102 protein-coding genes, 2 tRNA genes, 4 pseudogenes and 1 riboswitch (1 of these 109 only partly in view) are annotated in these 113,454 nt (G+C 71.0%); of the genes and pseudogenes, 63 read left to right on the forward strand and 45 right to left on the reverse strand.

Going from position 1 to position 113,454, the window contains the following annotated elements:
- Positions 1–209: 209 nt before the first annotated feature.
- The 10 genes and pseudogenes from ACZ7GZ_RS22310 (at position 210) to ACZ7GZ_RS22355 (ending at position 11,881) form a co-directional block, all read left to right on the forward strand.
- The gene (locus ACZ7GZ_RS22310; RefSeq protein WP_471026716.1) at positions 210–1,193 is read left to right on the forward strand and encodes an alpha/beta fold hydrolase; all 984 of its coding nucleotides are present in this window, start codon (positions 210–212) and stop codon (positions 1,191–1,193) included.
- A 7-nt stretch (positions 1,194–1,200) separates the two neighbouring features.
- The gene (locus tag ACZ7GZ_RS22315; protein WP_471026719.1) at positions 1,201–2,910 is read left to right on the forward strand and encodes a DUF3152 domain-containing protein; all 1,710 of its coding nucleotides are present in this window, start codon (positions 1,201–1,203) and stop codon (positions 2,908–2,910) included.
- 41 nt (positions 2,911–2,951) lie between these two features.
- Positions 2,952–3,503 (forward strand): annotated as a pseudogene (locus tag ACZ7GZ_RS22320) (ABC transporter permease); the annotation flags it as partial.
- Positions 3,500–4,830, forward strand: a pseudogene (locus ACZ7GZ_RS22325) (ATP-binding cassette domain-containing protein). The pseudogenes ACZ7GZ_RS22320 and ACZ7GZ_RS22325, both read left to right, overlap by 4 nt.
- Before the next feature lie 213 nt (positions 4,831–5,043).
- On the forward strand, positions 5,044–6,738 hold the full coding sequence (locus ACZ7GZ_RS22330; RefSeq protein WP_471026922.1) for a DUF3492 domain-containing protein: 1,695 nt from the start codon (positions 5,044–5,046) through the stop codon (positions 6,736–6,738).
- 32 nt (positions 6,739–6,770) lie between these two features.
- The gene (locus ACZ7GZ_RS22335) at positions 6,771–8,081 is read left to right on the forward strand and encodes a hypothetical protein (protein ID WP_471026722.1); all 1,311 of its coding nucleotides are present in this window, start codon (positions 6,771–6,773) and stop codon (positions 8,079–8,081) included.
- Between the two features lie 343 nt (positions 8,082–8,424).
- Positions 8,425–9,384 (forward strand): NAD-dependent epimerase/dehydratase family protein, encoded by a 960-nt coding sequence (locus tag ACZ7GZ_RS22340; protein ID WP_471026723.1) that lies wholly within the window; start codon positions 8,425–8,427, stop codon positions 9,382–9,384.
- Positions 9,372–10,121, forward strand: coding sequence for a spherulation-specific family 4 protein (locus ACZ7GZ_RS22345; protein WP_471026725.1), 750 nt, complete (start codon positions 9,372–9,374; stop codon positions 10,119–10,121). Before ACZ7GZ_RS22340 ends, ACZ7GZ_RS22345 begins: the two co-directional genes overlap by 13 nt.
- A 63-nt stretch (positions 10,122–10,184) precedes the next feature.
- Positions 10,185–11,363: an adenylyltransferase/sulfurtransferase MoeZ gene (gene moeZ / locus ACZ7GZ_RS22350; protein ID WP_471026727.1), complete on the forward strand. Its 1,179-nt coding sequence runs from the start codon at positions 10,185–10,187 to the stop codon at positions 11,361–11,363.
- A 218-nt stretch (positions 11,364–11,581) separates the two neighbouring features.
- Positions 11,582–11,881: a GYD domain-containing protein gene (locus tag ACZ7GZ_RS22355; protein WP_471026729.1), complete on the forward strand. Its 300-nt coding sequence runs from the start codon at positions 11,582–11,584 to the stop codon at positions 11,879–11,881.
- 99 nt (positions 11,882–11,980) lie between these two features.
- Here the strand turns inward: ACZ7GZ_RS22355 and ACZ7GZ_RS22360 are convergent, their stop codons facing one another.
- Both ACZ7GZ_RS22360 and ACZ7GZ_RS22365 read right to left on the reverse strand, forming a co-directional pair.
- Positions 11,981–13,528, reverse strand: a complete 1,548-nt coding sequence (locus tag ACZ7GZ_RS22360) for an alpha/beta hydrolase (RefSeq protein ID WP_471026730.1) — start codon at positions 13,526–13,528, stop codon at positions 11,981–11,983.
- A gap of 86 nt (positions 13,529–13,614) precedes the next feature.
- On the reverse strand, positions 13,615–16,473 hold the full coding sequence (locus tag ACZ7GZ_RS22365; protein WP_471026732.1) for a lysylphosphatidylglycerol synthase transmembrane domain-containing protein: 2,859 nt from the start codon (positions 16,471–16,473) through the stop codon (positions 13,615–13,617).
- 186 nt (positions 16,474–16,659) lie between these two features.
- Here ACZ7GZ_RS22365 and ACZ7GZ_RS22370 point away from each other — a divergent pair, with 186 nt between their 5' ends.
- From ACZ7GZ_RS22370 to nudC, 5 genes are all read left to right on the forward strand, one after another.
- Positions 16,660–17,046 carry an MGMT family protein gene (locus tag ACZ7GZ_RS22370; protein WP_471026735.1) on the forward strand — a complete coding sequence of 129 codons (387 nt, stop codon included), beginning with the start codon at positions 16,660–16,662 and terminating at the stop codon, positions 17,044–17,046.
- Positions 17,047–17,303: 257 nt separating this feature from the next.
- On the forward strand, positions 17,304–20,678 hold the full coding sequence (locus ACZ7GZ_RS22375; RefSeq protein WP_471026738.1) for an ATP-dependent helicase: 3,375 nt from the start codon (positions 17,304–17,306) through the stop codon (positions 20,676–20,678).
- A gap of 111 nt (positions 20,679–20,789) precedes the next feature.
- Positions 20,790–24,425: an ATP-dependent helicase gene (locus ACZ7GZ_RS22380; RefSeq protein ID WP_471026741.1), complete on the forward strand. Its 3,636-nt coding sequence runs from the start codon at positions 20,790–20,792 to the stop codon at positions 24,423–24,425.
- A 53-nt stretch (positions 24,426–24,478) separates the two neighbouring features.
- Positions 24,479–25,882, forward strand: coding sequence for a dipeptidase (locus tag ACZ7GZ_RS22385; protein ID WP_471026744.1), 1,404 nt, complete (start codon positions 24,479–24,481; stop codon positions 25,880–25,882).
- Positions 25,883–26,033: 151 nt separating this feature from the next.
- Positions 26,034–26,978, forward strand: a complete 945-nt coding sequence (gene nudC / locus ACZ7GZ_RS22390; protein ID WP_471026746.1) for an NAD(+) diphosphatase — start codon at positions 26,034–26,036, stop codon at positions 26,976–26,978.
- An 86-nt stretch (positions 26,979–27,064) separates the two neighbouring features.
- Here the strand turns inward: nudC and ACZ7GZ_RS22395 are convergent, their stop codons facing one another.
- Positions 27,065–27,337: a hypothetical protein gene (locus tag ACZ7GZ_RS22395; protein WP_471026748.1), complete on the reverse strand. Its 273-nt coding sequence runs from the start codon at positions 27,335–27,337 to the stop codon at positions 27,065–27,067.
- A gap of 176 nt (positions 27,338–27,513) precedes the next feature.
- Positions 27,514–27,771 (reverse strand): mycoredoxin, encoded by a 258-nt coding sequence (locus ACZ7GZ_RS22400; protein ID WP_471026749.1) that lies wholly within the window; start codon positions 27,769–27,771, stop codon positions 27,514–27,516.
- A gap of 96 nt (positions 27,772–27,867) precedes the next feature.
- Between ACZ7GZ_RS22400 and ACZ7GZ_RS22405 the strand changes: the two genes are divergently transcribed.
- From ACZ7GZ_RS22405 to ACZ7GZ_RS22425, 5 genes are all read left to right on the forward strand, one after another.
- A complete protein-coding gene (locus ACZ7GZ_RS22405; protein WP_471026751.1) occupies positions 27,868–30,150 on the forward strand; it encodes an ATP-dependent DNA helicase UvrD2 in 2,283 nt (760 codons plus the stop codon).
- 164 nt (positions 30,151–30,314) lie between these two features.
- Positions 30,315–30,635: a hypothetical protein gene (locus tag ACZ7GZ_RS22410; protein WP_471026753.1), complete on the forward strand. Its 321-nt coding sequence runs from the start codon at positions 30,315–30,317 to the stop codon at positions 30,633–30,635.
- Positions 30,636–30,808: 173 nt separating this feature from the next.
- Positions 30,809–31,186 carry a WhiB family transcriptional regulator gene (locus ACZ7GZ_RS22415; protein WP_356158138.1) on the forward strand — a complete coding sequence of 126 codons (378 nt, stop codon included), beginning with the start codon at positions 30,809–30,811 and terminating at the stop codon, positions 31,184–31,186.
- Complete coding sequence (locus ACZ7GZ_RS22420; protein WP_471026755.1) at positions 31,183–31,506, forward strand: hypothetical protein; 324 nt, start codon at positions 31,183–31,185, stop codon at positions 31,504–31,506. The genes ACZ7GZ_RS22415 and ACZ7GZ_RS22420 overlap by 4 nt, the downstream gene beginning before the upstream one ends.
- A 142-nt stretch (positions 31,507–31,648) precedes the next feature.
- A complete protein-coding gene (locus tag ACZ7GZ_RS22425; protein WP_471026756.1) occupies positions 31,649–31,861 on the forward strand; it encodes a hypothetical protein in 213 nt (70 codons plus the stop codon).
- A 96-nt stretch (positions 31,862–31,957) separates the two neighbouring features.
- Here ACZ7GZ_RS22425 and ACZ7GZ_RS22430 read toward each other — a convergent pair whose 3' ends face one another.
- Together ACZ7GZ_RS22430 and ACZ7GZ_RS22435 are read right to left on the reverse strand one after the other, a co-directional pair.
- Entirely contained in the window at positions 31,958–33,328 is a 1,371-nt protein-coding gene (locus tag ACZ7GZ_RS22430) for an ABC1 kinase family protein (protein ID WP_471026758.1), read from the reverse strand.
- Positions 33,321–34,538, reverse strand: a complete 1,218-nt coding sequence (locus ACZ7GZ_RS22435; protein WP_471026760.1) for a TOMM precursor leader peptide-binding protein — start codon at positions 34,536–34,538, stop codon at positions 33,321–33,323. The genes ACZ7GZ_RS22430 and ACZ7GZ_RS22435 overlap by 8 nt, the downstream gene beginning before the upstream one ends.
- 301 nt (positions 34,539–34,839) lie before the next feature.
- On the opposite strand from ACZ7GZ_RS22435, the gene ACZ7GZ_RS22440 reads away from it, so the two are divergent.
- The 4 genes from ACZ7GZ_RS22440 to ACZ7GZ_RS22455 all read left to right on the forward strand — a co-directional run bounded on the left by ACZ7GZ_RS22440 (position 34,840) and on the right by ACZ7GZ_RS22455 (position 38,744).
- Positions 34,840–35,436 carry a M48 metallopeptidase family protein gene (locus tag ACZ7GZ_RS22440; RefSeq protein ID WP_471026761.1) on the forward strand — a complete coding sequence of 199 codons (597 nt, stop codon included), beginning with the start codon at positions 34,840–34,842 and terminating at the stop codon, positions 35,434–35,436.
- Between the two features lie 127 nt (positions 35,437–35,563).
- Positions 35,564–37,279, forward strand: coding sequence for a TerD family protein (locus ACZ7GZ_RS22445; RefSeq protein ID WP_471026762.1), 1,716 nt, complete (start codon positions 35,564–35,566; stop codon positions 37,277–37,279).
- A gap of 11 nt (positions 37,280–37,290) precedes the next feature.
- Positions 37,291–37,971: an AIM24 family protein gene (locus tag ACZ7GZ_RS22450; RefSeq protein WP_471026764.1), complete on the forward strand. Its 681-nt coding sequence runs from the start codon at positions 37,291–37,293 to the stop codon at positions 37,969–37,971.
- A gap of 17 nt (positions 37,972–37,988) precedes the next feature.
- Complete coding sequence (locus ACZ7GZ_RS22455; protein ID WP_471026765.1) at positions 37,989–38,744, forward strand: AIM24 family protein; 756 nt, start codon at positions 37,989–37,991, stop codon at positions 38,742–38,744.
- A gap of 57 nt (positions 38,745–38,801) precedes the next feature.
- Here the strand turns inward: ACZ7GZ_RS22455 and ACZ7GZ_RS22460 are convergent, their stop codons facing one another.
- Positions 38,802–39,317, reverse strand: coding sequence for an NUDIX hydrolase (locus ACZ7GZ_RS22460; RefSeq protein WP_471026767.1), 516 nt, complete (start codon positions 39,315–39,317; stop codon positions 38,802–38,804).
- Positions 39,314–40,738, reverse strand: a complete 1,425-nt coding sequence (locus ACZ7GZ_RS22465) for a zinc-dependent metalloprotease (RefSeq protein WP_471026769.1) — start codon at positions 40,736–40,738, stop codon at positions 39,314–39,316. The genes ACZ7GZ_RS22460 and ACZ7GZ_RS22465 overlap by 4 nt, the downstream gene beginning before the upstream one ends.
- Before the next feature lie 191 nt (positions 40,739–40,929).
- Here ACZ7GZ_RS22465 and ACZ7GZ_RS22470 point away from each other — a divergent pair, with 191 nt between their 5' ends.
- The 4 genes from ACZ7GZ_RS22470 to ACZ7GZ_RS22485 all read left to right on the forward strand — a co-directional run bounded on the left by ACZ7GZ_RS22470 (position 40,930) and on the right by ACZ7GZ_RS22485 (position 44,066).
- Positions 40,930–42,042: an SDR family oxidoreductase gene (locus ACZ7GZ_RS22470; RefSeq protein ID WP_471026771.1), complete on the forward strand. Its 1,113-nt coding sequence runs from the start codon at positions 40,930–40,932 to the stop codon at positions 42,040–42,042.
- Between the two features lie 114 nt (positions 42,043–42,156).
- The gene (locus ACZ7GZ_RS22475; protein WP_471026772.1) at positions 42,157–42,618 is read left to right on the forward strand and encodes a molybdenum cofactor biosynthesis protein MoaE; all 462 of its coding nucleotides are present in this window, start codon (positions 42,157–42,159) and stop codon (positions 42,616–42,618) included.
- Positions 42,619–42,746: 128 nt separating this feature from the next.
- Positions 42,747–42,920 carry a hypothetical protein gene (locus tag ACZ7GZ_RS22480; protein ID WP_471026774.1) on the forward strand — a complete coding sequence of 58 codons (174 nt, stop codon included), beginning with the start codon at positions 42,747–42,749 and terminating at the stop codon, positions 42,918–42,920.
- A gap of 48 nt (positions 42,921–42,968) precedes the next feature.
- The gene (locus ACZ7GZ_RS22485; RefSeq protein WP_471026775.1) at positions 42,969–44,066 is read left to right on the forward strand and encodes a YlbL family protein; all 1,098 of its coding nucleotides are present in this window, start codon (positions 42,969–42,971) and stop codon (positions 44,064–44,066) included.
- Between the two features lie 78 nt (positions 44,067–44,144).
- Here ACZ7GZ_RS22485 and ACZ7GZ_RS22490 read toward each other — a convergent pair whose 3' ends face one another.
- On the reverse strand, positions 44,145–44,690 hold the full coding sequence (locus ACZ7GZ_RS22490; RefSeq protein WP_471026777.1) for a PPA1309 family protein: 546 nt from the start codon (positions 44,688–44,690) through the stop codon (positions 44,145–44,147).
- A gap of 164 nt (positions 44,691–44,854) precedes the next feature.
- Here ACZ7GZ_RS22490 and ACZ7GZ_RS22495 point away from each other — a divergent pair, with 164 nt between their 5' ends.
- From ACZ7GZ_RS22495 to ACZ7GZ_RS22510, 4 genes are all read left to right on the forward strand, one after another.
- Positions 44,855–47,779: a UPF0182 family membrane protein gene (locus ACZ7GZ_RS22495; RefSeq protein ID WP_471026924.1), complete on the forward strand. Its 2,925-nt coding sequence runs from the start codon at positions 44,855–44,857 to the stop codon at positions 47,777–47,779.
- A 41-nt stretch (positions 47,780–47,820) separates the two neighbouring features.
- Positions 47,821–47,894, forward strand: a tRNA-Met gene (locus tag ACZ7GZ_RS22500).
- A gap of 204 nt (positions 47,895–48,098) precedes the next feature.
- Entirely contained in the window at positions 48,099–49,910 is a 1,812-nt protein-coding gene (locus ACZ7GZ_RS22505) for a tetratricopeptide repeat protein (RefSeq protein WP_471026779.1), read from the forward strand.
- A gap of 106 nt (positions 49,911–50,016) precedes the next feature.
- Positions 50,017–50,090: transfer RNA gene (locus ACZ7GZ_RS22510), tRNA-Met, on the forward strand.
- 116 nt (positions 50,091–50,206) lie between these two features.
- Here the strand turns inward: ACZ7GZ_RS22510 and ACZ7GZ_RS22515 are convergent.
- Positions 50,207–50,623, reverse strand: a complete 417-nt coding sequence (locus tag ACZ7GZ_RS22515) for a Fur family transcriptional regulator (RefSeq protein WP_450796160.1) — start codon at positions 50,621–50,623, stop codon at positions 50,207–50,209.
- Positions 50,624–50,779: 156 nt separating this feature from the next.
- Between ACZ7GZ_RS22515 and ACZ7GZ_RS22520 the strand changes: the two genes are divergently transcribed.
- On the forward strand, positions 50,780–52,231 hold the full coding sequence (locus tag ACZ7GZ_RS22520; RefSeq protein ID WP_471026780.1) for a catalase: 1,452 nt from the start codon (positions 50,780–50,782) through the stop codon (positions 52,229–52,231).
- A 116-nt stretch (positions 52,232–52,347) separates the two neighbouring features.
- Here ACZ7GZ_RS22520 and ACZ7GZ_RS22525 read toward each other — a convergent pair whose 3' ends face one another.
- Both ACZ7GZ_RS22525 and hisN read right to left on the reverse strand, forming a co-directional pair.
- A complete protein-coding gene (locus ACZ7GZ_RS22525) occupies positions 52,348–52,743 on the reverse strand; it encodes a CBS domain-containing protein (RefSeq protein WP_471026781.1) in 396 nt (131 codons plus the stop codon).
- Between the two features lie 148 nt (positions 52,744–52,891).
- Positions 52,892–53,692 carry a histidinol-phosphatase gene (hisN, locus tag ACZ7GZ_RS22530; RefSeq protein ID WP_471026783.1) on the reverse strand — a complete coding sequence of 267 codons (801 nt, stop codon included), beginning with the start codon at positions 53,690–53,692 and terminating at the stop codon, positions 52,892–52,894.
- A 303-nt stretch (positions 53,693–53,995) separates the two neighbouring features.
- Here hisN and ACZ7GZ_RS22535 point away from each other — a divergent pair, with 303 nt between their 5' ends.
- Together ACZ7GZ_RS22535 and ACZ7GZ_RS22540 are read left to right on the forward strand one after the other, a co-directional pair.
- Positions 53,996–54,601 (forward strand): TetR/AcrR family transcriptional regulator, encoded by a 606-nt coding sequence (locus ACZ7GZ_RS22535; protein WP_471026785.1) that lies wholly within the window; start codon positions 53,996–53,998, stop codon positions 54,599–54,601.
- A gap of 262 nt (positions 54,602–54,863) precedes the next feature.
- Positions 54,864–55,181, forward strand: a complete 318-nt coding sequence (locus ACZ7GZ_RS22540; RefSeq protein WP_471026786.1) for an ATP-binding cassette domain-containing protein — start codon at positions 54,864–54,866, stop codon at positions 55,179–55,181.
- Here ACZ7GZ_RS22540 and ACZ7GZ_RS22545 read toward each other — a convergent pair.
- From ACZ7GZ_RS22545 to ACZ7GZ_RS22560, 4 genes are all read right to left on the reverse strand, one after another.
- The gene (locus ACZ7GZ_RS22545; RefSeq protein WP_471026789.1) at positions 55,073–55,396 is read right to left on the reverse strand and encodes a DMT family transporter; all 324 of its coding nucleotides are present in this window, start codon (positions 55,394–55,396) and stop codon (positions 55,073–55,075) included. The two genes, ACZ7GZ_RS22540 and ACZ7GZ_RS22545, sit on opposite strands and share 109 nt — an antisense overlap.
- A gap of 84 nt (positions 55,397–55,480) precedes the next feature.
- On the reverse strand, positions 55,481–56,491 hold the full coding sequence (rsgA, locus tag ACZ7GZ_RS22550) for a ribosome small subunit-dependent GTPase A (RefSeq protein WP_471026790.1): 1,011 nt from the start codon (positions 56,489–56,491) through the stop codon (positions 55,481–55,483).
- A gap of 9 nt (positions 56,492–56,500) precedes the next feature.
- Complete coding sequence (gene aroA / locus ACZ7GZ_RS22555; protein WP_471026792.1) at positions 56,501–57,817, reverse strand: 3-phosphoshikimate 1-carboxyvinyltransferase; 1,317 nt, start codon at positions 57,815–57,817, stop codon at positions 56,501–56,503.
- Positions 57,818–57,926: 109 nt separating this feature from the next.
- Positions 57,927–58,649 carry a M50 family metallopeptidase gene (locus ACZ7GZ_RS22560; protein ID WP_471026795.1) on the reverse strand — a complete coding sequence of 241 codons (723 nt, stop codon included), beginning with the start codon at positions 58,647–58,649 and terminating at the stop codon, positions 57,927–57,929.
- 50 nt (positions 58,650–58,699) lie between these two features.
- Here ACZ7GZ_RS22560 and ACZ7GZ_RS22565 point away from each other — a divergent pair, with 50 nt between their 5' ends.
- The 10 genes from ACZ7GZ_RS22565 to ACZ7GZ_RS22610 all read left to right on the forward strand — a co-directional run bounded on the left by ACZ7GZ_RS22565 (position 58,700) and on the right by ACZ7GZ_RS22610 (position 68,662).
- On the forward strand, positions 58,700–59,515 hold the full coding sequence (locus ACZ7GZ_RS22565; RefSeq protein WP_471026798.1) for an SOS response-associated peptidase: 816 nt from the start codon (positions 58,700–58,702) through the stop codon (positions 59,513–59,515).
- 1 nt (position 59,516) lies between these two features.
- The gene (locus ACZ7GZ_RS22570) at positions 59,517–60,143 is read left to right on the forward strand and encodes an alpha/beta hydrolase family protein (RefSeq protein WP_471026799.1); all 627 of its coding nucleotides are present in this window, start codon (positions 59,517–59,519) and stop codon (positions 60,141–60,143) included.
- Positions 60,144–60,399: 256 nt separating this feature from the next.
- Positions 60,400–61,095 (forward strand): RNA polymerase sigma factor SigR, encoded by a 696-nt coding sequence (gene sigR, locus ACZ7GZ_RS22575; protein WP_471026801.1) that lies wholly within the window; start codon positions 60,400–60,402, stop codon positions 61,093–61,095.
- Positions 61,092–61,394: a mycothiol system anti-sigma-R factor gene (rsrA, locus tag ACZ7GZ_RS22580; RefSeq protein ID WP_191871520.1), complete on the forward strand. Its 303-nt coding sequence runs from the start codon at positions 61,092–61,094 to the stop codon at positions 61,392–61,394. The genes sigR and rsrA overlap by 4 nt, the downstream gene beginning before the upstream one ends.
- Before the next feature lie 117 nt (positions 61,395–61,511).
- A complete protein-coding gene (locus ACZ7GZ_RS22585) occupies positions 61,512–62,822 on the forward strand; it encodes an HD-GYP domain-containing protein (RefSeq protein WP_471026802.1) in 1,311 nt (436 codons plus the stop codon).
- Positions 62,819–64,111: an HD-GYP domain-containing protein gene (locus ACZ7GZ_RS22590; protein ID WP_471026805.1), complete on the forward strand. Its 1,293-nt coding sequence runs from the start codon at positions 62,819–62,821 to the stop codon at positions 64,109–64,111. The genes ACZ7GZ_RS22585 and ACZ7GZ_RS22590 overlap by 4 nt, the downstream gene beginning before the upstream one ends.
- Positions 64,112–64,211: 100 nt before the next feature.
- Entirely contained in the window at positions 64,212–65,192 is a 981-nt protein-coding gene (locus ACZ7GZ_RS22595; protein ID WP_471026807.1) for a hypothetical protein, read from the forward strand.
- A 74-nt stretch (positions 65,193–65,266) separates the two neighbouring features.
- Positions 65,267–65,917: a peptide deformylase gene (gene def / locus ACZ7GZ_RS22600; protein ID WP_471026808.1), complete on the forward strand. Its 651-nt coding sequence runs from the start codon at positions 65,267–65,269 to the stop codon at positions 65,915–65,917.
- A 292-nt stretch (positions 65,918–66,209) separates the two neighbouring features.
- Positions 66,210–67,295 carry an epi-isozizaene synthase gene (gene cyc1 / locus ACZ7GZ_RS22605; RefSeq protein ID WP_471026810.1) on the forward strand — a complete coding sequence of 362 codons (1,086 nt, stop codon included), beginning with the start codon at positions 66,210–66,212 and terminating at the stop codon, positions 67,293–67,295.
- Entirely contained in the window at positions 67,292–68,662 is a 1,371-nt protein-coding gene (locus tag ACZ7GZ_RS22610; RefSeq protein ID WP_471026812.1) for a bifunctional albaflavenone monooxygenase/terpene synthase, read from the forward strand. The genes cyc1 and ACZ7GZ_RS22610 overlap by 4 nt, the downstream gene beginning before the upstream one ends.
- A 69-nt stretch (positions 68,663–68,731) precedes the next feature.
- Here ACZ7GZ_RS22610 and ACZ7GZ_RS22615 read toward each other — a convergent pair whose 3' ends face one another.
- The 6 genes from ACZ7GZ_RS22615 to nagB all read right to left on the reverse strand — a co-directional run bounded on the left by ACZ7GZ_RS22615 (position 68,732) and on the right by nagB (position 76,304).
- Positions 68,732–69,745, reverse strand: a complete 1,014-nt coding sequence (locus tag ACZ7GZ_RS22615; protein ID WP_471026815.1) for a ribonucleotide-diphosphate reductase subunit beta — start codon at positions 69,743–69,745, stop codon at positions 68,732–68,734.
- Positions 69,745–72,108 carry a ribonucleoside-diphosphate reductase subunit alpha gene (locus ACZ7GZ_RS22620; RefSeq protein ID WP_471026818.1) on the reverse strand — a complete coding sequence of 788 codons (2,364 nt, stop codon included), beginning with the start codon at positions 72,106–72,108 and terminating at the stop codon, positions 69,745–69,747. Before ACZ7GZ_RS22620 ends, ACZ7GZ_RS22615 begins: the two co-directional genes overlap by 1 nt.
- Positions 72,109–72,233: 125 nt before the next feature.
- A riboswitch (cobalamin riboswitch) is annotated at positions 72,234–72,373 on the reverse strand.
- Between the two features lie 168 nt (positions 72,374–72,541).
- Positions 72,542–74,170: a monocarboxylate uptake permease MctP gene (mctP, locus tag ACZ7GZ_RS22625; protein WP_471026819.1), complete on the reverse strand. Its 1,629-nt coding sequence runs from the start codon at positions 74,168–74,170 to the stop codon at positions 72,542–72,544.
- Positions 74,167–74,427, reverse strand: coding sequence for a DUF3311 domain-containing protein (locus tag ACZ7GZ_RS22630; protein ID WP_471026821.1), 261 nt, complete (start codon positions 74,425–74,427; stop codon positions 74,167–74,169). Before ACZ7GZ_RS22630 ends, mctP begins: the two co-directional genes overlap by 4 nt.
- Before the next feature lie 151 nt (positions 74,428–74,578).
- Positions 74,579–75,343 (reverse strand): GntR family transcriptional regulator, encoded by a 765-nt coding sequence (locus tag ACZ7GZ_RS22635; RefSeq protein ID WP_471026824.1) that lies wholly within the window; start codon positions 75,341–75,343, stop codon positions 74,579–74,581.
- A gap of 175 nt (positions 75,344–75,518) precedes the next feature.
- Complete coding sequence (nagB, locus tag ACZ7GZ_RS22640; protein ID WP_471026827.1) at positions 75,519–76,304, reverse strand: glucosamine-6-phosphate deaminase; 786 nt, start codon at positions 76,302–76,304, stop codon at positions 75,519–75,521.
- A gap of 126 nt (positions 76,305–76,430) precedes the next feature.
- Between nagB and ACZ7GZ_RS22645 the strand changes: the two genes are divergently transcribed.
- Together ACZ7GZ_RS22645 and ACZ7GZ_RS22650 are read left to right on the forward strand one after the other, a co-directional pair.
- Positions 76,431–77,069, forward strand: a complete 639-nt coding sequence (locus tag ACZ7GZ_RS22645; RefSeq protein WP_471026829.1) for a TetR/AcrR family transcriptional regulator — start codon at positions 76,431–76,433, stop codon at positions 77,067–77,069.
- A 330-nt stretch (positions 77,070–77,399) separates the two neighbouring features.
- The gene (locus ACZ7GZ_RS22650) at positions 77,400–78,875 is read left to right on the forward strand and encodes a sensor histidine kinase (protein ID WP_471026832.1); all 1,476 of its coding nucleotides are present in this window, start codon (positions 77,400–77,402) and stop codon (positions 78,873–78,875) included.
- A 234-nt stretch (positions 78,876–79,109) separates the two neighbouring features.
- On the opposite strand, the gene ACZ7GZ_RS22655 is transcribed toward ACZ7GZ_RS22650, so the two are convergent.
- On the reverse strand, positions 79,110–79,367 hold the full coding sequence (locus ACZ7GZ_RS22655; protein WP_003992873.1) for a WhiB family transcriptional regulator: 258 nt from the start codon (positions 79,365–79,367) through the stop codon (positions 79,110–79,112).
- 331 nt (positions 79,368–79,698) lie between these two features.
- On the reverse strand, positions 79,699–80,667 hold the full coding sequence (locus ACZ7GZ_RS22660; RefSeq protein WP_471026833.1) for a diacylglycerol/lipid kinase family protein: 969 nt from the start codon (positions 80,665–80,667) through the stop codon (positions 79,699–79,701).
- Positions 80,668–80,905: 238 nt separating this feature from the next.
- Between ACZ7GZ_RS22660 and ACZ7GZ_RS22665 the strand changes: the two genes are divergently transcribed.
- The gene (locus ACZ7GZ_RS22665) at positions 80,906–81,352 is read left to right on the forward strand and encodes a hypothetical protein (protein WP_471026834.1); all 447 of its coding nucleotides are present in this window, start codon (positions 80,906–80,908) and stop codon (positions 81,350–81,352) included.
- Position 81,353: 1 nt separating this feature from the next.
- Here the strand turns inward: ACZ7GZ_RS22665 and ACZ7GZ_RS22670 are convergent, their stop codons facing one another.
- From ACZ7GZ_RS22670 to ACZ7GZ_RS22680, 3 genes are all read right to left on the reverse strand, one after another.
- Entirely contained in the window at positions 81,354–82,445 is a 1,092-nt protein-coding gene (locus ACZ7GZ_RS22670; RefSeq protein WP_471026835.1) for an RNA polymerase sigma factor SigF, read from the reverse strand.
- A 17-nt stretch (positions 82,446–82,462) separates the two neighbouring features.
- Positions 82,463–82,879 carry an ATP-binding protein gene (locus tag ACZ7GZ_RS22675; RefSeq protein WP_471026837.1) on the reverse strand — a complete coding sequence of 139 codons (417 nt, stop codon included), beginning with the start codon at positions 82,877–82,879 and terminating at the stop codon, positions 82,463–82,465.
- Positions 82,880–83,188: 309 nt separating this feature from the next.
- Positions 83,189–83,449: a UBP-type zinc finger domain-containing protein gene (locus ACZ7GZ_RS22680; protein ID WP_471026838.1), complete on the reverse strand. Its 261-nt coding sequence runs from the start codon at positions 83,447–83,449 to the stop codon at positions 83,189–83,191.
- 61 nt (positions 83,450–83,510) lie between these two features.
- On the opposite strand from ACZ7GZ_RS22680, the gene ACZ7GZ_RS22685 reads away from it, so the two are divergent.
- On the forward strand, positions 83,511–85,106 hold the full coding sequence (locus tag ACZ7GZ_RS22685) for a Na+/H+ antiporter (RefSeq protein WP_471026841.1): 1,596 nt from the start codon (positions 83,511–83,513) through the stop codon (positions 85,104–85,106).
- Here ACZ7GZ_RS22685 and ACZ7GZ_RS22690 read toward each other — a convergent pair.
- Positions 85,103–86,002, reverse strand: a complete 900-nt coding sequence (locus ACZ7GZ_RS22690) for a 1-aminocyclopropane-1-carboxylate deaminase/D-cysteine desulfhydrase (protein ID WP_471026842.1) — start codon at positions 86,000–86,002, stop codon at positions 85,103–85,105. The two genes, ACZ7GZ_RS22685 and ACZ7GZ_RS22690, sit on opposite strands and share 4 nt — an antisense overlap.
- A gap of 167 nt (positions 86,003–86,169) precedes the next feature.
- Positions 86,170–86,763: an N-acetylmuramoyl-L-alanine amidase gene (locus tag ACZ7GZ_RS22695; RefSeq protein WP_471026844.1), complete on the reverse strand. Its 594-nt coding sequence runs from the start codon at positions 86,761–86,763 to the stop codon at positions 86,170–86,172.
- Between the two features lie 218 nt (positions 86,764–86,981).
- Between ACZ7GZ_RS22695 and ACZ7GZ_RS22700 the strand changes: the two genes are divergently transcribed.
- The 4 genes from ACZ7GZ_RS22700 (at position 86,982) to ACZ7GZ_RS22715 (ending at position 90,454) form a co-directional block, all read left to right on the forward strand.
- Positions 86,982–88,388: a family 2B encapsulin nanocompartment shell protein gene (locus ACZ7GZ_RS22700; protein WP_471026846.1), complete on the forward strand. Its 1,407-nt coding sequence runs from the start codon at positions 86,982–86,984 to the stop codon at positions 88,386–88,388.
- A gap of 113 nt (positions 88,389–88,501) precedes the next feature.
- Positions 88,502–89,641, forward strand: coding sequence for a family 2 encapsulin nanocompartment cargo protein polyprenyl transferase (locus ACZ7GZ_RS22705; RefSeq protein ID WP_471026848.1), 1,140 nt, complete (start codon positions 88,502–88,504; stop codon positions 89,639–89,641).
- A 178-nt stretch (positions 89,642–89,819) separates the two neighbouring features.
- The gene (locus ACZ7GZ_RS22710; protein WP_471026850.1) at positions 89,820–90,152 is read left to right on the forward strand and encodes a DUF952 domain-containing protein; all 333 of its coding nucleotides are present in this window, start codon (positions 89,820–89,822) and stop codon (positions 90,150–90,152) included.
- The gene (locus tag ACZ7GZ_RS22715) at positions 90,149–90,454 is read left to right on the forward strand and encodes a hypothetical protein (RefSeq protein WP_471026852.1); all 306 of its coding nucleotides are present in this window, start codon (positions 90,149–90,151) and stop codon (positions 90,452–90,454) included. Before ACZ7GZ_RS22710 ends, ACZ7GZ_RS22715 begins: the two co-directional genes overlap by 4 nt.
- On the opposite strand, the gene ACZ7GZ_RS22720 is transcribed toward ACZ7GZ_RS22715, so the two are convergent.
- From ACZ7GZ_RS22720 to ACZ7GZ_RS22730, 3 genes are all read right to left on the reverse strand, one after another.
- Complete coding sequence (locus tag ACZ7GZ_RS22720; RefSeq protein ID WP_471026853.1) at positions 90,433–91,197, reverse strand: VOC family protein; 765 nt, start codon at positions 91,195–91,197, stop codon at positions 90,433–90,435. The genes ACZ7GZ_RS22715 and ACZ7GZ_RS22720 overlap by 22 nt on opposite strands.
- 74 nt (positions 91,198–91,271) lie before the next feature.
- Positions 91,272–91,688 (reverse strand): VOC family protein, encoded by a 417-nt coding sequence (locus ACZ7GZ_RS22725; protein ID WP_023546852.1) that lies wholly within the window; start codon positions 91,686–91,688, stop codon positions 91,272–91,274.
- Between the two features lie 40 nt (positions 91,689–91,728).
- Positions 91,729–92,082, reverse strand: a complete 354-nt coding sequence (locus tag ACZ7GZ_RS22730) for a helix-turn-helix transcriptional regulator (RefSeq protein WP_471026926.1) — start codon at positions 92,080–92,082, stop codon at positions 91,729–91,731.
- A gap of 281 nt (positions 92,083–92,363) precedes the next feature.
- Here ACZ7GZ_RS22730 and ACZ7GZ_RS22735 point away from each other — a divergent pair.
- Positions 92,364–92,540 (forward strand): annotated as a pseudogene (locus ACZ7GZ_RS22735) (cupin domain-containing protein); the annotation flags it as partial.
- Between the two features lie 260 nt (positions 92,541–92,800).
- On the opposite strand, the gene ACZ7GZ_RS22740 reads toward ACZ7GZ_RS22735, so the two are convergent.
- From ACZ7GZ_RS22740 to ACZ7GZ_RS22765, 6 genes are all read right to left on the reverse strand, one after another.
- Complete coding sequence (locus ACZ7GZ_RS22740) at positions 92,801–95,188, reverse strand: tetratricopeptide repeat protein (protein WP_471026855.1); 2,388 nt, start codon at positions 95,186–95,188, stop codon at positions 92,801–92,803.
- A complete protein-coding gene (locus ACZ7GZ_RS22745; protein WP_471026856.1) occupies positions 95,133–96,575 on the reverse strand; it encodes an NB-ARC domain-containing protein in 1,443 nt (480 codons plus the stop codon). Before ACZ7GZ_RS22745 ends, ACZ7GZ_RS22740 begins: the two co-directional genes overlap by 56 nt.
- Positions 96,575–96,934, reverse strand: a complete 360-nt coding sequence (locus ACZ7GZ_RS22750) for a hypothetical protein (RefSeq protein ID WP_471026858.1) — start codon at positions 96,932–96,934, stop codon at positions 96,575–96,577. Before ACZ7GZ_RS22750 ends, ACZ7GZ_RS22745 begins: the two co-directional genes overlap by 1 nt.
- A 65-nt stretch (positions 96,935–96,999) precedes the next feature.
- Positions 97,000–97,440 carry a hypothetical protein gene (locus ACZ7GZ_RS22755; protein WP_471026860.1) on the reverse strand — a complete coding sequence of 147 codons (441 nt, stop codon included), beginning with the start codon at positions 97,438–97,440 and terminating at the stop codon, positions 97,000–97,002.
- Between the two features lie 115 nt (positions 97,441–97,555).
- Positions 97,556–98,056, reverse strand: coding sequence for an NUDIX domain-containing protein (locus ACZ7GZ_RS22760; protein WP_471026861.1), 501 nt, complete (start codon positions 98,054–98,056; stop codon positions 97,556–97,558).
- Positions 98,057–98,091: 35 nt separating this feature from the next.
- The gene (locus ACZ7GZ_RS22765) at positions 98,092–99,447 is read right to left on the reverse strand and encodes a tetratricopeptide repeat protein (protein ID WP_471026863.1); all 1,356 of its coding nucleotides are present in this window, start codon (positions 99,445–99,447) and stop codon (positions 98,092–98,094) included.
- Between the two features lie 223 nt (positions 99,448–99,670).
- On the opposite strand from ACZ7GZ_RS22765, the gene ACZ7GZ_RS22770 reads away from it, so the two are divergent.
- The 5 genes and pseudogenes from ACZ7GZ_RS22770 to ACZ7GZ_RS22790 form a co-directional block, all read left to right on the forward strand.
- Positions 99,671–100,420, forward strand: a complete 750-nt coding sequence (locus tag ACZ7GZ_RS22770) for a hypothetical protein (RefSeq protein ID WP_471026864.1) — start codon at positions 99,671–99,673, stop codon at positions 100,418–100,420.
- A 77-nt stretch (positions 100,421–100,497) separates the two neighbouring features.
- Positions 100,498–101,409 carry a phosphotransferase family protein gene (locus ACZ7GZ_RS22775; protein WP_471026865.1) on the forward strand — a complete coding sequence of 304 codons (912 nt, stop codon included), beginning with the start codon at positions 100,498–100,500 and terminating at the stop codon, positions 101,407–101,409.
- Position 101,410: 1 nt separating this feature from the next.
- Entirely contained in the window at positions 101,411–102,103 is a 693-nt protein-coding gene (locus ACZ7GZ_RS22780; protein WP_471026868.1) for a class I SAM-dependent methyltransferase, read from the forward strand.
- A 35-nt stretch (positions 102,104–102,138) separates the two neighbouring features.
- Positions 102,139–102,690, forward strand: coding sequence for an HAD domain-containing protein (locus tag ACZ7GZ_RS22785; protein ID WP_471026869.1), 552 nt, complete (start codon positions 102,139–102,141; stop codon positions 102,688–102,690).
- A 121-nt stretch (positions 102,691–102,811) separates the two neighbouring features.
- Positions 102,812–103,825, forward strand: a pseudogene (locus tag ACZ7GZ_RS22790) (tyrosine-type recombinase/integrase); the annotation flags it as partial.
- Between the two features lie 7 nt (positions 103,826–103,832).
- Here ACZ7GZ_RS22790 and sodN read toward each other — a convergent pair.
- Positions 103,833–104,228, reverse strand: coding sequence for a superoxide dismutase, Ni (gene sodN / locus ACZ7GZ_RS22795; RefSeq protein WP_030339082.1), 396 nt, complete (start codon positions 104,226–104,228; stop codon positions 103,833–103,835).
- 145 nt (positions 104,229–104,373) lie between these two features.
- Between sodN and sodX the strand changes: the two genes are divergently transcribed.
- Complete coding sequence (gene sodX, locus ACZ7GZ_RS22800; RefSeq protein ID WP_471026928.1) at positions 104,374–104,808, forward strand: nickel-type superoxide dismutase maturation protease; 435 nt, start codon at positions 104,374–104,376, stop codon at positions 104,806–104,808.
- Here sodX and ACZ7GZ_RS22805 read toward each other — a convergent pair.
- Positions 104,712–105,341, reverse strand: coding sequence for a CGNR zinc finger domain-containing protein (locus tag ACZ7GZ_RS22805; protein WP_450796197.1), 630 nt, complete (start codon positions 105,339–105,341; stop codon positions 104,712–104,714). The two genes, sodX and ACZ7GZ_RS22805, sit on opposite strands and share 97 nt — an antisense overlap.
- Before the next feature lie 392 nt (positions 105,342–105,733).
- On the opposite strand from ACZ7GZ_RS22805, the gene ACZ7GZ_RS22810 reads away from it, so the two are divergent.
- Positions 105,734–105,985, forward strand: coding sequence for a hypothetical protein (locus ACZ7GZ_RS22810; RefSeq protein ID WP_471026871.1), 252 nt, complete (start codon positions 105,734–105,736; stop codon positions 105,983–105,985).
- Between the two features lie 59 nt (positions 105,986–106,044).
- Here ACZ7GZ_RS22810 and ACZ7GZ_RS22815 read toward each other — a convergent pair whose 3' ends face one another.
- Genes ACZ7GZ_RS22815 through ACZ7GZ_RS22825 form a run of 3 tightly spaced genes read right to left on the reverse strand, consistent with a single transcriptional unit; the run spans position 106,045 to position 108,799 of the window.
- Positions 106,045–106,797, reverse strand: coding sequence for an amino acid ABC transporter ATP-binding protein (locus ACZ7GZ_RS22815; RefSeq protein WP_471026930.1), 753 nt, complete (start codon positions 106,795–106,797; stop codon positions 106,045–106,047).
- Between the two features lie 50 nt (positions 106,798–106,847).
- Entirely contained in the window at positions 106,848–107,801 is a 954-nt protein-coding gene (locus ACZ7GZ_RS22820) for an amino acid ABC transporter permease (protein ID WP_471026872.1), read from the reverse strand.
- A 47-nt stretch (positions 107,802–107,848) separates the two neighbouring features.
- On the reverse strand, positions 107,849–108,799 hold the full coding sequence (locus ACZ7GZ_RS22825) for an ABC transporter substrate-binding protein (protein ID WP_471026874.1): 951 nt from the start codon (positions 108,797–108,799) through the stop codon (positions 107,849–107,851).
- Between the two features lie 557 nt (positions 108,800–109,356).
- Between ACZ7GZ_RS22825 and ACZ7GZ_RS22830 the strand changes: the two genes are divergently transcribed.
- Complete coding sequence (locus tag ACZ7GZ_RS22830; RefSeq protein WP_471026875.1) at positions 109,357–110,580, forward strand: NAD(P)-dependent malic enzyme; 1,224 nt, start codon at positions 109,357–109,359, stop codon at positions 110,578–110,580.
- Positions 110,581–110,720: 140 nt separating this feature from the next.
- The gene (locus ACZ7GZ_RS22835; protein WP_471026878.1) at positions 110,721–111,686 is read left to right on the forward strand and encodes a zinc-binding dehydrogenase; all 966 of its coding nucleotides are present in this window, start codon (positions 110,721–110,723) and stop codon (positions 111,684–111,686) included.
- 121 nt (positions 111,687–111,807) lie between these two features.
- Here ACZ7GZ_RS22835 and ACZ7GZ_RS22840 read toward each other — a convergent pair whose 3' ends face one another.
- Together ACZ7GZ_RS22840 and ACZ7GZ_RS22845 are read right to left on the reverse strand one after the other, a co-directional pair.
- The gene (locus ACZ7GZ_RS22840; protein ID WP_471026879.1) at positions 111,808–112,848 is read right to left on the reverse strand and encodes a PadR family transcriptional regulator; all 1,041 of its coding nucleotides are present in this window, start codon (positions 112,846–112,848) and stop codon (positions 111,808–111,810) included.
- 1 nt (position 112,849) lies between these two features.
- Positions 112,850–113,454, reverse strand: partial view of a DUF4097 family beta strand repeat-containing protein gene (locus tag ACZ7GZ_RS22845; RefSeq protein WP_471026880.1) — the 3' portion only. The gene runs 301 nt beyond the window's last position; 605 of the gene's 906 nt are visible here — the last part of the coding sequence; the start codon falls outside the window, past its right edge; its stop codon occupies positions 112,850–112,852.

The following is a 113,454-nucleotide window of genomic DNA, read 5'->3' on the forward strand; positions in this document are numbered from 1 at the left end:
GCATATTTTTTTTTGGGTGTCGGACTTCTTCTACGATCCTTTCTGTTCCGAGTCCTTCCCCCCCCCCCCCCCCCTCCCCCCCCCTCCCCCCCCCCTCCCCCCCCCCCCCCCCCCCCCCCCGCGACCATTCCGGTTCACCCGTGACCCGCGTTTCATTCTGTGACGGCCACCACATGAACCTCGGCGTGATCACCTCGTAACATTGCCGCATGTCTTCGACCGAGTCGCCGTCCGTGCCGGCCGCCAGCGTGCTTCCGAAGGTGGCGCCCGTCCGGGTGGCAGAGGGCGAACGGCTGCGGTCCGTGGGGCTGCCCGGAGTCACCCTGTCGATCCGTTCCCGCCGTCCCGCGCGCCAGGGCCTGCCGCCCGCCCTGTACGTCCACGGGCTCGGCGGCTCCTCGCAGAACTGGTCGGCGCTGATGGCCGAGCTGGACGGCGTCGTGGACAGCGAGGCGGTCGACCTGCCGGGCTTCGGCGACTCCCCGCCCCCGGACGACGGGGACTACTCCGTCACCGGGCACGCGCGCGCGGTGATCCGCCATCTCGACGCGGCCGGCCGCGGTCCGGTCCACCTGTTCGGCAACTCGCTCGGCGGCGCGGTCACCACGCGCGTGGCCGCCGTACGACCCGACCTGGTCCGTACGCTCACCCTGGTGTCGCCCGCCCTGCCGGAGCTGCGCATCCAGCGCACCGCGGCGCCGACCGCCCTGCTCGGCGTGCCCGGTGTCGCCGCCCTGTTCACCCGGCTGACCAAGGAGTGGACCGCTGAACAGCGGGTGCGCGGGGTCCTGGCGCTGTGCTACGGCGACCCCGCGCGCGTGTCGCCCGAGGCGTTCGGGCATGCCGTGGAGGAGCTGGAGCGGCGGCTGCAGCTGCCGTACTTCTGGGACGCGATGGCCCGCTCCGCGCGCGGGATCGTCAACGCCTACACACTCGGCGGACAGCACGGCCTGTGGCGCCAGGCCGAGCGCGTGCTCGCGCCGACCCTGCTCGTCTACGGCGGTCGCGACCAGCTGATCGGCTTCCGCATGGCCCACCGGGCCGCCCGCGCCTTCCGTGACGCCCGCCTGCTGTCCCTGCCGGACGCCGGGCACGTGGCGATGATGGAGTACCCGGACGTGGTGGCCACGGCGTTCCGGGACCTCCTCGCGGCGAACGGGGACGGCGGCACCGACGTGGCTACGGGGAGCTGAGGCCGACGTGGGACGCCACAGCCGCCGCGGCCCGGCCCCCAAGGACGACTCCGCGGACATAATCGCCAGGCGCAGGGAACAACAGGGCACCCCCTCGGACGGTGGGGACACTCCGGTCCAGGGCGGCGGACAACCCCTGTTGCCGGGGCAGCGACAGGCGCCGCCGGAGCGGCGACCCGAGCCGCGGGGGCGGCGTCCGGGGCCGATGGGCGGGCCGGGTGCCGCCGCCGGCTACCCGCCGCGCGCCCCCCAGGGATCGCCGACGTTCCCGGACGGCACCCCCACTCACGGAGTGCCGCGTCTTCCTGACGGCACGCCGGCGCCTCGTGTCCCGACGTTTTCCGACGGCACACCCGCCCGGGGTGTGCCCGGCTTCGGTGACGGCACGCCCGGGCACGGTGTACCCCGTTTCCCTGACGGCACGCCCGCGCACGGTGTGCCGAGGTTTGCTGACGGCACCCCGGCTCACGGAGTGCCGCGGTCCGGCGACGGCACGCCCGCACACGGCATGCCCAGGCTCCCCGACGGCACTCCCGCACACGGTGCGCCCCGCCTTCGTGGCGGTGCTGCCACGCGTGGTGGGCACCCCGAGCAGCGGGAAGCCGGGGCCGCCTGGGGGGAGTTCGCGGGAGCGGCCGGCCCCGGTGGGGTACTTCCGCGGCAGCGGCCGGCGGGGCCGGGATCCGGCACCGGGCCGCGGCAGGAGTACCTCGACGCCTTCACCGACGGGCGCGACGGCGCTGTCGGCATCGAGGGCGACGTCGACGTCTTCGCGCCCCGCGTGGGGAAGCCCCGCCCCGCCGAGCGGCACCCGGCCGACGCGCCGGAGACGGACGGCCCCGGCGACAGCGCCCCGCAAGGGGAGCGGGGAACCGCGCGGGCGGCCACGACGCAGCCGCAGTCGCAGGACGGCGGATCCGCCGCCCAGGGACCGCCGCGCGCCCGGACCTTCACCGGTATCGCCGCTGCCGCCGTCACCACGGTGCTCGCGGTGGTCGTCGCGGGACAGGTGACCGAGTCGCGCGACGACGGCACCGCACAGTCGAGGTCCGCCACCGACCAGGCCCGCGACGCACGCACCCCCGGCGGACAGACCCCTTCGCCCGGCACGGCCACGCTGTCGTACGAGCAGAAGATGGGCCGGACGTACCCGCTCAGCGCCACGATGAAGGCCTCGGGGAGGTTCGACGCGGTGCCCGGTTTCGCCAAGGCGCCCGGCAGGGGGCAGAAGTACACCTACCGTGTGGACGTCGAGCAGGGCCTGGGGCTCGACGGCGAGCTGTTCGCCGAGGCCGTGCAGAAGACCCTGAACGACGACCGCAGTTGGGCCCACGCCGGCGCCCGTACCTTCGAGCGGATCTCCTCCGGCAAGCCCGACTTCGTGATCACGCTGGCCAGCCCCGGTACGACCGCCAAGTGGTGCGCGAAGTCGGGACTGGACACCACGGAGGACAACGTCTCCTGCGACTCCGCGTCCACCGAACGCGTGATGATCAATGCATACAGATGGGCCCAGGGCAGCAAGACGTACGGGGACAAAATCCATGCCTATCGGCAGATGCTGATCAACCATGAGGTCGGTCACCGGCTCGGCCACGGCCATGTGTCGTGCCAGAAGGACGGCGAACTCGCCCCTGTCATGCAGCAGCAGACCAAGTTCCTGGACCATGACGGAATCCACTGTCTGCCCAACCCCTGGCCGTACCCCGGGAGTTGACGGGTGCCCCTTACGTCACATTGACATGAGTCGTGGGGTCGCTGACCGCGATCACGCTGGCGGGCGTCGCCACACCCGTCTTCGTCATCGGCCTGGTCCTGATGATCGTCGTCTGTGGCGAACTGCAGGTGCTGCCCTTCCCGCAGTACGTGAACTTCACCGACGACCCCGAGCAGTGGGCCTGGAACCTGCTGCTGCCCTGGCTCTCCCTCGCCCTCGTCGAGTCGGCCAGCTTCGCCCGGCTCACCCGGGCGTCGATGCTGGAGACCCTCGCCGAGGACCACATCCGTACCTTCCGCGCGTACGGCGTCGGTGAGCGGGCGGTGATCGTCCGGCACGCGCTGCGCGGCGCGACCGCGTCCGTCATCGCGCTCAACGCGGTCACCTTCGGCTCGGCCGTCGGCGGCGCCGTCCTGACCGAGACCCTGTTCGGCCTGCCCGGCATCGGCCAGGAGGTGGTGCACGCGGTGAAGGTCGTGGACCTGCCGGTGGTCGTCGGCATGGTCCTCGTCATCGGCTTCTTCGTGGTCCTCGCCAACGCCGTCGCGGACGTCCTGTACGCGGTGGCCGACCGACGGGTGGTGCTCGCATGAGCCTGGACGAACGTACGAGCCTGGTCGACGTCACGGACCTGACCGTCGGGTTCGGTGCGCTGCGGGCCGTGGACGGACTCTCCTTCAGCCTGGCGAAGGGCGCCGCGCTGGCCCTCGTCGGCGAGTCCGGCTCCGGCAAGTCCGCGGTCGCGGGCGCCCTGCTGGGCCTGCACCGTGGCACCGGGGCGCGGGTCGCCGGCTCGGTGCGCGTCGCCGGCACCGACGTGCAGGACGCCTCCGACGAGGAGCTGCGGCGGCTGCGCGGCGCCAGGGCGGCCATGGTCTTCCAGGACCCGCTGTCCTCGCTGGACCCGTACTACGCGATCGGCGACCAGATCGCCGAGGTCTACCGCGTCCACGCGCGCGTGTCGCGGCGGAGAGCGTGGACGACATCCTCGTCATGCGGCACGGCAGGGCCGTCGAGCACGGCCCGGTCGGCACGGTCCTCGCGGCGCCCGCCGAGGCGTACACCCGCGAACTCCTCGACGCCGTCCCGCGCGTGGACGCGCGCCGCACCGGTTCCCCGGCCACCGACGAGGTCGTGCTGGAGGCCACCGGCGTGCGGCGCGGGTTCGGGCGCGGCAAGCGGGCGTTCGCGGCCGTGGACGACGTCTCGGTGACCGTCCGGCGCGGCGAGACCCTCGGCGTGGTCGGTGAGAGCGGCAGCGGCAAGACCACCCTCGGCCGCATGCTCGTGGGGCTGCTGGAGCCGACCGCCGGCGCGATCCGCTACGAGGGCCGCCCGCACACCGGCGTGAACCCGGCCGTCCAGATGGTCTTCCAGGACCCCGTCTCCTCCCTCAACCCCCGCCGAAGCGTGGGCGAGTCCATCGCCGATCCGCTACGCGCGCGTGGTGAACGCGATGAGGAGCGCATCCAGCGGCGCGTGCGGGAGCTGCTGGAGCGCGTGGGTCTCGACAGGGCGCACTACGACCGCTACCCGCACGAGTTCAGCGGCGGCCAGCGCCAGCGTGTCGGCATCGCCCGCGCGCTCGCCGCCGAACCGCGCGTCATCGTGTGCGACGAGCCCGTCTCCGCGCTCGACGTCACCACACAGGCCCAGGTGGTCGAGCTGCTCGGCGAACTCCAGCGGGAGCTCGGCCTCGCGCTGGTGTTCATCGCGCATGACCTCGCCGTCGTACGGCGGGTGAGCGACCGTGTCGCGGTGATGCGCCGGGGCCGGGTCGTCGAGTACGGGCCGGCGGACGAGGTGTACGACAGTCCGCGCGAGCCGTACACCCGGCAACTCCTGGCCGCCGTACCGGCGCTCGACCCGGAACGGGCGGCCCAGCGCCGTGCGGCCCGCCGCGAACCGGCCGTGGCGTAACGTTTCGTGCATGGTTGATCGCGGCGCGAGGCCTTAGCGCGGACGAACGCGGCCCGCACGCGAAAGTTACGACCGTTCACCCCTTTTGGTGGCGCGATGGACAACCGTCCGTCGCGCCACCGCCTTGTCCCCTTACGTTCGTCCCGCTGCGAGCCGCCGGGACCGGGGCGGCTCACCGGACGGGAGATCGGGGGTGCACACGTGCGTATCGGAATGCTTACGGTGGGTGGCTACCCGTTTGTGGGCGGTGACGCCGGACTCTGGTGCGACCGGCTCGTGCGCGGGCTCGAGCAGCACGAGTTCGACATCTACGCGCTCAGCCGCAGCCGGCGCCAGCAGGACGACGGCTGGGTCGCCCTCCCGCCGCAGGTCAGCGGGGTCCGTACGGCGCCGCTGTGGACAGCCGAGGACGACGGGGCCGCCCACGGGCGGCGCGCGCGCCGGCGCTTCACCGAGTGCTACGGCGAACTGGTCGCGGCGGTGTGCGCCGGGACCGGCGCCGATGCCGCCTCCGAGGAGGGGGCCACCGCTCTGGCGGACCGTTTCGGCACCGCGCTGTACGGACTCGCCGAACTCGCCCGTGAGAAGGGCGGCCTGGTCGGCGCGCTGCGCTCGGACGCCGCCGTGCGCACCCTCGAACGCGCCTGCCGCGCCCCCGGCGCGCCGCGCACGGCGCACGAGGCGCGCGTACCCGACCTGCTCACCGTCGCCGCACACTTCGAACGCGCCCTGCGCCCCCTCTCCCTCGACTGGTACGGCGACGACGGCCTGGGCGCGGCCGACCTCTGTCACGCCACCGCCGGCGGCTCGGCCGCCCTCCCCGGACTGCTCGCCCGGCACTTCTCCGACGTACCACTGCTCGTCACCGAGTACGGCGTCCCCCTCCGCTCGCACTACCTGTCCCTCGACGCCGACACCGCCGCCCCCGCCGTACGCGCGCTGCTCGGCGCCTTCCACGGCCGGCTCGCCACCGAGGTGTACCGGCGGGCCGAGATCCTCACCCCGGGCAACGCCCACGCCCGCCGCTGGCAGGAGCGGTGCGGCGCCGACCGGGCCCGGATCCGCACGGTCCACCCGGGCATGGACGCCGCCCGCTTCGCGGACGTCGGCGAGGCCCCGGACCGAGCCGATACGGACACGCTGGTCTGGGTCGGGCGCGTCGAACCCGCCAAGGACCTGATCTCGCTGCTGCACGCCTTCGCCGAGGTCCGCAAGGAGGAACCCCAGGCACGCCTCCGGATCGTCGGCGCGCCCGCCGGCCCCGAGGGCGCGGCCTACCTCGGCCACTGCCGGACGCTCGCCGCGCAGCTCTTCCCGGACGAGGCCGAGGGTGTGCACGCGGTCGGCGACAACCCGGTCTCCTTCGAGGAGATCGGCGGTCCGGAGGCCCCCACGCTGCCCGACGCGTACGCCGCCGGGGCGGTCGTCGTGCTGTCCAGCGTGGTCGAGGGCTTCCCGATCAGCCTCATCGAGGCCATGTTCTGCGGCCGGGCCACCGTGTCCACCGACGTCGGCGCGGTGGTCGAGGTCATCGGGGGCACGGGGCTCGTTGTACCCCCGCGCAATCCGCGGGCGCTCGCCGAGGCGTGTGTGGCGTTGCTGCGCGACCCCGAGCGCCGCGCGCGCCTCGGCGCCGCCGCGCGCGCCCGCGCGCTCGAACTGTTCACCGTCGAGCAGAACATCGCGGCGTTCCACGGCATCTACCTGCAGATCGTCTCGCACTGTCCGGTCCGCCGGGTCGTCCTCGACGAGGCCGGCGAGCCACGGCCGTTCGCCACCCCCGCCGAATCCCACGTCCCCGGCCGCTGGACCGGCCCGACGGCCCGCGTCCTGCCCCGGGCCGTCCCCGGTTGGGCGACGGTCCCACCGGTGCGCGCGACACCGCTGGCCGCTGCGGAGGGGGCGTGATGGGCGTACGGGACGGACGCGGGAGCGGCGCGGTGGGTGAGCCCGGCGAGGGGGGTACGTCGGTCGGGCTGGACCGGCCCGGGACGCCCAGGCGTGCCGAGCCCTGGGACGCGCGGCCCGGGGCGTGGGACAACTCGCCCGCCCGTGAGGCAGATTCGGCCGGCCCCGAGCCGGGCGAGCGGCACGTCGCCGCACCCCGGCACGTCGCCGCACCCCGGCGCGGCGCCGCTGACCCTGTGAAGGCCCTGCTGCACCGGCACAAGGAGCTGTGCGAGCGGGCGGTGGACCCGTTGGAGATCGCCGCCGGGCTGGAGGCGCACGGCGTCACCGACCGGACCGCCGCCCGTTTCCGCCACCGCGACGTCTTCTCGCTCGCCGAGGAGCTGTACGCGCGCGTGCCGCGCACCGGTGAGCGCGGCCCCGAGACCGAGCCGCTGCCCGCACCCCGTGTCCGCGCCGACTGGATCCTGCTCACCCTCCTGCCCGGCGCCCTCGGCACGGCCACCGTCGCCGGACTGCGCCTCACCCACGGCCACCCCCGCCTCCTGGTCGCCCTCGCCGGCATCCTCACCCTCGCCCTCGCCACGCGGGCCGCACTGCGCCGCGGCCCCCTCGCCGGCCCGTCCGGTACCCACGCGGGGCAGACGGCGCACGGCACGCGTGTGTGGCACACGGCGCACGGCACGCGCGTGTGGACGCTCTGGCTCCTCGCGTACGCCCTCCTCGGCGACGGTCTGCTGCACGCCGCCGTGACGGGCGGCCCCGACGCCCTGCCGACCGGGACCCCGGACGGCCCCTGGCCCACGGCCGGCGCGCCCGCCCTCGCCCTCACCCTGGCCTGCGTCCCGGCCGCCTGGTGCGCCCACCTGCTCACCGCTGGCGCCCGCCGCAGGCTCGCCGGCAGCCGGGGCCTGGAGGACTTCACGGCCGCCGCCCGCCCGTTGCTGTGCGGCACGTTTGTACTTTTCCTCGGCGCGCTCACCGCACTGCTGCTGGTGTGCGGCACCGTCCTGCACGAACCCGCGGCCTACCCGCAGACGCTCGCCCTGGGCGCCCTGCTCCTGCTCGCCCGCCTGCTCACCGCGCACCACCACCGGCATGCCCCGGCCGTGGTGCTCGGTGCCGCGGCGGTCACAGAGGCGGTGGCCCTCGCCCTGCCGCTGGCCGCAAGGCTGCCCGGCTGCGCCGCCCTGGCAGTCCCCGTCCGGACCCTCGTGCACGCCTGGGGGACGGCCGCCGTCCCGGCCCTCGCCTGCGGCACCGCGGCGCTGGCCCTGCTGCTCCACGCCGCCCGCACGCTGACCCGGGCCTCGGCGCACGCGCCCACGGGAGCCCCCGACTGAACCTTCCGCCCCCGGCCCGGACCGCCGGAGGCGACCGCACCACCCCTTTTGAAGGAGAACACCAGATGACCACCTCCCGACCCGGAGCGTCCGGAGCCGCCGGAACCGCCGGAACCGGAGTCCGGGGAACGACCGGATCGGCCGGCACCGTGAGAGCGAGCGGAGCCGCCGCACGCTCCTGGCGCCGCGCAGCCACCGGCCACGCGGGTCCCGTCTGCCACAGCGATCCCGTCAGACGCCTGTGTCCCGGAGGACTCGCCGGCGGACCCGCAGGCCGTACCAGCCCCGCCGGTCACGCCGGTACCGCCGCTCAGGCCGGCGCGCACATCCCGGGAGCCGTCCGATGAGGGTCCTGCTGATCGGAGCCAACGGATACATCGGCCGGTTCGTCGCCGACCGCCTGCTCGCCGACCCGGCCGTCCAGCTCACCGCGCTCGGCCGCGGCGACGACGCCGACGTCCGCTTCGACCTGGCCACCGGCAGCCCGGGCGCACTCACCCGCTTCCTCGACGCGGTGCACCCCGGGGTCGTCATCAACTGCGCGGGCGCCATCCGCGGCGGCGCCCGCGAACTCACCCGGCACAACACCGTCGCCGTCGCCACCGTCTGCGAGGCCCTGCGCCGCAGCGGCTGCGGCGCCCGCCTGGTGCAGGTCGGGTGCAGCGCCGAGTACGGGCCGAGCCAGCCCGGCTCCTCCACCGCCGAGGACGCCGTACCGCGCCCCGGCGGCCCGTACGGCGTCAGCAAGCTCGCCGCGACCGAACTGGTCCTCGGCTCCGGCCTGGACGCGGTCGTGCTGCGGGTCTTCTCCCCGGCCGGCCCCGGCACCCCGGCCGGCTCCCCGCTGGGCCGGCTCGCCGAGGCCATGCGGCGCGCCATGCAGTCCGGCGACGGCGAACTCAAGCTCGGCGGTCTCGGTGCCCAGCGCGACTTCGTCGACGTACGCGACGTCGCCCGCGCCGTGCACGCCGCCTCGCTCTCCGCCGCGCAGGGCGTCATCAACATCGGCTCCGGCCGCGCCGTGCGCCTGCGCGACGCCGCCGCCGTCCTCGCGCGCGTGGCCGGATACGGCGGCGCCCTGCACGAACTCGACGCCCCGCCCGGCCCGCTGCGTGCCGCCATCGGCCACCCCCGGCCCGACTCCGACCACGCGGCACCGGTGGCCTACCCGTACCCGGACGGCTGCGGCAGCTGGCAGCAGGCCGATGTGCGCACCGCACGCGACCGGCTCGGCTGGCGGCCCCGCATCAACCTCGAAGAATCCCTGGCCGACATCTGGATGGAGGCGGCATGCCGCATCTGACCAGCACCACAGCGGGTGCCACGAGCACCGGCCTGCGCACCGCCCTCGGCATCCCCGGCTACGCCCACCCGCTGGTCGCCCCCGCCCAGTGGGCCGAACTCGCCCGCCCCGGCACCCCCCTGGACTGGGTGGTCCTCAATGTGGCGGGCGGCCCCGGCACCCGCCCCGACCCGCACTGCCTGGAAGCGGCGGGCAGGCTGCGCGGAGCGGGCGTACGGGTCCTCGGCCACCTGGACCTCACCCATGGCGCCCGCGCCTTCGCCGACCTGCTCTCCGACGCCCACCGCCACCTCGACTGGTACCGCGTCGACGGCTTCCTGCTGGACCGCTGCCCCACCGACCGCACGGCGCTCCCCGAGGTCCGCCGTGCGGTCACCACACTGCGGGCGATCAGTGACGGCGCCCACATCGTCCTCGGTCACGGCAGCCACCCGCACGCCGGTTATGCCGAGAACGCCGACCAGCTGGTGACCTTCTCCGGCTCCTGGTCCGACTACCGCTGGTCGCAGGTGGCCGAGTGGACCGCCGACTACCCGCCGGACCGCTTCTGCCACTTCGTGCACGGCGTACCCCGCGGTCACCTGGAGGAGGCGCTGCGCATCGCCCGCTGGCAGGGAGCGGCGACGATCTACTTCACCGACCGCACGGACCACGGCGGGCGCGCCGACCCCTGGGAGACGATGCCCGGCTACTGGGACGACATCGTCTCGCGTATCGGAACGGGTGTCTCGGAATGAAAAAGGCCGTGGCAGTGTTACGGAGAGAACAACCGTACTGTTTGACCGACCAACGGAGTCCCCGTGTCGCTGCCACCCCTGGTCGAGCCAGCCGATGAGCTCACCGTAGACGAGGTCCGCAGGTACTCCCGCCACCTGATCATCCCCGACGTGGGCATGGACGGGCAGAAGCGGCTGAAGAACGCCAAGGTGCTCTGTGTGGGCGCCGGCGGCCTGGGCTCGCCGGCACTGATGTACCTGGCCGCCGCGGGCGTGGGCACCCTCGGCATCGTGGAGTTCGACGAGGTCGACGAGTCGAACCTGCAGCGCCAGATCATCCACAGCCAGTCCGACATCGGCCGCTCCAAGGCCGAGTCCGCGCGTGACACGGTCAAGGGCATCAACCCGTACGTGAACATGATCCTTCACGAGGAGCGGCTGGAAGCCGACAACGTGATGGACATCTTCAGCCAGTACGACCTGATCGTCGACGGCACGGACAACTTCGCGACCCGCTACCTGGTCAACGACGCGTGCGTGCTGCTGAACAAGCCGTACGTGTGGGGTTCGATCTACCGCTTCGACGGCCAGGCCTCCGTCTTCTGGTCCGAGCACGGCCCCTGCTACCGCTGCCTCTACCCGGAGCCCCCGCCCCCCGGCATGGTCCCCTCCTGCGCCGAGGGCGGCGTCCTGGGCGTGCTGTGCGCGTCCATCGGCTCCATCCAGGTCAACGAGGCCATCAAGCTCCTCGCGGGCATCGGCGAGCCGCTGGTCGGCCGCCTGATGATCTACGACGCCCTGGAGATGCAGTACCGCCAGGTCAAGGTCCGCAAGGACCCGAACTGCGCGGTCTGCGGCGAGAACCCGACCGTCACCGAGCTCATCGACTACGAGGCCTTCTGCGGCGTCGTCTCGGAGGAGGCCCAGGCGGCGGCCGCCGACTCCACGATCACTCCGAAGCAGCTCAAGGAGTGGATCGACGACGGCGAGAACATCGAGATCATCGACGTCCGCGAGCCGAACGAGTACGAGATCGTCTCCATCCCGGGCGCCACGCTGATCCCGAAGAACGAGTTCCTCATGGGCACCGCTCTGCAGGGCCTGCCGCAGGACAAGAAGATCGTCCTGCACTGCAAGACGGGTGTCCGCAGTGCGGAAGTCCTGGCCGTCCTGAAGTCCGCGGGCTTCGCCGACGCCGTCCACGTCGGCGGCGGCGTCATCGGCTGGGTCAACCAGATCGAACCGCACAAGCCGGTCTACTGATCACGGGTCTCGCCCACCAGCGAGGCTGACTAAGCCCACGGCTCTGACCAGTTCAGATGCCGTGGGCTTCGCCACATGCCGGATAGCACACTGTGGGTGGCCCGCCTTACGGCGGGCACAGCTTCGTAGTACTCGTTCGGGTGCGTACTTCATGCAGGTTTCAGGTCTGATGTCCAGGATTGACCTTGCGACGTGTCTCCTCGTGAAGGTGGAAGAAAATGCCGACCTACGTCTCGTTGCTGAACTGGACCGATCAAGGGATCCGGAACTACAAGGACACCGCGAAGCGCGCCGAAGCCTTCGGCGCAGCGGTAGAGAAGCTCGGGGCGAAGCTCCTGAATATTTACTGGACCGTCGGCCCGTACGACCTCGTGGCCGTCGTCGAGGCGCCCGACGACGAGACCGCCACCGCGGCACTCCTGCAGATCGGCGGGGTGGGCAATGTCCGTACCACGACTCTGCGGGCCTTCGGTCGAGAAGAGATGGACCGCATCGTCGGCAGGGCCGCCGGGTCCTGAGTCGTCCACCTGGGTACCTGCCAGTTCTGCCACCGGCCGGTGCCCCGTGCGGGACGGGGCTTCGGGTGCGTACGGCGCGCCCGGGGCCCCTCGGTTGCGTCAGGAGCAGACCGTGCCGGCCTTCGGTTCCTTGCCGTTGAGCAGGTAGTCGTTGACGGCGCTCTGCACGCACTTGTTCTTGCTGTCGTACGCGCCGTGCCCCTGGCCCTTGTACGTCAGCTCGACGGCGACGCCCCTGCCGAGCGCGTCCACCATCTTCTTCGCGCCCTCGTAGGGTGTGGCCGGGTCGCCGGTGTTGCCGACGACGAGGATCGGTGCCGAGCCGGGCGCGCTGACGTCGGGATGGTCGGCGGCGCCCGGTACGGCCCAGTCGGTGCAGCTGACCATGCCCCAGGCCAGGTAGTCCCCGAACAGCGGGGAGGCGGCGCGGAACTCGGGCAGCTTCTGCTGGACGTAGTCGGCGGTGTACCGGGGTTTGTCGTCGGCGCAGTTGATGGCGATGTTCGCCGCCGTGATGTTGCTGTACTCGCCGTTCTCACTGCGGCCGTTCAACGAGTCGGACAGCAGCATCAGGATCTTGCCGTCGCCCTCGTAGGCCTGCTCCAGGCCCTCGGTGAGGTACTCCCAGAAGTCCTTGGAGTACAGGGCCTGCGCGATGCCGTTCGTCGCGGCGGTCTGGGTCAGCTGCCGTGGCGTGATGCCGGGGATCGGCTTCCTCTCCAGGTCGTTCAGGAGTTTCGCGATGCGGTTCTTCACGTCCTGGGCGGTGTCGCCGATCGGGCATTGCGTGGTCTTCGAGGTGCAGTCCGCGGCGAAGTTGCCGAGCGCCAGCTGGAAGCCCTTGGCCTGTCCCACCGCGCTCTGTTCGGGGTTCTGCGTGGGGTCGACGACGGCGTCGAGCACCGCCCGGCCGACGTTCCTGGGGAACAGGTGGGCGTACACGCCGCCCAGTTCGGTTCCGTAGGAGATGCCGAAGTAGTGCAGCTTGGTGTCGCCGAGGACCTGGCGCATCAGGTCCATGTCGCGGGCCGCGTCGGTGGTCGCCACGTGCGGCAGGGTCTTCTGGGAGTTCTTCTCGCAGGCCGCGTTGAACTGCTTGGTGCGGTTCAGGAGCGCGGTGCGCTCGGCGCCGGTGTCCGGGGTCGCGTCCTGCTGGAAGTACACGTCCAGCTGGGCGTCGCTCTCGCACTTCACCGGCGCGCTGCGGCCGACCCCGCGCGGATCGAAGCTGACCAGGTCGTAGCGGGTGCCCAGGGCGGCGTAGTCCGCGCCGAAGGCCGGCAGCGTGCTGACGCCGCTGCCGCCGGGACCGCCGAAGTTGAACACGAGCGAGCCGATCCGCTGGTTCGCGGGGCCGGTGGCCTTGGCCCGGATCAGGGCGATGCCGATGGTGTCGCCCTTCGGTTTGTTCCAGTCGAGGGGCGCCTGCATGGTGGCGCACTGCCAGGCGGTGCCGTTCGGCAGCGGGGAGGGAGCGCTGCCGCCGCCCTCGGCCTCGGACGGAGCCGGGCAGTCCTTCCAGTCCAGCTTCTGCGCCGTGAGGTCGCCGTCGCGCCGGGTCCCGTCGCCGCATCCGGCCAGCAGGGCGGCCAGCAGCACGGCCGTGGTGGTCAGGGCGGCGGCGTGCAGCCGGGAGGGGTTCGCCATGGTCCCATCCTGGGGGCGCACGCCAAGGCGCGCGCGGGGCGCGGGCCGTACGAGGTACGCGCCCGCCCCGCCGTGCGGGAGGCCGTTTACAGGGCTCCCTTGCGGGTGAGGTGGTTGAAGGCCAGCCAGCCCGGCAGGACCGGCAGCCACAGTGTCAGCAGGCGGTACAGCAGGACGGCCGGAGCGGCGACCTCCTTGGGCAGGCCGAAGGCGATCAGGCCGAGCGTGAGGCTCGCCTCCACCGCGCCCACGCCGCCCGGGGTGGGCGCCGCGGACCCGAGCGCGTTGCCGGCGAGGAAGACGACGGCGACGCTGGCGATGCTCAGCGAGGCCGAGCCGTCGCCGAACGCCCGCACGGAGGCGTCCAGGCACATCACGAAACAGGCCGTCAACAGGAGCATGCCGCCGATGCCGGTGACGAGCTTCTGCGGTCGCTGCAGCACGTCGAGCATCCGCGGTACGACACCGGCGAACAGCGACCTCACGCGCGTGACGACGAATTTCCGCAGGAACGGCACCGAGGTCACCACGAGCACCAGCACCGCCACGGTCAGCAGGCCGGCGATGACCGTCCGGGACGGCGACAGCGACGGGGTCTTCTCGGTGCCGGTCAGATAGCCGAAGGACAGCAGCATCAGGATGTGGCAGCCGAGCCCGAACAGCTGCGACGCGCCGACGCTCGCCACCGCGAGTCCCGCGCGCACCCCGGCGCGTTGCAGGAAGCGCGTGTTCAGGGCGACACCGCCGACCGCGGCCGGTGCCACGATCTTCACGAAGGACCCGGCGACCTGCGCCGCCACCGCCCTCAGGAACGGCACCCGCTCGGGTACGAAGCCCAGCAGTGCCATCGCCGCGGCGACATAGCTGAGCGCGGAGAACGACACCGCGGCGATCACCCAGCCCCACTGGGCCTGCGCGAACAGCGTGCCGAACTCGATGTGGGTGAGCTGCGTCAGCAGGTAGTACGCGCCGATCGCACCCGCGATGAAGCTGATGAGCGTGCGCGGGCGCACGCGCTCCAGCCGGGCCGGCTCCACGGGGGCCTGCGGTCTGATCCGCAGCACCTCGTGCCGGATCTGGGTGAGCAGGTCCTCCTCGCGGGCCTCTTCGAGGGCTTCGTCGATGGCCCGCCGCTCCGCGCGCTGCTCGGCGCGGACCGTCTTCTTGTCGGGCTTTTCCAGGGCGGCCCGGCTCGTCTCGGTCGCCTCCTCCAGGCGGGCCTGCTTGGCCTGCCGGGACGCCTCCAGGACCGCTTCGCGTTCGCGCTCGGCGCGTTCCCGGCCCAGGCGGCGCAGCGTCGCGCGCGTGGAGCGCGTCAGCGCGATCGGCTGCAGCATCGGCAGGCAGTCGGCGACCGCGTCGGGTCCGAGCACCCCGACCGCCGAGGCCACCGCCCGCTCGGCCCCGACCCGCAGCCCGAGCGTCGTGACCAGTTGGGCCACGTCCATGCGCAGCAGCAGCTCGCCGGCCGCGATCTCGCCGCCGCGCAGCTCGGTGAGGATCACCCTGCCGGAACGATCCACCAAAATCGCGTCACCCGCGAGTCTGCGGTGTGCGATGCGCCGCGACTGCAGCGCCTGCACCTGGTGCCAGGTGTTGCGCAGCAGCTCGTCGGTGATCTCGGCGTCGGCCAGCGAGTCCAGCGTGCGCCCGCCGGTGTGCTCGTAGACGAGCATGACGGCGTCGGGGCCGAGTTCGGAGGTGGCGATGAGCTTGGGCGCGTGGGCGCCGGCCGCGATCGCCGCGTAGGCCAGCAGCGCCTCCTGTTCCAGCGCCTGGCGCAGCGACTGCAGGCTGGAGCGGGTGGCGAAACCGCGCAGGGTGAGATTGCGCCACGCCCGGTAGAAGAAGCCCTGGGCCTGCTGCTCGCGGTCGACGACCGTGACGTCCAGCGGCGGGCCGTTCTCCAGGGTGACGAAGTAGCGCCGGCCGCGGTCGCCGTTCTCCGTCTCCACGGCCTCCTCGCGGGCCGCGCTGACGGGGTGGAAGCCGACGTGCCGCAGGCCCGCCATCAGGGTCTGCCCGGTGGGGCGGACGTTGGGAGAGCCGACCGCGTACAGGGTGCCGTAGGCGATGGTCCAGCCGATCAGCACGGTCAGGATGATCGAGAACGGGGTCGTGTAGCCGGTGACCAGCATCGAGAACGCGTCGAGCAGCAGCACGATCCACAGCACCGCGCGCCATCTGGGTCTGCGGGACATGCCGACGGCCGTCATGTAGGCGATGACCGGGGCCAGATAGCCGTGCACCGGGTCGGTCAGGGCGTGGATGTCGCCCGGTGAGGGCTGGGTGAGCGCCTCCTGGATCGAGTCCGGGGCGGCCCTCGCGACCCACAGGTCGGTCGCGAGGGTCACTCCGTGGGCGAGGACGGCCGCGAGGACGCCGTCGGCGATGCGCAGCCCGTCGCGTTTGATCAGCCGTTCGATCGCGAAGGCGACCGGTACCAGCAGGATCGCGATGCTGGACGCCAGACCCGCGAACCTGATCAGCAGATCGGGGGCCTGCCCGGTGCCCTTGTTGATGTCCTGTTCGAGACCCGAGGTGGTGCCGTGCGCGAACGCGGCGATCGCGAGCAGCACCACGATGGCGAGCAGGCCCACCAGGAGCCGCATCAGGTCGGAGGGGCGGTGCACGCGCGCGGGGAGCAGCGGTTCGTCGCCCTCCACTGCCTCGGCGTGCGGATCGTCGTCTGCGCCCGGACCGCGGTCGGGGGGCGTGTTCTCCGAGACGTGCGCCCCCTCGGTGTCGTCGTCCTCGCGCGTGCGGTCGTCGTCCTCGCGCGCGCGCGTGCCGTCGTCCTCGGGCGGACGGGCGTTTTCGGCGCCGTCGTCCTTGCGTGAACCGGCGTCGTCGGTGCCGTCGTGGCGACGCGGACCGGTACCGGGGCGCGCGCCGGCGTCAGGGGTGCCCGCCCCGCCCTCGGGATGCACGCCCTGCTGCTTCATGGTCTCTTCTTGGTCTCGTATCACCAGTCACCGCCCGCACGATGGTGGCATGCCCCACCGACACACGCGGGCATCAGGGTGCGGATGCGTGGGCGCACAGTCTGCCGGAAGCGGCGTCCCGGGGCGAGAGGGCCGCTCCTCGCGGTCCGCGCCGCGATGTCGGCGGGGTGCGGCAGGATGGGGCGAATGAGCGAGCAGAGCCGTGCCGAGGACACCCCGGGGGAGTACGCGGACGCCCTGCCGGAGTACGCCGAGCGGGTCCTGCAGGTCGCCGAGCGGATTCCGCCGGGCCGGGTCATGACGTACGGCGATGTCGCCGAGTGGCTCGAGGAAGGCGGTCCGCGCCAGGTCGGCCGGGTGATGTCCCTCTACGGAGGCGCCGTGCCGTGGTGGCGGGTCGTCCGTGCCGACGGGCTGCTGCTGCCCGGCCACGAGCTGCGCGCGCTCGCCCACTACCGCGCGGAGGGCACACCGCTGAAGGAGGCGGCCAGGAGGGCCGAGGGCCATCTGCCGCGACTCGACATGCGGCGGGCCCGTTGGGACGGCGGGGCGGGCGCGGGGGGTCACATCTGACAGCTTCCGCCATCGGATGCCTCCGGGGAGCGCCCGTGGCCCGTTCGGGTGACGTGGGGGACTTCCGTGGCATGCCGTACGTTCGTGAGGTGAGGGACGCACGTGACGCCGGCGCTGCGCGGGAAAGGACGGAAGCCCTGCTTCCGTCCGCTGCGGCGGCGTAGCGTCAGCTGCGCGCGTCCCCCTCACCCCGCGGCCACCGCCTCGCACGCGTGACCGCCCGCCCACCAGCACGACCACCAGGACCGGACGATCACGTGAGCTCCTCCTCCACCACCAGGCGTCTGCCGCACCTCCAGGTGCGCCAGGGGGGCCGGGGCGCTTACCGACTGGTCCGTACCCCGCCGGCCGCCATGGACCCCCCTCGACTGGACGCGGCACAGCGCGCCGTGGTTGACCACCGCAACGGACCCCTGCTCGTCCTCGCCGGACCCGGCACCGGCAAGACCACCACCCTCGTCGAGTCGGTGGCCGCGCGGATCGCCCGGGGCGCCGACCCCGAGCGCATCCTGGTGCTGACGTTCAGCCGCAAGGCCGCCGTCGACCTGCGCGACCGCATGGCCCTGCGCATCGGTGCCGCCCGCGCCCCCCGGGCGACCACGTTCCACTCGTACTGCTACGCCCTGGTGCGCGCCCACCAGGACAGCGGTCTGTTCGCCGAGCCGCTGCGCCTGCTCTCCGGCCCCGAGCAGGACGTCACCGTCCGCGAGCTGCTCGCCGGGCAGCCGGAGCTGGAGCGGCTCGGCCTCACCCCTGTCCGCTGGCCCGACGAACTGCGCGCCTGCCTGACCACGCGCGGCTTCGCCGACGAGGTCCGCGCGGTCCTCGCCCGCAGCCGCGAGCTGGGCCTCGGCCCCGACGCGCTGGACGCGTTCGCCCGCCGTATCGGGCGGCCGGACTGGCGCGCCGCCGCCGGGTTCCTCGCCGAGTACCTCGACGTCCTCGACATGCAGGGCGTGATCGACTACGCGGAACTGGTCCACCGCGCGGTCCTGCTCGCCCGCCGCCCCGACACCGCCGCCCGGCTCGCCGCCCGGTACGACGCCGTGTACGTCGACGAGTACCAGGACACCGACCCCGCCCAGGTCCGGCTCCTGCACGCGCTGGCCGGCGGCGGACGCACCCTGGTCGCCCTCGGCGACCCCGACCAGTCGATCTACGCGTTCCGGGGTGCCGACGTGAACGGCATCCTCGACTTCCCGGCGGCTTTCCCGCGCGTGGACGGCCGCCCCGCCCCAGTCGAGGTGCTGCGCACCTCCCGCCGCTCCGGGGCCGCCCTGCTGGCCGCCACCCGCCTGATCACCCAGCGCATGCCGCTGGCCCGGCTGCCCGCCGAGAAGGTCCGTGCGCACCGCGAGCCGGCCGCCGTACGGGACGGGGGCCGCGTCGAGGTCTACACGTACCCGACAGCAGGTACGGAACTGGACAACATCGCGGACATCCTGCGCCGCGCGCACCTGGAGGACGGCGTCGCCTGGAGCGACATGGCCGTCCTGGTCCGGGCCGGCTCCCGCACCCTGCCGACCCTGCGCCGCGCCCTCACCGCGGCCGGCGTCCCGCTGGACATCGACGGCGACGACCTGCCCCTGCGCCACGAGCCGGCGGTGACCCCGCTACTGACGGCCCTGCGCGCGGTGGCCGGGGCGGAGGCGCGGCGCCATGAGGAGAACAGCGCCCCGCAGGACGAGCCCTCCGCCGAGGACGCCGCTCCCGAAGACGCCGCTCCCGAAGACGCCGCCGAGCCCCCGGACACCGCCTCCTGGCTCGACACCGAGACCGCACTCACCCTGCTCGCCTCCCCTCTCGCCGGCATGGACCCCGCCGACCTGCGCCGCCTCGGACGTGCCCTGCGCGACGAGGAGCGGACGGCCGGCAACCCGCTGCCGCCCCCCTCCGACGTACTGCTCGCACGAGCGCTCGCCGAACCCGAGCGCCTGGCCGTGCACGACCCGGCGTACGCGCGCGGGGCGCAGCGCCTCGGCGCGCTGCTCCGCAAGGCCCGTGAACGGCTGGCAGGCGGCGGTACGGCCGAGGAGGCGCTGTGGGACCTGTGGGAGGGCACGCCCTGGCCCGCACGCCTGGAGCGGGCCGCCCGGCGCGGCGGCGCGGCCGGCCGCAACGCCGACCGGGACCTGGACGCCGTGTGCGCGCTGTTCGCCACCGCCGCGCGAGCGGAGGAGCGCACCGGGGGACGCGGCGCGCTGAACTTCCTGGCGGAGATCGAGGCCGAGGACATCGCCGCCGACACGCTCACGCGCCGCGCGGTGCGCCCGGACGCCGTCCGCCTGATGACCGCGCACCGCTCCAAGGGCCTGGAGTGGCGGCTGGTCGTCGTCGCCGGCGTCCAGGAGGGCCTGTGGCCCGACCTGCGCCGCCGCGGCTCCCTCCTGGAGGCCGACCGCATCGGCCGGGACGGGCTCGCCGAACCGCTCACCCCGGGCGCGCTGCTCGCCGAGGAGCGCCGGCTGTTCTACGTCGCCGCCACGCGCGCGCGTGAACGCCTCGTCGTGACCGCGGTGAAAGCACCGGCCGACGACGGCGACCAGCCGTCCCGCTTCCTGACCGAACTCGGCGTCGAGCCCCGCGACGTCACCGGCCGCCCCCGGCGCCCGCTGTCCGTGGCCGCGCTCGTCGCCGAGCTGCGCGCCACCACGGTCGACCCGCGTGCGTCCGCCGCCCTGCGCCAGGCCGCCGCCCGCCGCCTGGCCCGGCTCGCCGCCCTCGCCGACGAGGACGGCCGCCCCCTGGTGCCGTCCGCGCACCCCTACCGCTGGTGGGGCATGTACGACCCGACCGAGAGCAAGGTGCCGCTGCGCCACCGCGACCAGCCGGTCGTACTCTCCGGCAGCGCCCTCGACCAGCTCGCCCGCACCTGCGCGCTCCAGTGGTTCCTGGGCCGCGAGGTGAAGGCCGACGCCCCGGCCACCGCCGCACAGGGCTTCGGCAACGTCGTCCACGTCCTCGCCGACGAGGTCGCCTCCGGCCGCACCCCGGCCGACCTCGACGTCCTGATGGAACGCCTGGACACGGTCTGGAACGCGCTCGCCTTCGACGCGCCCTGGAAGTCCCGGCAGGAGAAGGACAACGCGCGCGTGGCGCTCGAACGCTTCCTGAACTGGCACGTGCTGGCCCGCACCGGGCGCACCACGGTGGCGAGCGAGCAGGACTTCGACGTCACCCTCGAAGCGGGCGACTACCAGGTCCGCATCCGCGGCCAGATGGACCGCGTGGAGACGGACGGCGAGGGCCGCGCCTACGTGGTCGACTTCAAGACCGGCAAACAGGCACCCAGCGCCGCCGAGGTGGCCCGCCACCCCCAGCTCGCCGTCTACCAGCTCGCCGTCCGCGAAGGCGCCGTCGACGAGGCCTTCGACGGCGTACGCCCCGAACCCGGCGGCGCGGAACTGGTGCACCTCAGGCAGGGGGCCGCCAAGCGCGACGGAGGCGACAGCCTGCCCAAGGTGCAGCCCCAGGAGCCGCTGTCAGGAGAGTGGGTCGGTGAGCTGCTGGCCACCGCCGCCGGCAAGGTCCTCGACGAGCGGTTCGCGCCGAACACCGGCCAGCACTGCACCCACTGCGCGTTCCGCGCCTCGTGCAGCGCCCGGCCCGAGGGGCGACACGTGGTCGAGTGAGTGACCCCGCCTGAGTGACGTACGGCACCACAGGCGCTGACCTGGGCTTCTTCCGTCCCGGGCGGCTGATCCGTCCGCGACTGTCAGTGCCCGCCGCTAGCCTTTCCCGACATGTCCGCCCGCATCACCGACCCCGAGCAGCTCAAAGAGCTCCTCGGTATCCCGTTCACCCCGGAGCAGACGGCCTGCATCACCGCGCCGCCCGCCCCGCAGGTGATCGTGGCCGGAGCCGGGTCGGGCAAGACCACCGTGATGGCCGCCCGTGTGGTCTGGCTGGTCGGCACCGGCCAGGTCGCCCCCGAACAGGTCCTCGGCCTGACCTTCACCAACAAGGCCGCCGGTGAGCTGGCCGAACGCGTCCGCAAGGCACTGATCAAGGCCGGCGTGACCGACCCCGATGCCATCGACCCGGACAACCCGCCCGGCGAACCGGTGATCTCGACGTACCACTCCTTCGCCGGCCGGCTGCTCACCGACCACGGCCTGCGCCTCGGCCTGGAGCCCACCTCCCGGCTGCTCGCCGACGCCACCCGCTACCAGCTCGCCGCGCGCGTGCTGCGCGAGGCCCCTGGCCCCTACCCGGCGCTGACCCGCTCCTTCGCCGACCTCGTCAGCGACCTCCTCGCCCTCGACTCCGAACTCGCCGAACACCTCGTCGAGCCCGCGGAACTGCGCGCCTGGGACGCCGGTCTGCTGCACACCCTGCAGGGCGCCAACCTCACCAACGCCGATCTGCGCAAGGTCCCCGAGACAGCTGCGGCCCGCCGGGAACTGACCGATCTCGTCCGGCGCTACCGGGCCGCCAAGCGCGAGCGCGACCTGCTGGACTTCGGCGACCAGATCGCCCTGTCCGCCCGCCTCGCCCACATCCCCGAGGTGGGCCGGCTGCTGCGCGAGGAGTTCCGCGTGGTGCTCCTGGACGAGTACCAGGACACCTCGGTGGCCCAGCGTGTCCTGCTGGCGGGCCTGTTCGGCGGCGGTACGGGCCATCCGGTGACCGCGGTCGGCGACCCCTGCCAGGCGATCTACGGCTGGCGCGGCGCGTCCGTCGCCAACCTGGACGACTTCCCGGCGCACTTCGCGCACCCCGACGGCCGGCCCGCCACCCGGCGGGCGCTCAGCGAGAACCGACGCAGCGGCGGCCGCCTCCTCGACCTCGCCAACGGCCTCGCCGAGCCGCTGCGCGCCATGCACGCGGGCGTCGAGGCCCTCCGCCCGGCTTCCGGCGCCGAGCACGACGGCACGGTCCACTGCGCCCTGCTGCGCACCCACGCCGAGGAGATCGACTGGATCGCCGACTCGATCGCCCACCTCGTGCACACCGGCACGGCCCCCGGCGAGATCGCCGTCCTGTGCCGCACGGCGACCGACTTCGCCGAGATCCAGGGCGCCCTCGTGACCCGTGACATCCCCGTCGAGGTCGTCGGCCTGTCCGGACTGCTGCACCTGCCCGAGATCGCCGACCTCGTCGCCGTCTGCGAAGTCCTCCAGGACCCCGGCGCCAACGCCTCCCTGGTGCGCCTGCTCACCGGCCCGCGCTGGCGCATCGGCCCCCGCGACCTCGCCCTCCTGGGCCGCCGCGCCCGCCTGCTCGTCGCCCACGCGCGCGGGGACGACACCGACGACCCGGACCGGCGGCTCGCCGCCGCCGTCGAAGGAGTCGATCCGGCCGAGGTGATATCGCTCGCGGACGCCCTCGACACCTTCCTCGAATCACCGATGGAGGGGGCCTTCGAAGAAGGCGCGGACGACGGGTTGCCGTTCTCGCCGGACGCGCGCGTGCGCTTCGCCCGGCTGGCCGCCGAGCTGCGCGACCTGCGCCGTTCGCTGTCCGACCCGCTGATGGACGTCCTGCACCGCGTCCTCGCCGTCACCGGCCTGGAGGTGGAGCTGTCGGCGTCCCCGCACGCCCTGGCCGCCCGCCGCCGCGAGACCCTGTCCAACTTCCTGGACGTCGCCGCCTCCTTCGCGGCGAGCGACGCGCAGGCCACCCTGCTCGCCTTCCTGGGCTTCCTGCGCACCGCCGCGCAGTACGAGAAGGGCCTCGACAACGCCCTGCCCGGCGGCGAGAACACCGTCAAGGTGCTCACCGCCCACAAGTCCAAGGGCCTGGAGTGGGACGTCGTCGCCGTTCCCGGACTGGTCAAGGGCCAGTTCCCCAGCGCACAGGGCCGCGAGAAGTGGACGGCGCAGGCCAAGGTGGTGCCGCACGCCCTGCGCGGCGACACGGACACCCTGCCCGACGTCGACAGCTGGGACGCGCGCGGCATGAAGGCCTTCCACGAGGCCATGAAGGACCACCAGCACACCGAGGAGCTCCGCCTCGGCTACGTCACCTTCACCCGCCCCCGCTCCCTGCTGCTCGGCTCCGGCCACTGGTGGGGGCCCAGCCAGAAGAAACCGCGCGGCCCCTCCGACTTCCTCCAGGCCCTCCACGACCACTGCGCCGCCGGGTACGGCGAGACCGAGGCGTGGGCCGAGGAGCCCGCCGAGGACGAGGAGAACCCCGCCCTGCACACGGCCGGTGCCGACCAGGTGTGGCCGCTCCCGCTGGACGACGCCGCCCTGGCCCGCCGTCGCGCGGCCGCCGACACCGTCCTCGCCCACCTCGAGGCCCTCGCCGCCGGGGATCCCGGCCACCCGCCGGCCGCGCACGACCCCGCCGCCCTCGACGACCCGGACTGGCCCGCACCGCCGGACGAAGAGGACGGTGACGACCAAGACCCGTACAGCGACCAACCGTACGAGGGCGAGCCCTGCGCCCAGGGCCCGTACGACGAGGGCCCGTACGACGAGGCCCCGTACGGGGACGAGCTCCCCTACAGCGGCGGCCCCGGCGCCCAGGACCCCGACGGATGGGACTCCTGGAGCGCCGAGCGGCCGACCGTCCCCCACCAGGCGCCCGCACCGGGCGCACGCGCCCCGCGCACCCCCGACGCCGCGCCCGACACCTCCCTCACCCACGAGCCTGACACCTCCCTCACCCCCGAGGAGGCCCGCACCATCGCCTCCTGGGACCGGGACCTCGCCGCGCTGTCCGGAGAGCTGCTGCGGGCCCGGCAGGCCGTCACCGACGTCCCGCTGCCCGCCACGCTCAGCGCGACCCAGCTGCTGCGCCTGGCCGAGGACCCGGACGGGCTCGCGCGTGAACTCGCGCGCCCCATGCCACGCCCCCCGCAACCGGCCGCGCGCCGTGGCACCCGGTTCCACGCCTGGGTCGAAACCCGCTTCGAGGAACTGACGCTGCCCCTGCTGGAACCGGACGAGCTGCCCGGCAGCGACGCCGAGATCGCCGACGAACACGACCTGGAAGCCCTGAAAGAGGCCTTCGAACGCAGCGAGTACGCCCGGCGCACCCCCTACCGGGTCGAGGCCCCCTTCCAGCTCACCCTCGCCGGCCGCGTCGTACGGGGTCGCATCGACGCGATCTACAAGCGGGGCGACGGCGAGGAGGTGACGTACGAGATCGTCGACTGGAAGACCGGCCGCACCCGCACCGCCGACCCGCTCCAGCTCGCCGTGTACCGGCTGGCCTGGGCCGAGCAGCAGGGCGTGCCGCCCGAGTCCGTGACGGCCGCCTTCCTGTACGTCCGCAGCGGCGAGGTCGTACGACCGCACGACCTGCCGGACCGGGCCGCCCTGGAACGGCTCCTCACGGAAGACGCCGCGGAAGACCCCGGAACGCAAGGCTCCGGAACGCAAGACCCCGGAACGCAAGACACCGAAGCGGCACACCAGGCGACCTGAGTGTGACGAACCGCCCGCCGAGGATGTCGGTGCGGGCCGATAGGCTCGTGAGCATGAGCCAGACCCCGGACAGCGCCGTCCGCACGTACATCGAGCAGCACCGCGCCGCCTTCCTCGACGACCTCGCCGCATGGCTGCGCATCCCCTCCGTGTCGGCCCGGCCCGATCACGCGCCCGACGTACGGCGCAGCGCCGACTGGCTCGCCGCCAAGCTCAACGAGACCGGCTTCCCGACCGCCGAGGTCTGGCCGACGGCGGGCGCCCCGGCCGTCTTCGCCGAGTGGCCCTCGGGCGACCCCGACGCGCCCACCGTCCTCGTCTACGGCCACCACGACGTGCAGCCCGCCGCCCGCGAGGACGGCTGGAACAGCGACCCCTTCGAGCCGGTCGTCCGCGGAAACCGGCTCTACGCGCGCGGGGCCGCCGACGACAAGGGCCAGGTGTTCTTCCACACACTCGGCGTCCGCGCCCACCTCGCCGCCACCAGCCGCACCACCCCCGCCGTCAACCTGAAACTGCTGATCGAAGGCGAGGAGGAGTCCGGCTCCCCGCACTTCCGGGCACTCGTCGAAGAACACGCGGGACGGCTCGCCGCCGAGGCGGTGATCGTCTCCGACACCGGCATGTGGTCCGAGGACACCCCGACCGTGTGCACCGGCATGCGGGGCCTCGCCGAGTGCGAGATCCGGCTGTACGGCCCCGACCAGGACATCCACTCCGGTTCCTTCGGCGGCGCCGTACCCAACCCGGCCACCGCGGCCGCCCGCCTGGTCGCCGCCCTGCACGACGAGCACGCGCGCGTGGCCGTCCCCGGCTTCTACGACGGCATCGTCGAGCTCACCGACCGCGAGCGCGCACTGTTCGCCGAGCTGCCCTTCGACGAGCAGCGCTGGCTCGACACAGCCAAGTCCCGCGCCCCCCACGGCGAGGCCGGCTACAGCACCCTCGAACGCATCTGGGCCCGCCCGACCGCCGAGGTCAACGGCATCGGCGGCGGCTACCAGGGCCCCGGCAGCAAGACGATCATCCCGTCCTCCGCCATGGTGAAGCTCTCCTTCCGGCTGGTCGCGGGCCAGGACCCCGACGACATCGAGAAGGCCGTCCGCGCCTGGGCCGAGACCCAGGTGCCCGCCGGCATCCGGCACGAGATCAACTTCGGTTCCGCCACGCGCCCGTGCCTGACCCCCCTCGACCACCCCGCGCTCCAGTCCGTCGCCCGCGCCATGGGCCGCGCTTTCGAGAGGCCGGTCCGCTACACCCGCGAGGGCGGCTCCGGACCCGCCGCCGACCTCCAGGAAGTCCTCGGAGCCCCCGTGCTCTTCCTGGGCATCTCCGTACCCTCCGACGGCTGGCACGCCCCCGACGAAAAGGTCGAGCTGGACCTCCTCCTCAAGGGCGTCGAGACCAGCGCCTACCTCTGGGGCGACCTGGCCGAGCACTGGCGCCCCACGCCCTGACCGGCCGCCGTACGGGCCGGCACCGCAGGCGGGGCACACTGGAAGGACCGCCCAGCCGCCCCGCCCGAACCCGGCCCGGCGCCCTCCCGCCGTACGTCCCGCCGAACCGCCCGCCGAACGAACCGCCGCCCTGGGGGAGTTGGAAGCACCCGTGACCACCTGCACCGACGACACAGCCGATCGACCCATCTCGCTGACCGCCCCGAGCGGCATCGACCGCGCCGCCCACCACCGGCTCGACGAAGCCTGGCTCGCTGCGGCGTGGAGCCACCCCACGACCCGCTGCTTCGTGGTCTCCGGCGGCCAGGTACTCATCGACGAGACACCGGACGGCCGGACCGAACTCGTCATGACGCCCTCCTTCGAGGCCCCGCTCACCGAGGCACACCGCTACTTCCTCGGCATCGACGAGGACGGCGTCAGCTACTTCGCGCTCCAGAAGGACGCGCTGCCCGGCCGTATCGACCAGTCCGCGCGCCCCGCCGGACTGCGGGAGGCGGGCCTGCTGCTCTCGCCGCGCGACGCCGGGCTCATGGTGCACGCGGTCGGCCTGGAGAACTGGCAGCGCACCCACCGCTTCTGCTCCCGCTGCGGCGAGCGCACGGTCATCGCCGCCGCCGGCCACATCCGCCGCTGCCCCGCCTGCGGCGCCGAGCACTACCCGCGCACCGACCCGGCCGTGATCATGGCCGTCACCGACGCCGACGACCGCATCCTGCTCGGCCGCCAGGTCCACTGGCCCGAGGGCCGCTTCTCGACACTCGCCGGCTTCGTCGAACCCGGCGAGTCCATCGAGCAGGCGGTGCGCCGCGAGGTGTCGGAGGAGGTCGGTGTGACCGTCGGTCCCGTGGAGTACGTGGCCAGCCAGCCCTGGCCGTTCCCGTCCAGCCTGATGCTCGGCTTCGTCGCCCGCGCCACCTCCACCGAGATCGACGTCGACGGCGACGAGATCCACGAGGCCCGCTGGTTCTCCCGCGAGGAACTCCACGAGGCCTTCGAGTCCGGCGAGGTGCAGCCGCCCTACGGCATCTCCATCGCGGCCCGCCTGATCGAGATGTGGTACGGCAAGCCACTGCCGACGCGCAGCTTCGTCTGAGACCGGCCTCGGCCGAGACACGGCAGGGCGGCCCCTGATCCGATCAGGGGCCGCCCTGCTGCGGTCACCGCGGGAACCCGCGGATGTCACGCGGCGAGCTTCTGCTTCACCTGGGCCAGCGACGGGTTCGTGAGCGTTGAGCGTCCGCGAAGAGAACGGTCAGCACTGAAGTACTCCTCAAGAACTGCGGCCGGGACCACGACGGCCGTCTCACCCTCGGGGAGATCAAGCTGTGCCAGCCGCTCAGGGTCGGTGATCACGTAGCCCTGCACGACGTAGTCCTCCCCGTCGTCAGTGCCCCACAGGGTCGGACACGTGCCGTTCTTGCAGTCCGGGGCGCCCGACAGCTTGCGCAGCATCCCTGCCCCCTCGTCTCGGCATACGCCTGTGAGGTTCGATGCTCCCGATCCGATCACGGCAGGGTCAAGCACTGATCCTTTCCAGAACAGGAAAGCCCCTGAGCCACGCTTTCCCTGTATACAGAGCGGCCCCCACCGGTGACCATGACCAGAGGGGGCCGTAGCGCTGGGGAGCGTCAGACCGCGAGAGCCTGCTTCACCTGGGCGAGGCTCGGGTTCGTCATCACGACCTCGTTGCCACCAGTGGCGGGAACTACCCGAACGGTCGGAACCGTCTGGTTTCCGCCATTCGCCTTCTCCACGAAAGCGGCGGACTCGGGGTCCTGCTCGATGTTGATCTCGGTGTAGGCGATGCCCTCCCGCTCCAGCTGGCTCTTCAGCCGCCGGCAGTAGCCGCACCAAGTCGTGCTGTACATCGTCACAGTCCCCTGCATGTCTCTCGCGCTCCTCAGGCAGCTCGGAAAAATCGTCCGGGGGAGGAACGTACGCGAGCCGTCGGTCATTCCCGCCCGGGGTATCCACAGGCGACTGTGACGCCTGCCGCATTAGTACGACCGCGGCTGCCCGCCTGTGGACAACCGACACGGCAGTCCCTCACGACCTGGCAGCATGGCGGTGTGACAGCAGCAACGCACTCCACCCTTTTCCCGCAGACACCGGACTCGGCCGACGCGGTACTCGAAGGGCTCGACCCCGAGCAGCGCGCGGTGGCCACCGCCCTGCGCGGCCCGGTGTGCGTCCTCGCCGGAGCGGGCACCGGCAAGACCCGGGCGATCACCCACCGCATCGCCTACGGAGTGCGGGCAGGCCTCCTCCAGCCGTCCAGCGTGCTCGCCGTCACCTTCACCAACCGCGCCGCCGGAGAGATGCGCGGCCGGCTGCGCCAGCTCGGCGCCCACGGTGTCCAGGCCCGCACCTTCCACTCCGCCGCCCTGCGCCAGCTGCAGTACTTCTGGCCGAAAGCGATCGGTGGCGGCATGCCCCGGCTGATCGACCGCAAGATCCAGCTCGTCGCCGACGCGGCCGCAAGCCTGGGCACCCGGCTCGACCGTGGCGAGCTGCGGGACGTCACCGCGGAGATCGAGTGGTCCAAGGTCACCCAGACCGTCCCCGCCGACTACCCGTACGCGGCTGCGAAGGCCGGCCGCGAGGCCCCCCGCGACCCCGCCGAGATCGCCCACCTCTACGCGGCCTACGAAGACCTCAAACGCGACCGCGCGGTGATCGACTTCGAGGACGTCCTGCTGCTCACCGTCGCCGTCCTCCAGGACCGGCACGACATCGCCGACCAGGTCCGCACCCAGTACCGGCACTTCGTCGTCGACGAGTACCAGGACGTCAGCCCCCTGCAGCAGCGGCTGCTGGAGCTGTGGCTCGGCGACCGCGACGACCTGTGCGTCGTCGGCGACGCCAGCCAGACCATCTACTCCTTCACCGGAGCAACGCCCGACCACCTCCTCGACTTCCGCACCCGGCACCCCGGCGCCACCGTCGTCAAACTCGTCCGCGACTACCGCTCCACCCCCCAAGTGGTCCATCTCGCCAACGGCCTGCTCGCCCAGGCCCACGGCCGCGCCGCCGACCACCGGCTGGAACTGGTCTCCCAGCGCGCCCCCGGCCCCGAGCCGGTCTACACCGAGTACACCGACGAGCCCGCCGAGGCCGAAGGCGCCGCCCGCCGCATCCGCGAGCTGGTCGACGCCGGCGTCCCGGCCGCCGAGATCGCCGTCCTCTTCAGGACGAACGCCCAGTCCGAGACCTACGAACAGGCCCTCGCCGACGCCGGTGTCCCCTACCAGCTGCGCGGCGCCGAGCGCTTCTTCGACCGGCCCGAGGTGCGCAAGGCCGGCATCGCCCTGCGCGGCGCGGCCCGCTTCGGCGGCAACGACTCGCTGCTGGACGACGTCGTGGACCTGACCTCCCAGGTGCGTGCCGTCCTGTCCGGGGAGGGCTGGACCACCGAGCCCCCGGCCGGCTCCGGCGCCGCCAGAGAGCGCTGGGAGTCCCTCGCCGCCCTGGTCAACCTCGCCCAGGACCTCGCCGCCGCCAGGCCCGGCGCCACCCTCGGCGACTTCGTGGCGGAACTGGACGAGCGGGCGAACGCCCAGCACGCCCCGACCGTCCAGGGCGTCACCCTCGCCTCCCTGCACGCCGCCAAGGGCCTGGAGTGGGACGTCGTCTTCCTGGTTGGCATCGCCGAGGGCATGCTGCCCATCACCTACGCCAGGACCGACGAGCAGATCGAGGAGGAACGCCGGCTCCTCTACGTCGGCGTCACCCGCGCGCGGGAACGGCTCCATGTGTCCTGGGCCCTGTCCCGCTCGCCCGGTGGCCGCCCCAGCCGTAGACCGAGCCGCTTCCTCGACGGGCTGCGTCCCGGCACCACCGCCACCGTCGGCCGCACCGGCACCGCTGCCGGCGGAGGGGTCGAGCACGGGATCGCCCGGGGCGGCGCCGCCGCTCCCCGCCGCGCCCAGCGCACCCCCGCCCGTTGCCGGGTCTGCGGCCGCACGCTCACCGAGGCGGGCGAGATGAAGCTGATGCGCTGCGAGGACTGCCCGTCGGACATGGACGAAGGGCTCTACGAACGGTTGCGGGAGTGGCGGGCGGTCCAGGCCGAGCGCAGCGGACAGCCGGACTTCTGCGTCTTCACCGACCGCACCCTGATGGCCATCGCCGAGGCCCGGCCCGTGAGTCCCGCCGAACTCTCCCGCATCCCGGGTGTCCTCAGCCGCAAGTTGCGCAGCTACGGAACCGACGTGCTGGCCATCTGCGCGGGTGACGAAGTCGGGGAAGTCGACGAGGACGACTGATGCGAACTCGTCGAAAAAATAGTTTGCGCATGCCCCAGCAATCCCCATAGGTTCTAGGCACGGAAGCAGCGGCCTTCTCGAAGGCCGCAACTCCGTGTTGTACTTGCATATCCGAACGGACTGGCTCACCCCAGTCCCAGAGACGCCGAGAGGAGGCGAGTCCAGTGATCAGCATCAACACCAGCACCATCAGCACGGCCAAACTGACCGATCGCTCGGCCGTCTCCCTGTGCATGCTCGGCGCCTCCTCCCAGGGCACCGGTCTGTCCGGCATTCGTGCCGCCCGTCCGGCGTCCTCTCCCGCTCTCGTGGACCTTCCCGTCCGTGAGCGCAATGAGCGACCGACCAAGGCACTGGAAGCGGTAGCGGCACAGGCGCAGGCCTATGCCTTTGCGGCGGCCGGTGCCGGATTCCGGAAGCAGACGACGCAGCATCACCTGATGTGGGCCTTCCGTGGGCCAGAACCCTGGAGTGATCCAGCCTGATCCGATCAGGCCGGCGCCTTCAGGGCCGCGGAACCCCATCCGGGATCCGCGGCCCTTCTGTTTTCCCCGAATCGGGGACGACGGAGCGAAGGGGCCTCGGGACAGGAAGAGAACCCGGTACCCAGCCGACACCCGGTCAACCGGCCGGAACGACCAGACGAGGAAGACCAACCGTGCAACTCGAAGCGCACGCCCCGTCCGTACCGCCTTCGCAAACGATCCCCCCGCCCGGCCTCACGGAGGACTCCACCTTGACCCCCCTCACTCCCCTCACCGCGCTCACCGCGCTCGACGACGCCATCGAGAACCTCGGCGTACCCGTCCCCTGCCGCTCCTACGACCCGGAGGTCTTCTTCGCCGAGTCGCCGGCGGACGTCGAGTACGCCAAGTCCCTGTGCCGCACCTGCCCGCTGATCGAGGCCTGCCTCGCCGGCGCCAAGGAGCGGCGTGAGCCCTGGGGCGTCTGGGGTGGCGAGCTGTTCGTCCAGGGTGTTGTCGTCGCCCGGAAGCGGCCGCGTGGTCGCCCGCGTAAGAACCCGGTCACGGCATGAACACCGCAGGAACGATCGACCGTCCCCTCACGCACGACCCCAAGAAGCAGGCCCCGATGAAGCCGTCCACCAGCGAGCTCGCAGGCTCCGCGACCCCAGACGTCACCACCACCAGCGCGACCGAAGCGCGCCAGAACAGGACCCGGGAGATGCAACTCATGCAAGAAGCCCTGGCTCGTGCGCATATGCACGAGCGACTCCATCACGCCGTGCGGGAACGCCGGGCCGTGCGCCTGGCGGTCGCCCAGCGGATGCAGCGCCGGGCCGAGCGGGCCTCGCTGCGCGCCCGGCGGGCGCTCGCCATGGCGGTCATGCAGTAACGATCACACCTACGGAAGTGGTGGCCTCCCGGCCCGTCGGGGAGGCGGAACCTTCTGTGCGGGGGCCGGTCCGGTCGAACGGACCGGCCCCCGCGGTGCGTTGTGCACGGCGATCGGCCCCTGGCGGAGTTATCGTCGCCGGGTGACGAGTCTTCCCGGAGGAAGTGATCAGGGCGGCTCCACTCCGGAGCGCCGCGTGCTCGTGTGCGCCCGCTGCGGCACCCCCGCCGACGGCGCCCCGCCGACCACCTGGACCTGCTCCGTGGAGAACGGCATCCGCCAGTACTTCTGCGAGACCTGCTCCAGGGAGAACCTATGGGCGATCGAGGGCCGCCTGGACTCGGCTTGGTGGTGAGCCTTCCTCGGCGCGCTCCTGGGGGCTCTTCCCTGGGGGCCTCCCCACCCTCCCCCTCCCCCCTCCCACCCCGCCCCCACTTCAAGGCACGCCGGATCAAGCCTCCGCCGCCGGTTCCTCCTCGCTCAGGTCTTCTTCGGGTACGAATCCCGGCAGCCACTCCTCCAGTTCCTCGCGCAGGCGTACCGTGGCGCCCAGCTGGCACAGGACGCCGATCGTGCTCAGGGTCACCCGGTGGATCAGCAGATAGGCCGGCGGCAGGTTCAGCCGCTTGCCCAGCTGGTAGGCGGGGGAGCGGGGGTCGGCGATGCGGGCCGCCTGGCTGCGCATCCAGGTGCGGGTGAAGGTGAACGCCTCGACCCGGGCCGGTTCGATGATCGGCAGCAGGTAGTCGAGGACCGCGTCGGGGTGCAGCTCTATGGACTCCTTCACGAATCCTTCGGCGCAGAGCATTTCGTAGACCGACTCGGCTTCGCCGTCCAGGGTCATGCGCAGGGAGGTGCCGATCGGCAGCGGCAGGCCCCCGGGCAGCCGGTCGACCGTGCCGAAGTCGAGGACTCCGAGGCGCCAGTCGTGCTCGCCGGCCGGGCCGCCGGGCAGCAGCCGGAAGTTGCCCGGGTGCGGGTCGGCGTGGAGCAGGCCGGTGCGGGCCGGGCCCGAGAAGAGGAAGCTGGCCAGTAGCTGGCCGGCCCGGTCGCGCTGCTCCTGGGTGCCGTCCGAGATCACCTCCGACAGCGGGATGCCGTCGATCCACTCGGTCACCAGGACCTGCTCGCGCTGGTGTACGACCGCCGGGACCACCACGTCCGGGTCGTCCGCGAACTCCTCCGCATGGGCGGACTGGGCCTGTGCCTCCAGTGCGTAGTCCAGCTCCTCGGAGACGCGGTCCTTCAGCTCCGCGATCAGCGGCTTGATGTCCATGCCAGGGATCAGCGGCCCCAACAGACGGGCGAAGCGGCTCAGTTGTCCCAGGTCGGAGAGCAGGGCCTCGCCGGCGCCCGGGTACTGCACCTTGACCGCCACCTCACGGCCGTCGTGCCACACGGCCCGGTGCACCTGCCCGATCGAGGCCGCGGCGGCCGGTTTGTCCTCGAACTCCTCGAACAGGTCGCGCCAGTCCGGACCCAGCCGCTCGTCGAGTACCGTGTGCACGGTACGGGTCGGCATGGGCGGTGCCGCCTCCTGGAGCTTGGTCAGGGCCGCGCGGTAGGGCCCGGCGACCTCCTCGGGCAGGGCCGACTCGAAGACGGACAGGGCCTGCCCGAACTTCATCGCACCGCCCTTCAGCTCGCCGAGCACCTTGAACAGCTGCTCCGCCGTGCGCTGTTGCAGTTCCCGGCCGACGATCTCCGCGGACTCGCCCACGATCCGCTTGCCCAGCCCCCAGGTCGCCCGGCCGGCGATGCCGAGCGGGAGCGCGGCGAGCTTGGCGGTACGGGTGACCGCCTTCCGGGGAAGATCAGACATGCGCCCTCCAAGTCCCAGTCGGCCGCGCCTCGCCTGCCTTGCGTCGTCGCTTGGCCGACGGCCGTTGCACCGCCATTGTCGCGCGTCGTTCGCCGCCCGTTGAGGAGTGCTCCTCCTTCTTACCTCTCTGCGCCGCGCCGCACCCGCATGCAGGGTGCGGCCGGACCGGTCGGCTGCGCCAGTCCAGGCCGGGCAGGGACACCTCCCGGCGGGTTCCTACGCTGGACGGCGCCTGCCCGTCGAGGAAGGCCAGCGCGTGCGCCGCGGCCAGTCCCGCGACCGCGGTGGCCAGTGTCAGATCGCAGGCGCCGACCCGGCGGGCTTTCGGGGAGCGCCACTGGGCGGTCAGCCGGAGCCAGGACGGGTCCCGGTCGCCGCGGTCGAGGTGCAGGCAGCCGGCGCAGCCCGACTCGCCGGGCAGGACGAGCGGGCCCACGACGCCTGTGCCCTCGACCACGCCGGCGTACAGGTGCGGTGTTCCGGCGGTCATGAGCGGTTCGGCGTCGGCCGGGTCGGGTGCGTGCACGGCCACGTCGTCCCGGGGCGCGAGGATCACGAGGCAGAGCCCGGCGTCCCTTGCGCCGGATCCGGGGGAGTGGGCGTGGCGTGGTGGGCGGTCGGGTGCCGCGCGGCGCACGGCGGCCCGCGCCGCCGTCTCGCGGCGCTCGCCGAGCGACTCGGCGGGCAGTCCGCCCGGGGCCAGGTCCCACGGTTCGACGTGTCCCGCGTCGCGCACGTCGACCTCGCCGACTCCGGCGCCCGACAGTACCGACGCCAGCACGGCGCCGACCCGCCCCGCACCCCGTACCTGCACGCGCAGCGCGCGGCGGGCGGCGAGCCGGGCGAGCGCCGCGCCCGGCTCGGCCGTGGTCAGGGACAGCGCGGCGAGGTCGGGGCGCAGCCGCCGCAGGACGTCTTCCTTCTCGCGTAGGGCGTCCGCGGCCGGTCCGCCGCCGCGCGCGTCGTCGACCAGGCCGGCGCGGGTCAGCCGTGCCAGCAGGGTGTCGACGCGGCCGGCCGGCAGGTTGAGGCGGCGGCCCTCCTCGCGCAGCAGCGGCAGTCCGCGTGTGCCGTTGAGCAGGTCCAGGAAGCCGCTCGTCGCAGGGTCCATCGGGCCCAGCGTCAGCGCGTGCGACGGGGTCATCCCGAACTGCACGGTGTCGCGATCACGCCAGCCGCGCCGCAGCGCGGGTTTCATCACCGGATGCATGACTGGCCCCCGTATCCGTGGAAAGCATTGCGGACCTCTGGTCGCCTGCGGAGCCGGTCATGCTCCGCCGACGCATGCCAGCATGCCGCGCCGGTCCGTCCGGCGCCGAGAGTTATCCACAGGCCGGGCATGTTTGTCATATGAGCGCGTTGGCGAAAGCTGCTATTCCCGTTGGAATAGGGATGAATCATATGTGCGGATCAGTCGGAGGAGTCATAGGAATCAAACGCATGGTGGGGGATCGGCACCGAACAGTTCCGCAGCCGGGACTTCGGCCATGCCCAGCGGGTAACGTCGGGGCGTGCCCGCCGACCCCCTGCACCGCGCCGGAAAGCCACAGCGCAGCACGACGAGCCAGCCGCCCGGCGGCTCGGGGGCGAGCGCGATCGAGGTCCGCAGGAGCACCCGGCGCCGCCGGACGGTCTCCGCGTACCGCGAGGGCGATCGCACCGTCGTACTGATCCCCGCCCGCATGTCGAAGGCGGAGGAACAGCGCTGGATCACCGTCATGCTCGACAAACTCGCCGCCCAGGAGAGCAGACGGAAGCTGGGCGACTCCGAGCTGGGCGAGCGCGCCGAGCGGCTGTCGGCGCAGTACTTCGACGGCCGGGCGCGGCCCGCCTCCGTGCGCTGGGTCACCAACCAGAACACCCGCTGGGGTTCGTGCACCCCCGCCGAGGGCAGCATCCGGCTCTCGCACCGGCTGCAGGGGATGCCCGAGTACGTCGTCGACTACGTCCTCTGTCATGAGCTGGCCCATCTGCTGGTGCCCGGCCACGGGCCCGACTTCTGGCGGCTGCTGGAGGCGTATCCGCGCACCGAGCGGGCGCGCGGCTACCTCGAGGGGGTCGTCGCCGCGGGGCGGCTGCCGCATGTGCCGGGGGCGCGCGAGGAGTGAGCCGTGCCGTCCGTCCGCCTCGGGGTGCGGTTGTGTACCGGGTCTGTACCGGCTGCGTGCGATGCCGGACTTTGCCGTTAGCCTTGCGCGACGCACTCACACTCGGGATGGGGGACGGTCGTTACGCATGGCCAGGGAATTCCAACGCGGCCACAAGGCCAGGGTCAGTGACCTCACGGCGGGCACGGATCTGTACGTAGGCGTGCAGATCTCCGCTCCCGGGCTCACCTTCGACATCAGCTGCTTCGGTCTGGACGCCGACGAGCGCCTCTCGGACGACCGGTACTTCATCTTCTTCAACCAGCCGAAGTCCCCGGAGGAGTCCGTCCAGCTGCTGGGCGCCCAGGCGGGCGACACGGAGTCGTTCCGGATCACGCTGGACCGGGTCCCCTCGCACATCCGCAAGCTGTCCTTCACGGCGACCATCGACGGCGCCGGGCAGATGTCGCAGGTCGCGCCCGGCTATCTGCGCATCGTGGCGGGTGGCGAGGAGGTCGCGCGGTACTCCTTCACCGGCGCGGAGTTCTCCACCGAGCGGGCCGTGATGCTCGGTGACTTCTACTTCAAGGACGGCTGGCGGTTCGCCGCGGTCGGACAGGGCTTCGACGGCGGCCTGGAGGCGCTGCTGAAGAACTTCGGCGGCGAGGTGCTGGAGGAGGAGGCTCCCGCCGCCCCGCAGCAGCCGCAGCCCGGTGCGGCCCCCGGCTTCGCCCCGCCCGACCAGGCCGCCGCTTCGCCGGCGTTCGCCGCCCCCACAGCCACCGCGCCCGCCCCGGCCCCCGCGCCGCAGCCCGCCGCACAGGGCTTCGCCCCGCCGCCCGGTGGCACTCCGCCGCAAGGCTTCACACCGCCCGGCCACACCCCGCCCCCGTCCCCGGCGCCCGCGCCGAACGTGCACGGCGCGCCGACGGTCATCGCCCCCCTGACCCCGCCCCCCGGCGGCACCGTCCCGCCGCCGGCCCCGGCCCCCGCACCGTACGGGCAGCCCCAGCAGCCGTACGGTCAGCCACCTCAGCAGCCGTCGTACGGCGGCCAGCCGACCGCGCCGATGCCCCCGGGCTACGGCCAGCCGCCGCCCTCCTACGGCGGCCAGCCCACCCCGCCCATGCCGCAGGGCTACGGCCAGGTCCCCGGCCAGCAGCCCGCCGGCTACGGAGTGCCGCAGGGCGCCCCGCAGGGCGGTGCCGGGGTGACCGCCGCGCTCCAGGCGTTCAAGGAGACGCCGACGGGACAGCGCTGGACGCAGCAGAACAAGAAGCTCATCCGTGTCGACCTCGGCATCGGCGGCCAGCCCGTGCTGGCCAGGCAGGGCAGCATGGTGCTCTACCAGGGCAAGGTCGACTTCAGCTACAAGGGCGCCGGTTTCGCCGGGCGGATCGTCGGCAGCGCCACCGGCCAGGAGATGCAGCTGATGCGCTGCACCGGCCAGGGGCAGGTGTTCCTCGCCGAGAACTCCACCCACCTGCACCCCGTCGAACTGCAGGGCGACGCGATCTGCGTCTCCGCCGAGAACGTCCTCGCCTTCGACGAGAGCCTGCAGTACGAGGTGCGCCGTGTCGAGGGCCACGGCATCCCCGGCGGCGCGCTGTTCACCATGCAGTTCCAGGGCACCGGCACGATCGTCGTCAAGACGCACGGCACGCCCGTGGTCCTGCCGGTCACGCCGACCACCTTCGCCGACTGCAACGCCGTCGTCGCCTGGTCGGCCGCCTCCCAGGTGATCGTCTCCAGCCAGGTCCGCATGCGCCGCAACGCCTACCCGGGCGACACCGGTGAGAGCGTCAACCTCCAGTTCCGGGGCGCACCCGGCAACTTCATCGTCGTCCAGCCGTACGAGGTCTGAGGGAGCCCGTCATGAACCAGCCGCTCGCGGGCTACGCGCCCGCACCCGTCACCGCCCGCATGGAGAACCACGGCAACCACATGCTGAAGGTCGCCATGCAGACCGGGAACGACCTCCTCGCGCGCGTGGGCTCGATGGTCGCCTACGAAGGCTTCATCCAGTACGAGCCCAACCCGCCGGCCGTCCGCCAGATCGCCCGCGACTGGATCACCGGCGAGGGGGCGCCCCTGATGAAGTGCACCGGCGACGGCCTGCTCTACCTGGCCGACTACGGCGCCGACGTCGTCGTGATCAACCTCAACGGCGACGGCATCTCCGTCAACGCGACCAACCTGCTCGCCTTCGACGCCCATCTGACGTGGGGCGTCGAGCGGGTCAAGGGGCTCGCGAAGTTCGCCGGGCAGGGCCTGTGGAACACGAAGATCTCCGGGCAGGGGTGGGTCGCGCTGACCTCCAGGGGCAAGCCGATCGTCGTGGACTGCGGCGGCGGCGAGGACGAGACGTACGTCGACCCGGACGCGCTCGTCGCCTGGTCGCCGAACCTGAAGGTGAAGGGCAAGCGCAGCTTCAAGGCGCAGTCGCTGATCGGCCGGGGCAGCGGCGAGGCCTACCAGATGGCCTTCTCCGGCCAGGGCATCGTCGTCGTCCAGCCCAGCGAGGACAGCACCGACCGCCTTCGGGTCCGGGGCTGAGGGGGAGTCAGAGAGCCATGCAGAGCCCGCTTTTCGCACACAACGACGTCCAGACGCAGGAGCGCTGGAGCCTGCAGAGCAAGCAGATGCTCCGCGTCACCCTGGAGGGCCACGACGACATCCTGGCCCGCAAGGGCACCATGGTCGCCTACCAGGGCCTGGTCGAGTTCGACGCCGAGTACCGCAGCAACAACCAGGCACGCGCGCGTGCGTACACCGGCGAGGGCCTGGACCTGATGCGCTGCCACGGACAGGGCACGGTGTACCTCGCCAACCTCGGCCAGCACGTGCACATCATGGACGTCGAGCAGGACGGGCTGACCGTCGACAGCTCCTACGTCCTTGCCATGGACTCCTCGCTGCACCACGAGGTCATCGCCGTCGACAGCCTCTACGGCATCTCCGGCTCCGGGAAGTATCAGCTGAACATCACGGGGCGCGGCAAGGTCGCCCTGATGACCTCAGGCGCGCCGTTGCTGATGCAGGTCACCCCCGACAAGTACGTCAACTGCGACGCGGACGCGATCGTCGCCTGGTCCACCGGGCTGCGCGTGCAGATGCAGGCCCAGACGCACTCCTCCGGGGTGTGGCGCCGGCGCGGCAACACCGGTGAGGGCTGGGAGCTGAGCTTCATGGGCTCCGGCTTCGCGCTGGTGCAGCCCAGCGAGCTGCTGCCGCCGCAGAACGCGGTGATCGGACAGGGCCTCGCCGCCCAGTTCGGCATGGGGCAGCAGGGGGCGCGCGGGCAGAACCAGGGGAACGTCTGGAGCTGAGGAAGGTAAGGGGTGACCGCCGGGCGGCCACCCCTTACCCATTCACCCCTTACCTGTTCACAGCCGGGCGCGTGTCGCCTCCAGCAGCCGGACGACCGATTCGTCGGCCACGTCCCCCACCTCGCCGTAGGCGAACCAGCGCAGGTCGAGGGACTCGTCGCTGATCGCCGCCACGGCTCCGCGCGGGGCGAGGGCGGCATACTGCACGTCCAGGTGCCAGGCGCAGGGGGTGTGGTGCCGGTCCAGACGGACCGGGGCGCTCTGCAGCAGGCGCAGCGAGGAGATGCCGGACTCCTCCGTGGCCTCGCGGAGCGCGGCATCCGCGAGCGTGCTGTCGCTCTGCTCGCAGTGCCCGCCCATCTGGAGCCACATGCGCAGCTTCCTGTGGAGGGTGAGCAGGACCCGCTCACCCTCCGGGTCGATCACCAGCGCGCTCGCCGTGATGTGCCCGTCCTTGCAGCTCTTCCACATCCCGCCCGGATGAGCGTCCAGGTGGTCCAGATAGACCTGACGAAGATCCTGCTGGTCCGGGTACTTCTCCAGCACCTGAACCGCGTCGCCGTGAAGAGTCACTCGGAGTCGTCGTCCTTCTTCGGATCCGGCTTCTCGGCGGAGCCGCCCGCCGCCTCCCCGAGCATCTTGTCCAGCTCGGAGAAGTCCAGCTGCTCGCGGTGCACGAAGCCGTCCGGGTCGTCCAGGTCGGTCGCGGTCGGCAGCATGTCCGGGTGCGCCCACAGACCGTCCCGGCCGTCGACACCGCGCGCGTCCGTGAGCGAGGCCCACAGGCGGGAGGCGTCGCGCAGCCGGCGCGGGCGCAGCTGCAGGCCGATCAGCGTGGCGAACGTCTGCTCCGCGGGGCCGCCGGTCGCGCGGCGGCGGCGCAGGGTCTCGCGCAGGGCGTCGGCGGAGGACAGCCGCGGCTTCGCCGCCGCGTGGACCACCGCGTCCACCCAGCCCTCCACGAGCGCCAGAGCGGTCTCCAGACGGGCCAGGGCGGCCTTCTGCTCGGGCGTGTCCTCCGGCTGGAACATGCCCTGCTGCAGCGCGTCCTGCAGCTGCTCGGGGTTCTGCGGGTCGAACTGGCCGACCACGTCCTCCAGCTTGGCCGTGTCGACCTTGATCCCGCGCGCGTAGCCGTCGACCGCGCCGAACAGGTGCGAACGCAGCCACGGCACATGCGAGAACAGACGCTGGTGGGCCGCCTCGCGCAGGGCCAGGTAGAGCCGCACCTCCTCCTGCGGCACGCCGAGGTCCTTGCCGAAGGCCTCCACGTTGGCAGGCAGCAGCGCCGCCTTGCCGGCCGGGCCGAGCGGCAGGCCGATGTCGGTGGAGCCGACGACCTCGCCCGCGAGCACGCCGACGGCCTGCCCGATCTGCGTGCCGAACATGGCGCCGCCCATCGAGCGCATCATGCCGATCAGCGGGCCCGCCATGGCCTGCATCTCCTCCGGCAGGACGTCGCCCATGGCCGCGCCGACCCGCTCGGCGACCGGGTCGACCAGCTCCTTCCAGGCGGGCAGGGTCGCCTCCACCCACTCCGCGCGGGACCAGGCCACCGATGAGGCGGAGCCCGACGGCAGGGACGTCGCGTCGTCCAGCCACAGGTCGGCCAGGCGGACGGCCTCCTCGACCGCCTTGCGCTCGGCCGGGCCGACGCTGGCATCCTTCGTGCCGTCCGCGGTGCCCTGGGCGACCGTCTGGCGGGCGATCTGCTTGGCCATGTCCCAGTTCACCGGACCGCCCTCGTAGGAGAGCATCTGGCCCAGCTGCTGGAACGCGGCGCCCAGGTCGGTGGGGTTCAGGGACCCGAACATGGCTGCGAGCGGATTGTCGGCACCGGGGCCGCCAAAGCCTCCGGCTCCGGGCAGGCCGCCGAAGCCGAACGGGTTGGCCGGTCCCTGCCCACCACCGCTCTGCTGGTCCTTCTTCTTGCCCTCGTCGCCGTCTTCCGGCTCCTCCGGCGGAAGGCCGAAACCGAATGGGGTGTCACTCACGGGATTCCTCGGCTGGTAAGGCCGCCGGTTCTCTCCGGCGGCGCGGCTGCCCGACAACACCACCCAGCGTAGACACCCGGACCCGATCGGGCCTCGGTGCTTCGCCCACAGCAGGCCTGCGGCAGGATGGATGCACCTGGTACGTACGCGTCACTCGCGCTCGTACCGAAGACAACCGCTGGAGACGCCCGGTGAGTTCCCCAGATCCGCAGGTTCGCGCAGCGCGAAACCCCTCAGCCTCGTCCGCCGTGCGCGGACCCGTCGTCGCGGTCACCGGCGCCGCCGGAGGGGTCGGTGCCCTGCTCACCGAGCGGCTCGCCGCCTCCGAGGAGATCAAACAGGTCATCGCCATCGACGAGCGGCGCGGCGAGTGCGCCGCCGCCACCTGGCACATCCTCGACGTGCGCGACCCCGCCATCGCGGACAAGCTGCGGGGCGCCGACGTGGTCGTCCACCTCGCGCTCGACCTCGATCTGGAGACCGATCCGGCGGCTCGTACCGCTTACAACGTCCGGGGGACGCAGACCGTCCTGACGGCCGCCGCGGCGGCCGGCGTGCCCAGGGTCGTGCTGTGCACCTCGGCGATGGTCTACGGCGCGCTCCCCGACAACGAGCTGCCCCTTTCGGAGGACGCCGAGCTGCGGGCGACCGCCGAGGCCACCGGGGTCGGGGACCTGCTGGAGATCGAGCGGCTGGCGCGGCGGGCGCCGCGGGCGCATCCGGGGCTGAACGTCACCGTCGTACGGCCCGCCGTGCTGGTCGGCGGCACGGACACCGCGCTGACCCGGTACTTCGAGTCGCCGCGGCTGCTCGTCGTCGCCGGGTCGCGGCCCGCGTGGCAGTTCTGCCACGTCGAGGACCTGTGCAGCGCTCTGGAGTACGCCGTCCTGGAGAAGGTCGACGGGGAACTGGCCGTCGGCTGCGACGGGTGGCTGGAGCAGGAGGAGGTCGAGGAGCTGAGCGGGATCCGGCGGATGGAGCTGCCGTCGGCGGTCGCGCTCGGCGCGGCGGCCCGCCTGCACCGGATCGGGCTCACGCCGTCTCCCGCGGGAGACCTGGCGTACACGATGCACCCGTGGGTGGTCAGCGGGAGCCGGTTGCACGACGCCGGGTGGCGGCCCCGGTGGACCAACGAGGAAGTGCTCGCGGAGCTGCTGGAGGAGGTTTCCGGGCGGCATACGGTCGCCGGCCGGCGGCTGGGGCGCAAGGACGCCACGGCCGCGGGGGCCGCGGGGGCGACGGTGGCTCTGCTGGGCGCTGCCGCTGTGGTCCGGCGGGCCCGGAAGGCCCGGCGGCGCGTCTAGCAGCGGCTAGGGGATCTGCCTCCCGGTCGCTGTAGGAGACTCCAAACGTCCCCACGCGCGTGCCTGGTGAATCTCGTATTCCTCCGTGTCACAGGCGTGCGGCACGATGGGGGCATGGCACATGCGAACGAGCACCCCGGTGAGCAGGCGGCGCAGGACCCCATCAAGTTGATCGGTGTCCGGGAGACCGCGCTCTCCGTGGACGAGGTCTTCCAGGCCGTCGGGGACGCCGCGGCCGGAGGGATCGCGCTGTTCGTGGGCACCGTGCGGAACCACGACGGGGGCGCCGACGTGGACGCCCTCGGGTACTCCTGCCACCCCAGCGCCGAGGCCGAGATGCGGCGGATCGCCGAGAAGGTCGTGGCCGAGTATCCGGTGCGGGCGCTGGCCGCCGTGCACCGCGTGGGCGACCTGAACGTGGGGGACCTCGCCGTGGTCGTCGGCGTGGCCTGTCCGCATCGGGCCGAGGCCTTCGACGCCTGCCGCAAGCTGATCGACGACCTCAAGCACGAGGTGCCCATCTGGAAGCACCAGAAGTTCTCGGACGGGACGGAAGAGTGGGTCGGAGCCTGCTGACGTCCGTCACTCGGGGCATCTGTACCCCCCGAGTTGCGTAACCGGCCCCCCCGCGTGAGCGTTGTCACTGCGGATGGTTAATCTGCTGATCAGTCAGTTGCGGACGCTCATGGCGTTGGGAGGTCGGCATGGGGGCGCTTGTCTGGCTGCTGATTCCGCTCTTGGCTGCGATCGGCGGCGGACTGTGGGGCAGTTGGGCCAACAGAACACGCAAGGTGCGCGGCGACGGCCCCGAGCTGGACGGCTATGCCCGGTTCCGGGAGGCCATGGAGAGGTCCCACACGGGGGCCGACGGCGCGTGACGGGTGCCCTGACGGTCCGCTGACACAGGCGTCCCGTACTGTCGTGCCATGCCACGCCGCACCGCGACGATGCTCGCCTCCACCCTGATGCTGATCGCGCTCCTGTGCGCGGGAGTACTCATCCCCGTGCCGTACGCGGAGATGTCTCCCGGCCCGACCGTGAACACGCTGGGGGACCACGACGGCGAGCCGGTGCTGCAGATCACCGGGCACAAGACGTACCAGACCGACGGCCACCTGAACATGACGACAGTCCGGGTGACCAGCGCGGACTTCCGGATGAACCTGGTGGAGGCGGTCTACGGCTGGCTGGCGCACGACAGCAAGATCGTGCCGCACGACACGCTCTACCCGGACGGCAAGACCGAGCAGCAGTCCTCCCAGGAGAACGCCGAGGAGTTCAGCCAGTCCCAGGAGAGCGCCAAGGTCGCCGCCCTGAAGGAGCTTCGCGTTCCGGTGAAGTCCTGGGTGATCGTCTCCACCGTCGTCAAGGGCTCACCGGCCGAGGGCAGGCTGCACGCCGGTGACGTGATCAAGGCCGTCGACGGTGCGGCCGTGAAGCAGCCCTCCGACGTCGCCAAGTTCGTCACCCGGCACAAGCCGGGCCAGAAGGTCGTGTTCACCGTCGTCCCGGCCAAGGAACAGGCCGCCGCCGAGAAGGTGCACAGGACGGCGGCGAAGACCCAGAACGTCACCCTCACCACGACCACCTCCGAGGACAGCGGCGCCAAGCGGGCCATCGTCGGGATCTCCGCCGGGACCGACCACACCTTCCCGTTCACCATCGACATCAAGCTCGCCGACGTCGGCGGGCCCAGCGCCGGCCTGATGTTCGCCCTCGGCATCTACGACAAGCTGACCCCGGGCAGCCTGACCGGCGGCAAGTTCGTCGCCGGCACCGGCACCATCGACGACAACGGCACCGTCGGGCCGATCGGCGGCATCGAGATGAAGACCGTCGGCGCCCGCGACAAGGGCGCCCAGTACTTCCTGACGCCCGCCGACAACTGCTCGGCCGCCGCCAAGGACACCCCGAGCGGGCTCAGGCTGGTGAAGGTCAGGACGATCGGGGACGCGCTCGGCGCGCTGAAGGACATCCGCAGCGGGAACACCGCGGCGCTGCCCAAGTGCACGACCAACGGCTGACCGGCACGCGCATGTGACACGGCTGGGGGCGCCCCGCAGAGCAGGGGCGCCCCCATCGCCGTACCGCACCGGACGGGATCAGTCCGCGAACGTCGCCGCCAGGGCCTCCGCCAGGCCGGGGACCAGGTCCGGGCCCGTCAGGACCTCCGTCGGGGAGTCCTTCTCGCGCAGCCTCAGCGCCGACTCACGGCCGCCGTCACGCAGCACCGCGACCGTCATGCGCACCTCCTGGCGCTCGGGGTGCTCGGCGACCCACCTGGCCAGCTGCGCCTCGCCCAGGTTCTGCGGGACCTGCGCCTCGGCGGACGGCGGCAGCATCAGGCGCTCCACCGAGAGCGCGCACCCGACCACCGCGTCGGGCCAGGCGATGGTGCCGAGGAACTCGTCCAGCGGCTTGCCGGACGGGATCTCGTCCTGCTCGATCGGGGTGAGACCGGCGGCCTCGGACTCGTCCCCGTCAAGGCCCAGCTGGGCCGCGAGCGAGGGTTCCTGAGCCCGCAGCCGTGCGGTGTCGACAAGGGCGAAGAGGCGAGCGGGCTGGTCCCAGCCGAGGCCGGAGACGTACTCGTCGATCTCGAGTACGGCCCGGGTGAGCGGGCTCGCCGCCATGGGAGTGTTGGACATGGTCACAATCCTGCCTCGTTCACCGCCGGAATCGGGAACCGAGCAGGGCGTGAGTAAGTTGCATAGGTGTTGGCCCGCGATCACGGGGGGCCACCGAGGCCCCGCGAACACGAGGGCCTGACGGATCGACAGCGAACTTCGAGGTGCGCACCTTGGCTTTCCAGATGCCGGACCGCGGCGGAGGCCCGACGGGGCCGCGGATCAGAGCGGGCCGCCCGTCCCGGCGGGTTCGGACCCTGCTCATGACACTGGGCGTCCTGGCCGTCCTCGGCATGGCGTTCACCATGTTCGCGGGCTTCTGGACGGACTGGCTGTGGTACCGGTCGGTGCACTACTCGTCGGTGTTCACGACCGTGCTGTGGACCAAGATCGGACTCTTCTTCGTCTTCGGTCTGCTGATGGCGGTCGCCGTGGCGGTCAACATCTGGCTCGCGCACCGGCTGCGGCCCCCGCTGAGTGCCATGTCCGTGGAGCAGCAGAGCCTCGACCGCTACCGGATGGGCATCGCGCCGTACAAGAAGTGGCTGCTGCTCGCCGTCACCGCGCTCGTCGGCCTGATCGCCGGCGCCTCCGCGGCCGGCCAGTGGCGGACCTGGCTGATGTGGGTCAACGGCGTGCCCTTCCACCAGAAGGACCCCCAGTTCCACCTCGACGTCTCGTTCTACGCCTTCGACCTGCCCTGGTACCGCTTTCTGCTCGGCTTCGGCTTCGCCGCCGCCGTCCTGTGCCTGATCGCCGCCGGGCTCACGCACTACCTGTACGGCGGGCTGCGCGTCACCAGCCCCGGCGCGCGTGCCACCGCCGCCGCGACCGGGCACCTGTCGGTGCTGCTCGGCATCTTCGTCGCCCTGAAGGCGGTCGCCTACTGGCTCGACCGGTACGGCCTGGCCGTCAAGTCCAGCGACTTCAAGGCCACCGACAACTGGACCGGCCTGCGCTACGTCGACGCCAACGCCTATCTGCCGGCGAAGACGATCCTGTTCTGCATCGCCGTGATCTGCGCGCTGCTCTTCTTCGCCACGCTGTGGCGGCGCACCTGGCAGCTGCCGGTGATCGGCTTCGGCCTGATGGTCCTCTCGGCGATCCTGATCGGCGGCCTGTACCCGGCGATCGTGCAGAAGTTCCAGGTCCAGCCCAACGAGCAGGCCAAGGAAGCCCCGTACGTCCAGAAGAACCTCAAGGCGACCCGCGAGGCGTACGGCATCGACGACACCAAGGTCACCGAGTACGCGGGCAAGTCCACGGCGTCGGACCAGTCCACGGCCTCGGACAAGGCCAGGCTGCGCGGTGACGCGGACGACGCGGCGAGCATCCGGATCATGGACCCGAACATCGTCTCGCCGACGTTCCAGCAGGCGCAGCAGATGAAGAACTACTACGCCTTCCCGACCAACCTGGACGTCGACCGGTATCCCGCGAAGGACGGCAAGGACCAGGACACGGTCATCGGGCTGCGTGAGCTGAACCTGGACGGCATCCCGAAGAACAACTGGATCAACGACCACTTCCGCTACACGCACGGCTACGGCGCGGTCGCCGCCAAGGGCACCGAGGCCGATGACCAGGGCCAGCCGGTCTTCACCGAGTCCAACCTGCCGTCCAAGGGTGACCTCGGCACGTACCAGCAGCGCGTCTACTACGGCGAGAAGACCACCACGTACTCCATCGTCGGCGGACCGCAGAAGGAGGTCGACTACTCGGCGGACAACGGCGACGAGAAGACCACCAGCTACACCGGCAGGAGCGGGGTCAACCTCGACAACCCGGTCAACCGCGCCGCGTACGCGCTGGCGTTCAACGAGCCGCAGATCCTCTACTCGGGCGCGATCGGCAAGGGCTCGCGGATCCTGTACAACCGCACGCCCAAGGAGCGCGTCGAGGCGGTCGCCCCCTGGCTGACCATCGACGGCGACGCCTACCCGGCGGTCGTGGACGGCCACATCCAGTGGATCGTCGACGCGTACACGACGTCCGACGGCTACCCGTACTCCTCCCGTACGACCCTCGGTGACACGACGGCCGACTCACTGACCGCCACCAACACCTCGCGCAGCGTGGTGGCCCAGCAGAACCAGGTCAACTACATCCGCAACTCGGTCAAGGCGACCGTCGACGCGTACACCGGCGAGGTCAAGCTCTACCAGTGGGACACCCAGGACCCGGTACTGAAGACCTGGATGAAGGCCTTCCCCGGCACGGTCGAGCCGCGCAGCGCCATCCCCCACGCCCTGATGGCCCATCTGCGCTATCCGCAGGACCTGTTCAAGGTCCAGCGCGAACTGCTCAGCCGCTACCACGTGACGGACGCGCAGACGTTCCTCACCGGCAGCGAGGTCTGGCAGGTGCCCGACGACCCGACCAACGACTCGGGCAGCGCGGTGCCGCCGTACTACCTGAGCATGAAGATGCCGGACCAGGGCGCGGAGGCGTTCTCGCTGACGTCGACGTTCACCCCGAACGGGCGCGACAACCTCAGCGCGTTCATGGCGGTCGACTCCGACCCGGGCACCGGTGACTACGGCAAGATCAGAATCCTGAAACTGCCGACCAGCACGGCGGCCGACGGTCCCAAACAGGTGCAGAGCCAGTTCAACTCCCGGCCGGACATCGCGGAGACGATCAGCCTGCTCAGCCGCGGGCATTCCAAGGTCGAGTACGGCAATCTGCTGACCGTGCCGCTCGACGGCGGACTGCTGTACGCGGAGCCGGTCTACGTCCTTGGCGGTAACAAGCTGAAGTACCCCTTGCTGGGCAAGGTGCTGGTCTCCTACAACGGCAAGACGGCGTTCGAGAACACCCTCGACGAGGCGCTCAACAAGGTGTTCGGCGTGGAGGGTTCGACCACCACCCCGCCGGACACCGGCACCGCCAACCCGCCCACGTCCGCCAACCCGACCGTCCGGCAGGCCCTGGACGACGCCCAGAAGGCCTACGACGCCGGGCAGAAGGCCCTGCGGGACGGGCCGGACTGGACCGCGTACGACAAGGCCCAGAAGGACCTGAGGGAGGCGCTGAAGCGGGCGCAGGACGCGGAGGCCAAGGCCGGCCAGTCCGGCAGCGGCAAGAACGGCAGCGGTGAAAAGAGTTGATCAAGCGCCCTCCGCGCCGTGGTACGGTTACCAGGCAACGGCGCGGGGTGGAGCAGCTCGGTAGCTCGCTGGGCTCATAACCCAGAGGTCGCAGGTTCAAATCCTGTCCCCGCTACTGCAGTCGAAGGCCCGGATCCCAAGGGATCCGGGCCTTCGTGGTGTGCGAACTCATGTGCTGAGGGGAGGGACGGCCGCGCCGCCGTGGGGACTTGGGCGGTGTGTGTTTGACTTGTCTCCCTGTGGGCATGTCGACAAAACGCTGAAGTGACCTCACGGGCTGCGGTATACCGGGTGTACCCAGGTTGCAGGTGGTGCGACGATGGACGTTATGGGGGACAAGGCAACTCTGTTCGAGTCAGGGCGATTTGTGCAGTCTTCTGGCGAAGAGCCGTCCCGGGACGAGTTGAGCGACATGGGGGACGCCGCGGAAGAGGTGCGCCTCGGACTGGCCGCGCAGAGCGGCGACGCCGAGGCGGCGAGCGTCCTCGGAGCCATGCTGCTGCGCCGCGGCGACCTCGACGGAGCCGAGCCCCATCTGCGGGCCGCCACCGCGGCCGGCGACCGGGCCGCCGCCAACAACCTGGGTGTCCTGCTGCACCAGCGCGGCTACCCCGAGGAGGCCGCCGGCTGGTGGCGCGTCGCCGCCGTCGCCGGTTCCGCCACCGCCGCCCACGCGCTGGGCCGCCATCACCGTGAGCGCGGGGACGAGCCCGCCGCGGAGTACTGGCTGCGCCAGTCCGCCGAGCAGGGTCATGTCCTCGGTGCCTACGCGCTCGCCGACCTGCTGGAGCACCGCGGGGACGTCGGCGCCGAGCACTGGATGCGGGCCGCGGCCGAGCGCGGGCACCGGGAGGCCGCCTACCGGCTCGCCCGCGCGCTCGACCACAGAGCCGGGCCCGAGGACGAAGGCGGGGCTGACAACGCTGTCGCGGAGGCCGAGCAGTGGTACCGGCAGGCCGCCGCACGCGGACACCGGCGCGCCGCGCTGCACCTCGGCGCGATCCTGGAGAAGCGCGGAGAGCTGAAGGAGGCCGGGCGCTGGTACCTGACCTCCGCCAAGGACGGCGAGCCGCGGGCCGCCTGCGCGCTCGGCTTCCTGCTGCGCGATGCCGGGGACACCGAGAGCGCGGCCGTGTGGTGGCTGCGTGCCGCCCAGGAGGGCGACGGCAACGCGGCCAACGCACTCGGCGCGCTGCACGCCGAACGCGGCGAGACCCAGACCGCCGAGCGCTGGTACCGGGCGGCGCTGGACGCCGGTGACGACAACGGTGCGTACAACCTCGGGCTGCTCTGTGCCGAGCAGGGGCGGACCGCCCAGGCCGAGCAGTGGTACCGGCGGGCCGCCTACGCCGGGCACCGGGAGGCCGCCAACGCGCTCGCCATCCTGCTGCTGCAGGGCGGCGACACCACTGGTGCCGAGCCGTGGTTCTCCAAGGCCGCCGAGGCCGGCAGCGTGGACGCCGCCTTCAACCTCGGGATCCTCTACGCCGGGCGCGGGGCGGACGCGACGGCGCTGCGCTGGTACGAGCGGGCCGCCGCCGCCGGGCACACCGAGGCGGCCCTCCAGGTCGGGATCGCCCGGCTCCGCGAGGGCGACGAGCAGGAGGCCGAGCGGCATCTGCGGTGCGCGGCGGGCGCGGGCAGCGCGGAGGCGGCGTACCGGCTGGCCACGCTGCTCGACGCGCGCCGGCCGCCGGAGCCGGCGCATGAGCTGGGCGAGATCGTCCACGAGAAGACCGAGTGCGAGGAGTGGTACGAGCGGGCGGCGACCCAGGGGCACCGGCGGGCGCAGGTGCGGGTCGGCATGCTCGCGGCGGCGCGGGGCGACGTGGTGGAGGCGGCGCGCTGGTACCGGGCGGCGGCGGAGGCCGGGTCGCGCAACGGCGCCTTCAATCTGGGGCTGCTGCTGGCCCGGGAGGGGAGCGAGCCGGAGGCGGCGGTGTGGTGGACGCGGGCCGCTGACGCGGGGCATGGCCGGGCGGCTCTTCGACTTGCCCTTGTCTACGCGCGTCGGGGGGAGCTGGCGGAGGGGCAGAAGTGGGCGGCCCGGGCGGTCGAGCTGGGGCCGGCGGAGGTTGCGGAGCGGGCGGGGCGGCTGAGGGACGCGCTGCGGGAGGAACTGTCGGCCTGATCGGCGCCCTGCGCCGGATCTGCGCGGCAGAGAAGTGGCCCTGGTCACTCGCCCCCTAAGCGATTTGCTTCCGTCGGCTTCTCTCGCGTAATGTCGTGTTCACCGACGCGGGGTGGAGCAGCTCGGTAGCTCGCTGGGCTCATAACCCAGAGGTCGCAGGTTCAAATCCTGTCCCCGCTACTGAAGGCCGAGGGCCGGAATCCAGAGATGGGTTCCGGCCCTCGGTTGTTTGTTCGTGGGAATGCGAGCAAAGAAAAGAGGGGGCTTGCGCCCCCTCCCTCACGCGCTCGCGTCTCTTACGCGCTCGCGCAGTCGGGGCACAGCCCCCGGTACGTCACCTCGACGTCCGACACCGTGAAGCCGAAGCGCTCCGTGTCGGGGAGATCGGCGAGCGGGTTGCCCGTCGGGTGGACGTCGCGGATCGCGCCGCAGCGGGCGCAGACCAGGTGATGGTGCGGCTGGTGTGCGTTCGGGTCGTAGCGCTTGGCCCGTTTGTCCGTCGCGACTTCCAGCACCTCGCCGAGGGAGACCAGCTCACCCAGCGTGTTGTAGACGGTCGCCCGGGAGATCTCGGGCAGCTTCGCGACAGCCCGCGCGTGGACCTCGTCGGCTGTCAGGTGCACATGCTCGCCGTCGAGGACCTCGGCCACGACGCGCCGCTGCGCGGTCATTCGCCATCCGCGTCCACGCAGCCGTTCCAGAAGGTCGCTCATAGCCACCAGCCTAACAGGAAGACGCACCAGGACGGGAATAGGTGTGACTTTGGAACATTGTTTGACTTAGATCTAGTCCAATGTAGGATCGGGACCGGATTTGGTCGCAGGGCAGGACTGGGACAGGACGAGTCAGCGATGACGCAGGAGGCGCACGTGACGCAGGGACCGCTCACCACGGAGGCCGGTGCCCCGGTTGCCGACAACCAGAACAGCGAGACGGCGGGCGCCGGTGGGCCGGTCCTCGTCCAGGACCAGCTGCTGCTGGAGAAGCTGGCCCACTTCAACCGGGAGCGCATCCCTGAGCGGGTCGTCCATGCGCGCGGCGCGGGCGCGTACGGGACCTTCACGGTGACCGCCGACGTCACGCCGTACACCCGCGCCGCCTTCCTCTCCGGGATCGGCAAGGAGACCGAGGTCTTCCTGCGCTTCTCGACGGTGGCCGGCAACCTCGGCGCGGCCGACGCCGTCCGCGACCCGCGGGGCTTCGCGCTGAAGTTCTACACCGAGGAGGGCAACTACGACCTCGTCGGCAACAACACCCCGGTGTTCTTCATCCGGGACGCGATCAAGTTCCCGGACTTCATCCACACCCAGAAGCGCGACCCGTACACCGGCTCCACGGAAGCCGACAACGTGTGGGACTTCTGGTCGCTGTCGCCGGAGTCGACCCACCAGGTGACCTGGCTGTTCGGCGACCGTGGCATCCCGGCGTCGTACCGCCACATGGACGGCTTCGGCTCGCACACCTTCCAGTGGAACAACGAGGCCGGCGAGGTCTTCTGGGTCAAGTACCACTTCAAGACCGACCAGGGGATCAAGAACCTCACCGCCCGGGAGGCCGAGATCCTCGCGGGCAAGGACCCGGACTCCCACCAGCGTGACCTGCGCGAGGCGATCGAGCGCGGCGAGTTCCCGAGCTGGACCGTGGGGGTGCAGATCATGCCGGCGGCGGACGCGGCGGCGTACCGCTTCAACCCGTTCGACCTGACCAAGGTGTGGCCGCACGCGGACTACCCGGTCATCGAGATCGGCAGGCTGGAGCTGAACCGCAACCCGCAGAACGTCTTCGCCGAGGTCGAGCAGTCGGTCTTCAGCCCCGCGCACTTCGTGCCGGGCATCGGCCCCTCGCCCGACAAGATGCTGCAGGGGCGTCTGTTCGCGTACGGCGACGCGCACCGCTACCGCGTCGGCATCAACGCCGACCACCTGCCGGTGAACCGTCCGCACGCCACGCAGGCGCGTACGAACTCCCGTGACGGCTTCCTGTACGACGGCCGGCACGGCGCGGCGAAGAACTACGAGCCGAACAGCTTCGGCGGGCCGCAGCAGACCGGCCGGCCGCTGTGGCCGGCCACCTCCGTCGACGGCCTCACCGGCAACCACCCGACGCCCGCGCACGCCGAGGACGACGACTTCGTGCAGGCCGGCAACCTCTACCGGCTGATGTCGGAGGAGGAGAGGGAGCGGCTGATCGCGAACCTGGCGGGGGCGATCTCGCAGGTCTCGCTCGAGGGGATCGTCGAGCGCGCCATCGGCAACTTCCGCAACGCCGACGCCGACTTCGGCAAGCGGCTGGAGGCGGCGGTGCAGGAGCTGCGCGGCTGAGTCCGCGCGGTTGAGCCGGCGGCACGTTCCGTGCTGCCGGGCGGGCCGGATCCCACGGTGCTCGGGGTCCGGCCCGTTGCGTATCCGCCCCGTTCCGTATGCGCCGGGGCGGACGCTCAGAGGGCCGGTGCGGGCTCGCGGTCCGGGGCCCAGCAGCGGATGATGTCGCGGACCGAGACGATGCCGGCGACCTCGCCGCGGTCGAGGACGACCAGGTGCCGGAAGCCGCCGTGGGCCATGACGCGGGCGGCGTGCTCCAGGGTCCAGGTCGGGGCCGCGAAGACGACGTCGGTGGTGGTGTGGGCGTGAGTGCGTTCCGTGTCCGGGTTCTGGCCGAGGCCGACGGAGTTCAGGATGTCGCGTTCGGTGAGGATGCCGACGCCGCCGGCGTCCGGGTCGAGGACCACCGCGGCGCCGACACGGCGGGCGGACATCAGGGCGGCTGCCTGGCGGAGGGTGTGGGCGGGGCCGACGGTGAGGATCACCGTGCTCATGGCGTCTCGGACGAGCATGGAAGGGGCCACCTCCTAGGAATCCCTGCCGTTGGTTGGGGATTCACAATTTCACAAGTGGGGGTGGGATCAGAGTGCCAGGTAAAGGACGGGTCAACAAGAGGGCGCGCGACGCCAGTTGGGGGCGTGCGCGGGTTCCTCCTGTGTCTCACTGGCGCTGGTTGAGATACCCCAGCAACTCGTCGTGCAGCAGGCCGTTGGACGCGGCCGCGTTGCCGCTGTGCGGCCCCGGGCGGCCGTCGAGGCCGGTGAAGGTGCCGCCGGCCTCGGTGACGACGATCGAGTTGGCGGCCATGTCCCAGAGCGACAGCTCCGGCTCGGCGCAGATGTCCACGGACCCCTCGGCGACCATCATGTAGGGCCAGAAGTCGCCGTACGCGCGCGTGCGCCACACCTCCCGGGTCAGGTCCAGGAAGCCGTCCAGGTGGCCCCGCTCCTCCCAGCCGGACAGGGAGGAGTACGCGAAGGACGCGTCCGCGAGCTTGCCGACACGGGAGACGTGGATGCGGCTCGCGGAGGTCAGGCTGCGGCCGGTGAAGGCGCCGTGGCCCTTCGCGGCCCACCAGCGGCGGTTCAGCGCCGGGGCGGAGACGACGCCCACGACGGGCTGGTAGCCCTCCTCGCCCGCTTCCATCAGGGAGATGAGGGTCGCCCAGACGGGGACGCCGCGGACGTAGTTCTTGGTGCCGTCGATGGGATCGATCACCCAGCGTCGGGGGCCGGTGCCCTCGACGCCGTACTCCTCGCCGAGGATGGCGTCCCTCGGGCGGGCGCGCTGGAGCTGGCCTCGGATGAGTTCTTCCGCGGCCTTGTCCGCTTCGCTGACCGGGGTCATGTCCGGCTTCGTCTCCACCTTCAGGTCGAGGGCCTTGAAGCGGTCCATGGTGGCGGCGTCGGCGGCGTCCGCGAGGACGTGGGCGAGGCGCAGGTCGTCCAGGTAGTCCGGCATGTGAGGAACGGTATCTGCCGCCGCTGCTGTGGGGCCAGCAGGGCGGGGGGTGTCGGGGCGCCGTGTGCTGGGGCCGGACGAGGGGCGGTGCCGCTTGCCCGCGCTTGCGGAGTGCCGCGAGCGGCCCGCAAGGGGCGCGGAAAACCGCGCGATCAGCAGGCCGCGCACCCGCACTCGGCCACGGTGACGTACGCCCACGTCGATCCCCCCGACCCGCGGCGCGAAGCGGGCCCCTCACCCTTGACAGTGCCTACGAGCGCGTCAAATCTGGGCGCAGAGCCGCTCCGTGCCAGGGAGGCGAGAATGCCCGCTGCCCGGGAGTCCCTACTGGACGCCGCCTATACGGCCCTGGCGTGCCGGCCGTGGTCCACGGTGCGGATGGTCGACGTGGCCGCTGCGGCCGGGGTGTCCCGGCAGACCCTGTACAACGAGTTCGGCAGCAAGGACGGGCTGGCGCGGGCGCTGGTGCGGCGGGAGGCCGACGGATACCTCGCCGGGGTGGAGCGGGCCCTCGCCGGGCCGGGTGAGCCGAGGGAGCGGCTCACCGCCGTGGCCGAGTGGACGAGCGCCGCCGCGCGGGAGAACGCGCTGGTACGGGCCATGCTCACCGGCTGCTGGAGTGAACGGCTGCCCGCTCCTGTGCTCGCCGCGGTGCCGTCCTCGTCCTCGGTGCCGGCGCAGCGCCGCGCGGACGGGCCGCTGCCGACACCCCGTGACTTCGTACGGATCGTGCGGGACCGCGCGGTCAGCGCCCTGGCGGGCCCCGCCGCCGCCCCCGCCGACACCGCCGAGCTGACCCGCCCCTGCGAACTGGTCGTGCGCCTCGCCCTGTCCTGCGTCGCGGCTCCACCGGGCGAGGGCGGCGCGGCGGAACTGGTCCGAGCGGTCGTCCCGCACCAGACGGTGTGATCCCGAGCGGTCCGGACGCCGGGCTACTTCTTCAGCCACCCCACCTTCGTGCAGTCGCCGTCCGCCAGTCCCTCCGCCCCGTAGTCCGCCAGGCCGGAGCGGACGGCGAGGATCTCCGGGCGCTGGCAGAGCTCGACGGAGTGGGCGAGGCGCCGGATCTCGGTGTCGGCCTGCGGCTGCTGCTCGCGGGGACCGTCCTCGTGACATCGTCGCCGAGCCGCTGCGCGCCCAGGGCGCCGGCAAGGGCGCCGTCGCGCGCCGGGTGCCCGAGCTCCTGACCCGGGTCGGCCTCGAACCGGGCCACACCGACCGCTACCCGCACGAGTTCGCCGGCGGCCGGCGCCGGCGCGTCGGCATCGCCCGGGCCCGGCCCGTCGAACCCGTACTCCTGGTCCTCGACGAACCCGTCTCCGCCTGGACGTCCCGGTCCAGGCCGAGGTGCCTGCTCTGTGCCGCGACCGGCCCGCCGCCTCAGTGCGCCGACCCGGACAACTGCAGGCCGATCACCCCGATGATGACCAGGCTGATCGAGACGATCTTCAGGGTGGAGACCAGGTCGCCCAGGAAGACCATGCCGTAGATCGCGGTGCCGGCCGCGCCGATGCCGGTCCACACCGCATACGCGGGGCCGACGTCGAGCTTCTTCAGGGACAGGGTCAGCAGACCGAAGCTGCCGAGGGCGAAGGAGGCGAAGGCGATCGTCGGCCACAGGCGCGTGAAGCCGTGCGAGAGCTTCAGGCACACGGCGAAACCGGTCTCCAGAATCCCGGCCACCATGACCAGCAGCCACGCCATGTGCTGTCCTCCCGTTGATCCGGATCTCCGGCTCGGTGCGATTATGCACTTACCGGCACGTCACCCGGCCAAACAACGCGGTGGTCAGTCGCCTTCCCTGCGCTCCCGGGTGGCCAGCAGCCGGCGCAGGGAATACAGCCGCGCCGGATCCGCGTGGCCCTCCTCCACCCAGGCGTCCAGCGCGCAGTCCGGCTCGTCGTGGCTGCACGCGCGCGGGCAGCCCTCCGTGCCGCGTTCGAGGTCCGGGAAGGCGTGGATCACGCGCGAGGGTTCGACGTGCGCCAGGCCGAAGGAGCGGACGCCGGGGGTGTCGATGACCCAGCCGCCCGCAGCGGACAGGGGCAGAGCGAGGGCGGACGTGGTGGTGTGGCGGCCACGGCCCGTCACCGCGTTCACATGGCCCGTCGTACGGCGGCGCTCCTGCGGCACCAGCGCGTTCACCAGCGTCGTCTTGCCCACGCCCGAGTGACCCACGAACGCCGTGACCCTGCCGTCCAGGTGCTCCCGCACCCGGTCCGCCGCGTCCCCGTTCTCCAGTTCCTCGCGGCTGGTGACGACGTAGGGGATGTCGAGCGCGCCGTACAGCTCCAGCAGCTTGTCCGGTGGGGCCAGGTCCGACTTGGTCATCACCAGCAGCGGCTCCAGACCGCCGTCGAAGGCCGCGACCAGACAGCGGTCGATCAGACGGGGGCGGGGCTCCGGGTCGGCCAGGGCCGTGACGACGGCGAGCTGGTCCGCGTTCGCCACGACCACCCGCTCGTACGGGTCGTCGTCGTCGGCCGTGCGCCGCAGCACCGATGCGCGCTCCTCGATCCGGACGATCCGGGCGAGCGTGTCCTTCTTGCCGGACAGGTCGCCGACCAGGGCCACCCGGTCCCCGACCACCGCCGCCTTGCGGCCCAGCTCGCGGGCCTTCATCGCGATCACGGGCCGGTCGTCGACCAGGCAGGTCAGCCGGCCGCGGTCGACCGTGAGGACCAGGCCCTCGGCGGCGTCCTCGTGCTTGGGCCGGATGTGCGTCCGCGGCCGGTTGCCCTTGCGGTTGGGACGGGTGCGGATGTCGTCCTCGTCGGTGTGCTTGCCGTAGCGGCGCATGGCGTGTCCCTACTGCCCGAGCATCCCGGCCCACAGCTCGGGGAAGTCCGGCAGGGTCTTCGCCGTGGTCGCCACGTTCTCGATCCGCACGCTCTCGACCGCGAGGCCGATGATCGCGCCGGCGGTCGCCATGCGGTGGTCCTCATAGGTGTGGAAGACGCCGCCGTGCAGCGGGCGCGGGCGGATGTGCAGGCCGTCGGCGGTCTCGGTGACGTCACCGCCGAGCTCGTTGATCTCCTTGGTGAGCGCGGCCAGCCGGTCCGTCTCGTGCAGCCGCAGATGCGCCACGCCCCGCAGGGTGGAGGGGGAGTCCGCGAGGGCCGCCACCGCCGCGATGCCGGGGGTGAGCTCGCCGACGTCGCCCAGGTCCACGTCGATCCCGTGGACGGCACCCGAACCGGTGAACACCAGCCCGTACTCGGTGAGTTCGCAGGATCCGCCCATCTCGGTGAAGATCTCCCGCAGCCGGTCGCCGGGCTGGGTGGTGCGCTCCGGCCAGTCCGGGATCAGCACCTTGCCGCCGGTGACGAGGGCCGCCGCCAGGAACGGCTGGGCGTTGGACAGGTCCGGCTCGATCGTCAGGTCCCGGCCGAGCAGCGCGCCCGGCGTCACCCGCCACACGTTCGGCTCGCCGCCCGACTCCGGGGTGTCCACCTGGGCGCCGACCGCGCGCAGCATGTCGACGGTCATCCGGATGTGCGGCAGGGAGGGCAGCGAGGCGCCGGTGTGCCGGACCTCGACGCCCTGGTTGAAGCGCGGGCCGGACAGCAGGAGGGCCGACACGAACTGGGAGGACGAGGAGGCGTCGATCGACACCGGGCCGCCGTCCAGGGCACCGCCGCCGTGCACGGTCAGCGGCAGCGCGCCCCGGCCGTCGTCGTCGATCCGGGCGCCGAGCTGCCGCAGCGCGTCGATCACGCCGTGCAGGGGACGCTCGTACGAGCGCGGGTCGCCGTCGAACCGGATAGGGCCGTCGGCCAGCGCGGCCACCGGCGGCAGGAAGCGCATCACCGTGCCGGCGTTGCCGACGTCGACCGTGGCCGGGCCGTGCAGGCCCGTCGGCAGCACCCGCCAGGCCTCGCCGGAGCCGTCCGGGCCGACCCCTTCCTCGATCTCCACGCCCATGGCCCGCAGCGCACCGGCCATCAGCAGGGTGTCGCGCGAGCGCAGCGGCCGGCGCAGCCAGCCGGGCTCGGAGGCGAGAGCGGCCAGCACCAGTGCGCGGTTGGTGACCGACTTGGACCCGGGCACGTGGACCGTCGCGTCGACGGCTCCGCTCGCGTGCGGGGCGGGCCAGAGGGCGGTGTGTGCGGGGTTCACGGTCATGCGCCCCACTTTAGTGGTTGGGGACGACCGGAGATCTCGATCAAAAGCGGTTAAACCTCGATGAAAATGCGGCAGGACCTGTCACGTGCGGATGCGCCCGGTCCCGGGTTCACACCTCCAGCAGCCAGCGGCCCCCGCCGATCAGCGAGCACAGCGACACCGCGTGGAACAGGAACAGCCACAGCCCCGCCGGCACATGCGTCAGACGCGACAGCTGGTCCGCGTCCGAGTCCCCCGCTCCGCCCCGTGACCGCTTCATCTGCAGCTCGAAGGGCGGCCGTACCCCGCCGAACAGCAGGAACCACACCACCGCGTACGCGAACGCCGCCTGCACCTGGGGCCCCGCCAGCCAGGACACCAGCAGGAAGGCGCCCCCGGCCAGCACCACGGTCAGGACGCCGTACGCGTTGCGGACCATCACCAGCATCGCCACCAGCAGCGCCGTCGCCGCCCACAGCAGCAGCGTGATGCGGCCGGCCGCCAGCAGCGCGGCGCCGCCCAGGCCCAGCAGCGAGGGTGCGGTGTACCCCGCCGCCGCCGTGAGGATCATGCCCAGCCCGTACGGCTTGCCCCGGCTGACCGTGAGGCCGCTGGTGTCGGAGTGCAGCCGGATGCCGGTGAGCTGTCGGCCGGTGAGGAGCGCGATCAGACCGTGGCCGCCCTCGTGCGCGATGGTGATCGCGTTGCGCGATATGCGCCACAGACTGTGCGGGACGACGACGGCGAGGGCGGCGCCCAGGGTGGCGAGCACCACCCACAGGTCGGGATCGGGCTGGAGACCGGTGAGCCGGTCCCAGATGTCGGGCAGCGCGGTGGCGGCGAGGCTGTCCATGTGTCCGAGTGGCTCCCTGTCGTCGTACGAAGTCTGGCAGTGTGACACGTATGTGCGGACGGTATGCATCGAGTCGTAGGCCCGAGGATCTCGCAGGCATCTTCGAGATCGAGAAGTGGGAGCCCGAGGAGACCCTGGAGCCGGACTACAACGTGGCTCCGACCAAGGAGGTCTACGCCGTCCTCGACCGTCCCGTGAAAGACGCGGACTCCCCGCGTCCGGTTCGCCAGCTGCGCAAACTCAGGTGGGGCCTGGTGCCCTCCTGGGCCAAGACGCCCGAGGGCGGCGCCCGGATGATCAACGCGCGCGCCGAGACCGTGCACGAGAAGCCCGCCTACCGCCGCGCCTTCGCCGCCCGCCGCTGCCTCATCCCCGCCGACGGCTACTACGAGTGGGTCACCGGCACGCAGGAGCGCGAGCTGGAGGCCGAGGGCAAGAAGAAGCGGCCGCGCAAGCAGCCGTACTTCGTGCTGCCGGCCGACGGCTCGGTGTTCGCGATGGCCGGGCTCTACGAGTTCTGGCGCGACCGGACCCTGCCCGACGACCACCCGCGGGCCTGGTGGGTGACGTGCTCGGTCATCACCACCGACGCCGAGCGCACGCCGCTGGCCGTGGCCCCCGCCGAGGGCCCGCACGCCCTGGTCGACATCCATCCCCGGATGCCCCTGATGCTCACCCCGGACCGCTGGGACGCCTGGCTCGACCCCTCCCGCACCGACCCCGACCACCTGCGCGACCTGCTCGCCCCGCCCCCGCCCGGCCTGATGCGCGCCTACCCGGTCTCCACGGCCGTCAGCAACGTCCGCAACAACGGTCCGGAGCTGCTGAAGGAGCTTCCGGCACCGGAAGAGGGCACACTCTTCTAGCGTGATCGAGATTGTCGAGACCGACGCCGGAACCGCACGCATCACCTGGCACCGGGCGCAGGACCCCGGCCTGGTCCTCGCCGTGGGCCACGGTGCCGGCGGGGGCGTCGAGGCACGCGACCTCCAGGCGCTCGCCCGGGCCCTCCCCGCGCACGGCGTGACCGTGGCCCTGGTGGAGCAGCCCTGGCGCGTCGCCGGGAAGAAGATCGCCCCCGCGCCGAAGACGCTGGACAGCGGCTGGCGCGGCATCTGGCCGGCACTGGCCGGGATGGAACTGCCCGTGGTCTCCGGCGGGCGCAGCGCCGGCGCCCGGGTCGCCTGCCGTACCGCCGCCGAAACGGGCGCACACGCCGTGCTCGCGCTGAGCTTCCCGCTGCACCCGCCGGGCAGGCCCGAGAAGTCCCGCGCCGGGGAACTGCTCGGCGCCGGGGTGCCCACGCTGGTCGTGCAGGGCGGCAACGACCCCTTCGGGAAACCGGCGGAGTTCCCCGAAGGCGACTTCGGGCTGATCGAAGTGCCGTACGGGGACCACGGGTTCGCGGTTCCCAAGCGCGCGGAGATCACCCAGGAACGGGCCCTGGAGATCATCACCGAGGGAGTCGCGCAGTGGCTCGGATCACTCGCGTGACGGGCGGGAATGCGCCGCGCCGGCCCGCTGTTGTCGCGCACAGAAGTGCTGAGGCCTCGGCACCGACGTCGTAGGAGAGGAAGTCCGCCGCATGGGTTCGACCGTCTGCCCGAGCCGTGAGCGCCGCACTGACCTGGACTGGACGGTGCTGCACGCGGCCAAGACCGCTTCAATTCGAGGGGCGGCAGGCACGGGTCGTGTTCTATCCTCCGAATCGAGTGGGACCGCTCTCGGTCCTGCCCGGGATCTTGAGGAGGTGGGTCCGGTCACCGGTACCGACGCAGGGACCGACAACGGCCAGGCGGAGCAGCCCGAGGGCCAGGGTGTGAGCGCGGAGACGGCCTCCGAGTCCACCGCCGAGCGCAGTGCGCGCTTCGAGCGGGACGCGCTGGAATTCCTCGACCAGATGTACTCGGCCGCGCTGCGCATGACGCGCAACCCGGCCGACGCCGAGGACCTGGTGCAGGAGACGTACGCCAAGGCGTACGCGTCCTTCCACCAGTTCCGCGAGGGCACCAACCTGAAGGCGTGGCTGTACCGGATCCTCACCAACACGTTCATCAACTCCTACCGCAAGAAGCAGCGCGAGCCGCAGCGTTCCGCCGCGGAGGAGATCGAGGACTGGCAGCTCGCCCGCGCCGAGTCGCACATGTCGACGGGCCTGCGCTCCGCCGAGTCGCAGGCGCTGGACCACCTGCCCGACTCGGACGTGAAGGAAGCGCTGCAGGCGATCCCCGAGGAGTTCCGCATCGCCGTCTATCTCGCGGACGTCGAGGGCTTTGCGTACAAGGAGATCGCGGACATCATGGGGACACCCATCGGTACGGTGATGTCCCGGCTGCACCGGGGCCGCCGTCAGCTGCGCGGCATGCTGGAGGACTACGCCCGTGAGCGCGGGCTGGTTCCGGCGGGCGCCGGAGAGTCGAACGAAGCGAAAGGTTCGGGCTCATGAGCTGCGGAGATCCGCACGAGACGGACTGCAGTGAGGTACTCGACCACCTGTACGAGTTCCTCGACAGCGAGATGCCGGACGTCGATCGCGACAAGTTCCAGCACCACTTCGAGGAATGCTCTCCGTGCCTGGAGAAGTACGGCCTGGAGCAGGCCGTGAAGAAGCTGGTCAAGCGGTGCTGCGGACATGACGACGTGCCCGCCGACCTGCGCGCCAAGGTCATGGGGCGGATCGATCTGATCCGCTCCGGCCAGGCCGTGCCGGACCACGACGTGACCGCCACGCCGCAGGAGAGCTGACCGCCGGGTCCCCGCCCCCTTCACCCGAACGTGCTAATCCTCAGGTCATAGGCCCCGTACCCCCGATCCCCGCCCTAGGCTCCGAGCCTGGACCGGCACGGGTCGGGGAGGGGCGCGATGGAGGCGGTACCGGCGAGGGCTCGCGGCTATGTGGCCGGTGCCGCCCTGCTGGCGCTGCTCTGCCTCCTGCCGCTGCCGGCGCTCCACACCCCCTGGTGGGCGCTCGGCCTGCTCTCCGCCCTCTGCGCCGCCAGCGAGCACGTGGTACGCCGCCGTTTCGGCGGCACCTTCTACCCCGTCCTGCTCGCCGGGGCGTTCCTGCTGCCGCCGCCGGCCGCCGCGCTCGTCCCGCTGCCCGCGGCCCTGCTCTCGCCGGTCGAGCACCGGCCCGCGCTGCTCAGGCGCGTCTGGCGGGCCGCGCAGCCCGCGCTCGCCGTGTGGGGCGCCGCCCGGGTGCACTGGTCGCTCGGCGGGCGGGACGCCGTCGTCGGCTGCGACTTCCCGTACGCGCTGCTGCCCGCCGGCGCGGCCGTCCTCGTCTTCTGCCTGGTCCTCACCCTCCTCGACGGCGGCCTGCGCGCCGTCGCCCTGGGCGTTCCGCTGCGCCGGGCCTGGCGCGGGCTGCTGTCCCGTTCACTCGCGCCGGTCGCGGTGCACGGACTGGCCGGGCTGATGATGGCCGTGCTGTGGCGCAGCCCGTACGGTCCGGTCGCCGCGCTGCTCGTGCTGCTGCCGATGTGCGTGTCCTGGTGGATCTTCGCCCAGTACCACCGCGAACGCGCCGCCCACCAGGCCACGATCCGTGCGCTCGTCCAGGCCGTCGACATCAAGGACGGCTACACCCGCGGCCACAGCGAACGCGTCGGACAGGCCTCCGTGATGATCGCCCGCGAACTGGGTATGGACGACGACCGCGTCGAGACCCTCCGCTTCGCCGGCATCCTGCACGACGTCGGCAAGCTCGGCGTCCCCACCCGGCTGCTGCGCAAGGACGGCCCGCTGACCCCCGACGAACGCCGGATCATCGAACTGCACCCCGAGTACGGCCACGAGATGGTCCGCGGCATCTCCTTCCTCGGCGAGGCCCGCGCGGCGATCCTGCACCACCACGAACGCCTCGACGGCAGCGGCTACCCCTACGGTCTCGTCGGCAGCCAGATCCCCGAGTGCGCCCGGGTCGTCGCCGTCGCCGACGCCTTCGACGCGATGACCTCCACCCGCTCCTACAGCAGGGCCCGGCCGGTCGAGGTGGCCGTCGCCGAGCTGGAGCGGTGCGCCGGGACGCAGTTCGACCCCCGTATGGTCACGGCGCTCGCCCGGGCCCTGGACCGCCAGGGCTGGCATCCGGCCGTCACGGCCGACGAGACGGCGCGCGGGATCCCAAACCGGCAGCCGGCCGCCGGCCCCCGCACCGGGGCGCCGCGATGACCGCCCTCCGGTTCGTCCACGCCGCGGCCGGACTCACCGCAGCCGCCTCCCTCAGCGTCACCCTGTGGACCGGCATGGCCGACCGGGGGGTCGCGCTCGCCTTCGGGGTGCTCATAGCCGTCGGCGAGCTGACCCGGTGGAGCGGAGCCCCGGTGCGGCAGGCCGCGCCGCTGGGCACCGCCGGATCGCTGTCGTACGCCCTGCTCGGACCCGACGCCGGACACCAGACGCTGCACGACGCGCCGCAGGTCGTCACCGTCGTCCTCGCCGCCTCCCTGCTCGGCGGCGTCCCGCACATCTGGTGCGGCCGCACCCCGACCCTCGACCATCTCGCCCGCCGCGTCCTGAGCGTCGGATTCGCCGCCGTCTGCTTCCAACCCCTCTCCAACAAGGGCGTGTTCGCGTCCTGGAGCGGCCCCGCATACGCCCTGCTGCTCGTCGCCCTCCTCGTCCTGACCGCTCTGTGCGACGCCGTCCTCGCCGCGGCCCTCGCCCACTCCCGCACCCGCTGGCCGTTCGGCCCGCTGCTGCGCGACGAACTGCGCGGACTGCTCGGCATCGGATCCGCCGTCTGCGCGACCGGCGCCGTGATGGCGCTCGCGGTCGCCGTCGTCGGCCTGTGGGCGCTGCCCGTGTTCTGTCTGCCCCTGCTGCTCACTCAGCTGTCCGTGCGCCGGTACGCGGCCGTCCGCGCCACCAACCGGCAGACCATCGCCTCCCTCGCCCGCGCCACCGAGATCGCCGGATACACCCCCGCCGGACACGCCCGCCGCGTCGCCGCGCTCAGCCTCGCCGTCGGCCGGGACCTCGGCCTGAGCGAGGGCGAGCTGACCGTCCTGGAGTACGCGGCCCTCATGCACGACATCGGCCAGCTCAGCCTGGTCGACCCGGTCCCGGCCGGTGCCACCGCCGGCCTGCCCCCCGCCGAGCAGCGGCGCATCGCGCTGCTCGGCGGGGCCGTCGTACGGCAGACCGGGGTGGCCGCGGCCGTCGCCGTGATGGTGGAGAGGCAGGCGGACCCCGCCTGTGAACAGCCGGTCGCCGCGCGGATCATCCGGGCCGTGAACGCCTACGAGGAGATGGCCCGGGACGCCGGACCCGAGGGACCCCTGCGGGCGCTGGAGGAGCTGCGCCTCGGCACCGCCGGTGACTACGCCTGCGAAGTCGTGGAGTCCCTCGCCAGGGTCCTCGCCCGGTCACGGGCCTGGCGCGAGAGCGCGCCCGCGGAGGGCGACGGGAGACGTACCGCACTGTCTGACCCCGGGCGCGGCTGGGTAACCCATGGGTAATGAGCGCCTTTCCCGCCGCACGTGGTTGGATGCGAGGGAGAGGGTGTCCGGGGGCACAAGCCAGCCCACTGTGCGGAACTGGAACTGGCAGGCGGGAATCGTGAGGATCTTCGGAAAGGGACGGCACCGGCCCTCCGCCTCCTGGCGGCAGGCCACCGACCGCGCGTTCACGCTGATCGGCGACGGCCGGTACGAGGACGCGGGCGAGCTGCTGACACGGGCCGCCGACCTGGAGCCCTGGCTGTCGGAGTCCTGGTTCAACCTCGCCCTGCTGCACAAGTTCCGGCACGACTGGGAGCAGGCCCGCGCGGCCGGGCTCCGGGCGGTCGCCCTGCTGGACCGGGAGACCGGGGCGCCCGACTGGTGGAACGTCGGCATCGCCGCCACCGCCCTGCAGGACTGGCCGCTGGCCCGCCGCGCCTGGCAGGCGTACGGGCTGAAGGTGCCCGGGGGCGCCGCCGCCTCCGCCGAGCCCCTCGGCATGGAGCTGGGCAGCGCGGCCGTACGGCTCTCCCCGGAGGGCGAGGCTGAGGTCGTGTGGGGTCGCAGGCTGGACCCCGCGCGGATCGAGGTGCTGTCCATCCCGCTTCCCTCGTCCGGGCGGCGCTGGGGCGAGGTCGTGCTGCACGACGGTGTCCCGCACGGCGAGCGCACGACGTCCGCCGGGCACTCCTACCCGGTCTTCGACGAGATCGAGCTGTGGGCGCCCTCGCCCGTCCCCACCTGGGTGGTCCTGCTGGAGGCGGCCACGGAGGCGGACCGGGACGCGCTGGAGCAGCTGGCCGCCGACGCGGGGTTCGCCGCGGAGGACTGGTCCTCGTCCGTGAGGTTGCTGTGCCGCATGTGTTCGGAGTCCCGGATGCCCTCGGACGAGGGGGAAGGTATGCATCTCGACCCCCATGACCACAGTGAGCCCGGTCATCCCGGCCCGCTGGGGCATCGGACGGACGGGCAGCTGTGGGTGCCCGAGCGGGAGTGCGGGGTGGCCGCGCCGGCTTCGCTGGTCCGGGGGCTGCTGGACGGGTGGGTCGCGGACAGCCCGGACTCCAGGGACTGGCGCGATCTCGAAGAGGTTTGCTGAGCCGACGGTGACCAGCCACCTTTAGGCTGTACTCGCAGAATTCTCAAGGCTTGCAAGGAAGGCGTACGTCGGTCATGGCGCAGCAGGACACCGATCAGCAGCACGCGGGCGTGCTCCCCGTCGACGACGAGGGTTATGTCGTCGACACGGAGGACTGCGAGGAGCGCGAGAAGGCCTGGCGGGAGCGCGGCACCTCGCGGCCGATCACGGTCGTCGGCAACCCGGTGCTGCACAAGGAGTGCAAGGACGTCACCGAGTTCGGCGAGGAGCTGCAGCAGCTCGTCGCCGACATGTTCGCCAGCCAGCGCACCGCCGAGGGTGTGGGCCTGGCCGCCAACCAGATCGGTGTCGACCTGAAGGTCTTCGTCTACGACTGCATGGACGACGAGGGCGTCCGGCACGTCGGCGTGGTGTGCAACCCGAAGCTGGTCGACCTGCCCGCCGACCGGCGCCGGCTGGACGACAGCAACGAGGGCTGTCTGTCCGTGCCGACGGCGTACGCGCCGCTCGCACGTCCCGACTACGCCGAGGTGACCGGCCGGGACGAGCAGGGCAACCCGGTCAAGGTGCGCGGCACCGGCTACTTCGCGCGCTGTTTGCAGCACGAGACCGACCACCTCTACGGCTACCTGTACATCGACCGGCTGTCCAAGCGGGACCGCAAGGACGCGCTGCGGCAGATGGCCGAGAATGAGCCACGTTATCCGGTGGTCGCCAACGACTAGGCAGCACAGGGTCGTTGGGGCGCCCGCGGGGATCACTCCCGGTCGGGCGCCCTTCGTGTGCCTCGCCTCGCTCACCCGTGCGTCGTACAACCGACCTCTTCCGTCCTCGTTGTGATCCTTAATCGGTCACACAACGCGGGATTCTCGGCACCCTTGGGGTAGTGAGTGAAGCAAATCCGTTCCCATGACGGTCAGTTGTGGTGCTGAATGTAAGAGCGGGGATACGCAACGGCGCACGCCCGGCACAACCGGAGAGGGGCATGCGCTCCTGGCGGCTGAGAGGGGTTTGTTCGTGCAAGCTTTCCCACACAGCACCACAGCGACGCCGACGGCGGTCGTCGTACCACCCACACTGGCACTCCCGGTGATCGAGTCCGCCTTTCCCCGGCAACTGCATCCGTATTGGCCGCGGCTACAGCACAGCACACGGCTCTGGCTGCTGGAAAAACGGCTCATGCCGGCGGACAAGGTGCAGGAATATGCCGACGGACTGTGCTACACGGACCTCATGGCGGGCTACTACCTCGGCGCCCCCGACGAGGTCATGCAGGCCATCGCCGACTACAGCGCGTGGTTCTTCGTCTGGGACGACCACCACGACCGCTGCGTCGTACACGGCCGGCCGGGCGACTGGCGGCGGCTGAGGTACCGCCTGCACGCGGCCCTCGACGCACCCCGGCACCACCTGCACCACCCGGACCCGCTGGTCGCCGGGTTCGCGGACAGCGCGCTGCGGCTGTACGGCTTCCTGCCGGGCACCTGGAACCAGCGGTTCGCCCGGCACTTCCACGCGGTCATCGAGGCCTACGACCGCGAGTTCCGCAACCGCACCGCGGGATACATACCCGGCGTCGAGGAATACCTCGCCCTGCGTCGGCACACCTTCGCGCACTGGATATGGACGGACCTGCTGGAGCCAAGCGCCGGATGTGAACTCCCGGACGCGGTACGAAAAAATCCGTCCTATCGCCGGGCCGCGCTGCTCAGTCAGGAATTCGCCGCTTGGTACAACGACCTGTGCTCGCTGCCGAAGGAAATAGCGGGTGACGAGGTCCACAATCTCGGAATCAGTCTCATGAACCACGAGGGGCTGACTCTCGAAGACGCGGTGGACGAAGTCAGGCGGCGGGTCGAGAAATGCGTCAGTGAATTCCTTGAAGTCGAGCAGGACGCCCTGAGGTTCGCCGACGGCCTCGCCGACGGAACGGTCCGCGGAAAGGAACTGAGCGCCGCGGTCCGCGCCTGTGTCGGCAATATGCGCAACTGGTTCAGCTCCGTCTACTGGTTCCACCACGAGTCCGGCCGGTACATGGTCGACACCTGGGACGACCGGTCCACGCCCCCGTACGTCACGAACGAAGCGGCAGGTGAGAAATGACCGTAGAGTCTGTGCGGCCCACTACCCCCGAGGCGGCCGAACTGCGCGAACCGCCCCTGGCGGGGGGCGCGGTGCCGGGCCTCGGGCACGGCCTGAAACTGGTCCGCGACCCGCTCGCCTTCATGTCCCGGCTCCGCGGCCACGGCGACGTCGTACGCCTCAGGCTCGGCCCCAAGACGGTGTACGCCGTCACCACGCCGGAGCTGACCGGCGCGCTCGCGCTCAGCACCGACTTCAAGATCGACGGACCCCTGTGGGAGTCCCTCGAAGGCCTGCTCGGCAAGGAGGGCGTGGCCACCGCCAACGGCCCCCGGCACCGCCGTCAGCGCCGCACCATCCAGCCCGCGTTCCGGCTGGACGCGATACCGGCCTACGGGCCGGTCATGGAGGAGGAGGCGCACCAGCTCACCGAGCGCTGGCGGCCCGGCGAGACCATCGACTGCACCTCCGAGTCCTTCCGGGTGGCCGTGCGCATCGCCGCCCGCTGCCTGCTGCGCGGCGAGTACATGGACGAGCGCGCCGAGCGGCTGAGCGTCGACCTCGCCAGCGTCTTCCGGGGCATGTACCGCCGGATGGTCATCCCGCTCGGACCGCTGTACCGGCTGCCGTTCCCGGCCAACCGCGAATTCAACCGGGCCCTGGCCGATTTGCATCTGCTGGTGGACGAGATCGTCGCCGAGCGGAGGGCATCTGGTCAAAAGCCGGACGATTTGCTGACGGCATTGCTGGAGGCAAAGGACGACAATGGCGACCCCATCGGGGAACAGGAGATCCACGACCAGGTCGTCGCGATACTCACACCCGGCAGCGAAACGGTGGCGTCCACGATCATGTGGCTGCTGCAGGTTCTCGCGGAACACCCGGAACACGCCGAGAAGGTACGGACCGAGGTCGAATCAGTGACCGGCGGCCGACCGGTCGGATTCGAGCACGTTCGCGCGCTCACGCACACCAACAATGTCGTCGTCGAGGCCATGCGGCTCAGGCCCGCCGTATGGATATTGACGCGGCGCGCGGTGACCGACACGTCGCTCGGTGGCTATCGCATTCCGGCCGGGGCGGACATCATCTACAGCCCCTACGCGATCCAGCGCGACGCCCGCTCCTATGACCGCCACCTCGACTTCGACCCCGACCGGTGGCTGCCGGAGCGGGCCAAGGACGTGCCGAAGTACGCCATGAGCCCCTTCAGCGTGGGCAACCGCAAGTGCCCCAGCGACCACTTCTCCATGACCCAGCTGAGCCTGATCACCGCGGCGATCTCGGCGAAGTACCGCTTCGAGCAGGTCGGCGGGTCCAACGACACGACCCGGGTGGGCATCACGCTGCGCCCGCACAACCTCCTGCTCAGGCCGATGCCTTGGTAGAACACCTGGTACCGGCGCGCGCTCAGGCGGCCTCAGGGCCCCGGAACGCGCGCCGGTAGGCGTTCGGTCTCAGAAATCCTCGTCGAGGTCGACCGTGCCCTCCACCGCCACCTGGTACGCCGACGGGCGGCGCTCGAAGAAGTTCGTCAGCTCCTGAACGCCCTGCAGCTCCATGAAGGAGAACGGGTTCTCCGAGCCGTACACCGGGGCGAAACCGAGGCGGACGAGGCGCTGGTCGGCGACGCACTCCAGGTACTGCCGCATCGACTCGGTGTTCATGCCCGGCAGGCCGTCGCCGCACAGGTCGCGCGCGAACTGCAGCTCGGCCTCGACGGCCTCCTTCAGCATGTCGGTGACCTGCTGCTGGAGCGCGTCGTCGAACAGGTCCGGCTCCTCCTTGCGGACGGTGTCGACCACGTCGAAGGCGAAGGACATGTGCATCGTCTCGTCGCGGAACACCCAGTTGGTGCCGGTGGCGAGACCGTGCAGCAGACCCCGGCTGCGGAACCAGTAGACGTACGCGAAGGCGCCGTAGAAGAACAGGCCCTCGATGCACGCGGCGAAGCAGATCAGGTTGAGCAGGAAGCGACGGCGGTCGGCCTTCGTCTCCAGACGGTCGAGCTTGTCGACCGAGTCCATCCACTTGAAGCAGAACCCGGCCTTCTCGCGGATGGAGGGGATGTTCTCGACGGCCGCGAAGGCCGCCGCCCGGTCGTCCGGGTCGGGGAGGTAGGTGTCCAGCAGGGTCAGGTAGAACTGGACGTGCACGGCCTCCTCGAACAGCTGCCGGCTCAGGTACAGGCGCGCCTCGGGGGAGTTGATGTGCTTGTACAGCGTCAGGACCAGGTTGTTCGCGACGATCGAGTCACCCGTCGCGAAGAAGGCCACCAGCCGGCCGATCAGGTGCTGCTCGGCCGGGGTCAGCTTGGCGAGGTCGGCGACGTCCGAGTGGAGGTCGACCTCCTCCACGGTCCAGGTGTTCTTGATGGCGTCCCGGTAGCGCTCGTAGAAGTCCGGGTAGCGCATCGGGCGGAGAGTCAGTTCGAAACCCGGGTCGAGCAGGTTGGTGTTACGGGTGGTCATTACTGGCAGGCCTCGCAGGACTCGGGGTTTTCCAGGGAGCAGGCGACCGCGTCGGGATCAGCGGCCTGCTGGACGGGGATGGTCTTCTGGGCCTGCGCCCGGGCGGCGCGGGCGATGCGCGTCGCGGGCCGCGAGCGCAGGTAGTACGTCGTCTTCAGGCCCGACTTCCAGGCGTACGCGTACATCGAGGAGAGCTTGCCGATGGTCGGCGTCTCCAGGAAGAGGTTGAGCGACTGCGCCTGGTCGAGGAACGGGGTCCGCGCCGCCGCCATGTCGATCAGGCCGCGCTGCGGGATCTCCCACGCCGTGCGGTACAGGGCCCGTACGTCGGCCGGGATCCAGGCGAAGTCCTGCACGGAGCCGTTGGAGTCGCGCAGCGCCTCACGGGTCCGCGCGTCCCAGACGCCGAGCTCCTTCAGATCCTTCACCAGGTACGAGTTGACCTGCAGGAACTCACCGGACAGCGTCTCGCGCTTGAACAGGTTCGACACCTGCGGCTCGATGCACTCGTACACGCCCGCGATGGAGGCGATGGTGGCGGTGGGCGCGATCGCGAGGAGGAGCGAGTTGCGCATGCCGACGGCCGCGATCCGCTCGCGCAGGGCCGCCCAGCGCTCGGGCCAGGTGAGCTCGGCGTCGTAGTGGTCGGGGTGCAGGACACCCTGGGCGGTACGGGTCTTCTCCCAGGCCGGCAGCGGGCCGCTCCGCTCGGCGAGGTCGGCGGAGGCCTCGTACGCGGCGAGCATGACGCGCTCGGCGATCCGCGTGGACAGGGCCTTGGCCTCCGGCGAGTCGAACGGCAGGCGCAGCTTGAAGAACACGTCCTGCAGACCCATGGCACCGAGGCCGACGGGCCGCCACTTGGCGTTCGACCGGCCCGCCTGCTCGGTCGGGTAGAAGTTGATGTCGACCACGCGGTCGAGGAAGGTGACGGCCGTGCGGACCGTCTCGTCGAGGCGCTCCCAGTCGATGTCCCCGTTGCTCACGAACGCACCGAGGTTGACCGAGCCCAGGTTGCAGACCGCCGTCTCGCCGTCGTCCGTGACCTCCAGGATCTCCGTGCAGAGGTTGGAGGAGTGGACGACGTGACCGGGCAGGGCCGTCTGGTTGGCGGTGCGGTTGGCCGCGTCCTTGAAGGTCATCCAGCCGTTGCCGGTCTGCGCGAGGGTGCGCATCATCCGGCCGTACAGCTCACGGGCCGGGATCGTCCTCTTCGCCAGGCCCGCGTCCTCGGCCTTGCGGTAGGCGGCGTCGAACTCCTCGCCCCACAGGTCCACCAGCTCCGGCACGTCCGCCGGGGAGAACAGCGACCACTGCGCGTCGGCGTTGACCCGGCGCATGAACTCGTCCGGGATCCAGTGCGCGAGGTTCAGGTTGTGCGTACGGCGGGCGTCCTCACCGGTGTTGTCCCGCAGCTCCAGGAACTCCTCGATGTCGGAGTGCCAGGTCTCCAGGTAGACGGCCGCGGCCCCCTTGCGCCGGCCGCCCTGGTTCACGGCCGCCACCGAGGCGTCCAGGGTCTTCAGGAACGGCACGATGCCGTTGGAGTGCCCGTTGGTGCCGCGGATCAGCGAACCGCGGCTGCGGATCCGGGAGTACGACAGACCGATGCCGCCGGCGTGCTTGGAGAGCCGGGCCACCTGGTGGTAGCGGTCGTAGATGGAGTCCAGCTCGTCCAGCGGGGAGTCGAGGAGGTAGCAGGACGACATCTGGGGGTGCCGGGTGCCGGAGTTGAAGAGGGTGGGGGAGGACGGCAGGTAGTCGAGGCGGCTCATGAGCCCGTAGAGCCCGGCGACTTCGTCCACGGAGCGGACGCTGTCGTCCTCGGCGAGGCCTGCGGCGACCCGCAGCATGAAGTGCTGGGGGGTCTCGATGACCTTGCGGGTGATCGGGTGCCGCAGCAGGTAGCGGCTGTGCAGCGTGCGCAGCCCGAAGTAGCCGAAGCGGTCGTCGGCGCCGGTGTCGACGAGCGCGTCCAGCCGCTCGGCGTGCAGCCGCGCGAACTCGGCGGTCCGGTCGGCGATGAGCCCCTCGCGGTGCCCCACGGCCACGGACCCGGTGAAGGACGTCACGCCCTGCGAGGCCGCCTCGGCGCGGATGGTGAGGGTCAGCAGCCGGGCGGCCAGCCTGGAGTAGGCGGGGTCCTCGGAGATGAGCCCGGCGGCGGCCTCCGTGGCCAGCTCGCGCAACTCCGCCTCGTCGGCGCGCGCCGACCGGCCGCGCAGCGCGGCGGCGGCGACCCGGCCGGGGTCGGCGTCGGGGAGGTCGGCGGTCAGCTCGGTCAGGGTCCGCAGCAGCGCGGTACCGGGACCGTCGGTCTCCAGGCCGCTGGCTGAAGCCGGATCTGCTGGCGCGATGGTCACGTGGGGCTCTCCCTCGCTCGGCACGGGGGCCTTGCGGAGGGCAGGGGGCAGCCACGAGCGCACACGGCGTCGCGTCCACCGGCCCACTCCGCGAGGCCCGGACGTCTCAGGGCACACCGGCCGGACGGCCGGGTGCGCTGTCGACAGGTCCTCGGACTGACTCCTGTGCACGGCGTTCACGGGAACGGACATGCACAAGTACACCGTTGCGGGACAGTTCCGGATTCGCACCGGATTCCCCTGCGACGACAGCGAGGATGAGCATACATCTAGTGCCGTGCTGTCGTGTCACCCCCAGATGTTGTGTCGGCTCGGCTTCGGAGGGTCAACTCCCGAGGTGCAGGGCCCGGCTGGGCACCGGACCGGTTCCGGGACGCGACGGCCGGGCGCACACGCGGACGGAAAGCCGCCCGTACGCCCGGCCGAGGTGCGGCTAGTGCGCGCTTGCCGCCGTCGCCGGTGGCAGTTCCGCCTGCACGCCGGGGTCGCCCGCGTCCGCCGTGTAGTCGTCCGGGCTGGTCTCGTCGACGCCCTCGGGGGCCTTGACGGCCTTGAGGACGAAGGTGAGGACCACGGTCACGGCGACGTTGAGCACGAACGCGGTCAGTCCGATGTAGCCGATCTCCCCGATGCCGGGGATCTCCTTGGCCGAGCCGCCGAAGTGCTTCTGGGTCGGCGAGGCGACCCCGTACGCCGCGACCGTGCCGTACACCATGCCGACCGCCCAGCCGGCGAGCAGCGCCCAGCGGTGGAACCAGCGGGTGAACAGGCCGCCGACCAGGGCCGGGAAGGTCTGCAGGATCCAGATGCCGCCCAGCAGCTGGAAGTTGATCGCGACCGTCTTGTCCATGGTGAGGACGAAGACCAGGGCGCCGACCTTCACCAGCAGTGAGACGATCTTGGAGACCTGGGCCTCCTGCCTGGGCGTGGCGTCCGGCTTGATGAAGTCCCGGTAGATGTTGCGGGTGAAGAGGTTCGCCGCCGCGATCGACATGATGGCCGCCGGCACGAGTGCGCCGATGCCGATCGCCGCGAAGGCCACACCCGCGAACCAGTCCGGGAACATGTCCTCGAACAGCTGGGGGATGGCCAGCTGGCCGTTGGTGACCTTGACGCCGGCCGCGATCGCCATGAAGCCCAGCAGGGCCAGCAGACCGAGCATCAGGGAGTACAGCGGCAGGATCGTGGTGTTGCGGCGGATCACCTCGCGGCTCTTGGAGGACAGGGTCGCGGTGATCGAGTGGGGGTACATGAAGAGCGCGAGCGCCGAGCCCAGCGCCAGGGTGGCGTACGTCCACTGGCCCGCTTCCGGCGGCGCGAGCGCGCCGCGCGGCTTGCCGGTGGCCGGGTTGACCTGGCTGAACGCGTGGCCCGCCTTGGCGAAGACGTCGTCGAAGCCGCCCAGCTTGATCGGGATGTAGATGATCGCCACCGCGATGACGACGTAGATCAGCGCGTCCTTGACGAAGGCGATCAGGGCCGGAGCGCGCAGGCCGGAGGAGTAGGTGTACGCCGCCAGCACGCCGAAGGCGATCAGCAGCGGCAGGTCCCGTACGAACCAGTTGGTGCTGCTGCCCCCGCCCACGCCCATCACGTCCAGCACCGCCTGGATGCCGACGAGCTGGAGCGCGATGTACGGCATCGTCGCCAGGATGCCGGTCAGCGCCACCGCCAGCGACAGGCCCTTCGAGCCGAAGCGCCCGCGCACGAAGTCGGAGGTCGTGACATAGCCGTGGCGGTGGCTGACCGACCACAGGCGCGGCAGGAAGGTGAAGATCAGCGGGTAGATCAGGATCGTGTACGGCACCGCGAAGAAGCCGGACGCGCCCGCCGCGTAGATCGCCGCCGGTACGGCCACGAAGGTGTATGCCGTGTACAGGTCGCCGCCGAGCAGGAACCACGTGATCCAGGTGCCGAACGACCGTCCGCCCAGGCCCCATTCGTCCAGGGAGTGCTCGTTCTCGGCCCTGCGCCAGCGTGCGGCGAGGAAGCCCATGACCGTGACGGCCAGGAAGAAGAAGACGAAGACGCCGAGCGCGACGCCGTTGACACCGTCCTTCACTTCGCCTCACCGCCCTTGTGAGCGCGGGCGCGCTGGTCGCGCTGCCACAGCTGGTACGCGGTCATGGTGAGCGCGGCGGAGACCAGCACCCAGAGCATCTGGTACCAGTAGAAGAACGGGATCCCTATGAGGGCCGGATCCGTCCTGGCGTAGGAGCCGACCCAGAGCATCGCCACGAAGGGCGCGACGAGGCACAAGGCTATGATCACCCGGACCGGGGTGACGACCGGTGGTCTCACTTCAGGTGTGTCGGACATGCCACGGCTCTCCGTCCCCTCGCTGATCACCTGTGTAATGCGCAGGCAATCTAGGTGACGGTGTCGCGGCAGTGGAAGACCTCGTCCGCATATCGGCATATCGATTCAGCGAAGGTCCACCGGCCGTACCCCCGGGCCGTGTTGAGTATCTCTACTCGGCCGGCCGCTTGAGCCGCGCCACGAACTTGTAGCGATCCCCCCGGTACACCGACCGCACCCACTCCACCGGCTTGCCCTCGCGGTCCAGGGAGTGGCGGGAGAGCATCAGCATCGGCAGGCCCACATCGGTGCCGAGCAGGCCCGCCTCGCGCGGAGTGGCCAGCGAGGTCTCGATGGTCTCCTCGGCCTCGGCGAGGTGGACGTCGTAGACCTCGGCGAGGGCGGTGTACAGGGACGTGTACTTCACCAGGGAGCGGCGCAGCGCCGGGAAGCGCTTGGCGCTCAGATGCGTGGTCTCGATGGCCATCGGCTCGCCGTTGGCCATGCGCAGCCGCTCGATGCGCAGCACCCGTCCGCCGGCGGTGATGTCCAGCAGCCCGGCGAGCCGGTCGTCGGCGGTGATGTAGCCGATGTCCAGCAGCTGCGAGGTGGGCTCCAGCCCCTGGGCGCGCATGTCCTCGGTGTAGGAGGTGAGCTGCAGCGCCTGGGAGACCTTGGGCTTGGCGACGAAGGTGCCCTTGCCCTGGATGCGTTCGAGCCGGCCCTCCACGACCAGCTCCTGCAGGGCCTGCCGGACGGTGGTGCGGGAGGTGTCGAACTCGGCCGCCAGAGTGCGCTCGGGCGGCACCGGCGTGCCCGGCGCCTGCGTCTCCGTCATGTCGAGCAGGTGCTTCTTCAAGCGGTAGTACTTGGGCACGCGCGCCGTACGGACGGTCGTGCCGGCCTCGTTCTCCGCACTGCTGACGTCGGTGCTCATGCTCTGCCTTCCCGGCTCCGGATGCCGAAAGCGACCGACTGGCATCGGCCACGCCCGACCGACTCACATCGGCCACGGCTCACATCGTGGCACGGCTTCGCGTGTTCGGGAGTCCACCCGCACGCTCCGTGATCACCTCTATATACCGCTGCCCCATGGTTGGTCTAGTCCATACCTAGATCCCCTGCCAGTCCGGCTTGTTGGCGTAGGTGTGCCGGAAGTAGTCGGCCAGCTTGAGCTTGGACGCGGCGGCCTCGTCGGCGACCACCGTGGCGTGCGGGTGGAGCTGGAGCGCGGAGGCCGGGCAGACGGCCGCGACCGGTCCCTCGACGGTCGCGGCGACCGCGTCCGCCTTGCCCTCGCCGGTCGCCAGCAGCACCAGGTGCCGGGCCTCCAGGATGGTGCCGATGCCCTGGGTGACGACGTGGTGCGGGACCTGCTCGATGTCGCCGCCGAAGAAGCGGGCGTTGTCCACCCGGGTCTGCTCGGTCAGTGTCTTGATCCGGGTGCGCGAGGCGAGCGAGGAGCACGGCTCGTTGAACCCGATGTGCCCGTCGGTGCCGATCCCGAGCAGCTGCAGGTCCACTCCGCCGGCCTCGGCGAGCGCGCGGTCGTACGCCGCGCAGGCGGCCTGGACGTCCCGGGCGGTGCCGTCGGGTCCGAGGAACGCGTCCATGCCGATGCCGAGCGGCTCCAGCACCTCCCGGCGCAGCACCGAGCGGTAGGACTCGGGGTGGTCGGCGGGCAGCCCCACGTACTCGTCGAGCTGGGCTATGCGCGCCCGCGAGGTGTCGGCGGCGCCGGAGCGGACCTTCGCGGTCAGCGCCTGGTAGACGGGCAGCGGGGTGGAGCCGGTGGCCACGCCGAGCAGGGCGTCGGGCTTGCGTCGCAGCAGCTGGGCCATGGCCTCGGCGATCAGTTCGCCGCCCGCCGCGGCGTCCGGAACGATGACAACTTCCACGCTGGGCCTGCCGTTCTGAAGTGGGCTCTGGGCGTCTCTATGTGGTTTAGACCAATCTAACAGAAGAGGCCTGGGCCGGCCCAGGACGCGGCAAGAGAGGGTTAATTTTCTAGGGTCCGCTATAAAATGCCCTCCATGGCATATGGTCAGGACGCGAAAGTGCAGGTCGGCACGGCCAGGACGCGCGGCCGGCCGCGTTCCTTCGACCGGGCCGCCGCACTGGAGAAGGCGCTCATGGCCTTCTGGGAGCGCGGCTACGAGGCCACCTCGGTCTCCGGTCTGACCCGGATCATGGGCATCGGGGCGCCGAGCCTGTACGCGGCCTTCGGTGACAAGCGGACCCTGTTCGAGGAGGCCGTCCAGGTCTACACCGCCACGCACGGTGCCTTCGTGGACCGCGCCCTCGCCGAGGAGCCCACCGCCCGCGCGGCCGTCGAGCGCGCGCTGCGCGAGGCCGCCGCCGAGTACACCGACCCCGCGCACCCGTACGGCTGCCTGGTCGTGCACGCCGCCACCAACTGCACCAGCCCCGAGGTCGAGGAGCTGCTGCGCGAGCGGCGCAACGGGAACATCGCCGCCCTCGAATCCCGGATCCGGGCGGACCTCGTGGCCGGGCGGCTCCCGGCCGGTACCGATGCCGCCGCCCTCGCCCGGCACGTCGGCGCCGTGATCCAGGGCATGTCCCAGCAGGCCCGCGACGGAGCGAGCCGGAAGGAACTGGAGGCACTCGCGGAAATTGCCATGACCATCTGGCCCCGCGACTGACCGAGGCGGGCTAGGCTGCGTGGCATCGGGTGCCATGAGTCGTGCATGCCGACAAGACCATGGACACGTCCTTGTGGTCTAGGCCAGAATCGACAAGAACGCATCCACACGCACAAGCCTCCGTCTTCCCCGCACAGGAAGACGGATCGAGGAACCGGCGCTCTCTGCCCTGACTGCCCCGGCTCCTCGACCTTCGGCCGAACGGGACCGCACACCCCGCGGCCGATGATGCTCCGGGCTGCGGTGCCGGGAGGGTTGAGGGTCCCTTCCAGGCGCCGCGGCCCGCGGGTGTTTTCCGGCCATCCGCAGCCCGCGGGTACGCTCGCAGACGTGCCCTCCATGAACGAGCTGGTCCGCCAGCACACCGCCCTCGGCGACTCCGACCTCGAGTGGCTCCATCTGCTGGTCTCGGAGTGGCAGCTGCTCTCCGACCTCTCCTTCGCCGACCTGGTCCTGTGGGTCCCCACCCGTGACGGCACGCGGTACGTCTCGGTCGCCCAGATGCGCCCCAACACCGGCCCCACCTCCTACCAGGACGACATGGTCGGCCACCTCGTCCCGCGCGGGCGCCGGCCCATGCTGGACGCGGCACTGGACGAGGGCCGGATCGTGCGCGAGGGCGACCCGGAGTGGCGCGAAGAGGTCCCCGTACGGGTCGAGTCCATCCCCGTACGCCGCGAGGGCCGTGTCCTCGGTGTGATCGCCCGCAACACCAATCTGCTGACCGTCCGCACTCCGAGCCGCCTGGAGCTGACCTACCTCCAGAGCGCCTCCGACCTCGCGCAGATGATCGCTGCAGGATCGTTCCCCTTCCCCGACCAGCAGGTCGACATGGACGCCTCGCCGCGCGTCGGCGACGGCCTGATCCGGCTGGACGCCGACGGCATCGTCCAGTACGCCTCCCCGAACGCCCTGTCCGCCTACCACCGCCTCGGCCTCGCCGCCGACCTGGTCGGCCAGCACCTCGGGCAGACCACCGCCGAACTCGCCCCGACCCGGGGGCCGGTGGACGAGGCGCTCGCCAAGGTGGCCAGCGGCTGGGCGCCGCGCGAGTTCGAGATCGAGGCCAACGACGGGGTCATCCAGTTCCGGGCGATTCCGCTCAAGCCCAAGGGCACCCGGATCGGTTCCCTGGTGCTGTGCCGGGACGTCACCGAACTGCGGCGCCGCGAACGGGAGTTGATCACCAAGGACGCGACGATCCGGGAGATCCACCACCGGGTGAAGAACAACCTCCAGACGGTCGCCGCGCTGCTGCGTCTGCAGGCCCGGCGCATCGACTCCGAGCGCGGCCGGGAGGCCCTGGAAGAGGCCGTCCGCCGGGTCGGCTCCATCGCTATCGTGCATGAGACGCTGTCTCAGAACCTGGACGAGCGTGTGGAGTTCGACGACATCGCCGACCGCGTGCTGGCGATGGTCGCGGAGATCTCGCCGGGCAAGGTGACCGGCCGGCGCAGCGGGCGCTTCGGCATACTCGACGCCGAGGTGGCCACCCCGCTGTCGATGGTCCTCACCGAGATCCTGCAGAACGCCCTGGAGCACGGCTTCCGCGAGGGCGACACGGGCACGGTCGAGGTCTCGGCGGTGCGTGGTGGTACGACGAAGGAGGCCCGCCTCCTCGTCACCGTCCAGGACGACGGCGTCGGCCTGCCCGAGGACTTCGACCCGCACCGCTCCGGAAACCTGGGGCTGCAGATCGTACGGACGCTGGTGGAGGGCGAGTTGGGCGGTTCGTTCGACATGGTTCCCGCGCCGGGGCGGGGGACCCGGGTGGTCCTGGACATTCCGGTGCGGGCGCAGAAGTGAGCAACCGCCCCTGCGGTAAGGGGGTTTGAGCACAGCAAAAAGCCCCGGACCGCCATGGGTCCGAGGCTCGTGCTCGTTGCTGCTCTGCTGTGAAGCGATGGGGGTCCCCCCGGCTCGAGCGTAGCCGAGAGATGGGGGAGCATCGGGGGGTACTGCGCGCTGCGGCTCGGGGGCGGGAGATGCGTACGTGCTGCACGCGCCGCCAAGCTCAGGCTGTCAGCAGGGGTGGGTGTGTCAGGCGGAGGCCTGACGGGCCCGGTTGCGGGCGGCGCGGCGCTTCATGGCGCGGCGCTCGTCCTCGCTGAGACCACCCCAGACGCCGGAGTCCTGACCGGACTCGAGCGCCCACTGCAGACACTGCTCGATCACCGGGCAGCGACGGCAGACGGCCTTGGCTTCCTCGATCTGCAGCAGCGCAGGACCGGTGTTGCCGATGGGGAAGAAGAGCTCGGGGTCTTCCTCGCGGCAAACGGCGTTGTGACGCCAGTCCATGGCTGCTACCTCTCCTAGGTTCTCTGAACGTATGACGTACAGGTTGCTTGTGAATGTGAACGCTTTCACGAATCCCTCAACAAGTGAAGGGCCGACCGCCGAGTCTTCCCCGGCGTGGTCCTTGGTTTGAAGAGGGGTTCCGGTGATCAGTGGAGGCCGGTGTTGCGGGCCGTCCCGATCGCCACGTAGAGACTCGCAAACCTCAGCGGCGGATACAACCCCTTCCGGAAAGTTTTTTTTGATTCCTCGGTGTCGACTAGGTCACAGCCGTACTTCCATGGGGTGGATCCTGGCCTAAACGTTCGAGTGAAAGGACTTTTGCGTCTTCCGCTCACACAATCACACGCAGTGCACGGCGTACGCCTGTGAACGTCACGCTCGTACGGAGCCCCAGGTGGTCACCGTCCATCTGCAGGGGGAGAGGCACCTTCGAATGCAAGGTGAACCGGTCCAGGTCGTGCAGGGAGACCACATGCCTGCCATGGGGGCCGCGCTCGGGGGACGAAGTGAGCAACTGGGTGCCATACCGGGCAACCGCGGCCGTCGACAGACGGCTGAGACCGAGCACGTCGACGCCGGTATCGAACGAGGCTTTAGGCGACGTGTACATGGGGCGATTGCCGAGATACGTCCACGGGGACGTGTTCGAGACTATGGCGACCACAAGATCGGCAATCGGGTCCTCGCCGGGCCGCTCCAGCATGATCGAACCGTGCCGGCGGTTCTGCTCGCCGAGGAACTGCCGGATGACCTGACGGACGTAGAGCGCGTGCGTCGATTTCTTCCCGCGCTCGCGCTGCTGCTCGACCCGGCCGACCACGCCCGCGTCGAAACCGAGGCCGGCGTTGAAGGTGAACCAGCGGTCCGGGACCGCCTCGTCCTCGGTGCCGGGGGTGCCCGAGGTCAGTCCGAGCCCGACGACCCGCTCGCTGCCCTCGCGCAGGGCGTCCAGCAGGGCGCCGGTGGCCTCGACGGGGTCGTTGGGCAGGCCCAGGGCGCGGGCGAAGACGTTGGTGGATCCGCCGGGGACGACGGCGAGACCGGGCAGGCGCTCGGGGTCGGGGCCGGCGTGCAGGAGGCCGTTGACGACCTCGTTGACCGTGCCGTCGCCGCCGAGGGCCACCACGAGGTCGATGTCGTCGCTGTCCGCGGCCTGCCGGCCGAGGTCGCGCGCGTGGCCGCGGTACTCGGTGGTGACCGCCTCCAGCTTCATCTCGCTCGCCAGCGCGTGGATCAGGACGTCGCGCCTGCGTGCGCTTGTGGTGGTTGCCGCCGGATTGACCACGAGAAGTGCACGCATGGAGGGCAGCGTACCTACTGGGGGGTACCGGGCCCATACCGAGGTAGGGATCGGGTAAGAGGCGGGGCGTGACACTGGACACTCGGGGTGCGCTCAGCCGAGCGGGTGCGTCGGGCCGTGCGCGGCTGCGGTGCGTCGTGGCTGGTCGCGCGTTCCCGGTGCCCCTTCCGGGCACGGCTGCCCGCGCCGCCGGCGGACCAACCCCTGCCCGCGCCGGCCCGACGGCTACCCTGCTGGGGTGAGCAGTGAGCAGAACCCCGCCCAGGAGACCGCTGAAGCCGGCGCAGCGGCGCGCCCCCGCCGGCTGACCTACGCCGCCGTGCTGGCCGGGCTGGAGGGCGTCGCTCTAGGGGCCGGCGGGCTGTGGGTGCTCGTGCTCGGGTTCACCGGCTCCCCGGACGACCGGCAGCAGGCCGTGACCCTGGGCATCACGCTGGCGGTGCTCGCGCTGCTGCCACTGCTCGCCGCGCGCGGGCTGCTGCTGCGGCGCAGCTGGAGCCGCGGCCCCGCGGTGATCACCCAGCTCCTGGCGCTGCCGGTCGCGTACAACCTGATCCATGCCGACGGCGCGGCCGTCCCGGCCGGTATCGCCCTCACGGCCGCCGCCGTGGCGGCGCTGGTGCTGCTCGTCAACGGCGAGACGACCCGGGCCCTCGGCATCAAGGGACCGGGCCGCGCCGAGTAGGTCACTCTTCGACGAGCAGCTTCTCCCGCAGCTGGGCCAGGGTGCGGGCCAGCAGCCGGGAGACGTGCATCTGGGAGATGCCGACCTCCTGCGCGATCTGCGACTGGGTCATGTTCCCGAAGAAGCGCAGCAGCAGGATCCGCTTCTCCCGGGGCGGGAGGTCCTCCAGCAGCGGCTTCAGCGACTCCCGGTACTCCACGCCCTCCAGCGCCTCGTCCTCCGCGCCGAGGGTGTCGGCGACCGCGGGGGACTCGTCGTCGGTGTCGGGGACGTCCAGGGACAGCGTGGAATACGCGTTGGCGGACTCCAGGCCTTCCAGGACCTCCTCCTCGGAGATCGCGAGCTTCTCGGCCAGCTCGTGCACCGTGGGGGAGCGGCCGTGCAGCTGGGACAGCTCGGCCGTCGCCGTGGTCAGCGCGAGCCGCAGCTCCTGGAGCCGGCGCGGCACGCGGACCGCCCAGCCCTTGTCGCGGAAGTGCCGCTTGATCTCGCCGACCACGGTCGGGGTGGCGTACGTGGAGAACTCCACGCCGCGCTCCGGGTCGAACCGGTCGACGGACTTGATCAGACCGATCGTGGCGACCTGGGTGAGGTCGTCCAGCGGCTCGCCGCGGTTGCGGAACCGGCGCGCCAGGTGCTCCACGAGCGGCAGGTGCATACGGACCAGCTGGTTGCGCAGCTCGGCGTACTCCGGGCTGCCCGCGTTCAGCGTGCGCAGCTCCACGAACATCGCCCGCGCACCGCTGCGGTCCTGGGGGCCGTGCTGTGCTGCCTGCACGGCCTCCGCGCCCGGCGCCTCGTCCTCGGCGTACCGCTCGTGCTCGCTCATCGTCCCGCCCGTAGCCCTTCCCCGAGCCCTGGCCGCCGCACGGGGTCCCACCGCGGGCGCGCCCTCGACGGAACCGTCACCGCCGGCCCGCGCGGAGTCGTCCTCCGGGTGCGGTCTGGCCTGCTCGGGGATGCCGTCGATGCCGTCCGCCATGCGCCGGGAACCGTCCCCGGGGCCCACCCCGGGCGTCTCGGCCGTCCTCGGCCGGGGGGCACCCCCGTCCCCGGCCGGCAGCTCCCGTGTGCCGCGCTCTTCGTCCCGCACCGGACCGTCCCCGTTCCTCACGCCGGCCCGGGACCCGCGCCGCGCTGTTTGTAGAGGCTGATCGACACGGTCTTGTCCTCGTCGACGGCGGACGAGACCTTGCCCGCGAGGGCCGACAGCACGGTCCAGGCGAAGGTGTCCCGCGCGGGGGCGTGACCGTCTGTGGTCGGCGCCGCGACCGTGACCTCCAGCGAGTCGTCGACGAGCCGGAAGACACAGCTGAGTACGGAGCCGGGCACGGCCTGTTGGAGCAGGATCGCGCACGCCTCGTCCACGGCGATGCGCAGGTCCTCGATCTCGTCCAGGGTGAAGTCCAAGCGGGCCGCGAGACCGGCCGTGGCCGTCCGCAGCACCGACAGGTAGGCACCCGCAGCCGGCAGCCGGACTTCCACGAAGTCCTGATTCGCCGTGGGCTCGCCTGCGATCTGGGACACCCTCACCTCCATGGTGGTACAAGCTTTACGGGGCCGAGGGTCGCCCCCCGGGGTAACGCGTACGTGGTTCCGCGGTGACGCTATCGCGCTCCGAACGTTCCTGTCCCGGGACCCCAACCCCCTGGCGTCACTCACAGTAAAGCTGTGCATACGCTCCGTGTCTAGAGGGTTTGCGGGCCCAAATGGGAAGAGGGCGCGCCGGGTTGACGTACCCAGACGTCACACGCTCGAACCGTCGTGCGGTCGCCGCCGCATGCAGTGTCACACGAGAACGCGGTCGGGCGGGAATGCGAGCACGCGACGGCACGCTCAGACCAGTACGTGGTCCACGAAGCACCACCGCCATTCCTCGCCCGGCTCGAAGGACCGCATGACCGGGTGACCGGACCTCTCGTGGTGCTGCGTGGCGTGCCTGCCCGGCGAGGAGTCGCAACAGCCGACGTGTCCGCAGCTGAGACACAGCCGCAGCTGGACGGGGTGCGTGCCGTCCCGCAGGCACTCCGGGCAGGTGGCGTCGAGCGGATCCGGCTCCGGGTGCGGCAGCGCGCCGGCGTGCGTGCACTGTTTCATGATTGCCAGATTACGACGGGTGTGCGGGTGGCCGCGCGGAAAACGAGGGTGGGCGAGGATCGTGGACGTGATGCCGCTGCTGTTGCTGGTGGCGGGCAGTGCGGCGGTGGCGGGGGCCGCCCGGCGCACCCCCGTACCGGCCCCGCTGCTGCTGGTCGCCGTGGGCCTGGCGATCTCGTATGTCCCCGGGGTCCCGCACTACACGCTGGACCCGGAGATCGTCCTGCCCCTGGTGCTGCCCCCGCTGCTGTACAAGGAGGGCACCGAGAGCTCGTACCTCGATCTGCGCGCCCAGATGCGGCCCGTGGGGCTGCTGTCGATCGGGTACGTGCTCTTCGCGACCTTCGCCGTCGGCTGGGCCGCCTACCTCGTCGTTCCGGGGCTGCCGCTGCCCGCCGCGCTGGTGCTGGGCGCGGTGGTCGCACCGACGGACGCGGTCGCCGCCGCGGCGATCGCACGCCGGGTCGGGCTGCCGTCCAGGATCACCACCATCCTCCAGGGCGAGTCCCTGCTCAACGACGCCACCGCGATCACCGCGTACAAGGTGGCCCTCGCCGCGGCCGTCGGCGAGGGCGCCACCTGGGCGGGCGGCATCGGCGAGTTCCTGCGGGCCGCCATCGGCGGTGTCGTCGTCGGACTGGTGCTCATGGTGCCGATCCACTGGCTGCGCACCCATCTGAACGAGGTGCTGCTGCAGAACACCCTCTCCCTGCTGATCCCCTTCGTCGCCTACGGCGTGGCCGAGCAGTTCCACGGCTCCGGAGTCCTCGCGGTCGTGGTGGTCGCGGTCTATCTCGGGCACCGCGCGTGGGAGGTCGACTTCGACACCCGGCTCCAGGAGGACGCGGTGTGGCGGATGGTCGCCTTCGTACTGGAATCGGCGGTGTTCGCCCTGATCGGCCTGCAACTGCCGACCGTCCTGAAGGGACTGGGCGCGTACGAGGGCGCCGACGCGGCCTGGTACGCGCTGGCGGTCTTCCTCGTGGTCGTCGCGGCCCGCTTCGTCTGGGTGTTCCCGGCGACCTTCCTGCCCCGCCGGCTCTTCCGCCGCATCAGGGAGCGCGAGGACGATCCCACCTGGCGGGGGCCGGTCGTGACGGGGTGGGCCGCCATGCGCGGTGTGGTGTCCCTGGCCATCGCGTTCTCGATCCCGCTCACGGTGCACGGCGGCGCGCCCTTCCCGCAGCGGAACCTGATCCTGTTCCTGACCTTCACCACCGTCATCGGCACCCTCGTGGTGCAGGGCCTGACGCTCGCGCCGCTGATCCGCCTGATGCGGTTCCCCGGCCGCGACCGGCAGGCCGAGACGCTCGCCGAGGCCAACGCCCAGGCACAGGCCTCCCGGGCCGCCGAGAGGCGCCTGGACGACCTCCTCTCCGACGAGCGCAACGCCCTGCCCCCGCCGCTCGCCGACCGTCTGCGCACGGTCCTGGAGCGCCGCCGCAACGCGGTCTGGGAGCGCCTCGGCCAGACCAACCCGGTCACCGGCGAGACCGTGGACGACACCTACCGCCGGCTGTCCCGCGAGATGATCAGCGCCGAACGCGAGGTCTTCGTCAAGCTCCGGGACCACCGCTACATCGACGACGAGATGCTGCGGGCGCTGCTCAGGCGCCTGGACCTGGAGGAGGCGGCGGCCTACCGGGAGGCGGCCTAGCCCTCCGGGAACGGCCGCCCGGTGACGACGGCGGCGATCGTCGTCCCGCGCGCGAAGGCACCCTCCCGGGCGAGGGTGGCGATTCCGTAGAGCGACTTGGCGACATAGAGACGTTCGACGGGCAGGCCGTGGCGGTCCTCGAAGTCCTCGGCGAAAGCGTGCAGTTCGGGTGTCGTACGGGCGTAACCGCCGAAGTGGAAACGCTCGTCGAGAAACCAGGAGCCGGTACGGGCGCCGAAGGCACGTTCCTGCAGATTCCGTACGTCGCCTGCCAGGAAGCCGCCCTTCAGGACCGGTATGCCGAGCGCGCGCTGCCCGGCCGTCAGCCCGGCGGCGAGCCCCGCGAGGGTGCCGCCGGTGCCGCAGGCGACCGCGACGACGTCGGCGTGCCCGCGCAGTTCCCCGCCGAGGGCCCGGCAGCCGTGGACGGCCGCGCTGTTGCTGCCGCCTTCGGGGACGACGTACGCCTCCTCGGCGCCGGCCGCGCGCAGGATCGCGGCCAGGGTCTCCGGCTCGGTCTTGCGCCGGTACGTCGATCTGTCGACGAAGTGCAGTCGCATGCCGTCCGCCGCGCACCGGGCCAGCGAGGGGTTGAGCGGACGGCCCGCCAGCTCCTCGCCGCGGACCACGCCGGTGGTCGGCAGCCCGAGGAGGCGGCCCGCGGCGGCGGTGGCGCGCAGGTGGTTGGAGTAGGCACCGCCGAAGGTGACCAGGGGGCGGCCCTGGGCCGCCTCGATGTTCGGCACGAGCTTGCGCCACTTGTTGCCGATGAGGTCGGGGTGGACCAGGTCGTCGCGTTTCAGGAGCAACCGCAGACCGTGCCGCTCGAACCTGTCGTCCCTCACCTCCTGGAGAGGGGAGGGGAGACGGGGAGCGAGCGGGCCGTTGCTGGTCACGGCTTCATTGTCGCCGGTGCGGTGGCTGGACGGGGGCGGGGCCGCCTGCCGGCGCCGACCGGGTGACGGCGAAGCCGACGGCACTGCGGCTCCCCGAGGGGCGCGGGGAACTGCGCGAACGGCCACGACGGACCCCCACCCGGCAACGGCCCGCAATCCCGACGGCGCTACCCCATCAACCGCTCAGCCACCCGGTCCCGCAGCCACCCCATCCCGAACCCCCTCGGATCCACCTTCCCCGGCTGCCACTCCAAGTGGCCGATGACCGAGCTCTCGGTCCACCCGTGCCGGCGGCACACCGCAGCCGCCGCCCGGGTGATCGCGTCCAGCTGGGCCGGCGGCCAGGGGTCCTCCCCGTCGCCCAGGTTCTCGCACTCGAAGCCGTAGAAGTGCCGATTGCCGTCGGTGTTCGCCTCGTTGTCCGGCGGCAGCCCCTCCTCGGCGATCACCGCGCGCAGCACGTCGTCGTCGCCCAGGCCGGCGTGGTTGGCGCGGCCGTAGCCGACCAGGTGCACGCTGCCGTCCTTGGTGATCACGCCGTGGCACAGCGGGCCCGGCAGCGCCGGACGGCCGTCCCTGCACATCTGCACCGTGTGCGCGCTGCCGCGGGTCACCGTGTGGTGGATCATCACGCCGTGGACGGGCCCCCACGGGCCCTTGTGGTTGCGGTTGTGGCTGCGCCAGTCGCCGACCTCGACGACGGTGACGTCCTCCGCTCGCAGAGCGTCCAGAAACCCGCTCGCCGACATGGGTGGGGCCATGCCGCCTCCTTCGTTCCGTGCCGGTCCGGTCCGGCTCGCCGGACGCTATCGAATCCGGACGTTCCGGACGCGACGCGATCCCTCTACGTGCCCAGTAATCCGATGATCCATTCCCGCTCTTTTGGGTAATGGCACGGCGACGGACAGTGATGGAAGGCTCGTCCCGAGACCGGTGCCCGTGCGATTCGGCACCGGGCATACCTGGGAGGCAATTCTTTATGTCGGTAGGCGAAGAGGTCCGCACGGATCAGAGCAAGCCGCAGCAGTCCCTCGGGACGGCGGCTGCGCGGAACCTGGCCACCACCACGAAGTCCGTTCCGCAGATGCAGGAGATCAGCTCCCGCTGGCTGCTGCGCACGCTCCCGTGGGTCGACGTGCAGGGCGGCACGTACCGCGTCAACAGGCGGCTGACGTACTCCGTCGGCGACGGCCGCATCACCTTCGTCAAGACCGGAGACCAGGTCGAGGTCATCCCGGCCGAGCTCGGCGAGCTGCCGGCCCTGCGTTCCTACGAGGACGAGGAGGTGCTGACGGAGCTGGCCCGGCGCTGCCGCCAGCGCGACTTCGCGCCCGGTGAGGTGATCGCCGACTTCGGCAACCAGACGGGCGAGGTGTACCTGCTGGCGCACGGCAGGGTCGAGAAGATCGGCACCGGCCCCTACGGCGACGACGCCGTGCTCGGGGTCCTCGCCGACGGTGCCTACTTCGGTGAGCAGGCGCTGCTGGACCCGGACGCCATCTGGGAGTACACCGTCCGCGCGGACACCGCGACCACGGTACTGATCCTCAGCCGCCAGGACTTCCAGCAGATCGCCGAGCGCTCCGACACCCTGCGGGCGCACCTGGAACAGCTGCGCTCCGTCCCGGAGCAGCGGACCAACAAGTACGGTGAGAAAGAGGTCGAGCTGGCGGCCGGTCACTCCGGCGAGCCCGACATCCCGCACACCTTCGTGGACTACGAGACACGGCCCCGCGAGTACGAACTGAGCATCGCCCAGACCGTGCTGCGCATCCACTCGCGCGTGGCCGACCTGTACAACCAGCCGATGAACCAGACCGAGCAGCAGCTGCGGCTCACGGTCGAGGCGCTCAAGGAGCGCCAGGAGCACGAGCTTGTCAACAACCGCGACTTCGGTCTGCTCCACAACTGCGAGTACGACCAGCGGATCCAGCCGCACGACGGCGTGCCCAGCCCGGACGACATGGACGAGCTGCTCAGCCGCCGGCGCAGCACCAAGCTGTTCCTGGCCCACCCGCGCGCGATCGCCGCGTTCGGACGCGAACTGAACAAGCGGGGACTGGTCCCGGAGACCGTCGAGATCGGGGGCAACCGCATCCCCACCTGGCGCGGGGTGCCGATCTACCCGTGCAACAAGATCCCGGTCACCCCGGAGCGCACGACCTCGATCATCGCGATGCGTACCGGCGAGGCGGACCAGGGCGTCATCGGTCTCAGGCAGTCGGGCATCCCTGACGAGATCGAGCCGAGCCTGTCGGTCCGCTTCATGGGCATCAACGAACAGGCCATCATCAAGTACCTCGTGACGGCCTACTACTCGGCCGCCGTGCTGGTGCCCGACGCCCTCGGCGTGCTGGAGAACGTCGAGATCGGCCGCTGGAGGTGACGTTTCCGCACTTCGCGGCCGTGTCCCCGCCCGCCGCGGCGGGTAGACCCTCGGAACATCCGTCCGGCCGGGCCGGCGACGCCGGCGTCCGCGGACGTGGCGAGGGGGGAGACATGGCCGAGTTCATGACGGAGACCGAACAGCGTTCCCCCGCCGAGCCGCACCCCGGCACGGCGGGGGAACGACGGGGGAGGACCGGCGACGCCGACGGCGGTCCGCTCGAGGGACAGGAGGCGGCGGCCCTGCTGGAGCGCACCCGGGCCGTCGTCGACCCGGAGCTGCGCGCGGCCCTGGAGTCGCTGCCCGGCTCCATGCGCCGCATCGCGCTCTACCACTTCGGCTGGCAGCACGTGGACGGCACCCCGGCGACGGGCGAGGCCGGCAAGGCGATACGGCCCGCGCTCGTCCTGGCGGCAGCCGCCGCCCTCGGCGGCCCGGCGGCCCGTACGGCGGCGGTGCGGGCGGCGGTGGCGGTCGAACTGGTGCACAACTTCACGCTGTTGCACGACGACGTGATGGACCGGGACTCCTCCCGCCGGCACCGCCCCACGGCCTGGACGGTGTTCGGCGACGCCGACGCGATCCTCGCGGGTGACGCCCTCCAGGCGCTGGCCCTGCGGCTGCTCGCCGAGGACCCCCACCCGGCCTCGGGGCCGGCCGCGGCCCGGCTCGCCGACTGCGTCCTGGAACTGTGCGCCGGCCAGCACACCGACACGGACCTGGAGCGCCGTGCCCCGGACGAGGTCACCCTCGACGAGGTGCTCACCATGGCCGAGGCCAAGACGGGCGCGCTGCTGGGCTGCGCCTGCGCCCTCGGCGCGCTGTACGCGGGCGCTGGCCAGGAGGACGTGGCGGCGCTGGACGGCTTCGGCCGCCAGGCGGGGCTGGCCTTCCAGCTGATCGACGACGTCATCGGCATATGGGGCGACCCGCGGCGCACCGGTAAGCCGGCCGGTGCGGATCTCGCAGCCCGCAAGAAGTCGCTGCCCGTCGTCGCGGCCCTGTCCACCGGTACCGAGGCGGCTGCCGAACTGGCCGGGCTGTACGGCAAGCCGTACGTCTCCGGTGATGCCGAGGGCATCGCGCGCACGGCCCTGGCCGTGGAGCGGGCGGGCGGCCGGGACTGGGCGCAGGCCGAGGCGGCCGACCGGATGGCCCGTGCCGTGCAGGAGCTGTCCCGCGCGGTCCCTGCCCCCGAGGCGGCCGACGGTCTGCTGGCGCTCGCCGAGTTCGTGACCCGGCGCAGCAGCTGAGCGCTGCACGCACCGGCAGCCGGGAGAAACCCCGGGGTCCCGGGACCGTGTGACTCCTGACCTCGCACGGGCCACGGGACTCCGGCCGGGTGGCCCCCGCACATCCACACGGTGTGCGGGGCCCGCCACTTGCGCGGATACACCGCTGAGCCCGTCGTCGGCGCCGTACCGTGGCCGCATGCCGAAACTGCCCCGGATCTTCCACATCACCGAACGCTCCCTCTGGGAGGCGGCGCGCGAGCGCGGCTCCTATGAGGTGTCCACCCGTGGCCGCACCCTCCAGGAGGAGGGCTTCATCCACTTCTCCACCCGCGAGCAGCTCCCGCGTATCGCCGCGTTCCTCTACGGCGACTACGACGGCCCGGACGAGCTGGTCGTGCTGGTCGTGGACCCGGCCCTGGTCGGCGTGCCGGTGAAGTACGAGGCCGTGGAGCCGGGCGGGGAGGAGTTCCCGCATGTGTACGGGCCGGTGCCGGCCGACGCCGTGGTGGACGTGGAGTCCTGGGGGTGACCGGCGAGGGGGGTGTGCGCCGCCGGCGCTGGTGGCGGTGGGCGGTGACGGGCTGGGCGGTCACCGTGGCCGCCGGGGGAGCACTCACGCTCCTGCTCCAGGAGGACGCCCGGCCCAAGGGGCCGTACGTCTGGCAGAACGGGAGCGGCCCGACCCCCTCGCCGGGCCGGGCGGACATGCGGGCCCGGCCAGGGGGCGAGGACGACCGCGGCGAGGAGGACGGCGGCGAGGACGCGTGCCCGCCGCGTCCGGCGCCCTCCGGCACCGCGGTTCTGTGCCTCTACGCGTCCACCGGGGGCTGACCGGCGCCGGGCAGCCCGCCGGTCCCCGGGTCCCGGCCGGTCAGGCAGTAGGTGCCGCCCGCCGGGTCGCGCATCACCGTCCAGTGCGGGCCCCCGCCCACCCGGACCGCCCCGTGCTCCTCGTGCCGGGTGCGGACGCCGGCGACGTCCGCGCAGGCGAGGTCGAGATGGGCGGAGACCGGACGCTCCGCGCCGAGCCGCTGCAGGAGGATCCGGACGGGCAGGCCCGGCGGCGGCCTCAGCACCTCGAACTCCGGCCGTGAACCGGTCTGCCGTTCCCAGCCGGTGAGCCGGGCCCAGAAGTCGGACTCGGTGGCGTACGCCGACGGCGGGATGTCGAGGCACACCTGGTCGAGCCGGCTGCCCGCCACCACCGGCGGTCGCACCGACTCCCCGTGCCAGGGCACGGCACAGAACAACTGCCCCGCCGGGGAGCGCAGTACGGCCCAGCCGTCGTGGTCCGCCACCAGGTCCGCGCCGAGTTCACGGGCCGCCCCCGTCAACACACCTACGTCCTCGACGCAGAGGTCGAGGTGGGCGCCGCCGTCGCCCCCGGTCACGCCCTGGAGCTTCAGGCAGGCGTCCGCGCCGTCGGCGCCCCCGGGCAGCAGGGTCAGGAACTCCCCCTGGTCGCCGCGGGGTTCGGACGGCCGGGTGCCGGTGACGGCGGTCCAGAAGGCGCGGGCCTCGGGCAGCCGGGCGGCGGGCCGGTCGACGAAGGCGTACGTCCAGCGAATGATCATGACGGGGAGTGTAGGCGCCGACTTCCCGCCGGCTGAGGCCATTTCACGTCCGCGGCTCTCAGGATCCGGGTAGGTCACTCCGCGGGCCGCTGGAGGAAGCGCAACTGGTTGCCCGCCGGGTCGCGGAAGGCGCAGTCGCGCACCCCGTACGGCTGGTCCGTGGGCTCCTGGAGCACATCGGCGCCGGACTCCCGCACCCGCTCGTACAGCGCGTCGCAGTCCTCGGTCGTGAAGATGACACCCCGCAGCATGCCCTTGGCGAGCAGTTCGGCCATCGCCTGCCGGTCGGCGGGGGAGGCGTCGGGGTTCGCGCCGGGCGGCTCCAGCACGATCTCGACGTCCGGCTGGAGCGGCGAGCCCAGCGTCACCCAGCGCATGCCCTCGAAGCCCACGTCGTTGCGGACCTCCAGGCCGAGCACGTCACGGTAGAAGGCGAGGGCCTTGTCATGGTCGTCCACCGCGATGAAGCACTGCTTGAGTTTCACGTCCATGGGCTCACGCTAGGCCCATCCGGACCCGGGCGCGCGCGTGTCACCAGGGCCGGCGGCGCGGGCGGGTGAACGTACGGGCCACGCAGGACGGGATCATCGCGCTCTCCTCGTGGTCACGGGCCCGGTAGGCGCTCGGGGTCTCCCCGACCAGCTCGGTGAAGCGGGAGCTGAAGGAGCCGAGCGACGTACACCCCACGGCGAGGCACACCTCGGTCACGGTGAGGTCACCGCGGCGCAGCAGCGCCTTGGCCCGCTCGATCCTGCGGGTCATCAGATAGCTGTACGGCGTCTCGCCGAAGGCCTTGCGGAAGCTGCGCTGGAAGTGGCCCGGCGACATGTGGGCGCCGCGGGCCAGCTCGGCCATGTCGAGGGGCTCGGCGTACTCGCGGTCCATGCGGTCGCGCACCCGCCGAAGCCGTCTGAGGTCCTCCAGGGTCACGCCGACAGCTTGGCACAGGGCACTGACACCGCGGCGAAAAACGCTTCCGACGGCCTCCGGCAGCAGCCTCGGTGCCGCGGTCGCCGTGGTCGTCGTCTTCACCTTCGGCGTCCCCGGCCTGTCCCAGGCGGACACCGGCCGGGCCTCTCCCGTCAGGCGCTGACCTGCGGCTGGGTGGGGCTGAGGTGGTGCACGGCGCTGTGTTCGGCGTGCGGGGCGAGGAGGCCCTGCAGTTCAGCGTCACCTCCGGCCGCACGACCCTGGTCGTCGACGCCACCGAGCACACCCTCAAGGCCGGCCAGACCGCCACCTTCGACGGCGACACTCCCCGCACCTACCGCGGCGCGGGCACCGGAACCTGCCACCTGATCATGACGGTGCACCTCCCACCCGGCCTGGCCTCCACCTCCTGACCTGCGGCCCGACTCCGCGACGGGCGACGGCCGTACGGCAAAGGGGTCCGCCGGCGAACCGGCGGACCCCTTGCCGGGGGAGCGAAAGCCTCAGGCCTTCTTGGTCTCCTAGTAATGGGCCAGGTCGGTGACCTGCGGGGAACTCTTCTGTGGGGCGCTGACCTGGTCTTTTGGTGATTGGTGGCGATGGGGTGCGACGGTCTTGAGTGGGTGTCTTGCGGACTGTGTGCGGACTGCTGCGCCGTCCTTGTGATCACCGACTAGGAATCGCCATCGTCGGCGCGTACCGCCATGAGCACCCGCTGCAGCGTGGTGACACGTCGATCCCCGTCGAGTCCGGCCTTCTGGGCCAGGTCCAGCAGCGCTTCGAGCTCGTCCTGCGCGGCTCGCGGCTGCCCGGCTTCCCACAGCAGCTGGGCTCGTCGGTAGCGTAGATCCCAAACTGAGTCGTGGTCTGCTCCGCGGGCACGCGCCCAGCCCTCTGCCACTTCCTTGAAATTCTCAGCGCTTTCTGCTGGCTGCTTCGCACGGCTTAGGCCCTCACCTAAGTTCTTGCGCGCTATTAGCGTCTCTGGATGATCAGACCCCAGCGTTCGTGCTCGACGCTCTACTACATCACGGAGCCGGGTGACGGCCTCACGGATTTTCCCCTGATTGCCCAGCGCCATCGCTAGATTGTGGTTCATCGTGAGGGTGTCTGGGTGGTCGTCTCCTAGGGTCTTGAGACATCCCTTTAGTGCATTGCGATATTCCGTCTCCGCTTCGGCGAAGCGCTCTTGATCGGCAAGGAGGAAGGCTAGATTTCCCCAGATGGACAACGTCTGTGGGTGGTCGCCTCCCATGGCGCGAGTGCATGCTGACAGCAGGTCGCGGTATGCGGCCTCTGCCTCTGCGGCAGCTCCTCTGTCGTCCAGAATGCGAGCTAGTGAGAGCCGTGTCGCGAACATCTGGGGATGTTCGGGCCCGAGCCGGCGCTCCTGGATCGCCAGGATCGCGGACTGTTCTTTCTCGGCCTCGTCGAGATTCCCCTGGATGCGCAGCACTACCGCGAGGTTGTGGCGTACCGTCAGTATCAGAGGCTCATCGTCCGAATGCTTGGTTGCTGCGCCTCTGAGCGCCTCACGGTAGACCTCTTCCGCTTCTTCGAGTTTTCCGAAGTCCTTCAAGGCGACACCGAGGCTATTACGGGCAGTTATCGTGTCTGTATGGGCCGGACCAGAGCGGCGAAGCTCCTGCTCCACGATTTCCCTCAGCTGATGGATCGCCTCCCGCACTCTTCCGCGCGCGTGCAGCACAGCCACGAGATCATGCTGGACGTCAAGTCGCTCGCCGTCGCTCTCCGACAGAATGCTCAGTGCATGCTGGAGCTGTTTCTCGGCTTCGGAAAGGCTTCCCTGCTGCAACAGGAGGGCGCCGAGTGATGCACGGATGCTGGCGACGTTCCGGTGTGACTCGCCGAGCACACGCTGCTGAAGGTCGAGGACCTCGTGCATCTCAGACACTGCATCGTGCGTCCGCCCGATGCGTCCCAAGGCCATAGCCCACTCGAAGCGCGCATTGAGCGTGACCGGATGCTGCGCGCCGTGGCGTGCAGTCGCTGCTTCCAGAATCGACCTGTACTCCGATTCTGACTGGCTCAGCTCACCCATGGATCGCAGTGCTGCGGCATAACTGTCCCGGCCGATCAGCACATTGGGGTGATCATCGATGAGTTGCCTTCTCTGCGCATCGGTGAGTTCAGCAAAGACTGCCGCAGCGCTCTTTGCATCGAGTTCCCCGTGCCGCATTTGAAGTACGGCCAAGGTGTGGCGTGCATCGAGCGTTTCGGGATGATCCGGCCCCAAGATACGGGTGCGAGCCTCCAGTACTGTCCGGATCTCGGCTTCCGCCTCGGTGAACTTCTGGCGCAGGACGAGAGCGGATGCCAGGTTCGAGCGGGTGATTAACGTGGATGGATGCTCGACACCGAGAGCCTCTTCTTCCAACTGGAGCACTTGACGGAAGACTTCTTCGGCGCGCTCATTGTCTCCTTGGTCGCGCAGAGAGATCGCGAACTCGTGCTGGGCCTCGAGGACATCAGGGTGTTTCTCTCCCAGCTCTGCACGCAGCCCCTCCAGTACCACTCTCCCCTCGGCGGCTGCATCGTCGAGGCGCCCCATACTCCGGATGCAAATTGCACGGGCATGCCGCGAGCGTAATGTCTGAGCAGCTTCCGCGCCGAACAGCTGAGTTTCCTGACCGATCACCTCGTTGTACTCGCGCTCAGCCTCGGCTAGCTTCCCTCTCTGCGATGACACTCGCGCCCGTTCATAGCGTATGGAGAGAGTGGTCGGGTCAGCTGCCCCAAAGTGCTTTATGCACTCCTTCGCGATGCGGTCCAACTCGAACTCGGCGGTCTTCAGATCGCCCATTTCTTTAATTGCGATCGCCCGATGCCTTTGAAGGTTCACCCCGATCCAGGGGTCGGCTGCTGCGGAAATGGAACGCTCCAGCGCTTCGTCGGCGAATTTGCAGGCCGTCCCATATTCGCCCCGAAAGTGCAGATAAGAAACGGCAACCCCGGCGCAAAGCAACACATCGGTGAGGCGATCGTCAGCGGGAACATTTGATCGTGGCAAGCGGCCCAGCAGAACCAGCCAGTGCGGCACGAGACCCTGCCAGGCAGGCCACGAACGCGGATCGCGTGGATTCTCCGCGTACGGAGTAGCTGCCACAAGCAGGTCGGCGGCCGAGTCCCACACCTCTTGATAGCCCTGGGGTTCCGAGAGGAGGGGGGGCTACCGACACCTCAGCCACCAGCCGATGGATCTGGTACACGGGTTCCGTCGAGAGCGTGTCGACCCCGACGAGCCCGAACCTGCGCAATCCGCCGAGGGTCGTCCTGATTGTGCGCGGTGCCAGCTTCTCTGGCCACATCCCGAGGCCAGCAATCGTGGACGGGTTGAGTAATGAATTGGGCAGGGGGACAGCTGGGGCGAAGCAGGACAGCAATTGGAGCAGGCCGCGTGCGTGCCCAGTGCCCTGCCGTTCGAGGAGGGCGAGGGATAGGTCCCACGTACCAGCGATGGTCCGGCGTGCCCGCTCCTCGTCACTGCGTAGGTCCCCGTGTACACCCTCCGTCGCGTCGTCGAGGAACAGCGGGGAGTCGTCGAGGACACGGACATACTCGGTGAAGGTCTGGGCTTCGGCCAATGGATCGCCGTGAGCCATCGCTAAGTATGTGCCGGCCAGATGCAGTGCGAGCGGTAGGGAGCCCAGCCGGTCAGCCAGAGACCGAGCGGAGTTTGTATCCCCCGCTTCAGGAGCGAGTTCCTGGAGGACCTGGCCTGCGAATTTGGTCTCCAAGACATCAAGTTGATGGAATAGTGCAATTCTGTCGCCCCAAGACCGCTTGTTACCGTCACGCGTGGTGACCAGAACGCCGTACGACTTGCCGACAGGGGGCCTGACCCAGCCAGTAGCGTCGGCCAAGGCGGCCCCTGGGCAAGAGACAACGTCGAGATCGTCGGCATCGTCGAAGACGAGCAGCCACGGGCGGTCCATGTTCGCCAGGTGGCGCCAGACCAGGTCGGCCGCCGGTCGTCCGCCCTTTTCCCAGGCGTGGGCTACGTGCTCGGCCGGGGCGCCCGCGAGGAGGGCCGCGTGCCGCATCCCGTCGGCCACGGCGGCCGCGGATCCGGCCTGGATCCAGAAGACCTCGGCTCCAGCTCGCTTGGCCCGCTCAGCCGCACTCAGGGCGACTGTGGTTTTTCCTACTCCGCCCATTCCAGAAAGGACTTGGATACGCGGATCGTCCATGGGCTGCGTGAGGGCTGTGAGGATGCCATCACGGCCCAGAACGGCCTCCGGAAGCCTGCCGAAGGGAGCCTCTACTGAGCCAAGTGCGAGCATCTCTTGGGCAGAAGGGGGCTGTTTCTCATTCTGAGACGCGTGGTTGACGAAGATATTCCACACGCCGCCGTGGAGGCTGCCGTTTACAAAGGTTCCCTGACCTTCGTTGCGCTGTTCACTCGGTTGCTCGTCAGACACGCTCATCACATCCTCCCTCGGCGGTTGGAGTTCAAAGCGTCTGCTGCGTCGAGGAGTCTCGGCAATACCTTTTCAAGTTTGTTTGCTGCGGCCGAGAGTAATTGTGCGGAGTCAGGGAGAGTGATTCGTTGGAGGGTTGCTGCGGCGCTCGCAAGTAGTTCCGCAGAGTCGGCGATGTTGAATCGTTTCGCGGTGATAGCGATCAACTCAGCAGCCTGCGCGTTCTGTGCGCTGTGGATCGCGGTGTCGGCGAGTAGTCGGGCCAGCTTGGGTGAGGTCTTGGCGATGACCTTCAGGTGTCCCTTGGTCTCTTCGCTGAGCTGCTCGTAGTGGTTGTGAACTCCGCCGTGGAGGTCACGCCCCACGAACGTCCCTGGCCCGGTGTTGTGCTGCGAGCGAGGATCGAACTCCGAACTTCCAGTTGTCACGGTCACTGAGAACCGCCGCCGTAGGTGTTGTGAATGCCTCCAATAACCGTTCCGTTGACGAACGTCCCAGACCCGGAGTTGTGCTGGCTCCCGGTATTGGAGGTGGCACCGACCTCGGCGATGGAGTCAAGATCGGGGCGCGCTTCCTGATATCTGTCTACGTACTCCGCTAGGCGCTGAGCCCACTCCTGTGTGAGCTGTTCTTGGGCACGTGCCAGATCGGCTACTGCCGAGGGATCGGAGGCTGCCGCGCGAACCCATTCTGCAAGCGTCCGAGCGTCGTTGTCGTGGGCATTGAGGGCCAGGACTTGTTCGTCCTGCGTGCCCCTACGGAAGAGCTGCACGACCCTTGGGCGGATAGCCATGGCTCCACCTGTGAGCATGGACGCAACGATCGTTCCCGCTGCGCCGGTTGCCACCGAGACAAGTTCGGGATCGAGCATGTCTTTGGTTCCCCCTGGATGGATGGTCGTCGTGATTTTGGAGGCTACCGTTGCTGCAGCGGGCACGCGCCGTTTATGGACAGTCCACGGCTGCCGTACGGAGGATGGATGACGGCTAGCCCCAACCATCGAGGGTGACTTGCTGCCCATCAGCTAGGTATTGACGAAGGGCGCTGGCCGTGGTGTCCACGAACTCCTCGGGGATTGCGTCGGTGTCGACCCAGCGGACCTGGGCATGCTTGCGCGGCTCACGGTTCTCAGGTTCCCCGGTCCAGTCGTGGACAGTGAAGACGACGGTGAGGAAGCCATTGGGTGCTTCGACGCCCCAGGCGCCGTGGATGATGTGGACGACCTTGAGGGCCTCCGGCTTCACGGTCAAGCCGGTCTCTTCGTACAGCTCGCGCACCGCAGTCTCGGTGATGGGTTCCCCAGGTTCGCTCTTGCCGACGGGGAGGTCCCACATGCCCTGGGCGAACTTGGCGTTCTGGCTGCGCTGGAGGAGGACGACGCGGTTAGCGGCCTTGTCGTGGACGATGACGGCGGCGACCAGCAGGGTCATGGATTCGAGGGCGGGCGGCAGGGCTTTGGACTGGTCGTCGGTTGTCCGCTGAGCCACGGCTTGTGTCCCTTCGTCGACCGGATGGTGGCAGCTTAGGCCAGCGCTTCTCGTGCGCGACGGGCGAGTTCGGCGGCTCCGGGCACTTTGCGGCGCTGGTAGATGGAGAGGGTGGAGCGGAGCGAGGTGATGGCCTTGCGGGTGCGGTCGGAGGTCATGCCCTCCATCAGGGTCAGGGCCTGGGACCAGGCAGCGACGGCCTCGTCGGCTCGGGCTTGGGCGGCAAGGCTGTCGCCCAGGTCGGCATAGGTCAGGGCGTGGACGCGCTTGTACTTCTCGGGGTCCCAGCGCACCAGGGCGTCGCGGTGTTGTTGCTCGGTGCCGATGTGGTCGGCGAGGTCGGTCAGGGTGCGGGCGGTGTGGCTGGCGACGGTGCCGGCTGCCGGACCACTGACGCGGGAGTAGCTCGGCTGGGGGCCATCGTCACGCAACAGAGCGTCATCGGCGGCGAGCAAAGCGCGGGCCGCCGCGGGCCTCTCGCCCACGGCGGCATAGGCGCGGGCGTGGGTGATGTGCAGCAGCGCCTCGGTCTGGCCGTCGACGTGGCCCAGCCCGCGGTTGAGAGCTCCTTCGACGAGGTTGACGCAGTGGTGGGGCCGCTTGAGGCTGAGGGCCTGGTGGGCGAGGGCGCGCATCATCCAGGCGGCGTGGCCGTGGGGATCGGCTTGGCAGGCGAGCTGGTAGCCCACCTGGTAGTAGCGCTGGGCGGCACCCTCCTGGCCCAGATCGTGGTGCTTCCACCCTGCGAGGTAGGCGAGTTCGGCGACGGCGCCGAAGGCGGCCCGGCGTAAGGCTTCGCTGGGGAAGCGTCCGCGCAGCATGGGGGCAGCTGTGTCGGCGAGGTACGCGGTGACGGTGGTCAGGCCGTGCCCGCCGCCGAGGCGCTCGTCGGCGGCGCTGAAAGCCGCGGTGATCTGCCGTACGACGTCCACGTCCTCCGCGCCGACCAGGGAGGTGCCGGTGCGGGCGCGGAGCATGCGGGCGGTGGCTTCGTGGTCGTAACCGAGCGGCATGGCGACCCCGGCGGTGGTGAAGGCCGCGATGGCGAGGAAGCGGCGGCGCTCGACGTCGGCGCGGCCCAGGTCGGTGACCGCGAGGACGGGGTCGGATTCCGCTGGCTCTTCGTCATCACCGGCCTGGAGGCCGATCTCGGTCTGGGTGACCGTGCGCCCCGCTCGGCGGGACAGGGCCTCGGCCAGGTACTGGCCTACCCGGCCAGAAGGGGTGCGGGTGCCGTTCACCCAGTGCGAGATGGCCGACTTGTTGGTCTGGAGGATCTCGCCGTTCTCGGCGGCGATACGTCGCACGTCTCGGGCGAGGGCATCGTAGGTGCAGCCGGACGCGTCGATGAGGTCGCGCAGATGGGAGTTGGGTTCTCTCTGCGCCGCCACGATCGCCTCCGCCCTGGAGCTGTAAACCGCGTATACCGCTTCGACTGCCTTCCACCGTACCCACTGAGCGTGACCACGGGTTCACTTATCAGCAGCCGCCCGGAAGGGCGCGACCGTGATCCAGGCTCCCCCTTGGTCCGGGCGGCAACCCGAAGTTCCGTACGCCCATACCAGGCTCGGGCGTTCCTGTGCCCGAACCTGGCCGATCAGAGACGGAGACACGGTGACCACCATCGACACCACGGCCATCACGGTCGAGCTGTCCGAGGCGTTCGACCCGCGCTGGAGCCGCCTACCCGGCATCCAGGTCGACGGCCGGCGCATCACGATCGACCCGGCCGAGTACTTCTTCCGCTTCGGGGCCAACTCCTGGCTCGTCGCCGACTGGGAGCTGGTCAAGTCCCAGCTCCTGGACGTGGACGAGACGACCGAGAGCGCGGTCGAGCAGCTCGCGCTCGACTTCATCAAGAGCCACGGTGAGTCCACCTCCGACGCGGCCCGCGTCCTGGCCACCGCGTACGAGGTGTACGCGTACCTCTTCCGCGAGGAGCACCTGGCCGGCCTCGGCCTGCCGCAGATCACCGCCGACCATCTGCGGATGCTCCGCGAGGCGGCCACGCTCATGGCGCTCAACAAGGTCGAGTTGGACGGGCACATCTCCAACGTCGGCCCGTGCTGGTTCTTCCCCGCCGCCACCTCCGTCGTCTTCGACCTGAGCGACGAGATGGGCGGCATGCTCGACGAGGTCTACCACGGCGGCTGGTTCAACGAGCACCGCCGGATCGAGTCCATCAAGGCCCACGCGGCGCTCGGCGGCCGGCTCGTGCACGGCTGCCAGTCGGTGCCGGACCAGTCCGGTGGCGTGGTCGCGCCCTACGGTGCCTCGATGGCGAACTTCCGTCACGACCTCGCCGCGTTCAAGGCGGGCTGGATCGAGCAGGTCTACGCCCACCGCGTGAACCCCGCCGCGTAACACACCCGATCAGGCTCCGGGGCGGGCCGGCATCCCTCGCCCGCCCCGGACGCCACCACCCCTCCCCGGAGCCCCACGTGACCACGAACCCCAGCGCCGAACTCCTCGACAACCTGCTCATCGTGGCCGGCCAGACCACCGCCGTACGGGAGGAGGTACGCGTGTGGTCCATGTCCGGCGTCGAGCGCGTGACCTTCCCCGATGGTGCCACCGCCATCTTCAAGTACGCCAAGAAGCCCTTCGACAGCGAGGACCAGGCCCTCCGCCTGGCCCACACCCTCGGCGTACCCGTCCCCCAGGTCCACGCCTCGGCCGTCCTGGGCGGCTGGCTCGGCATGCTCATGGAGGACCTCGGACCGTCCGTCCGCGAGGCCGACGACCTCGACGGCGTCGCCGCGGCCGTGGTGCTGCACGGCGCCCGTACGGCTCCTCCCTTGCCCGTCCTCGACCAGGACCGGCTGCGCACGCTCCCGGCCCGGGCGCTGGAGCATCTCGAACGGCTGCGCAAGGCCGACCGGTGGCAGGACGCCGACGACGTCGAGGACGCGCTCGACCGAATCGCCAAGGCCGCCGAGGCCCGCTCGGCTGGAGCGACGCTGGAACCGTTCGGCTGGGTGCACTCCGAGTTCCACCCCACCAGCCTCCACATCGGCGAGCGCGGCTGGCGGCTGCTCGACTTCGCCCGCGCCTTCACCGGTCCCGGCCTGCTCGACCTCGCTAGCTGGCACGGCACCATCGAGCCCCCGCGCCCCGTGCGCCTGCGCGTCTTCCTGGAGCAGTACGTCACTGCCGGCGGCACCCCCGACGCCCTCGCCCCGCGCGGCGGGCTCACCTCCGAGAACTGGGCCCTGGGCTGGCACCGCATGTGGGCCGTCGAGTGGTTCATGGAGCAGTCCATCCGCTGGATCAACGACCCGGCCACCGACCCCGCCTACATCAAGGCCGTCCATCGCCACCTCACCGACGTCCTCCACCTCCTGGAGATCTGACGTGCTCGCCCAGGCATCCCCATGGCACGTCCACGCCCTCCAACGCACCGCCGCAGGACTCGCCGAACCTCTGGCCGTACCTGCCCGGATGGAGTGGACGACGAGACCCGGCCAAGGTCCCGGCGCCGACGCCCTCGGCCCCGACCTGCGCGGCAAGCGACTCCTGGAACTCGGCTGCGGCCCTGGCCACAACGCCGCCCACCTCGCCACCCGCCATGGCTCCCGTGTCACCGGCGTCGACCTGGTCGGCCTCCAGGTCCGCCGCGCCCGCTCCCACTACGGACGGCTGAACAACCTCACCTTCGTCGCCGGCCACGCCCTGCACTACCTGCACGCCACCGACGAGCAGTTCGACGCGATCTACTCCGTCTTCGGGGCCATCGGCCTCGTCGCCCCTGAGCTCCTGCTGCCGGCCATCGCCCAGCGCCTCACGCCCGGACGAGTGCTCGCCTTCTCCGTCCCCCACCCGCAGCGCGGCGGCCGAAGCCCCTCCGGCGACGACCGGCCCCGCCGCGACCACGTCACCCTCCCCGACCGCACCCGGCTCCCCATCGCACGCTGGGAGTTCTCCACGGACCGCTGGGAGAAGCACCTCAGCCGAGCGGGCTTCTGGCTTACCTCGGCCCAGGAGTTCCACGACCCTCGCATGGGCCACTGGCCCACCACCCTGCTGATCCGCGCTCGCAAGCTCTGACCAGCCATTCGCCCCGGCGTCCCTTGGAGGAACCGATGCGCTCGCCCTACCTGCTCCTCGACATCGACGGCGTCCTCATACCCTTCCCGGACGCAGACGGCTCGACCCCGGCCATCCACGCCCGCCACGATGTCGTCCCCACAGGCCGCAGCGCCGACAACCCGGTCACCGTCTGGCTCAACCTCGACCACGGCCGCCTACTCATGGACGTGATCCGCACCGGCCTGGTCACCCCCGTCTGGTGCACCAGCTGGCGGCAGGACGCCACCACCCTCATCGGGCCCCTTCTCGACCTCCCGGCGCTGCCGTACGTCGACCTGCCGCGTCCCCAGATCACTACGAGCCACCCCAATGGCTACCTGTGGAAGCGCGACCACGTCGATGCCTGGCTCGGCGACGTCCCCGCCGTCTGGATCGACGACGACTTCACCGACCTCGACCACGCCTGGGCGGCGGAGCGCACCGCCTATGGAACGGCGACCCTCCTCGTTCAGCCCGACCCACACCTCGGGCTGCAGCCCGAGCACCTGACCGAGGTGACGAAGTGGGTCGCGCAGTTGCCCATAACCGAGCCGCCTGACGACTGATGCCCTCGCTGCCATGGGCAGCGAGGGCATCAGGTTCGCCGTTCAGAAACTAAACGGAAGGCATCGTTTCCTCAGGAAACGAGTCGGGTGTTCCCCGAGGGAACACCTCCGCTGTTCCTTCGGGGAACATGTCGACCCGCGTGCCGGACGGATCACGTTCGAGAAGTACGCGAAGAAGTGGGAGGAGTCGCTCATCGCCAGCGAGGCGGGTGAGCGCATCACCGACAACGCGCTGCGGCTGCACCTCGTCCCGGCGCTCGGCTCCCGCGCCATGGCGGCGATACGCCGCAACGACATCCAGGTGCCGTTCAAGAACCTGTCCGAACTGCTCGGCCCCGGCAGCGTGCGGAACGTCTACGACGTCCTTGTGCGCGTCATGACCGCAGCCGTCGAGGACAAGGTCATCGCGTCCAGCCCATGCCGCCGGATCACCCTCCCGCCCACGTCGGACGAGGAGGTCACCCCGCCCACGGTCGCCCAGGTCGAGGCCATGGCCCGGGTGACGCCGCCGTACATCCGCGCGGCGATCGTCACGCTCGCCGGGTCAGGCTTGCGCATAGGCGAGTTGCTCGGCCTCAAGGTGTCGGACGTCGACTTCAAGGCCGGCACCATCCCCGTCGAGCGGCAGCGGCTCCATTCGGGAAAGATCGGCCCGCCGAAGACCGCGAAGTCCAGACGTACGGTCCCGGTCGGCGAGGTCGTCACCGACGCCCTCCTCGCGCACCTCGCCGCACGCCCCTCCAAGGAGTGGCTGTTCACAATGGAGGAGGGGGGAGCCGCTCAACTACCGGCGCTGGAAGACCGAATGGAACTGCGCCCGCAGGGCGCTCCAGGCGGAGGAGAGCAAGGCGGCCGAGCGCGAGGGCCGCAAGCCCGCCGAGCTGCCGCACATGGCGACCCACGACCTGCGGCACTTCGACGCCTCCGCGCTCATCGCCGGCGGTGCGAGTGTCAAGCAGGTGCAGCTGGTCCTCGGCCACGCGTCCGCCGCCATCACGCTGCGGATCTACGCGCACTGTGGCCTGGGGAAGAAGGCCGCACCCGGGCCGTCATGGACGCCGTGCTCGGCGGCCTGCGGACCGGGTGCGGACTCGGAGACACTGCAACCAAGGAAATCGCAGGTCAGAGGGCATGATTGAAAATCAAGCCTTCTTGGTCTCCCAGAAGATCTTGTCGATCTGGGCGATGTAGTCCAGCGCCTTCTGGCCCGTCGCCGGGTCGGTGGACGCCTTGGCGGCCGAGAGGGCCTTCAGGGCGTCGTTGACCAGCTGGTGCAGCTCCGGGTACTTCTCGAAGTGCGGGGCCTTGAAGTAGTCGCTCCAGAGCACGGAGACGTGGTGCTTCGCGAGCTCCGCGCGCTGCTCCTTGATGACGGTGGCGCGTGCCTGGAAGTGGGGGTCGTCGTTACCGGCCATCTTCTCCTGGACGGCCTTCACCGACTCCGCCTCGATGCGGGCCTGGGCAGGGTCGTACACGCCGCAGGGCAGGTCGCAGTGGGCGCTGACCTTGACCTTGGGGGCAAACAGGCGGGAAAGCATGGAGCATTCCTTCCTCGTGATCGTCTTCTCAGGTGCGACATTACTCCCTGCAGAAGGCGATTTCTCGGGTGCCCCCTAGGGCTTAGGACAAAAGTCCAGGGTCAGACTGAGACTGGTGGAGGAACGGACCGGGGAGGTGCCGGGGATGCCGGAGCTGTCGCAGGAGACCGATCGGGGGCGGGCGGTGGCGCCGTTCGGGCTGGCCGAGGTGACCGGCCCGTCCATGGTGCCCACGCTCCATCACGGGGACCGGCTGCTGGTGCAGTACGGGGCCGCGGTCAGGCCGGGGGACGTCGTCGTCCTGCGTCATCCGTTCCAGCAGGACCTGCTCGTCGTCAAGCGTGCCGTGGAGCGGCGCGAGGGCGGCTGGTGGGTGCTCGGGGACAATCCGTACGCGGGCGGGGACAGCACCGACTACGGGGTCGTACCGGACGAGCTGGTGCTGGGTACGGCGCGCTTCAGGTACCGGCCGCTCCCGGCCGGTCAGCGTTCGCCGCTGACGCTGGTGCGCTGGGCGCTCTCGGCCGCCAGGCCGCTGCTGGCCGACCGGTCGGCCTCCAGGCGCTTGCGGGCCCGGTAGGCGGCCACGTTCGCACGGGTCGCGCAGCGGTCGGAGCAGTAGCGCCGGGACCGGTTGGTGGAGGTGTCGAGGTAGGCGTTGCGGCACGGGGCGGCTTCGCACAGGCCGAGGCGGTCGACGCCGTACTCCGTCAGGTGGAAGGCGAGTCCCATCGCCGCGATGGCCGCGTAGCCGGCGGTGGCGTTGGAGGGGTGGTCGGCCAGATGCATGTGCCACAGCGGGCGGCCGTCCTCGTCGCGGTGGTCGTGGCCGGAGATCTGCGGCGACACCGGGAACTCCAGCAGCAGTGAGTTCAGCAGGTCCACGGCCAGGGTCTCGTCGCCCTTGTCGGCCGCCTCGAAGACCGCGCGCAGCCGGGCCCGCACCGAGCGGAAGCGGGTGACATCGGCGTCGGTGGCGCGGCGGGCCGCCGACGAGTTGTCACCGAAGAGGTCGCGGACGGCCTCGACCGAGGTCAGCGCGTCCTTGCCCCGGGCCGGTTCCTCGGTGTTGACGAGACGGACGGCGTAATCCGAGTAATAGGCCAGTTCCACTTGTAGTCCTTACGGGGGCGCTTCTTGGTCGTGTCTGCGGTCGGGTAACAGCCGGTCGTGTGTCCAGGGTATTACGCGAACCGGGGAGTCCGGCATGGTCGACGGCGCGGTCGGACGCCGGGGCGCGGCCGGGCCTGCGTACGAGGGGTGGGGCGCCGCTTTCCGGGCCGGTGGCGGTTGGTGCGACGCCGCGGAGTGGGGTTCCGGAAAGCAGTAAGCGGTTTGTCGCGCGTCGAAATCCGCCGCAGTGGCGCCACGGCCTTTCCGCTTCTTATACGCGAGAAGTCGAACTCTTCTGTTTCGGCGTGCTCGGCCGTGCGAGTGGTTAGTTCGATGAGCGGTTTTTGGGAATGAATGCCCGGGTAGCTAGGCGGCGACATATTGTCCCAAATATGGAGGAAGTCGTGTTTGCACGCAGGGCCCTGGCCATCGCGATCGCTACCCCCGTCCTGCTCGCCACGATCGGAATGACGGGTGCAGCCGCGTTCGCTTCGGAAAAGTCCCCCCTTGTGCAATCGGTCGCCCGGCCCAAGCCCGGCCATGGCCGCACGCACGGTGAGGCGGCTGCAAAAAATGCCGAAGAAGAAGAGGAGGACGAAGGCATCCTCAGCACCCTCACCGGTGAACTCGCGGGTCGTTTTTGAGGTTGTTTCGCAGGAAGGGGCGGTACGGAATATCCGTACCGCCCCTCACCGGTGTGCGGTCACAGGACCTTCGACAGGAACGACTGGGTCCGTTCGTGCCGCGGGTTCGTCAGGACGTCGCGGGGGTGGCCCGACTCGACCACCACACCCTCGTCCATGAACACCAGGCTGTCGCCCACCTCGCGGGCGAAGCCCATCTCGTGGGTGACGACGACCATCGTCATGCCGGACTCGGCGAGATCCCGCATGACGTCCAGGACGTCACCGACCAGCTCCGGGTCCAGGGCCGAGGTCGGCTCGTCGAACAGCATCAGCTTCGGCTCCATCGCCAGGGCCCGGGCGATGGCCACCCGCTGCTGCTGGCCGCCGGACAGCTGGGAGGGGTAGTGCCCGGCCCGGTCGGCGAGGCCCACGCGCTGCAGCAGTTGCATGGCCTGCTCCCGGGCCTGCGTCCTGCTCACGCCCTTGACCTGCACCGGCGCCTCCATGACGTTGTCCAGCGCCGTCATGTGCGGGAACAGGTTGAAGCGCTGGAAGACCATGCCGATGTCCCGGCGCTTGCGCGCGACCTCGCTGTCCTTCAGCTCGTACAGCTTGTCGCCCTTCTGCTGGTAGCCGACCAGCTCGCCGTCGACGTACAGCCGGCCGGCGTTGATCTTCTCCAGGTGGTTGATGCACCGCAGGAAGGTCGACTTGCCGGAACCGGAGGGGCCGATCAGGCAGAACACCTCGCCCGGCTTGACCTCCAGGTCGATGCCCTTGAGCACCTCGACGTGGCCGAAGGACTTGTGGACGCCCTGGGCCCTGACCATCGGGACCGTGCCCGTGGGCGGGGTGTCCTGTGTCTTGCTCAGCTTGTCGCTCATGCCGCGCCCACCGCTCCCCTCGGACGGCCCAGCGAGAACATGTTCGCCTTCACCTTCTGCCACGGCGTCGGCGGCAGCTGGCGGCTGGAACCGCGGGCGTAGTAGCGCTCGATGTAGTACTGGCCCACGCTCAGCACCGAGGTCATGATCAGGTACCAGGCCGCGGCGAGGAAGTACATCTCCACCGGGGCGCCGGAGTTCTGGCCGATGTCCTGGGCGTAGCGGAACAGCTCGGGATACTGGACGGCCGCGACCAGCGACGTCGTCTTCAGCATGTTGATCACTTCGTTGCCCGTCGGTGGCACGATCACCCGCATCGCCTGCGGGATGACCACCCGGCGCAGCGTCTTGCCGTGGCTCATGCCGAGCGCGTGGGCCGCCTCGGTCTGGCCCTCGTCCACCGCGAGCAGGCCCGCACGGCAGATCTCGGCCATGTACGCCGCCTCGTTCAGACCCAGGCCGAGCAGCGCCGTCAGCAGCGGCGTCATGAAGTTCGACCAGTAGTCCTTGTAGAACGGCATCAGGTTGATGTACTCGAAGACCAGGCCCAGGTTGAACCACAGGAACAGCTGGACCAGGACCGGGGTGCCGCGGAAGAACCAGATGTAGAACCAGGCGATCGACGAGGTCACCGGGTTCTTCGACAGCCGCATGATCGCGAGGAGGACGCCGCCGGCGATGCCGATCAGCATCGACAGGACCGTCAGCAGAAGGGTCTTGTAGACACCGGTCATGATCCGGTGGTCGAAGAAGTAGTCCGGCACCGCGTGCCAGTTGATCTTGCCTTGGCCGAACGCGTAGACGATCGCGACGAGGATCGCGATGGCGACGACGGCGGAAACGTACCGTCCGTAGTGCCGGACCGGGATGGCCTTGATGGCCTCCGGGCCGGCCGGGGGAGTGGTGTCCTCCCCGTGGCCCTCTCCGGCCGTCTTCTCGATGTCAGTCACGGGTGTTGCCTCTCAGTGGCCGCTTCTGCCTCGTCTGCTTCCGCGGGTCACTTGCCGCCGTTGATCACGGACTCCTTGACGGCGCCGTCCTGGGCGCCCCACTTCTGGAGGATCTTCGCGTACTCGCCGTTCTTGATGATCGCGTTCATCGCGGCCTGCAGCGCGTCGCGCAGCTGCGTGTCCTTCTTGGCCACCGCGACGCCGTACGGGGCCGCCTCGACCTGCTGGCCGACGATCTGGAAGTCCTTGCCGCCGCCGGAGTTCTTCACCGCGTACGCGGCGACCGGGAAGTCGGAGGAGGCCGCGTCCACACCGCCGGAGCGCAGCCGGGTCTGGGACTGCTGGTCGTCGTCGAACGGCTCGATGGTGAGCTTCTTGCCGCTCGGACACTTCTTGGCCTCCTGCTTGGCCAGGTCCTGCGAGACGGTGCTGCGCTCGACGGCGATCTTCTTGCCGCACAGGTCCGACCAGCCGTTGATGCCCTGGGTGTCGCCCTTGCGGGTGTAGATCGAGACACCGGCGGTGAGGTAGTCGACGAAGTCGACGCCCTCGCCGACCTTCTTGCCCGTGTCCGGGTCGATGCCCTGCTGACGGTTCTTGCTGTCCGTCATCGCCGACATCGCTATGTTGTAGCGGCCGGAGCGCAGACCGGTGAGCAGACTGTCGAAGGTGCCGTCCTGGAACTCGAGTGTCACGCCGAGCTGCTTGCCCAGGGCCGCCGCGAGGTCCGGGTCCAGACCCACGGCGTTGCCGGAGGAGTCCTTGAACTCCATCGGGGCGTACTTGATGTCCGAGCCGACCTCGATCTTGCCCTTGTTCCTGATGTCCCCGGGGAGCTTGTCGGCCAGCGGAGCGCCGGTGGAGCCGGAGTCCTTGCTCTTGTCCTTGGTCTGGTCACCACAGCCGGTGAGCAGCAGGGCGCCCGCGACCGCGATCGCCCCGACCGCGGCCAGACGGGAGCGTGCGGCGGTCGTACGACGGGTGGAGCTTGCGGTCATCGTGGTTCCTCCGGCGGATGGGAAGAGGTGCCGATGGGTCGACGAGAACACACACCTTCTGGTGTCGCGACCTCGTGGGTTTACCGCATCTTGCCATTCGGACTACGCCGTTCAGGGGGCTGACTATGTCAAAATCGGATAACGGGTGACCCCCCGAACCGCCTCAGGTCGGTACATCCCTGGTTCAACAGCACCGAACCATCTGCGGTAATCCAGCCATCTGGCCGGAAAATCTTCGGCGCGTCTCACGATGTGGTCAGCGTGCGCGCCTGCGTACGACGTCTTCGCGCGCTTGGCGTGGTTGTCAGCCGCGCGTCACCTCGCGGCGGCTTTCCGGTTCCGAGATGTGACCTTGCGCCTATTGGACTCGTCGCGGGCGCCGTCCGTCCGGTAAGAAGGTTCTTTACACCCCTCATCCGGGGCTCAGGGCGCGTGTGCGGCGCGCCCGTCGCGTATGTGCTCGTACGTATCAGCAATCGGGCCGTACGCGGTGCCCGCCCACCCCTCACCAGGAGTGGTCGACCCTCAAACCATGCATACCTAAGGGGTAAAACAAAGTGGCAGCGGAGATCGTCAATCCTCGCAGCGACAGCAAAACGGATCAGGACGGCGGGGCCGAGCCCCTCGATTCCTTCGATCCGGCGTTCGCGCTGCACCGCGGCGGCAAGATGGCCGTGCAGGCCACCGTGCCGGTCCGCGACAAGGACGACCTTTCCCTCGCGTACACGCCCGGTGTCGCGCGCGTGTGCACCGCGATCGCGGAACAGCCGGAGCTCGTCAACGACTACACGTGGAAGTCCTCGGTGGTCGCCGTCGTGACCGACGGTACGGCCGTGCTCGGACTCGGGGACATCGGTCCCCAGGCCTCCCTCCCGGTGATGGAGGGCAAGGCGATCCTGTTCAAGCAGTTCGGCGGCGTCGACGCGGTGCCGATCGCGCTCGACTGCACCGACGTGGACGACATCGTCGAGACCGTCGTCCGGCTCGCCCCGTCCTTCGGCGGAGTGAACCTCGAGGACATCTCGGCGCCGCGGTGCTTCGAGATCGAACGCCGGCTGCAGGAGCGCCTCGACATCCCGGTCTTCCACGACGACCAGCACGGTACGGCCGTCGTGACGCTCGCGGCGCTGCGGAACGCGGCGCGGCTGAGCGGCCGTGAGATCGGGCAGCTGCGGGCCGTCATCTCGGGCGCCGGCGCGGCCGGTGTCGCCATCGCCAAGATGCTGGTCGAGGCCGGCATCGGGGACGTGGCGGTGGCGGACCGCAAGGGCGTCGTGTCGGCCGACCGGGAGGACCTGACCCCGGTCAAGCGCGAGCTGGCCGGTTTCACCAACAAGGCGGGCGTCACCGGCTCGCTGGAGGACGCCCTCGCGGGCGCCGACGTGTTCATCGGTGTCTCCGGCGGTACGGTCCCGGAGGAGGCCGTGGCCTCCATGGCGGAGGGCGCCTTCGTGTTCGCGATGGCCAACCCGAACCCCGAGGTGCATCCGGACGTCGCGCACAAGTACGCGGCGGTCGTCGCGACCGGGCGGTCGGACTTCCCGAACCAGATCAACAACGTGCTGGCGTTCCCGGGCATCTTCGCCGGCGCCCTGCAGGTGCGGGCCACCCGGATCACCGAGGGGATGAAGATCGCTGCGGCGGAGGCGCTGGCCGCGGTGGTGGGGGACGACCTCGCCGCCGACTACGTGATTCCGTCTCCGTTCGACGAGCGGGTCGCTCCGGCGGTTACGGCGGCGGTTGCGGCTGCTGCTCGTGCCGAGGGAGTTGCTCGTCGCTGAGGTTGCGTGCAATGGCCCCGTCCGTTTGGGCGGGGCCGTTTTCTTTTGGGCTGCGCTGGACGGGTGCCGGTGCGCAAGAGGGCATGTGTCACAGGGCCTCGCGGTTCCGTCGGCTGATCGGTCCCCCTATCGTCGGCAGCATGTTCGCTGTCTACGCCGCCCGAATCGACCGCGACCAGCCGCTCAGCGGCCTGGAGTCGGGGGAGCGTCCTGCCCCCGAGGCCCGGCCCGGCTGGAGCACCGTCACCGTGCGGGCCGCCTCCCTCAACCATCACGACCTCTGGTCCCTGCGGGGCGTCGGCCTCCCGGAGGACCGGCTGCCGATGATCCTCGGCTGCGATGCCGCCGGCATCGACGAGGACGGCAACGAGGTCGTCCTGCACTCCGTCATCGGCCAGACCGGCCACGGCGTCGGCCCGAACGAGCCGCGCTCCATCCTCACCGAGCGCTACCAGGGCACCTTCGCCGAACAGGTCGCCGTGCCGACCTGGAACGTCCTGCCCAAGCCCAAGGAGCTGTCCTTCGCCGAGGCCGCGTGTCTGCCGACAGCCTGGCTGACGGCGTACCGGATGCTGTTCACCAACGCCGGGGTACGGCCCGGCGACTCGGTTCTCGTGCAGGGCGCGGGGGGTGGTGTCGCCACGGCCGCGATCGTGCTCGGCAAGGCGGCCGGGCTGCGTGTCTTCGCCACCAGCCGGGACGAGGCCAAGCGGAAGCGAGCCCTGGAACTGGGGGCCGTGGAGGCCGTGGAGCCCGGGGCGCGGCTGCCGCAGCGGGTGGACGCCGTCATCGAGACCGTGGGCGCCGCCACCTGGTCCCACTCGGTGAAGTCCCTGCGGCCCGGCGGCACGATCGTCATCTCCGGTGCCACCAGCGGGGACCGGCCCTCGCATGCCGAGCTGACCCGGATCTTCTTCCTGGAGCTGAAGGTCGTCGGTTCCACCATGGGCACCAAGGAGGAGCTGGAGGACCTGCTCTCCTTCTGCGCCGCGACCGGCGTACGGCCCGTCATCGACGAGGAACTGCCGCTGGACCGGGCCCGTGAGGGCTTCGAACGGCTCGCTTCCGGCGAGCAGTTCGGGAAGATCGTCCTCACCAACTCCTGAGGTCTCCCGCTTCGGGGAGAACGGACGCCGGGCGGGTCCGGGGGGCTGGGCCCGCCCCTCCTGCGCGGGGCAATCAGAGCGCGGTCACGGACCGCCGGCGCACCGGGGTCCGTGCCTCCCGTCAGGGGTTCGGTGACCGCAGGAGTGCGCCGATGTGGGCCGCCGCCGTCGACAGGTGGCGGCGGGCGTCGCGGAGCTGGGTCTGGCTGACGCCGTGGTCGCGGGCCGCGTCGCGGATGTCGTCGCGGAAGCGGTCGAGGAGGCGGTCCAGGTCGCGGACCGGGTCGCCGGTGAGGTCCTCGCGCGCCCAGGAGGGTTCGTACTCGGCCGGGAAGTCCTCGGCGGGCGGGACATAGTGCAGGTCAGCGGCTGTGGCGGCGGACGTGGGCACCGGCTCCTCGGGGCTGCGGGAGGAGCTCCAGTTCTTGCCGAAGTCGCCCAGCTCCCTGGCCAGTTCGGACAGTCCCTCGCGTACGCCCGTCGGCCAGTCGCCCTGCGTGAAGTGGTCCTGGACGCGATCCTGGACCCGGCGCGCGATGCGCTGCATCTCCTGCTGCGCCTGGGCCCGCGCCCGCGCCTGCGCCTCCTGGGCCTGGTGGCGGGCGCGCTGCGCCTCCTCGCGGGCCCGGCGGCTCTCGTCCTTGGCGCGGCGGGCCTGCTCCTTCCACTCCTGCTTGACGCGGCGCATCTCCTCTTGGGCGGCCCGCCAGGACTCCTTGTCGGTGAGGTCGCCGTCTTCCCCGGAGGGGCCCGCCGCGCCCGTCTTCGCGCTCCGGTGAGCCTCGGACGCCGCCGCGCGCATCTCGCGGCGCAGGTCGCCGGCCGCGCCGCGCACGTCGGCCCTTATCTCGGCGGCCAGTTCGGCGACCGACTCGCGGATCTCCAACTCAAGGTCGGCCAACTCGCCGCTGCGGCCGGCCAGTTCGGCGCGGCCGGCGTCCGTGATGGCGTACACCTTGCGGCCGCCCTCCGTGGTGTGCCTGACCAGGCCCTCCGCCTCCAGCTTGGCCAGCCGGGGGTAGACCGTGCCCGCCGAGGGGGCGTACAGGCCCTGGAAGCGTTCCTCCAGGAGCCTGATCACCTCGTAGCCGTGGCGGGGGGCCTCGTCGAGCAGCTTGAGCAGATACAGGCGCAGGCGCCCGTGGGCGAAGACGGGGGGCATGTCAGAGCACCTTCTTGTCGGTCGTGCCGTCGGCCGGGGCGGTGGTTCCTCCGGCGCCCTGGCCGGAGACGGCATTGTCCCCCGGGCTGTCCGCCTCGTCCTCGCGCGGCGGGCGGCGCAGCAGGGCGATCGAGCCGGAGACCGTGGTGGCCCGGAGCCTGCCCGTGCCCGCCCCCAGGCGCCCCGTGATCTTGTGGGCGCCCCACTGGCCGTGGACCCGCAGCCCGTCGAAGGCGTTGGAGATGGTGCCGCTCGCGGTGTTCGCCTCCACCTCGGTGTCCGCCGGATGCGGCAGGCGGATGGCGATCTCGCCGGAGACGCTGGTGAGGTTGACCTCCGTGGGGCCGTCCGGGTCCAGGTCGACGATCATGGAGCCGCTGACGGAGTCCGCGCGGACGGAACGGCCGGAGCCCTCGACCACCGTCAGGTCCCCCGAGACCGAGTTGAACCGCAGGTCGCCGGTGACCGCCTGGGCTTCCAGGTTCCCCGACACGGTGTCCGCGCGGACCGGGCCCGAGACGCCGACCAGGGTCGTGTCGCCGGTCACGCCCTTCACCACGGCGGGGCCGCGGATGCCCGAGACGACCGCGCCGGCGCCGACCACGC

It is taken from the genome of Streptomyces sp. NPDC037288, from assembly GCF_055603265.1.

Coding starts and splice junctions, on each gene's coding strand:
- ACZ7GZ_RS22310 (WP_471026716.1), top strand. CDS start 210: ATGTCTTCGACCGAGTCGCCGTCCGTGCCGGCCGCCAGCGTGCTTCCG.
- ACZ7GZ_RS22330 (WP_471026922.1), top strand. CDS start 5,044: ATGCTTACGGTGGGTGGCTACCCGTTTGTGGGCGGTGACGCCGGACTC.
- ACZ7GZ_RS22340 (WP_471026723.1), top strand. CDS start 8,425: ATGAGGGTCCTGCTGATCGGAGCCAACGGATACATCGGCCGGTTCGTC.
- ACZ7GZ_RS22345 (WP_471026725.1), top strand. CDS start 9,372: ATGCCGCATCTGACCAGCACCACAGCGGGTGCCACGAGCACCGGCCTG.
- ACZ7GZ_RS22355 (WP_471026729.1), top strand. CDS start 11,582: ATGCCGACCTACGTCTCGTTGCTGAACTGGACCGATCAAGGGATCCGG.
- ACZ7GZ_RS22360 (WP_471026730.1), bottom strand. CDS start 13,528: ATGGCGAACCCCTCCCGGCTGCACGCCGCCGCCCTGACCACCACGGCC.
- ACZ7GZ_RS22365 (WP_471026732.1), bottom strand. CDS start 16,473: ATGAAGCAGCAGGGCGTGCATCCCGAGGGCGGGGCGGGCACCCCTGAC.
- ACZ7GZ_RS22370 (WP_471026735.1), top strand. CDS start 16,660: ATGAGCGAGCAGAGCCGTGCCGAGGACACCCCGGGGGAGTACGCGGAC.
- ACZ7GZ_RS22380 (WP_471026741.1), top strand. CDS start 20,790: ATGTCCGCCCGCATCACCGACCCCGAGCAGCTCAAAGAGCTCCTCGGT.
- ACZ7GZ_RS22385 (WP_471026744.1), top strand. CDS start 24,479: ATGAGCCAGACCCCGGACAGCGCCGTCCGCACGTACATCGAGCAGCAC.
- ACZ7GZ_RS22395 (WP_471026748.1), bottom strand. CDS start 27,337: ATGCTGCGCAAGCTGTCGGGCGCCCCGGACTGCAAGAACGGCACGTGT.
- ACZ7GZ_RS22400 (WP_471026749.1), bottom strand. CDS start 27,771: ATGCAGGGGACTGTGACGATGTACAGCACGACTTGGTGCGGCTACTGC.
- ACZ7GZ_RS22420 (WP_471026755.1), top strand. CDS start 31,183: ATGAACACCGCAGGAACGATCGACCGTCCCCTCACGCACGACCCCAAG.
- ACZ7GZ_RS22430 (WP_471026758.1), bottom strand. CDS start 33,328: ATGTCTGATCTTCCCCGGAAGGCGGTCACCCGTACCGCCAAGCTCGCC.
- ACZ7GZ_RS22435 (WP_471026760.1), bottom strand. CDS start 34,538: ATGCATCCGGTGATGAAACCCGCGCTGCGGCGCGGCTGGCGTGATCGC.
- ACZ7GZ_RS22445 (WP_471026762.1), top strand. CDS start 35,564: ATGGCCAGGGAATTCCAACGCGGCCACAAGGCCAGGGTCAGTGACCTC.
- ACZ7GZ_RS22450 (WP_471026764.1), top strand. CDS start 37,291: ATGAACCAGCCGCTCGCGGGCTACGCGCCCGCACCCGTCACCGCCCGC.
- ACZ7GZ_RS22455 (WP_471026765.1), top strand. CDS start 37,989: ATGCAGAGCCCGCTTTTCGCACACAACGACGTCCAGACGCAGGAGCGC.
- ACZ7GZ_RS22475 (WP_471026772.1), top strand. CDS start 42,157: ATGGCACATGCGAACGAGCACCCCGGTGAGCAGGCGGCGCAGGACCCC.
- ACZ7GZ_RS22480 (WP_471026774.1), top strand. CDS start 42,747: ATGGGGGCGCTTGTCTGGCTGCTGATTCCGCTCTTGGCTGCGATCGGC.
- ACZ7GZ_RS22485 (WP_471026775.1), top strand. CDS start 42,969: ATGCCACGCCGCACCGCGACGATGCTCGCCTCCACCCTGATGCTGATC.
- ACZ7GZ_RS22490 (WP_471026777.1), bottom strand. CDS start 44,690: ATGTCCAACACTCCCATGGCGGCGAGCCCGCTCACCCGGGCCGTACTC.
- ACZ7GZ_RS22495 (WP_471026924.1), top strand. CDS start 44,855: ATGCCGGACCGCGGCGGAGGCCCGACGGGGCCGCGGATCAGAGCGGGC.
- ACZ7GZ_RS22505 (WP_471026779.1), top strand. CDS start 48,099: ATGGACGTTATGGGGGACAAGGCAACTCTGTTCGAGTCAGGGCGATTT.
- ACZ7GZ_RS22515 (WP_450796160.1), bottom strand. CDS start 50,623: ATGAGCGACCTTCTGGAACGGCTGCGTGGACGCGGATGGCGAATGACC.
- ACZ7GZ_RS22525 (WP_471026781.1), bottom strand. CDS start 52,743: ATGCTCGTCCGAGACGCCATGAGCACGGTGATCCTCACCGTCGGCCCC.
- hisN (WP_471026783.1), bottom strand. CDS start 53,692: ATGCCGGACTACCTGGACGACCTGCGCCTCGCCCACGTCCTCGCGGAC.
- ACZ7GZ_RS22535 (WP_471026785.1), top strand. CDS start 53,996: ATGCCCGCTGCCCGGGAGTCCCTACTGGACGCCGCCTATACGGCCCTG.
- ACZ7GZ_RS22545 (WP_471026789.1), bottom strand. CDS start 55,396: ATGGCGTGGCTGCTGGTCATGGTGGCCGGGATTCTGGAGACCGGTTTC.
- rsgA (WP_471026790.1), bottom strand. CDS start 56,491: ATGCGCCGCTACGGCAAGCACACCGACGAGGACGACATCCGCACCCGT.
- aroA (WP_471026792.1), bottom strand. CDS start 57,817: ATGACCGTGAACCCCGCACACACCGCCCTCTGGCCCGCCCCGCACGCG.
- ACZ7GZ_RS22560 (WP_471026795.1), bottom strand. CDS start 58,649: ATGGACAGCCTCGCCGCCACCGCGCTGCCCGACATCTGGGACCGGCTC.
- ACZ7GZ_RS22565 (WP_471026798.1), top strand. CDS start 58,700: ATGTGCGGACGGTATGCATCGAGTCGTAGGCCCGAGGATCTCGCAGGC.
- rsrA (WP_191871520.1), top strand. CDS start 61,092: ATGAGCTGCGGAGATCCGCACGAGACGGACTGCAGTGAGGTACTCGAC.
- ACZ7GZ_RS22585 (WP_471026802.1), top strand. CDS start 61,512: ATGGAGGCGGTACCGGCGAGGGCTCGCGGCTATGTGGCCGGTGCCGCC.
- ACZ7GZ_RS22590 (WP_471026805.1), top strand. CDS start 62,819: ATGACCGCCCTCCGGTTCGTCCACGCCGCGGCCGGACTCACCGCAGCC.
- def (WP_471026808.1), top strand. CDS start 65,267: ATGGCGCAGCAGGACACCGATCAGCAGCACGCGGGCGTGCTCCCCGTC.
- ACZ7GZ_RS22610 (WP_471026812.1), top strand. CDS start 67,292: ATGACCGTAGAGTCTGTGCGGCCCACTACCCCCGAGGCGGCCGAACTG.
- ACZ7GZ_RS22615 (WP_471026815.1), bottom strand. CDS start 69,745: ATGACCACCCGTAACACCAACCTGCTCGACCCGGGTTTCGAACTGACT.
- ACZ7GZ_RS22630 (WP_471026821.1), bottom strand. CDS start 74,427: ATGTCCGACACACCTGAAGTGAGACCACCGGTCGTCACCCCGGTCCGG.
- ACZ7GZ_RS22635 (WP_471026824.1), bottom strand. CDS start 75,343: ATGAGCACCGACGTCAGCAGTGCGGAGAACGAGGCCGGCACGACCGTC.
- ACZ7GZ_RS22645 (WP_471026829.1), top strand. CDS start 76,431: ATGCCCTCCATGGCATATGGTCAGGACGCGAAAGTGCAGGTCGGCACG.
- ACZ7GZ_RS22655 (WP_003992873.1), bottom strand. CDS start 79,367: ATGGACTGGCGTCACAACGCCGTTTGCCGCGAGGAAGACCCCGAGCTC.
- ACZ7GZ_RS22660 (WP_471026833.1), bottom strand. CDS start 80,667: ATGCGTGCACTTCTCGTGGTCAATCCGGCGGCAACCACCACAAGCGCA.
- ACZ7GZ_RS22680 (WP_471026838.1), bottom strand. CDS start 83,449: ATGAAACAGTGCACGCACGCCGGCGCGCTGCCGCACCCGGAGCCGGAT.
- ACZ7GZ_RS22695 (WP_471026844.1), bottom strand. CDS start 86,763: ATGGCCCCACCCATGTCGGCGAGCGGGTTTCTGGACGCTCTGCGAGCG.
- ACZ7GZ_RS22700 (WP_471026846.1), top strand. CDS start 86,982: ATGTCGGTAGGCGAAGAGGTCCGCACGGATCAGAGCAAGCCGCAGCAG.
- ACZ7GZ_RS22705 (WP_471026848.1), top strand. CDS start 88,502: ATGGCCGAGTTCATGACGGAGACCGAACAGCGTTCCCCCGCCGAGCCG.
- ACZ7GZ_RS22710 (WP_471026850.1), top strand. CDS start 89,820: ATGCCGAAACTGCCCCGGATCTTCCACATCACCGAACGCTCCCTCTGG.
- ACZ7GZ_RS22720 (WP_471026853.1), bottom strand. CDS start 91,197: ATGATCATTCGCTGGACGTACGCCTTCGTCGACCGGCCCGCCGCCCGG.
- ACZ7GZ_RS22725 (WP_023546852.1), bottom strand. CDS start 91,688: ATGGACGTGAAACTCAAGCAGTGCTTCATCGCGGTGGACGACCATGAC.
- ACZ7GZ_RS22730 (WP_471026926.1), bottom strand. CDS start 92,082: ATGGACCGCGAGTACGCCGAGCCCCTCGACATGGCCGAGCTGGCCCGC.
- ACZ7GZ_RS22745 (WP_471026856.1), bottom strand. CDS start 96,575: ATGAGCGTGTCTGACGAGCAACCGAGTGAACAGCGCAACGAAGGTCAG.
- ACZ7GZ_RS22755 (WP_471026860.1), bottom strand. CDS start 97,440: ATGCTCGATCCCGAACTTGTCTCGGTGGCAACCGGCGCAGCGGGAACG.
- ACZ7GZ_RS22785 (WP_471026869.1), top strand. CDS start 102,139: ATGCGCTCGCCCTACCTGCTCCTCGACATCGACGGCGTCCTCATACCC.
- sodN (WP_030339082.1), bottom strand. CDS start 104,228: ATGCTTTCCCGCCTGTTTGCCCCCAAGGTCAAGGTCAGCGCCCACTGC.
- sodX (WP_471026928.1), top strand. CDS start 104,374: ATGCCGGAGCTGTCGCAGGAGACCGATCGGGGGCGGGCGGTGGCGCCG.
- ACZ7GZ_RS22810 (WP_471026871.1), top strand. CDS start 105,734: ATGGAGGAAGTCGTGTTTGCACGCAGGGCCCTGGCCATCGCGATCGCT.
- ACZ7GZ_RS22815 (WP_471026930.1), bottom strand. CDS start 106,797: ATGGTCAGGGCCCAGGGCGTCCACAAGTCCTTCGGCCACGTCGAGGTG.
- ACZ7GZ_RS22825 (WP_471026874.1), bottom strand. CDS start 108,799: ATGACCGCAAGCTCCACCCGTCGTACGACCGCCGCACGCTCCCGTCTG.
- ACZ7GZ_RS22835 (WP_471026878.1), top strand. CDS start 110,721: ATGTTCGCTGTCTACGCCGCCCGAATCGACCGCGACCAGCCGCTCAGC.
- ACZ7GZ_RS22840 (WP_471026879.1), bottom strand. CDS start 112,848: ATGCCCCCCGTCTTCGCCCACGGGCGCCTGCGCCTGTATCTGCTCAAG.